This is a genomic window from Acuticoccus kandeliae (assembly GCF_003073115.1).
In genome coordinates this window covers 793734-880515 of record NZ_QBBV01000003.1, presented here as the reverse complement: position 1 = coordinate 880515, position 86782 = coordinate 793734, and the positions used below count along the sequence as shown (strand labels likewise).

At 69.2% G+C, this 86782-nt stretch carries 79 protein-coding genes, 2 tRNA genes and 1 pseudogene (1 of these 82 running past the window's edge); 45 read left to right on the top strand and 37 right to left on the bottom strand.

From position 1 onward, the window contains the following. The first annotated feature begins 816 nt into the window (after nt 1–816). Nucleotides 817–2196, top strand: coding sequence for a phenylacetate--CoA ligase family protein (locus tag DBV35_RS23370; protein ID WP_108662756.1), 1380 nt, complete (start codon nt 817–819; stop codon nt 2194–2196). Between the two features lie 54 nt (nt 2197–2250). Here DBV35_RS23370 and DBV35_RS23365 read toward each other — a convergent pair whose 3' ends face one another. After that, nucleotides 2251–9030, bottom strand: coding sequence for an autotransporter outer membrane beta-barrel domain-containing protein (locus tag DBV35_RS23365; RefSeq protein WP_108662755.1), 6780 nt, complete (start codon nt 9028–9030; stop codon nt 2251–2253). A 349-nt stretch (nt 9031–9379) separates the two neighbouring features. Between DBV35_RS23365 and DBV35_RS23360 the strand changes: the two genes are divergently transcribed. Together DBV35_RS23360 and DBV35_RS23355 are read left to right on the top strand one after the other, a co-directional pair. Further along, nucleotides 9380–9715: an ArsR/SmtB family transcription factor gene (locus DBV35_RS23360; protein ID WP_108662754.1), complete on the top strand. Its 336-nt coding sequence runs from the start codon at nt 9380–9382 to the stop codon at nt 9713–9715. Then, nucleotides 9712–10122, top strand: coding sequence for an SRPBCC family protein (locus DBV35_RS23355; protein WP_108662753.1), 411 nt, complete (start codon nt 9712–9714; stop codon nt 10120–10122). The genes DBV35_RS23360 and DBV35_RS23355 overlap by 4 nt, the downstream gene beginning before the upstream one ends. A gap of 13 nt (nt 10123–10135) precedes the next feature. On the opposite strand, the gene DBV35_RS23350 is transcribed toward DBV35_RS23355, so the two are convergent. The 3 genes from DBV35_RS23350 to DBV35_RS23340 form a co-directional block, all read right to left on the bottom strand. After that, the gene (locus tag DBV35_RS23350; protein WP_108662752.1) at nt 10136–11263 is read right to left on the bottom strand and encodes an FUSC family protein; all 1128 of its coding nucleotides are present in this window, start codon (nt 11261–11263) and stop codon (nt 10136–10138) included. After that, nucleotides 11260–11730 carry a MarR family winged helix-turn-helix transcriptional regulator gene (locus DBV35_RS23345; RefSeq protein WP_108662751.1) on the bottom strand — a complete coding sequence of 157 codons (471 nt, stop codon included), beginning with the start codon at nt 11728–11730 and terminating at the stop codon, nt 11260–11262. Before DBV35_RS23345 ends, DBV35_RS23350 begins: the two co-directional genes overlap by 4 nt. A 123-nt stretch (nt 11731–11853) precedes the next feature. Next, entirely contained in the window at nt 11854–12462 is a 609-nt protein-coding gene (locus DBV35_RS23340) for a DUF1236 domain-containing protein (RefSeq protein WP_108662750.1), read from the bottom strand. Between the two features lie 463 nt (nt 12463–12925). On the opposite strand from DBV35_RS23340, the gene DBV35_RS23335 reads away from it, so the two are divergent. Beyond that, nucleotides 12926–13951 (top strand): helix-turn-helix transcriptional regulator, encoded by a 1026-nt coding sequence (locus DBV35_RS23335; protein WP_108662749.1) that lies wholly within the window; start codon nt 12926–12928, stop codon nt 13949–13951. A gap of 27 nt (nt 13952–13978) precedes the next feature. Here the strand turns inward: DBV35_RS23335 and DBV35_RS23330 are convergent, their stop codons facing one another. The 25 genes and pseudogenes from DBV35_RS23330 to DBV35_RS23210 form a co-directional block, all read right to left on the bottom strand. Then, on the bottom strand, nt 13979–14476 hold the full coding sequence (locus tag DBV35_RS23330; protein WP_245944045.1) for a GNAT family N-acetyltransferase: 498 nt from the start codon (nt 14474–14476) through the stop codon (nt 13979–13981). 15 nt (nt 14477–14491) lie between these two features. Then, on the bottom strand, nt 14492–14749 hold the full coding sequence (locus DBV35_RS23325; RefSeq protein WP_108662746.1) for a YjhX family toxin: 258 nt from the start codon (nt 14747–14749) through the stop codon (nt 14492–14494). Nucleotides 14750–15252: 503 nt separating this feature from the next. Continuing rightward, complete coding sequence (locus DBV35_RS23320) at nt 15253–16176, bottom strand: glycosyltransferase (RefSeq protein WP_108662747.1); 924 nt, start codon at nt 16174–16176, stop codon at nt 15253–15255. Nucleotides 16177–16614: 438 nt separating this feature from the next. Continuing rightward, nucleotides 16615–16872: a YjhX family toxin gene (locus tag DBV35_RS23315; RefSeq protein ID WP_108662746.1), complete on the bottom strand. Its 258-nt coding sequence runs from the start codon at nt 16870–16872 to the stop codon at nt 16615–16617. A 250-nt stretch (nt 16873–17122) separates the two neighbouring features. Continuing rightward, nucleotides 17123–17212 (bottom strand) — tRNA-Ser (locus DBV35_RS23310). Between the two features lie 13 nt (nt 17213–17225). Continuing rightward, nucleotides 17226–18089, bottom strand: coding sequence for a CheR family methyltransferase (locus DBV35_RS23305; RefSeq protein ID WP_108662745.1), 864 nt, complete (start codon nt 18087–18089; stop codon nt 17226–17228). After that, entirely contained in the window at nt 18089–19204 is a 1116-nt protein-coding gene (locus DBV35_RS23300) for a chemotaxis protein CheB (protein WP_108662744.1), read from the bottom strand. The genes DBV35_RS23305 and DBV35_RS23300 overlap by 1 nt, the downstream gene beginning before the upstream one ends. Next, nucleotides 19201–19668, bottom strand: a complete 468-nt coding sequence (locus tag DBV35_RS23295) for a chemotaxis protein CheW (protein WP_108662743.1) — start codon at nt 19666–19668, stop codon at nt 19201–19203. The genes DBV35_RS23300 and DBV35_RS23295 overlap by 4 nt, the downstream gene beginning before the upstream one ends. Next, nucleotides 19665–22385 carry a hybrid sensor histidine kinase/response regulator gene (locus tag DBV35_RS23290; RefSeq protein ID WP_108662742.1) on the bottom strand — a complete coding sequence of 907 codons (2721 nt, stop codon included), beginning with the start codon at nt 22383–22385 and terminating at the stop codon, nt 19665–19667. Before DBV35_RS23290 ends, DBV35_RS23295 begins: the two co-directional genes overlap by 4 nt. Nucleotides 22386–22630: 245 nt before the next feature. Next, nucleotides 22631–23185, bottom strand: coding sequence for a hypothetical protein (locus DBV35_RS23285; protein ID WP_108662741.1), 555 nt, complete (start codon nt 23183–23185; stop codon nt 22631–22633). Beyond that, on the bottom strand, nt 23182–23538 hold the full coding sequence (locus DBV35_RS23280) for a hypothetical protein (protein ID WP_108662740.1): 357 nt from the start codon (nt 23536–23538) through the stop codon (nt 23182–23184). Before DBV35_RS23280 ends, DBV35_RS23285 begins: the two co-directional genes overlap by 4 nt. Continuing rightward, on the bottom strand, nt 23535–23912 hold the full coding sequence (locus DBV35_RS23275) for a hypothetical protein (protein WP_157961929.1): 378 nt from the start codon (nt 23910–23912) through the stop codon (nt 23535–23537). Before DBV35_RS23275 ends, DBV35_RS23280 begins: the two co-directional genes overlap by 4 nt. A gap of 61 nt (nt 23913–23973) precedes the next feature. After that, nucleotides 23974–24414, bottom strand: a complete 441-nt coding sequence (locus tag DBV35_RS23270) for a hypothetical protein (RefSeq protein ID WP_108662738.1) — start codon at nt 24412–24414, stop codon at nt 23974–23976. Further along, a complete protein-coding gene (locus tag DBV35_RS23265; protein ID WP_108662737.1) occupies nt 24411–25169 on the bottom strand; it encodes a flagellar biosynthetic protein FliR in 759 nt (252 codons plus the stop codon). Before DBV35_RS23265 ends, DBV35_RS23270 begins: the two co-directional genes overlap by 4 nt. Continuing rightward, on the bottom strand, nt 25166–27277 hold the full coding sequence (flhA, locus tag DBV35_RS23260; protein ID WP_108662736.1) for a flagellar biosynthesis protein FlhA: 2112 nt from the start codon (nt 27275–27277) through the stop codon (nt 25166–25168). The genes DBV35_RS23265 and flhA overlap by 4 nt, the downstream gene beginning before the upstream one ends. A gap of 130 nt (nt 27278–27407) precedes the next feature. Beyond that, the gene (gene fliQ, locus DBV35_RS23255) at nt 27408–27674 is read right to left on the bottom strand and encodes a flagellar biosynthesis protein FliQ (protein WP_108662735.1); all 267 of its coding nucleotides are present in this window, start codon (nt 27672–27674) and stop codon (nt 27408–27410) included. Between the two features lie 2 nt (nt 27675–27676). Then, complete coding sequence (flgD, locus tag DBV35_RS23250) at nt 27677–28081, bottom strand: flagellar hook assembly protein FlgD (RefSeq protein WP_108662734.1); 405 nt, start codon at nt 28079–28081, stop codon at nt 27677–27679. A 198-nt stretch (nt 28082–28279) separates the two neighbouring features. Continuing rightward, a pseudogene (gene flbT, locus DBV35_RS31485) lies at nt 28280–28651 on the bottom strand (flagellar biosynthesis repressor FlbT); the annotation flags it as partial. Nucleotides 28652–28713: 62 nt separating this feature from the next. Further along, nucleotides 28714–29064: a flagellar biosynthesis regulator FlaF gene (gene flaF, locus DBV35_RS23240; protein WP_108662733.1), complete on the bottom strand. Its 351-nt coding sequence runs from the start codon at nt 29062–29064 to the stop codon at nt 28714–28716. A gap of 11 nt (nt 29065–29075) precedes the next feature. After that, nucleotides 29076–30113 (bottom strand): flagellar hook-associated family protein, encoded by a 1038-nt coding sequence (locus DBV35_RS23235; RefSeq protein ID WP_108662732.1) that lies wholly within the window; start codon nt 30111–30113, stop codon nt 29076–29078. Beyond that, a complete protein-coding gene (flgK, locus tag DBV35_RS23230) occupies nt 30113–31498 on the bottom strand; it encodes a flagellar hook-associated protein FlgK (protein ID WP_108662731.1) in 1386 nt (461 codons plus the stop codon). Before flgK ends, DBV35_RS23235 begins: the two co-directional genes overlap by 1 nt. 16 nt (nt 31499–31514) lie before the next feature. After that, nucleotides 31515–32903: a flagellar hook protein FlgE gene (locus DBV35_RS23225; protein WP_108662730.1), complete on the bottom strand. Its 1389-nt coding sequence runs from the start codon at nt 32901–32903 to the stop codon at nt 31515–31517. Nucleotides 32904–33018: 115 nt separating this feature from the next. After that, nucleotides 33019–34365, bottom strand: a complete 1347-nt coding sequence (locus DBV35_RS23220; protein WP_108662729.1) for a FliI/YscN family ATPase — start codon at nt 34363–34365, stop codon at nt 33019–33021. A 76-nt stretch (nt 34366–34441) separates the two neighbouring features. After that, the gene (flgF, locus tag DBV35_RS23215; RefSeq protein ID WP_245944042.1) at nt 34442–35164 is read right to left on the bottom strand and encodes a flagellar basal-body rod protein FlgF; all 723 of its coding nucleotides are present in this window, start codon (nt 35162–35164) and stop codon (nt 34442–34444) included. After that, nucleotides 35165–35950, bottom strand: coding sequence for a DUF1217 domain-containing protein (locus tag DBV35_RS23210; RefSeq protein WP_108662727.1), 786 nt, complete (start codon nt 35948–35950; stop codon nt 35165–35167). Between the two features lie 203 nt (nt 35951–36153). On the opposite strand from DBV35_RS23210, the gene motA reads away from it, so the two are divergent. From motA to fliK, 26 genes are all read left to right on the top strand, one after another. After that, nucleotides 36154–37023, top strand: a complete 870-nt coding sequence (motA, locus tag DBV35_RS23205) for a flagellar motor stator protein MotA (protein WP_108662726.1) — start codon at nt 36154–36156, stop codon at nt 37021–37023. 7 nt (nt 37024–37030) lie between these two features. After that, nucleotides 37031–37954: a flagellar motor switch protein FliM gene (locus DBV35_RS23200; RefSeq protein ID WP_108662725.1), complete on the top strand. Its 924-nt coding sequence runs from the start codon at nt 37031–37033 to the stop codon at nt 37952–37954. Then, complete coding sequence (locus DBV35_RS23195) at nt 37935–38900, top strand: hypothetical protein (RefSeq protein WP_108662724.1); 966 nt, start codon at nt 37935–37937, stop codon at nt 38898–38900. The genes DBV35_RS23200 and DBV35_RS23195 overlap by 20 nt, the downstream gene beginning before the upstream one ends. Before the next feature lie 40 nt (nt 38901–38940). After that, nucleotides 38941–39258 carry a flagellar motor switch protein FliN gene (gene fliN, locus DBV35_RS23190; RefSeq protein WP_108662723.1) on the top strand — a complete coding sequence of 106 codons (318 nt, stop codon included), beginning with the start codon at nt 38941–38943 and terminating at the stop codon, nt 39256–39258. A 2-nt stretch (nt 39259–39260) separates the two neighbouring features. Beyond that, nucleotides 39261–40283, top strand: a complete 1023-nt coding sequence (locus tag DBV35_RS23185) for a flagellar motor switch protein FliG (RefSeq protein WP_205648813.1) — start codon at nt 39261–39263, stop codon at nt 40281–40283. 42 nt (nt 40284–40325) lie between these two features. Continuing rightward, entirely contained in the window at nt 40326–41426 is a 1101-nt protein-coding gene (gene flhB, locus DBV35_RS23180) for a flagellar biosynthesis protein FlhB (protein WP_108662721.1), read from the top strand. Between the two features lie 88 nt (nt 41427–41514). Then, a complete protein-coding gene (locus DBV35_RS23175; RefSeq protein WP_108662720.1) occupies nt 41515–41931 on the top strand; it encodes a flagellar basal body protein in 417 nt (138 codons plus the stop codon). Continuing rightward, entirely contained in the window at nt 41928–42356 is a 429-nt protein-coding gene (gene flgC / locus DBV35_RS23170; protein WP_108662719.1) for a flagellar basal body rod protein FlgC, read from the top strand. Before DBV35_RS23175 ends, flgC begins: the two co-directional genes overlap by 4 nt. Next, on the top strand, nt 42353–42649 hold the full coding sequence (gene fliE, locus DBV35_RS23165) for a flagellar hook-basal body complex protein FliE (protein WP_108662718.1): 297 nt from the start codon (nt 42353–42355) through the stop codon (nt 42647–42649). Before flgC ends, fliE begins: the two co-directional genes overlap by 4 nt. A gap of 110 nt (nt 42650–42759) precedes the next feature. Beyond that, entirely contained in the window at nt 42760–43548 is a 789-nt protein-coding gene (flgG, locus tag DBV35_RS23160) for a flagellar basal-body rod protein FlgG (RefSeq protein WP_108662717.1), read from the top strand. Further along, on the top strand, nt 43548–44012 hold the full coding sequence (gene flgA / locus DBV35_RS23155; protein ID WP_108662716.1) for a flagellar basal body P-ring formation chaperone FlgA: 465 nt from the start codon (nt 43548–43550) through the stop codon (nt 44010–44012). The genes flgG and flgA overlap by 1 nt, the downstream gene beginning before the upstream one ends. Continuing rightward, nucleotides 44009–45115, top strand: a complete 1107-nt coding sequence (gene flgI / locus DBV35_RS23150) for a flagellar basal body P-ring protein FlgI (protein ID WP_108662715.1) — start codon at nt 44009–44011, stop codon at nt 45113–45115. The genes flgA and flgI overlap by 4 nt, the downstream gene beginning before the upstream one ends. Next, nucleotides 45112–45654: a MotE family protein gene (locus DBV35_RS23145; protein ID WP_108662714.1), complete on the top strand. Its 543-nt coding sequence runs from the start codon at nt 45112–45114 to the stop codon at nt 45652–45654. The genes flgI and DBV35_RS23145 overlap by 4 nt, the downstream gene beginning before the upstream one ends. Beyond that, entirely contained in the window at nt 45651–46367 is a 717-nt protein-coding gene (locus DBV35_RS23140) for a flagellar basal body L-ring protein FlgH (protein WP_108662713.1), read from the top strand. Before DBV35_RS23145 ends, DBV35_RS23140 begins: the two co-directional genes overlap by 4 nt. After that, on the top strand, nt 46367–46879 hold the full coding sequence (locus tag DBV35_RS23135; RefSeq protein WP_108662712.1) for a flagellar basal body-associated FliL family protein: 513 nt from the start codon (nt 46367–46369) through the stop codon (nt 46877–46879). The genes DBV35_RS23140 and DBV35_RS23135 overlap by 1 nt, the downstream gene beginning before the upstream one ends. A 62-nt stretch (nt 46880–46941) precedes the next feature. Continuing rightward, on the top strand, nt 46942–47667 hold the full coding sequence (fliP, locus tag DBV35_RS23130; protein WP_108662820.1) for a flagellar type III secretion system pore protein FliP: 726 nt from the start codon (nt 46942–46944) through the stop codon (nt 47665–47667). Between the two features lie 181 nt (nt 47668–47848). Further along, on the top strand, nt 47849–48784 hold the full coding sequence (locus tag DBV35_RS23125; RefSeq protein WP_108662711.1) for a flagellin N-terminal helical domain-containing protein: 936 nt from the start codon (nt 47849–47851) through the stop codon (nt 48782–48784). Between the two features lie 249 nt (nt 48785–49033). Further along, nucleotides 49034–49600: a hypothetical protein gene (locus DBV35_RS23120; protein WP_108662710.1), complete on the top strand. Its 567-nt coding sequence runs from the start codon at nt 49034–49036 to the stop codon at nt 49598–49600. Nucleotides 49601–49726: 126 nt separating this feature from the next. Then, the gene (locus DBV35_RS23115; protein WP_108662709.1) at nt 49727–49972 is read left to right on the top strand and encodes a hypothetical protein; all 246 of its coding nucleotides are present in this window, start codon (nt 49727–49729) and stop codon (nt 49970–49972) included. A gap of 243 nt (nt 49973–50215) precedes the next feature. Next, on the top strand, nt 50216–51103 hold the full coding sequence (locus tag DBV35_RS30335; RefSeq protein WP_157961928.1) for a hypothetical protein: 888 nt from the start codon (nt 50216–50218) through the stop codon (nt 51101–51103). Between the two features lie 327 nt (nt 51104–51430). Beyond that, nucleotides 51431–52378 (top strand): flagellin N-terminal helical domain-containing protein, encoded by a 948-nt coding sequence (locus DBV35_RS23105; protein WP_108662707.1) that lies wholly within the window; start codon nt 51431–51433, stop codon nt 52376–52378. A 277-nt stretch (nt 52379–52655) separates the two neighbouring features. Continuing rightward, entirely contained in the window at nt 52656–54266 is a 1611-nt protein-coding gene (gene fliF, locus DBV35_RS23100) for a flagellar basal-body MS-ring/collar protein FliF (protein ID WP_108662706.1), read from the top strand. 1 nt (nt 54267) lies between these two features. Next, on the top strand, nt 54268–55062 hold the full coding sequence (locus DBV35_RS23095; protein WP_108662705.1) for a hypothetical protein: 795 nt from the start codon (nt 54268–54270) through the stop codon (nt 55060–55062). Next, nucleotides 55052–56476, top strand: coding sequence for a flagellar motor protein MotB (locus tag DBV35_RS23090; RefSeq protein WP_108662704.1), 1425 nt, complete (start codon nt 55052–55054; stop codon nt 56474–56476). The genes DBV35_RS23095 and DBV35_RS23090 overlap by 11 nt, the downstream gene beginning before the upstream one ends. Continuing rightward, a complete protein-coding gene (locus tag DBV35_RS23085; RefSeq protein ID WP_108662703.1) occupies nt 56473–59043 on the top strand; it encodes a hypothetical protein in 2571 nt (856 codons plus the stop codon). Before DBV35_RS23090 ends, DBV35_RS23085 begins: the two co-directional genes overlap by 4 nt. Beyond that, nucleotides 59040–60623: a flagellar hook-length control protein FliK gene (gene fliK, locus DBV35_RS23080; protein WP_108662702.1), complete on the top strand. Its 1584-nt coding sequence runs from the start codon at nt 59040–59042 to the stop codon at nt 60621–60623. The genes DBV35_RS23085 and fliK overlap by 4 nt, the downstream gene beginning before the upstream one ends. Nucleotides 60624–62569: 1946 nt before the next feature. Here fliK and DBV35_RS23075 read toward each other — a convergent pair. Beyond that, entirely contained in the window at nt 62570–63163 is a 594-nt protein-coding gene (locus DBV35_RS23075) for a protein phosphatase CheZ (protein WP_157961927.1), read from the bottom strand. Between the two features lie 251 nt (nt 63164–63414). Here DBV35_RS23075 and DBV35_RS23070 point away from each other — a divergent pair, with 251 nt between their 5' ends. Together DBV35_RS23070 and DBV35_RS23065 are read left to right on the top strand one after the other, a co-directional pair. Then, a complete protein-coding gene (locus tag DBV35_RS23070) occupies nt 63415–63801 on the top strand; it encodes a chemotaxis response regulator CheY (RefSeq protein WP_108662700.1) in 387 nt (128 codons plus the stop codon). A gap of 283 nt (nt 63802–64084) precedes the next feature. Next, entirely contained in the window at nt 64085–64870 is a 786-nt protein-coding gene (locus DBV35_RS23065; protein ID WP_108662819.1) for a winged helix-turn-helix domain-containing protein, read from the top strand. Between the two features lie 366 nt (nt 64871–65236). Here DBV35_RS23065 and DBV35_RS23060 read toward each other — a convergent pair whose 3' ends face one another. Continuing rightward, entirely contained in the window at nt 65237–67525 is a 2289-nt protein-coding gene (locus DBV35_RS23060) for a xanthine dehydrogenase family protein molybdopterin-binding subunit (RefSeq protein ID WP_170135014.1), read from the bottom strand. A gap of 221 nt (nt 67526–67746) precedes the next feature. Here DBV35_RS23060 and DBV35_RS23055 point away from each other — a divergent pair, with 221 nt between their 5' ends. Together DBV35_RS23055 and DBV35_RS23050 are read left to right on the top strand one after the other, a co-directional pair. After that, the gene (locus DBV35_RS23055) at nt 67747–68298 is read left to right on the top strand and encodes a TetR/AcrR family transcriptional regulator (protein ID WP_170135013.1); all 552 of its coding nucleotides are present in this window, start codon (nt 67747–67749) and stop codon (nt 68296–68298) included. Between the two features lie 94 nt (nt 68299–68392). Continuing rightward, nucleotides 68393–69496 carry an AbrB family transcriptional regulator gene (locus tag DBV35_RS23050; RefSeq protein ID WP_108662697.1) on the top strand — a complete coding sequence of 368 codons (1104 nt, stop codon included), beginning with the start codon at nt 68393–68395 and terminating at the stop codon, nt 69494–69496. Between the two features lie 53 nt (nt 69497–69549). Here DBV35_RS23050 and DBV35_RS23045 read toward each other — a convergent pair whose 3' ends face one another. Further along, nucleotides 69550–71421 (bottom strand): TRAP transporter permease, encoded by a 1872-nt coding sequence (locus DBV35_RS23045; RefSeq protein ID WP_245944038.1) that lies wholly within the window; start codon nt 71419–71421, stop codon nt 69550–69552. A gap of 59 nt (nt 71422–71480) precedes the next feature. Further along, nucleotides 71481–72419, bottom strand: coding sequence for a TAXI family TRAP transporter solute-binding subunit (locus DBV35_RS23040; protein WP_108662696.1), 939 nt, complete (start codon nt 72417–72419; stop codon nt 71481–71483). Between the two features lie 157 nt (nt 72420–72576). Here DBV35_RS23040 and DBV35_RS23035 point away from each other — a divergent pair, with 157 nt between their 5' ends. Next, nucleotides 72577–73206, top strand: coding sequence for a glutathione S-transferase N-terminal domain-containing protein (locus DBV35_RS23035; RefSeq protein WP_108662695.1), 630 nt, complete (start codon nt 72577–72579; stop codon nt 73204–73206). A 14-nt stretch (nt 73207–73220) separates the two neighbouring features. On the opposite strand, the gene DBV35_RS23030 is transcribed toward DBV35_RS23035, so the two are convergent. The 3 genes from DBV35_RS23030 to glk all read right to left on the bottom strand — a co-directional run bounded on the left by DBV35_RS23030 (nt 73221) and on the right by glk (nt 75239). Beyond that, nucleotides 73221–74042: a sulfite exporter TauE/SafE family protein gene (locus DBV35_RS23030; protein WP_108662694.1), complete on the bottom strand. Its 822-nt coding sequence runs from the start codon at nt 74040–74042 to the stop codon at nt 73221–73223. 34 nt (nt 74043–74076) lie between these two features. Further along, nucleotides 74077–74151 (bottom strand) — tRNA-Gly (locus DBV35_RS23025). 53 nt (nt 74152–74204) lie between these two features. Then, nucleotides 74205–75239 carry a glucokinase gene (gene glk / locus DBV35_RS23020; protein ID WP_108662693.1) on the bottom strand — a complete coding sequence of 345 codons (1035 nt, stop codon included), beginning with the start codon at nt 75237–75239 and terminating at the stop codon, nt 74205–74207. Between the two features lie 168 nt (nt 75240–75407). On the opposite strand from glk, the gene DBV35_RS23015 reads away from it, so the two are divergent. From DBV35_RS23015 to DBV35_RS22985, 8 genes are all read left to right on the top strand, one after another. Next, nucleotides 75408–76661: a GTP cyclohydrolase II gene (locus tag DBV35_RS23015; RefSeq protein ID WP_108662692.1), complete on the top strand. Its 1254-nt coding sequence runs from the start codon at nt 75408–75410 to the stop codon at nt 76659–76661. Beyond that, the gene (locus tag DBV35_RS23010) at nt 76654–77922 is read left to right on the top strand and encodes a URC4/urg3 family protein (RefSeq protein WP_108662691.1); all 1269 of its coding nucleotides are present in this window, start codon (nt 76654–76656) and stop codon (nt 77920–77922) included. The genes DBV35_RS23015 and DBV35_RS23010 overlap by 8 nt, the downstream gene beginning before the upstream one ends. 132 nt (nt 77923–78054) lie before the next feature. Further along, nucleotides 78055–78696 (top strand): uracil phosphoribosyltransferase, encoded by a 642-nt coding sequence (upp, locus tag DBV35_RS23005; protein ID WP_205648812.1) that lies wholly within the window; start codon nt 78055–78057, stop codon nt 78694–78696. A 229-nt stretch (nt 78697–78925) separates the two neighbouring features. Then, nucleotides 78926–80425, top strand: coding sequence for a phosphomannomutase/phosphoglucomutase (locus DBV35_RS23000; protein WP_108662690.1), 1500 nt, complete (start codon nt 78926–78928; stop codon nt 80423–80425). Between the two features lie 120 nt (nt 80426–80545). Further along, nucleotides 80546–80764 carry a hypothetical protein gene (locus DBV35_RS30330; RefSeq protein ID WP_170135012.1) on the top strand — a complete coding sequence of 73 codons (219 nt, stop codon included), beginning with the start codon at nt 80546–80548 and terminating at the stop codon, nt 80762–80764. Between the two features lie 16 nt (nt 80765–80780). After that, a complete protein-coding gene (locus tag DBV35_RS22995; protein ID WP_205648811.1) occupies nt 80781–82142 on the top strand; it encodes a leucyl aminopeptidase family protein in 1362 nt (453 codons plus the stop codon). Beyond that, a complete protein-coding gene (locus DBV35_RS22990; RefSeq protein WP_108662689.1) occupies nt 82139–82993 on the top strand; it encodes a C40 family peptidase in 855 nt (284 codons plus the stop codon). The genes DBV35_RS22995 and DBV35_RS22990 overlap by 4 nt, the downstream gene beginning before the upstream one ends. Nucleotides 82994–83055: 62 nt before the next feature. Continuing rightward, entirely contained in the window at nt 83056–83868 is an 813-nt protein-coding gene (locus tag DBV35_RS22985) for an enoyl-CoA hydratase/isomerase family protein (protein ID WP_205648810.1), read from the top strand. Nucleotides 83869–83923: 55 nt separating this feature from the next. Here DBV35_RS22985 and DBV35_RS22980 read toward each other — a convergent pair whose 3' ends face one another. Then, on the bottom strand, nt 83924–84160 hold the full coding sequence (locus tag DBV35_RS22980) for a YjiS-like domain-containing protein (RefSeq protein ID WP_157961924.1): 237 nt from the start codon (nt 84158–84160) through the stop codon (nt 83924–83926). Nucleotides 84161–84348: 188 nt separating this feature from the next. Here DBV35_RS22980 and DBV35_RS22975 point away from each other — a divergent pair, with 188 nt between their 5' ends. Then, on the top strand, nt 84349–85221 hold the full coding sequence (locus DBV35_RS22975; RefSeq protein ID WP_108662687.1) for a LysR substrate-binding domain-containing protein: 873 nt from the start codon (nt 84349–84351) through the stop codon (nt 85219–85221). A gap of 119 nt (nt 85222–85340) precedes the next feature. Continuing rightward, nucleotides 85341–86782, top strand: partial view of a single-stranded-DNA-specific exonuclease RecJ gene (recJ, locus tag DBV35_RS22970; protein WP_245944036.1) — the 5' portion only. Its footprint extends 352 nt past the window's final position; the window shows 1442 of its 1794 coding nt (coding positions 1–1442); it begins with the start codon at nt 85341–85343; its stop codon lies off the right edge, out of view.

The following is an 86782-nucleotide window of genomic DNA, read 5'->3' as shown; positions in this document are numbered from 1 at the left end:
TGCCCTCTGCCCTCTGCCCTCTGCCCTCTGCCCTCTGCCCTCTGCCCTCTGCCCTCTGCCCTCTGCCCTCTGCCCTCTGCCCTCTGCCCTCTGCCCTCTGCCCTCTGCCCTCTGCCCTCTGCCCTCTTGGCGACTGGTGTCTGCTCCCATCGCTTGCGGGCTCCCGCGTCTCATCGGCTGCCGATCCCCGACGCCGAATGGCCGACGCCCGCAATCTCTTCTTGGACTCCGTCCCCTCCCCGCTTCCTCCTCGCATCGTCTTCGGGGGCTGTGTCGCCGAGCGAGACGGCGCCGGGTGGCGCGCGCTGCCCCCTCGGTCGGACAGCGCCGCAACCGGATGCGTGGCCGCGGCGGCCGATGCAGACACGCGCGGATGGCGGCGGACCCCGCCGCAGTGCAGCAGCCCCGGCGTCGCCGAGGGACGCGCCGGGCGACGGGTGCACCGCCGCGCGCATTTGCAACCCTGAAGTGTTTCCGGTTTCACCTTCCAGACTATATGAATAGGCAATCCTGAGTGCCCGTCCGCGGGGGCCGTTTCGTGCGGTCGCTGCCGGAGCCTTATGAGCAACGCTAGGATGTGGCGGCGCTCGCGGTCCCCTCAGAAGGACCTTTTCGCATGTGCGAGAAACACGGCTCCACCGGGCGCTCGATCGCGATGGCATCGCGCCCGCCAGCCGGGCGCACCGCCTCCATGCGGATCGCCTGACACCCCCGTCGCGGTCCGTGCGGGGTGGGCCGTCTTCCCCAGCCGGCGGTTCGTCCGCGTGGCGTCTGCGAGAATGCGGGCCCGCGTCGACAGCCCACGACGAGGACCGAATGAACAAACCCTTCCACGCCCCGAGCCCGGCGCCGGACGCGCGCGCGGCCGACCCAAACCGCCCCTTCTGGGACCCGGCGCTCGAAACGCAGACCCGCGCAGAGTGGGACGCGCTGAAGCTCGACCTCCTGAAGCGCAGCCTCCGTCACGCGTACGAGAACGCCCCCTATTATCGCGAGGCCTTCGACGCGGCGGGAATTTCGCCGGACGACCTCCAGTCGTTCGAGGATCTGCGCCGCTTCCCGACGATCAACAAGGCGATCCTGCGCGAGCGGCAGGTGGCAAAGCCCATCCTCGGCGACCTCGCGGCGGTGCCGGAGGAGGATGTCGTCTATGTCTCCGCCTCGTCCGGGTCGACGGGCGTGCCGACGGTCTCCCCCTTCACCGCCGAGGATTTCGACGAGTGGATGGACTATGAGGCGCGGCAGTTCTGGTCCTCGGGCCTCAGAGCGAGCGACCGCTACGCCCACTCGCTGAACTTCTCCCTCTTCATCGGCGGGCCGTGCGTGCTCGGCGCGCAGAAGCTCGGCGCGCTCTCGATCCATGCCGGCACCGTCCCGTCCGAGCGGCTCCTGTCGATCCTCGACACCTTCCAGGCGACCGCCATGTGGACGACGCCCTCCTACGCCTGGTATCTCGGCGAGACGGCGCTGAAGAAGGGCATCGACCCGAAGACGGACCTTGCGATCAAGCGCATCTTCGTCGCCGGGGAGCCGGGCGGCTCCATCCCCGAGACGCGGGCGCGCATCGAGGCGCTCTGGGGCGCCGACGTCTACGACTATTACGGCCTCTCCGACATTTTCGGCGCGTGCGCGGGGATGTGCGAGGCGAAGGACGGCCTCCACTGGGCCGAGGACCACATCCATGTCGAGGTTGTGGACCCGGAGACGGGCGAGCCGGTCGCGCCGGGCGGACGCGGCGAGATGGTGCTGACGACGCTCAAGAAGCGCGCGCGCCCGCTGATCCGCTTCCGCACCGGCGACATCGTCTCCTTCTCCGAGGAGACATGCAGCTGCGGGCGGACGAGCATGCGCCTCATGGGCGTCCACGGCCGGCTCGACGACATGCTCGTGATCCGCGGCGTGAACATCTTCCCGTCCGACGTCGAAGCGATCGTCCGCAAGGACCACGACTTCACCGGCGAGTATCGCCTCGTCGTCGAACGAGAGAACCACCTCGACAGCCTGACGGTCGAGGCCGAGCGGATCCACGGCGTGAACGTGCCGGACGACGCGCTCGCGAAGCGGCTGAAGGATCACATCAAGGCGGCGACGGGCGTCGGCGCGGCGGTCTCGATCCTCGAACCCGATACGCTGCCGCGCGAGACGCACAAGGCGAAGCGCGTCGACGACCGGCGCGGCAACGTCTGGACAGCGTAGGAGCGGCCCGCCCCGCTCACCCTGCGAAGGGTGGGCGGGAGGGACCGGCCTCGGTCAGAACCGGTAGCCGAGGCGGAGCGAGCCGCCGTGCGACTGAACGTCGTCGGAGAAGGCCCCGTCATACTGGAGTTTCAGCTCGAAACCCTCTTTCGCCGCGATGTCGATGCCGACCCCGACCCGCGCGATCGCGTCGCCGAGCGAGGTGGCGGTCTCGAACGAATCCATCGTCGGCACACCCTCGAACCGGGCCGTCGAGGTGAACGTGTCGTCGGTGAGGAAGGTCACGCCCGCGTTCGCGAAGAGGCGCGCGGGCAGCGTCTCGGTGATGTTCACCTTGGCCCCGATCTCGAGCGAGGGGGTGAAGGCGAAGAGCGTCTGGTTCTGCCCGTCGACCATCAGGTTGAGCGCCCCGGCCCCGGTCTCCTTGTAGGATTTCTGGTCGATATTGATCACGTCGACATCGATCGCCGGGCGGATATAGCCCCAGTCGGAGAAGGCGTAGGTGTAGGCGCCACGCACCCGGCCGAAGACATAGCTGGAGTCCGGGCTGCCCTCCACGGTGGCGACATAGGTGCCGTTCACCAAGGTGCGCTTGGCGTCGCCCCAGGTGTAGCCACCGCCGACCGCCGCGCCGAGGACGAAGCCGCCGATCTCCTTCTTCACCGAGACGGCGGCGAAGCCGGTGTCGGTGTCGAGCGTCTGGCCGTAGGCGTCGCCGCGATAGTCGCCCCGCTCGTAGCCGAAGGTGCCGCCGAGGAACCAGGACTCCGCGATCTCAGCCTGCCCGCCGGCCTGGAAGCCATAGGTGTCGACGGTGAAGCCCGGATCGGAATCCTGGAAGCCGTCATGGTCCGCCGTCGCGCCGAGGCCCGCCATCCAGGCGCATTCCCCCTCGCCGACGAAGGCGCCCTCGGTGAAGCCCTCGCACGTCATGAGGCGTGAGGCGGTGGAGATCGCCATCGTCGGCGCCCGCGCGACCGCGCCGAGCGAGGCGTGCGAGGCGAAGGTCGCGAGCATGTCCTCGAAGGTCTCTTCGGTCGCGGTGTGGAAGGTGGCGAACACCTCGCCGATCCTGGGTCCGCCGTCGGTGGGCGCGGCGGTCGCCGGCCGGGCCGCCCTCACCCCGTTGCCGCGCGCGGCGAGTGTGTCCCACGCGCTCTGGAGGCCGTTCGCGATCTCGCGATTGTTGTGGCCGAGCGTTGCGCCGACGGCCGAGAAGTTCGCGCTCTCGATCGTGGTGCTGAACCAGCCGTCCGACCCCTGCGTGACCGGGGCCATCTTGAAGACGTCGGACGACTGGACCGTGATCGTCGATCCCTCAACCGTGGCGGTCGGTTTGATAATGTCGATCTTGTAGTTCGGCTGGAGGTACATGGCGTTGATGCCGACCGACCAGTCGCCCGAGAACGAGCCGGTGACGACGATGCTGTCCGTGCCGCCCAAGCCGGCCGCGACGTCGAAATTCACGATCGTGGCCGCGACGGCGTCGGAGCCGCTCGGCTGCGCGATGAGATTGCCGTCGATATAGGACTGGAAGATGTTGCCCTTCCCGCCGCTATCGAGAGCGCCCGAGCCGGACGAACTCGTCGCCACGTACAGCGTGTCGATATTGACAAACCCGCTGACGAAAGTGCCGCCGTCCTTGACGGTGATCGTGCCGCGATTGGCGGTGACGTTGCCGGAGAGGGTGCCGGAGACCTCGATCGAGGTGGAGCCGCTATTCTTGTCGGTCGCGCCGTAGATCGCGCCGCCATAGCCGCTGCCGATTGCGCCGCTGACGGTGCCGGTCGAGCCGATCACGATCGTCGACGTCGTGTTCTGCACCTGCGTCCAGACCGCCCAGCTCGACGGGCTCGCCACGCTCACCGAGCCGTCCACGGTGACATTGACGGCCGCTTCGTTGTTGGGCCCGTTGCGGTGGAGCGAGCCGGCGTAGGTCTTGCCGTTCTTCTCGAAGATGCCGCCGCTGCCGGCGACCGACTGCGCGATGATGCCGTGGGCGTATTTGCCGGTGGTCGAGATGGAGCTGTTCGAGTCGACCTTGACCGTGACGGTGCCCGAATGGCGCCCGTCGCCGCCGGAATATTTGTAGTTCGCCTTGTAGCCCGCATAGTAGGCGTTGAGCTTTTGGGTGAGATCGCCCGCGAAGCCGCCGCCCCCGCCTATCGACTGGGCGACGATGCCCGCCGCGCCGTCGCCGGAGGTGGTGATGGTGCCAGACGTGAGGCTCACCTCGGCATTGTAGCCAGCACCCCGCTGCTGGTCGGACTCGAACGAGACGCTCTTGATGTTCGCCGACGAGGCGGAGATGAAGCCGCCGCCGCCACCGATCGACTGGGCGACAATGCCGATCGACCGCTCCTCGCTGGTGACGATCGCGCCCTCGTGCGTGACCGTGACGTCGCCGCCATCGAGGTCGTTGAGGTTCTTCTGGTCGGAGTTCGAGCCGAGCGTGATGTCGATGATGTCGGAGAGCGATTCGTCGTTCGTGTCGCTCGCGCTGCCGAGCGCGACGATGCCGAGGCCGCCGCCCGCGCCGATCGACTGCGCGATCACGCCGTGCGCATTGGCACCATTGGTGGTCAGCGTCTGCCCGCTCTCGACCGTGACGTTGACGGTCCCGCCCGTCCCGCCGCCGGACGAGACGTCCTTGGAGCCGAGGGAGAGCTTCACGCTGGAGACGGAGAAGCCGGAGGAGAGGCCCGTGCCGCCGCCGCCGCCGATCGACTGGGCGACGATCGCGGACGAGGCGAAGCCGTAGGTGGTGGTTGTGCTGCCATAGACGGTCACGGTGCCGCCGGTGCCGCCATCGCCGCCATTCGCGCCGATCGTCAGGGAGGCGTCGGGCGTGTCGTCATCGTCATCATCGTCGCTGGAGCTCGCGGTCGCGCTGGAGCTGCTGCTCGACGAGCTGTCGTCGTTCGACTGCGCGGTCGCGCCGGTGCCGCCGCCGCCGCCGATCGACTGGGCGTGGACGCCGTGTGAGAAGGCGCCGTGCGTGGTGATCGTGCCGAGCTTCAGCGCCCCGCCATCCTTGCCGACGCCGGCGAAGACGTCGCCACCGTTGCCGCCCCCACCGCCTCCGCCATTGCCGATGGTGATGGTGTGGCTCGCATCGTCGTCGTCGTCATCGTCGCCGCTCTTGTCGGCGTCGCTGTCGCTGTCATCGTCGTTGTCGTCGTCGTCATCCTTCTCGTCCTGGAAGGTGACGGACGATTTGCCGAGGCCGGCCGCGCCACCGCCGCCGCCGATCGACTGCACGAGGATCGCGTCGGCGAAGTCGCCCGACGTCACGATTGTGCCGGCGTTCCAGCCATAGGCCGCGCCACCATGGCCGCCGCCACCGCCATCGCCGCCGATGCCGATGGTGATGTCCCAGTCGGTCGAGTCGGTGCCCGAACCGCCGCCACCCGCACCGCCGCCGCCACCAATCGACTGCACGAGCACGCCGCGCGAGCCGTGGCCGGCGGTGCTCACATAACCGTTGTCGCTGAGGCCGCCCTGCGCGCGCCCGCCATTGCCGGCGACCCCGCCCTTCGCGCCGACATCGATGCCGAGGCTCGCGGAGGTCGCGCCCTTCGCTGTGCTTGCCGAGCCGGTGCCCGCGCCGCCCGCGCCGCCGCCGCCGCCGATCGACTGGACGAGGAGGCCGTCCGCGAGGTCGCCCGTCGTCTTGATGGTGCCCTGGATGTGGCCGTAGGCGGCCGCGCCATCGCCGCCGGTCCCGGACTGGCCGCCGAAGGCGAAGGACAGGTTCAGGCTGTAATTCTTGGTGTCGGTGTCGTCGCCGTCGTCGCTGTCATCATCGTCGTCGTCGTTGTCGTCGCCGCCGAAGAGGTCGGACAGCGACTTGGTGACGGCCGTCGCGGTGGAATCGCCGCCCGCACCGCCGCCGCCGCCGATCGACTGGACGACGACGCCGGTCGCGCCGTCCCCGCTCGTCGTGAGGCTCGCGCCCTGATTGACGAAGCCCGTGGCTTCGGCCGCGTTGCCGCCTTTGCCGCCGTCGCCGCCGTGCGCGACCGTGAGGCTGAGGGCGAACGTGTTGCCGTCCTCGTCGAACGGGACGCCTTCCGTCACCGCCTTCGCCGTCGCCGCGCCACCCGCGCCGCCGCCGCCGCCGATCGACTGGGAGAGGATGCCGATCGCGTCCTTGCCCTCCGTCGTCAAATTGCCTTCGAGGGTCGCGCTCGCCGTGCCGCCGGTGCCACCGACGCCGCCGCGGCCGCCGGTCGCGATGGCGATGGAGAAGCCGATGCCGTCGGAGCTCGCCTTCGCGGCGCCGCCCGTGCCGCCACCGCCGCCGATCGACTGGACGTGGAGGCCGATGCCGTGGTCGCCCTTGGTGCTGATCGTCGCCGCGCTGCCCGCGGTGACGGTCGCCGAGCCGCCATCGCCACCCGGTCCGCCGCTGCCGCCGACGCTTGACGCGAAGAACAGGCCCCAGGAGCTGGCGGTGCCGCCGACACCGCCGCCGCCACCGATCGATTGCGCGATGACGGCCGAGGCGGAGTCGCCCGCGACGGCGATGTCGCCGTTCTGTTTGACGACGACGGTCCCGCCATTGCCGCCGGCACCGCCGCTGCCGCCGACCGAGTGGAAGAGGCCCTTCGCGTTGCGTCCCGCGCCGCCGCCCCCGCCGATCGACTGGGCGACGATGCCGTGCCCCTCGTCGCCATAGGTCGTGAGCGTCGCGTAGTTGTTGACGGTGACCGCGCCGCCGATGCTGCCATTCCCCGACGCATTGCCGGAACCGCCGAGCTGGCCGAACGAGCCCTGGCCCGTGCTCGTCCCGCCGCCGCCGCCGATCGACTGGGCGAGGATCGCGATGCCGCCGCCGATCGTGTCGTCGCTCGACCCGCTCGAGGTCGCCGTCGCGGCCTTGCCGGACGTCGTGATCGCGCCGCGGTTGTTGACGGTGACCGCGTTGCCGTTCGCCGACGCGTAGCCGCCGATGCTTTGGCTGGCGCTCGTGTCGACGAGGCCGACGCTGTTCGTGCTCAGCGCATCAGAGTTGGTGAGGATGCCGCCGCCGCCGCCGATAGACTGCGCGACGATGCCGTGCGCGTCGGTGCCGGAGACGTTGATTGTCCCGGTGTTCGTCACCGTGACGGAGCTGCTCCCGGTCGCCGTGTCGTTGGTGTCGCCCCACACGATCGAGCTGTCGCCGGCATTGTCGTAGATCGCCGTCGCGAAGGAGGCCGCCGCCGACTGGGCGACGATGCCGTGGCCATAGTCGCCGGTGTTGGTGATGTTGAAGTCGCTGGTGATGGCGACGTTGCCGCCCTTGCCCGCCTGACCGTAGGTCGAGACATAGATGTCGTCGTTGCGGCCCGCGCCGCCGAGCGACTGGCCGAGGATGCCGATCGAGCGGGACCCGGTCGTCTGGATGTTGCCGCCGCCCGACAGATTGACCGTCGCCGTGCCCGCGTCGCCGCCGGAGAGGCTGAGATCGTTGTAGCCCGCGGCCTGGGCGGCGCCGCCGACGCTCTGCGCGAGGATCGCCGGGGAGTTGCCGCCGCCGGTCTTGATCATCGTGTCGGACGAGCCGTAGGCATTCACCGTGGCGTCCCCGCCCGCGCCGCCGCCGGAGATGAAGACGCCCGCATAGACGCCGACGCCGCCGACGCTGACCGCCGCCACAGCCGCGCCGGTCTTGCGGATGATCTGCTGCGGCCCGGCATTGGTCCCGACGTCCGCGGTGGAGATCGTCCCCGTCATCGCGGCGGTGCTGGAGCCGAGATTGACGGTGGCGTCGCCACCCGCCCCGCCCCCGCCGCCATAGATGTACTGGCCGAACGTGTTGGTCTGATAGAGGGCATTGCCGCCATAGGAGGCGGCGAAAACGCCGGGGCCGGTCGTGGTCGCCGAGACGTTGGCAGCGCCCGTCACCGCAACCGTGACCGTCCCGCCGACGGCGCCCGTGCCCTCGCCGCCATAGGGCGCCTGGATCGTCGAGAAGCCGCCCTGGCTGACCGCGATGATGCCGCCCTTGGCACCGGACACGTCACCGCTCGTGGTGACCGAGACGTCGCCGCCCACGCCGTTCTCGCCGCCGTCGACCTGGAGCCCGCCGCTCGAGAAGGCGTAGATGCCGGCGCCGATGCTGCTCGACACCGAACCGGTGTTGGTGATGGAGATCGCTCCGCCCAAACCAGCCGGATTCTTGACGTAGTCTTGCTTGCTGCTGCTGTAGGCGTGGTCGCCGCCGAGCGCCATCGAGCCGCGCGAATAGACGGACAGCGCGTTATATTGGGTCTTTTTCTGGAAGAGGAGATCGTCGGAACTGGTGTTGTTCGCGATGATCGAAGTCGTGTCGGCACTGGAACCAACGCTGATGTCGGCGTTGTTGGTGATCGTGATGTTCAGGCCGTTCCAGCCGAAATACGACCCCTTTCGCGTGAGGACATAGTTGTCGTCGTTGAGGTAGAGCTGGTTCGTCGGCGCGTTCTGATAGTAGGCGTAGGCGCCGCCATAGGCATATTGCGGCGTCGTGATCGTGGTGCTCGAGTCGATCGTGCAGGTGAAGGTCTGCTGCGTCGCCTTGCGCATGGAGGCGATGTCGGCCGCATCGAAATCCTGCGAGCCGTCGATCGTGTAGCTCGTGACCGACGGGCTGCAGGAGGCCTGCGCGTAGGCGCGCGAGTAGATCGGCAGGCCCGCCATCGTCCCCGCGAGCGCGGTCGACTGGAAGAGCAGCGAGGAGGCGATCCGCCGGACCCTCGCCTGGCGCTGCAGTCGCAGGATCCCGCCCGGCGCCTGCCCGTCCCTGCCCTCGTCCGATCGCGTCGTCTCAGATGAAGCGGCAGGGTTCCGGCGCTGCTTTCGTGCCATCCGTGTTGTCTCCAAGACCGGCCGCGATCGCATCGGCCGGGGTTGAATCGAGGGAGCGGGAGACACGCGCGGACACATGACCGACCCGACGGAAGTTTGAGGTTTTCCAGACCCGGCGGGTCAATGCGCAATCGGCCGTCGCCGCCGCCCTTCTGCCGCATTCGCGAGCGGAAGCGTTTTTTAGGCAACATATTCGGGCAATTTGAGCGATTCCGGCTGCGACAGGGGCGCAATAAATTGCATGAACCCAACGCAAGACGCTCCACCGCGCGGCTTGACGCTTACATAGCCGAATGGCTATACGTTATCTCATAGCCAACAGGGTATGAAATAGGCGTTCTCCACTCCCGTGACCCAGCCGTCCCCCGCGCCGTCCGACGCGCTCTTCCGCTCGCTGTCCGACCCGACCCGCCGCGCGATCTTCGAGCATTTGTGCCGCGAGGGGGAGACGGGCGTCGGCGCGCTCACCGCGATCGCGGGCGTCTCGCAGCCGGTCGTCTCCAAGCATCTGCGCATCCTGCGCGAGGCGGGGCTCGTCGAGCCGCGCCCGGACGGCCGCCACACCCGCTACCGCGCCCAGCGGGAAGCGCTCTCCCCCCTCCTCCACTGGACCGGGGAGATGGCCGGCTACTGGGAACAGAAGCTCGACGCCCTCGACGACCTTCTCAAAAGGATGGACCAATGAGCGACACCAAATCCGATGTGCGCACCGTCACCATCGAGCGCGACTTCCCCTATCCGGCCGCAAAGATCTGGCGCGCGCTGACCGAGCCGCACCTCCTGTCGGAGTGGCTGATGAAGAGCGACTTCGCCCCCGTCGTCGGCCATCATTTCCAGTTCAGCGCGGACTGGGGCTCGGTCGACTGCACGGTCGAGATCGTGGAGCCCAACGTCACCCTCGCCTACACCTGGAACGCCTATGGCCTGGAGAGCGTCGTCACGTGGACGCTCACGGAGACCGCCGACGGCACGCGCCTCAGGATGGAGCAGACCGGCTTCCGCCCCGACCAGGAGCAGGCCTTCCAGGGCGCGAAGGCCGGCTGGCCGCGCTTCCTCGCGAACCTTGAGCGGGTCCTCGCCGAGACGGCGTGACGCCCCGCGCACCTCAGCCGCGGGAGCGGGCCGCCTGCAGGTTCGCAAGATGGGTCCGGTCGTCGAGCGTGGAGAGGAGGATCGCGATCGCGATCCCGACCGCCGCGCCGACGATCGTGTCGAGCACCCGCTCCGGCGCCATCGCGACGCTCGCCGCCTCCGGCGCGGCGAGATGGCTCATCAGGAGCGCCATCGGCGTCACGAGGATCTGCCCCACGGCATAGTTCGAGCCGATGATGAGCTCGGTCGAGAATTGCAGGATCGCGAGCACCGCGATCACCGCCCCGACAGTGGGGTCGAGCAGCAGGATGAGCCACACGACGACCGCACCGACGACGGTGCCCGCCATGCGCTGGAGGGCGCGGTTCATGTTGATGTGGAGGTGCGCGCCCTGCATCACCGCGACGGCGCCCATTGCGGCCCAGGTCGGATGCGCCGCGCCGACCGCATAGGCGGCGAAGACGGCAATCGCAGCCCCGAGCGCGATCCGCGCGGCGGCGAGGAGCCGGTGACTTGCGGGGCGGAAGGGCTCGGCCGGAAAGGCCCGTTCCGCGGTCGCGGGATGGCGCAGCCGCTCCGTCGCCGCGCAGACGAGCCACGCGAGCGCCGCGACGAGGCCGACGGCGATCGTCCGCTCCCCGACAACCGACAGCGAGGCGGCATCCCCCATCGCGGCACCCGCCGCGAACACGAAGATCAGCGCGCCCGGCGGGCCGAACTCCCCCGTCGTCGTCGCGAAATAGAAGGCCCCGCAGGCGAGCGCGAGGAGGACGAGCCGCACCTCCACCGGCGCGCCGAGCCAGGCGACGGTCGACATCAGAAGCACCGCCCCGGTCTGGCATAGCGCGCAATAAAGGACGATGCGGCTCCGCCGGCCGGCCGGCGCGAAGCGGCCGAAGAGCGCCACCAGCGCGCCAAGCGCGGCGAACCCGATGAGGTGCGGCCAGGGCGAGACATGCGCGAGCGGAAGCGCGATCACCATCGTGATCGCCGCCTGCATCCCGGCGAGCATCGCGTTGCGGAGCGACGGCTGCCGCCCGAGCGCCATGCTCTCGCGGACCTGCTGCGGGCGCAGGAGATGACGCGCCGCATCGATCCGCCGCGTTCCCGGCGCCGCGGCCGTGCTCCCGCCGAGGCTCATCGCGGCGTCCCCTTTCGCGCGGCCTCGATCTCGGCGAGGCGCGCCTCGATCTTGTCGAAATGGTCGAGCATCGCGGTGATCTCGGCGTCGGAGATGTCGGCGAGCATCTCGGCCTCGCCTGTTTCGAGGGTCGCGCGGATCTCGGCGACACGGCGCGTCCCCTCCTCGGTCAGGAAGATGAGGCGCACGCGCCCGTCCGCCTCGTCCGGACGGCGCTCGACCAGGCCCTCGCGCGACAGGATGTCGAGGAGGCGAACGAGGCTCGACCCGTCGATCCCGACGCGGGCGGCGAGTTCCTTCTGCGTGATCCCGCCGCCGGTCTCCTGGAGATGGACGAGCGGCACCCAGGTCGCGTCGGAGAGGCCGGCCTCGGCGAGGCGTACCTCCAGCGCGCGGCGCCAGCGCCGGGCGAGCAGGGAAAAGCGGATCCCGAAGCGGGAGCGGACGGTGGGGGATGGCGAGGGCATGCCCTTATAAAGGGCGAATTAGTTTGAATTGCAAATCAAATTAATTCAGCAGCGAGGCCGCAAACGAAGAAAGCCGGCGCGGGGGGCTCCCGCGCCGGCTTCATCCGCAATCGGCTGATGCGATTAGCGGTAGACGTAGACGATCTGGCGGTTGCCCGGATCGACGAGCACCGGCTCGCTGTTGATGTAGGCGTAGCGGTACTGCGAGGACGGCACGTCGGTCAGCACGACGGCTTCCGGAACGCTCGCGCCGACGACGACTTCGCCGTCGAGATAGACGGTGTCGACCGGGTGATCGCGGACATAGGTCACGACCTGCGGCTCGGGCGAGATCGCGTCGGCGACGCCGCCGACCACATCGCCGACCGCCATGCCGAGCGAGCCGACGACATCACCCGCCGCGCGGCCGACGCCCTCGACGGGAGCGGTGATCGTGCCGACGAGCGAGGGACGCTGTGCGATCACGACGGTCTCGCCCGTGGTCGCCGCGGCGACGAGATAGTTGGAATAGGCAAAGCCGGTCGAACCGCCATAGGTGACCTGGCACCAGGTGCTGTTGCTGATGCAGCCATCGATGGTGACCGCGGAACCCGACGGAATCGTCGTGATCACGCCATAGTTCGAGCCGGGACCCTGGCGAAGGTTGAGATCCGTCGTCACCGAGCCGGCGGCCGCGAACGCGGCGGCGGGGATGAGGGTGGCGCCAACGGCCATCGCGAGAAGCTTCTTCATGCTCAAATCTCCCTAAATTCGCTGGGCAGTAAACAGCCGACCCTGCGCAAGTGTTCCTATCGCCACGCGGAATGACGTCTCATATTTTTAGGGAACGTTTTGGGACGGGAGTGTCTGCCGGATCGAGGCAAACCACGGTGGCCGTGCGATTTCCACGCGATCGTCCCGCGGGCACCGGCGGCACATTCCGCGCAAGGCGCGACAACATGCACCAGAACGCTCCGTCTCGCGGCTGCGGAGTTATTCGACGCGCGAAAACAATCCGCGCCTCTCGTCAATGTCGTCCGGACGAATACTCAACCAGAACGACCCATCACCTGGCCTATACGCTTGATAAATACAATGATATGATGAATGCATATTTTTGGAAATTAACCGAATGCGTCAGGACTTAGACCGGGCACGGCTTCTCATCTCAGATCTTTATGGCGCGGTTTCCGGCTCGGTTTCGCAGGAGCAAGTCATGCAAAACATGACGCGCACACTGCACTGCGAGCGGATCACTCTCCTCTCGATCGACAATGACGGCGCGATCCGTCAGGATTCCTATCCCTTCGACCCCGGCGCCCTCATCGAGTTCGCCGAGAATTTCGCCGACAAGGACGTCCGCATCTATCGCGCCCTCGAGGCCGGCCGGCAGGGGCCGATGTCGACGCAGGATCTCATGAGCGCGGAAGAGATCGCGCGCTGCCCGGTCCACAACGAGTTCTACAGGAACCACCGGGAGTGCTGGAACACGTTGACCGTTCGCACCGATGCGGAAGGTGCCCATTTCCTCCCGCTCTTCCACCGCAGCGCCCAATACGGCACCTTCGATGCCGAGGAACGCAGGTTCACCGCATACATGGCGCGCCATCTCGTGAGGGCCGAGCAGCTCGGCCGGTTGCTGCCGTCGCCCTCGATCTCCGCCGACGGGATCGTCGCGGCGCTCGACGGTCTGCCCGACGGCATGCTGGTCTTCGACCACGCCGGCCAGGTGCAGCACATGAACGAGGCCGCGCGCCGGATCGTCGACCGGTGCGACGGGATCATGCTCGTCAACAAGGTGCCGATCGCGACGGACCCGGTCGCGCGCCCCCTCCTGTCGCGCATCATGATCGACATCCTGATGCTCGCGGGCGGCGAGGCGATCGGGACGCCGTCGAGCGTCCCGCTCCCCCGCCCCTCTGGCGGGCGCCCGCTGCGCGCGACGGCCTACCTCGCCCCGCCGCGCGAGGGCTTCCGCCGCCTCGGCATCCTGCTCCTGAAGGCCGAGGGCGGCTGGACGGTTCCCTCGATCGAGACCGTCCGCGCCGCCGGCGGCTTCACCCCGGCCGAGGCCCGCCTCGCCCACGCGCTGATCGCCGGCGCCAGCATCCGCGACCACGCCGAGGCCCACGGCATCACCGAGCACACGGTCCGCTTCCACATGAAGCGGATCCGCGAAAAGCTCGGCGTCTCCCGCCAGGCCGAGGCGGTGGCGGAGATCCTGCGGCGGTGCCAGGGTTAGGGGCGCGGCGACGGGCCGGCCAGCCCGTCACGCCATCTGGTCGAGCCCGAACGCCGGGTGATGGATCACCTCCCCGCGCGGCGCGACCCCGTCGAACGGGATCGCCTGCACCACGTCGGGCGGACAGCCCGTCACCGTGAGGCCGGGGAAAGAGCGGAAGCCGAAGCGGCCATAATAGGCGGGATCGCCTACCAGCGCCGCGCCGCGGCCCGTCGCCCGCAGGCGGCGAAGGGCCTCCGCCATCAATGCCGAGCCGATCCCCTCGCGATGCCGCGCGGGCCGCACGACGAGCGGGCCGATGAGGCTCCAACCGTCATCGCTCCCGACCCGCGCCGGTGAGGCGGCAAGATAGCCGACCACCGCGCCGGCATCCTCGGCGACGAGCGACAGGGTCAGCGCCCCATCGGCCCGCAGCCTCTCGACGATACCGGCCTCGGTCCCGGTTGACTGGGCCAGCAATTTCAGCGCGTCGGTGACGAGGCGCCCAATCGCGCCCACATCCCCGGCAGTTTCGTTGCGGATCATCATGTCCTGTCTTCTTCAGCGATTGTCGAGTTGGGCGCGAACGGAGCGGCGGCCTCTATCGGAGATGCGATAGGGGCTGGACGCTCTGGATTCGATCAGGCGCTTGCGTCGAAGTCTGGCGAACACGTCGATCGTGCAGTCGGCCAGGACGTGGCCGTCACGGGTGAAGCAGATGACGTGTGAGATGCGGCCGTTATCGGCCCGTTCGTGACGGATAAACCCGCCCTGCGCCAGCACGTGCAGAACGCGCTGCTCGCGGCGTGAGATGTTCATGGCGAAGCCTGTGCATGGAAATCATCCGCGCAGCATTCGGCCCCGGCAAGACATGCCGTTGCGAATGATGCAGCTCGATGTCTCGATCAGCCGAGACGATCAGTGGATGAGCGCAAGCTCCGACATCGACAATTCCTTCACGCGATGTGGAAAGGACCATGCCGCGTACGCCCCGGCGCGGCGAAGGTCAATCGGCGCGGGCACGCTTTCTTGGACGATGCGTTGCGAGGCCGGGGGTGCGTGGCGAAAATGGCGGATGGGCGTTCGCCATTCTCCATGGACATCGATCGCGTCACCTTGATCGCCACCATCGTCCGGCTCGGCGCGTGGGAATCGCGGTGAGCACTCCAGGCACGTCGGGGACCAGCCCAGCCCCCGTCAATCTGGGGCCTGCGCGCTCGAATATGCGGAATAACGGACGGGGCCGCTAGGCTCCGGCCGCAACCAGGACAGGGCCCGCGCCCCTTCTTCGGCGGACGAGCCGATAGAATGGCGGACTGCGGTTAGCGGTGACCGTCTCCATAGAGGGAGGAGCCGTTCAAGTGCCACCAGCTGATCTTGCCGAGCCCGCTCATCAAGAGCCCGGTGGCCTGCGGTGGCCATGAGCCGCGAATCCGTCCGAAGAGCGCGATCGGAGCGACCGCGGCAGCGGCGATCGCGCCCTTGATCATGTGCACCAGCATCTCCTTGCGCCGGGGCGGCTCCAACATCATCGGCACCATGCAGCGGTGCTGGCCCGAGAGATAACGTCGCCTCAGGATAAACCGCGAGTCGAGCCGCTCCGGCGGAATAATCTCCACCATCTTCGCGTTGGGCGCCCAGACGAAGCGTCGCCCCGCCTCCACCAGCTGGCGAAACAGAAGAACGTCTTCACCGCCAATATTGTCGAGCCTGCGATCAAAAGGCGTCCCGACAAGGCAGCGCGCCTTGACGAACACCGAGCCGGGTAGCGGCAGATAGGCACTCATAGCGGTCACGTCCCCGGCCATCGGTTGACCGAGATCGCGCGAATAGGTGTCGAGGAAGAACTCCACGCCCATCGGGCTCGCGCCGTCGATCCTGGCGACGCGGGGGCCGAAGCTGCCGTCCGCACCGCTGATGCGCAGCGCCTCCACCTGCGCGGCAAGCCATCCGGGATCCGCCTCGCAATCGTCATCCACGAACGCGACGAGCTCGCCCTTCGCGGCCATCACGCCAGCATTTCGCGCGCTGGATACACCGGGCTGATGGCAGCGAATGACTTGAACGGGAAACGGAAGCTTGGCAGCCGAGACGACATCTTCAGCGATACCGTCCGACGTGTTGTCGACGACGACGATGTCCAGATCCACATCCGCCGGCAGGTTCAGAAGAGTGAGGCTTGCAAGGGCACGGGCCAAGGGAACTGGCCGGTAGCGAGTTGGAATCACAATCGTGACAGACGTCATCCGCCGCTCCGCAAACAAAATTTTAATAGATTCGAACTCGAAACTTCACTTAATGCATAGTTTCGTATATATACGACTCAATAATATTCTGCAACTGAGGGAAGCCATCCATCAAACAGATGAAGTGATGGCTTTCCGGAATCGAATGCGGCAGATCGCGATCGATTTACAGGGCAACGCGTATCATGGCGGTACATTCGGCGTGGCGTTTTCCCACGACGAAAAGAAACCAAGTCGCCAGCCTTATTGTAGCCCTAATTTAATAAACTGGAAGACATAATTTCAACATTCACGTCGCCTCCGAATTGCCTCCATCCAAGCTAGCCTGTCCGTGCCGGAGGAATCGGCGCGCAGAGTTCCTCGTCAAAGGCCGCCAGCGCCGCCGGCGTCGCCCGCATCCCCGGCAGTTTCGTTGCGGATCATCATGTCCTGTCTTCTTCAGCGATTGTCGAGTTGGGCGCGAACGGAGCGGCGGCCTCTATCGGAGATCCGATAGGGGCTGGACGCTCTGGATTCGATCAGGCGCTTGCGTCGAAGTCTGGCGAACACGTCGATCGTGCAGTCGGCCAGGACGTGGCCGTCACGGGTGAAGCAGATGACGTGTGAGATGCGGCCGTTATCGGCCCGTTCGTGACGGATAAACCCGCCCTGCGCCAGCACGTGCAGAACGCGCTGCTCGCGGCGTGAGATGTTCATGGCGAAGCCTGTGCATGGAAATCATCCGCGCAGCATTCGGCCCCGGCAAGACATGCCGTTGCGAATGATGCAGCTCGATGTCTCGATCAGCCGAGACGATCAGTGGATGAGCGCAAGCTCCGACATCGACAATTCCTTCACGCGATGTGGAAAGGACCATGCCGCGCACGCCCCGACGCGCCGAAGGTCAATCGGCGCGGGCACGCATCCTTGCGCGATGCATTGCGAAGGGCGGGGCAAGTGGCGAAAATGGCGGATGGGGTGGGATTCGAACCCACGAGACGGTTGCCCGCCTGCCGGTTTTCAAGACCGGTGCCTTCAACCGCTCGGCCACCCATCCGACGGGCGGCACCTTATGCGCAAATGCGCACCGAGGCGAGGGATGATGCGCTGCCGACCACAGGCGCGCGCAGATAGACATTGCGCCATTCCGGGTGGCGCACGAAGGCGTCCGTGAGGCCGAGCGTCGTCTCCGGGCCGCCGAGGACGAGATAGCCGTCCTGCGGCATGATGGATGCGATGCGGTTGAGCACGTCGGCCTTCGTCGGCCGGTCGAAATAGATGAGCACGTTGCGGCAGAAGACGATGTCCACCGGGCCGAGCTGGCCGAACGGCTCCAGGAGGTTGCGGCACTGGAAGGTCACGCGCGAGCGGATCTTCGGGGCGATGATGTAGTGGTTGCGGCCCGTCTTTTGGAAGTAGCGGTCCAGATAGTGGGGCGGCATCCCGCGGCCGACCTCGAAGGCGGTGTACTCGCCCATGCGCGCGCGCGTCAGCGCCGCCTGGGAGAGGTCCGTCGCGAGGATCTCCACGCCGTTCTTCGACAGGCGCGCCGCGTTCTCCTCCAGCATGATCGCGATCGAATAGGGCTCCTGCCCGGTGGAGGCGGCCGCGCACCACACCTTGATCGGCCGGTTCGCCCCGCGCACCGCCGCAAGGCGCGGCAGCATCATCGAGATCAGCGCCTCGAAGGGCTTGCTGTCGCGGAAGAAGAGCGACTCGTTGGTGGTCATCGCCTCGACCACCTGCTCGATGATCTCCGACGCGCCGAAGCCGCGCATCCGCGACACGAGCTGGGCGACATCCTTCAGCCCGTGATCCTCGATGATCGGCCTCAGCCGCGTCGTCACGAGGTAGGCCTTGTCGGTGGTGAGGGCGAGGCCGGAGCGCTCCTTCAGGAGCCGGCGCAGATAGGCGAAATCCTCCTCCCGCAGCATCAGAACACCCCCTGCATGGCCGCCTGGACCGCGGCCGGGATGTCGGTGAGGGGGAAGACCTTGTCGACGACGCCCGCCGCGACCGCCGCGCCCGGCATCCCCCACACGACGCTCGTCTCGCGGTCCTGCGCGAACACCGCGCCGCCGGCCGCCGCGATCACCTTCGCGCCCTCGCACCCGTCATTGCCCATGCCGGTGAGGATCACCGCGAGGAGGCCGCGCCCGAACACCTCCGCCGCCGAGACGAAGAGCACGTCCGCCGAGGGGCGGCAGAAATTGACCGGTGGCGTGTCGATCAGCTTCAGCCGCCGGCAGGCCCCGCTCTGGGCGACGATCATGTGATGGCCGCCCGGCGCGATGCGGATCTCGCCCGAGGTCAGCGCCTCGTCATTCGTCGCCTCCACCGCCCGCCAGGAGGTGGCGCGGGAGAGGTGCTCGGCGAGGATCGGGGTGAAGGCGGCCGGCATGTGCTGGACGATCAGCACGGGGACGGTGACGCTCGCGGCCGGGATCTTGGAGAAGAGGGTGATCAGCGCCTGCGGCCCGCCGGTGGAGCTCGCGACCACGAGCACCTGCGGCGGCGCGCGGTGGAGGCGCGGCCGGGGCGTCTGGGAGGGGGGCGCGGCCTCGCGGCCGCCCATCCGGGCGGGGCGCTCCGGCGCGCGCGGCGCGTTCGCACGCGGCGGCGGCGCCTTCCCGCGCAGGACGCGGGTGATCTCCTCGGCGATCGGCCGGTAGGCGAGCGGCTCGTCGACGGCCGGCTTCAGGATGAAGCTCGCCGCCCCCTTCTCGAGCGCCTCGGTGCGCATCGCGCGGCCCTCGGCCGTGTCGGGCGCGACGACGACCACGATCGTGTTGGGGTCGCTCCCGGCAATCTGGCGCAGCAGGCCGAGCCCGCGCATGCCCGGCAGGTCGGTGTCGAGAACGTGTGCCGTCGGCCGCATCTCGCCCGCCGGTCCGCTCCCCGCCTGCGGGTCGGTGGATTCCAGCGACAGGACGAGGTCGGATCCGGCGGCCGCGAAGGCGCGGCGCAGCGCCGTTCGGAGCGCGGGGGAATGGGCGAGGAGCTGGACGCGCCGCCGGGTCCGCTCCGGCAGAAGGGTCGCCGCACTCACGCGCTGACCAGGTTCATCACGCTATCGAACAGCCGGTCGACCGCGACGAGGAGGACGAGGTGGCCGTCCGCGCGCTGGACACCGGTGACGATCTCGCGCCAGCGGCGGTCGAGATTCATCGGCGCCGGCTCACGCTCGGCCGGGACCGAGCGCAGCACGTCCCCCATCTGGTCGACGGCGAGGCCGAACAATTCGTTGTGCCGCTCGATGCCGATCGCCATCGTGAGGTCGGTCCGCGCGGGAGCGAAGCCGAGGATCTGGCGCGTGTCGAGCGCCGTCACGATCCGGCCGCGCAGGTTGAGGACGCCGATGATGCCGGGCGGCGATTGCGGCACCGTGGTGATGCGCGACAGCAGGAAGACCTCGTGCACCGCGCTGATCGGCAGGGCGAACCAGTGGCCCGCGAGGCGCGCCGTCACGTAGCCGTCCGCCTCGTCGACGAGGGTGTTCTTCTTCGCACTCACGCGGCGATCTCCTCGGTGCGCGGCCGCGTGAAGTCACGCAGCGACTGAAGCAGGCCGTTGCGGTCGAGCTTCGAGATGTAGTCGGAGAAGCCGGCCGCCCGCGCCCGCTGGATCGCGTCCTCGTCGATAAGGCCCGTGAGGGCGAGGATCGGCACGTGGTTGAGCCGTTCGATCCGCCGCACGGCCTTGGCGAAGGCGAAACCGTCCATCTCCGGCATGTCGACATCGGTGACGATGACGGAGGGGACGAGACCGCCCTCGAGGCGGTCGAGCGCCTCGGGACCGGATGAGCAGACGACCGGCTCGAACCCCGCCGAGCGCACCACCGGCGCGACGAGATTGCGGAAGAAGATGCTGTCGTCGACGAGCAGGATCTGGTCCGCCCCCGGCGCGAGCTTCTTCTTCATGTGCGGCTCGAACCAGTGGGCCGAGGCGAGGCCGAGGAAGTAGCTGACGTCGATGATCTCGGTCGAGCCGCCGCTGATGATCGCGCTGCCGAGGATGCCCGCCTGCTCGGACGGGATCTGCACCTCGACATTGTCCTCCACGATGTCGACGATCTCGTCGACGAGGAGGCCCATCGAGCGCCCCGCGTCGGACATGACAAGGAGGGGCTTGCGCTCCTTGCTGGTCGGATCAGGCGGATCGCCGAACCAGACGAGCGGGATGAGCTCGCTGTTGTACTGGATGTGCCACTGCCCGTCGCTCTGGTCGGCGTCGGAGAGGGAGACCTCCTCGAGGCGCGTGATGAGGCTGATCGGGAGCGCCTTCCGGTTGCGCGTGCTGGCGCGGAAGATGAGGAGGAGCTGCTTCTCTTCTTCCACCTCCACCTCGGCCGCCTGCTTGTTGACCGATTGGACGGCGGCCTCGCTGGGGTTGGCGGCGGCGGAGCGCACCCCGTTCGGATCGACGATCATGATGACGCGCCCGTCGCCGAGGATGGTGGAGCCGGAGAAGATCTCGAGGCCGCGCAGCGCCGCCGGCATCGGCTTCACGACGATCTCCTCGGTGCGTGCGACGGTGTCGACGAGCATTCCGAAACGCAGCCCGCGGGCGCGCATCACCATGACGAAGCCGCGCGTCGATTCGTCGGCGACCCTCGGCTGGCCGTTTTCGTCGACCGCGGAGGGGAGCTGGAGCACCGCGCGGAGGTCGACGACTGGCAGCAGCCTGTCGCGCGAGCGCAGGACCGGTGCCTCCTTGATGAGCTGGATCGAATGCGGCCCGCCCGGCTCGACCTTGAGGAGCTCGTCGACCGAGGTCTGCGGGATCGCGAAATCCTCGTCGTCGACCCCCACGATGAGCGCGCGCAGGATCGCGAGCGTCAGCGGGATCTTCAGCGTGAAGACCGAGCCCGTGCCCTTGGCCGAGCGCACGTCGATCGACCCGCCGATCCGCTCCACGTTGGACTGGACGACGTCCATCCCGACGCCGCGGCCGGAGACGCTGGTCACTTTGGCGGCGGTGGAGAAGCCGGGCTCGAAGATGAACGAGTAGACCTGCTCGTTCGACATCCGCTCGGCTTCCTCGACCGTGGTGATGCCGCGCTCGATCGCCTTCGCCTTGATCTTGTCGACGTCGAGCCCGCGCCCGTCATCGGCGATCTCGACGAGGATCTGGCCGCCTTCATGGTAGGCGTTCAGCGAGATCTTGCCCTTCTCGGACTTGCCCGCCGCGACGCGCTCGGACGGCAGCTCCAGGCCGTGATCGGCCGCGTTGCGCACCATGTGGACGAGCGGGTCCTTGATGCTTTCGAGGACCTGGCGGTCGAGCTCGGTGTTCGCGCCCGTCATCTCGAGGTCGATCGCCTTGCCGAGATTGGACGACACGTCGCGCACGATGCGCGGCAGCTTGCGCCAGGCATTGCCGATCGGCTGCATGCGGGTGGACATGACCGCCTGCTGCAATTCGCCGGTGACGGTGGAGAGGCGCTGGAGGGCGAGCTTGTGCGTCGTGCGCTCCTCGTTGCGCATGATCTCGGTCAGCTCGTTGCGCGTCAGCACCAGCTCGGAGACGACCGTCATCAGGTGCTCCAGCGTCTCGACCGAGACGCGGATCGAGCGGTCGCCGCTCTGGTCGCCACCCTCGCTCTTCTCCTCCGCCTTCGGGGCAGGCTTTGGCGCGGCGGGCTTGGCGCTGTCGTTCGCGGCGGCGGTCGCGGGCGGCTTCTTCGGCTCCATGGCCTTCGCCGCGGCCGCGCTCGCGCCGCCATCGCCGGCGGCGGCGGGCTCCGCCGGGGCGGCCCCAGTCTCGGCCCCAGTCTCGGCCTCAGTCTCGGCCTCGGCCTCCGCATCCGCCTCGGTCTCCGCCTCGTCCCCCTCCGCCTTCGGCGCGGCGGCGTTCTCGCTGCCCGCCTCGTTGAGGGCGGCGATGATCGCCTCGTCGGAGCCTTCCGGCTCCTGGCCGCCACCCGACTCGATGGCGCCGAGGATGGATTTCAGACGGTCCGCGACGCGCAGCATCGCGTCGACCGCCTCGTGTGTCACGGGCTCGCCGTTGCGCAGCCGGTCCATCAGGCTCTCGGCGGCGTGGGCGAGGCCGGCCATGCGCGGAAGGCCCAGGAAGCCGCAGGTGCCCTTGATCGTGTGCATCATGCGGAACAGCTCGTTCAGCATGGCCGTGCCGTCCGCTTCGTTCTCCAATTCGACGAGGCGGACGTCGACCTGCTCGAGCGTCTCGTATGTGTCGGTGATGAACTCCGCGAGAAGATCGTCCATTCCGTCCATGTTCGTCCTCGTCAGGCGGCGAAAGTGTGCAAGCCGCGCGTGGGTGTGAGGGTCGTCGTGAGCCCCGCACCGGCGGCGTCAGGGATTGTCGCGGGTCTATCTTGTGCGAGGACTGTGGCGCGCACCCCACTCACCCATGAAGCGGCATGGCCGCTATCGCGCGATGATGGGTTTGCCGGTCCACGCGGCGTCGCGGCGGGGCTGGTCGGCATCCGCGTCTCCTCCCCGCGCGCGGCTCAATGGCCGCCCGAGGCGCCGCGCGCGCCGGACTCGGACTTCGCCTTGGCCGGCGCCCCGATCCCGATCGTGCGCACATTCTTGGCGAGCGGGGCGGCGCCCCCCTCCCCCGCCGGCGCGGACGCGAGGTCGATATAATTGAGCCCGTCGACGAGGAGGTCCTGCACCACGTCCGCGCCCATCCGCTCGTTGACGCGCGCCTTCGCCTCGTCCGCGAGGGAGGCGAGGTCGAAGCGGACGAGCTTGCCGAAGCTTGCCTCGGCGCGGCCGTAGATCGAGCGGAAGACCTCGTCCGTGATGAAGGCGTCGGGCTCTGAGGCGAGCGCGCGCAGGACCGCGGCGTCGGCGGTGTAGACCATCCGCACGACCACATATCCGCTGACATTCCCGTTCTGGAGGACAGGGACGGACATCGTGGGGAGCGAAGTGTAGCGCAGCCCTTCGAGGCGCGGCGTCTCCTGCTCCTCGCCCTGGTTCAGCTTCCAGGCGGCCACCGCGTAGCCGGTGCCGAGCGTGACGCACACGGCCCACAATCCGACGAGGAAGAGCTTCACGAGCGGTGCTCCGCGGCGTGCGGGCGGACCGGCAGATGCGGGCCGTAGGTGCCGTCCCATTCGTCGGCCATGACGGCGTCGGCGACGAGGCCGGCGACGATCTGGGCGGCCTGGAGGCGGACCTGGAGGAGCGCCTCCTCCCGCTGGAGCTTGCCGCGCAGGCGGCCGATCTGGACGGCCGTCGCGTCGTCGACCGCGCCGATCGCGCCATGGCGGCTGAGATGGAGGAGCACCCTCCGCTTGGCCTCGGCGAGCGCCGCATCATCGACGGCGCCGCCCGATTCCAGCGCGGCGATGCAGTCGTCGACGATCGTCTCCAGGCGGGTGAGCGATGTGGCAAGGGCTTGGGTCATCCAATGTCTCCGGTGCGATCGGCCATCATGCGATCCACGAGCACGGCGATGCCGAGGTCGCCGCTTTCAGCGATCTCGGCCGCGAGATGTTCGGCGAAGAGGCCGCGCCAGAGCCGCCCCGCGCTCCCGCCCCAGACGGGATTGTCGTCGTCCGGCAGCATCTCGGCGACGAGCGGGGTGAGGACCACGGCTTCGAAGGACTGGCCGAGCGTCGGCGCCGTCTCGACGCGCGGTGCGGCGCTTTGTATCGTTTCAAAAATTCTGGCGAACGGTGCCCCGCCTTGCGAGACGCCACGCGACGCGGGCTTTTCGGGCGCGAGCGCCGGGGCGGTGGATCCCGAAGCCAGGACCCCGTCGAGAGGGACGATCGCCATATTCACCTCCCGTGAGCGGACGCCGGGCCAAGGGTGGCGCATCCGGCGGTATGGGCGGACCCTACGCGGGGTCGCTGTCCGGAGGCTTGCCGGAGGGGCTGGCGCGCCGCGTCGCGATCGTCCGCGCGAGGCTCTCGAGGGCGACCGCCTCGAGCCGCCGCCGTTCCGCCTTCGCGCCCTCGGCCCGCTCGGCGAGCCGCGCTTCCTCCTCGAGGCGCCGCGCGGCCGTGTCGTCGCGCATGTGGCGCGCCCGCGCGAGATCGGCGTTGCGGCGCAGCGCCTCAGCATGACGCGCATTGCGGCGGAGCGCCTTCGCCATCGTCGGCACGATGATGCCGTGGAGGTCGCTCTCGGCGCTGAGGGACGCGATGATCGCCTCCCCGGCGGCGATGCTGTCGCGGTGCGCGGCCTCGGCGTTGGCCCGCTCCAGCGCCGCCACCCGCGCGAGCGCGCGCTGCGCCCTTGCGACGCGCGCGAGCCGCTCGGCCGAGGCGCGCCTCACAGGCCTGCCGAGAGCTGGCGGAACGCGTCCATGAAGGCGAACATCATCTCCCGGATCGTGACCGTCATCATCAGGAGCCCGCCCGCCGTGATGAACGGGAGGGCGACGAAGAAGGCCGGGATCTGCGGCGTCATCTTGTTGGTGAGGCCGACCGCGAAATTCACGACCACCGAGTAGATGATGAAGGGCGCGGCGAGGCGGAGCGCGACGAGGAAGGCTTCGGACACCCGGTCCGTCACCGCCACCAGCGCGGCGCGCAGGTCGAGCCCTCCGCCCGGCGCGATGACGGCGTAGGAGCCGATGAGCCCCCGCAGGATCTCGTAGTGGAGGTCGGCGAGGAAGAGGATCGCGATCGCCGTCACCATGAAGACGTTCGCCGCCGCCTGGCTCGGCTCGCCGCCCTCGATGCTGGTGCCCGGAATGCCGCCGAGGCCGATGGCGTTGGCGATGCCGACCGAGAGCGTCTGGAGCGCCATCAGGAGGAGGCGCGACAGGAGGCCGATGAGGAGCCCCGTCGCGGTCTCGCTGACGATGATCGCGAGGAGGCCGGCGGGGTCGGTCCCCTCCACCCGCGCGACCGCGCCCGGCAGCACGATCGGCGTCACCGCGAGGGCGACGCCGAGCGCGAGGAAGACGCGCGCCTGCACCGGGACGCGAAGCGAGGAGAGGCCCGGCGCGATGAGAAACACGCCAGCGACGCGCGCGAAGACGACCGCGATGCCGAGAACCTGGTTCGACAGCGCGGTCTCGCTCACGAAATCGAGCCGATCGGCTGCACCGTCGCCCCGCGCGCGATCTCGAGATGGGAGAGGACGGGGATCGAGGGGAACATCCGCTCGATGATCATCCGCACATAGGGGCGCGCGTCCGGCGCGGTCACGATCGCGAAGCGCGAATGGATCGCCATCAGCTCCTTGATGACGCGCGAGGACGCCTCGCCGAACTCCTCCACGAGGCGCGGGTCGAGGGTGAGCTCCACCACCTCGCCCTTCGCGTCGCGCTTCAGTCCCTGGTGGAAGGCGAGGTCCCAGCGGTTGCCGAGGCGCAGGACGTAGAGCGTCCCGTTCTCGGCGAGATCGCCGCAGATCTGCGAGGCCATGCGGATGCGCACGTGCTCGGCGACGATCTCGGCGCGGCGGGCGTGCGGGCTCACCTCCGCGATCGCCTCCAGGACGAGGTGGAGGTTGCGCACGGAGACGCGCTCGGCGAGCAGCAGCTTCAGCACCGCCTGGAGGCCCGAGTTCGAGATCTGCGCCGGGACGATCTCGTCGAGAAGGCGCTTATACTCGGGGTCGAGCCGGTCGAGGAGCGCGCGCATGTCCTTGTAGGAGAGGAGCTGGGCGAGGTTGTTGCGCGTGATCTCGACGAGGTGGGTGAGGACGACCGACAGATTGTCGATCGGCACGAACCCCTCCCGCTTCACGTCGGTGATGAACGCCTCGTTGATCCAGACCGCGCGCATCCCGAAGGCGGGATCGCGCGTCTCGTCGCACGGGACCTGCGGGGCGGGCGCCTCGCCGGTGACGATGAGGAAGTCGCCGACGCGCAGCGCCTGCGAGGCGATCGTCGTCCCGTGGATCGCGATCTGGTAGCCCTTGGTCGGGACCGTCAGGCTCTCGCTCACCTTGATCTCGGGGATGACGAAGCCGTACTCGCGGGCGAACTTGCGGCGGATCTTCGCGACGCGGTGGGCAAGCTCGGTCGGCGAGCGCAGCACCGTGCGGGCGAGCTGCTTGCCGACGATGAGCTCGATCTCCGGCACGTCGAGCTCGGCCTTCACCGAATCCTGCGCGGAGCGGGCGGCGTCGTCGGCGGCGGCCTGCGCGGCCTTCTCCCGCGCGACCTCCTCCGCCCGGCGCTGGCGCGGGATCGTGTAGGCGACGAAGGCGAGGATCGCGGTGAGGATGAAGAACGGGATCGTCGGCAGGCCCGGCACGATCGCGAAGATCGCCATCAGCGCCGCCGCCATGATCAGCGCGCGCGGATAGGCGCCGAGCTGGCCGAGCACCGCCTTGTCGGCCGAGCCGCGCGTGCCGCCCTTCGACACGAGGAGGCCGGCCGCGAGCGAGATGATCAGCGCCGGGATCTGGCTGACGAGCCCGTCCCCGACCGAGAGGCGGGTAAAGACGTCGGCGGCGGGGGCAAGGTCCATCCCATGGCGCGTCGTCGCGATGACGATGCCGCCGAAGATGTTCACCGCGATGACGATCAGCGAGGCGATCGCCTCGCCGCGCACGAATTTCGAGGCGCCGTCCATCGCGCCGAAGAAGCTGCTCTCCTCCTCGAGTTCCTGGCGGCGGCGCTGGGCCTCCTCCTCGTTGATGATGCCGGAGGAGAGGTCCGCGTCGATCGCCATCTGCTTGCCGGGGATCGCGTCGAGGGTGAAGCGCGCCCCGACCTCCGCGATACGCGTCGCGCCCTTGGTGATGACGAGGAAGTTCACCACCACGAGGATGATGAAGACGACGATGCCGATGACGAAATCGCCGCTCATGAGGAAGTTCGCGAAGCCGGCGATGACGTAGCCGGCGGCCGTCACCCCGTCGTGCCCGTCGGCAAGGATGAGGCGCGTCGTCGCCACCGAGAGGGCGAGGCGCAGCATGGTCGCGATGAGCAGGATCGTCGGGAAGGAGGAGAATTCGAGCGGCTTCTCGATCCAGAGCGCCACCATCAGGATGAGGACGGCGAGCGCGATCGAGAGGGCGAGGCCGACATCGATGAGGAAGGTCGGGATCGGCAGGATGAGGACGCCGAGCATCGAGATGACGCCGAAGGCGAACGCGACATCGCGTATCCCCGTGGGGACGAGCTTCGTCAGGATGGGGGGCCGGGCCTCGCGCCCGGCGGTGTTGGCAGTCGTCATCTCGGGTTCGCCCTCATGGCAAGACCTTGCGGGCGTGCGGGGTGGCCGCCCGCCCTCTTCGGGATCCGTCACGGCCGAGTGTGCCGGTCGGGGCTTGGCTGTGGCTGGCCCCTCCCCGGTCCGGCCGGCCTCAGAACCCGTTGGCGATCCGGCCGAACACCTCCTCGGTGAAGGCGAAGATGTGCGCGCCCATGAAGGAGGCGGAGACGGCGGCGACGACGAGGATCGCGATGATCTTCGGGATAAAGGTCAGCGTCATTTCCTGCACCTGCGTCAGCGCCTGGAGGAGCGAGATGGAGACGCCCACCACCATCGCCACCGCGACCGCCGGCGCGGAGGCGACGAGGACGGTGAAGATCGCCGACTGGACGAGGTCGATCGCGTCAACTTCGCTCATCGTCAGGTGATCGTGATGCCGGCGCCGAGGCGCACGGTGTCGCCATTGTCGAGGACGGCGTAGGAGCCGTCGGACACGATCGTCACCGCCGTCACGGTGCCGGAGACGCCGCCGGCGGTCTCGATGGTGCGGCCCACCATGGCGCTCGCGTCGGCGAGCGCGTTCGCCGTCATCATCGCCGACAGGCGGTCGTTGGTGATGATGTTCTGCTCGACATTGGAGAAGTTGGCGAGCTGGGCGACGAACTCGGTGTCCGACATCGGCTCCAGCGGATCCTGGTTCTTCATCTGCGTGACGAGGAGCTTCAGGAACGCGTCATAGTCGAGCGTCTGGGTCTGCAGCGCGGCGGCGGTCGCTTCGCTGCCGGCGGTCGACGGGTCGTTGCCCACGGGGGTCACACCGGACATGGCCTTCTCCTTTCAGTTCAACAGGGTCGGACGGCCGGCGGGCCGCGCCTCGCCGCGCTGGTCGGGCGCGACGGGGATCGGCTCCGCCTCCTCGGCGAGCGCGGCGCCGGGATCCTTCGCGCACGGCAGGCGCGCGGCCTTCGCCTGGCGCGCGCCGGCGCCCTCGCGACGCGGCCGCTCGATCTCCTCAGGGATCTCGAGGAGCGCCGCCTCCTCCGCGAAGAGGCTGCGCAGGCGCTTCAGCGCGTGGAAGGGGCGCTCGTTCGCGACCTGGGAGATCGCGTCCTCCAGCCCCTCGCGCAGCCGCGCCGTGGTCAGCGCATCGCGCACGTCGACGGCCATCGTCTCGAAGAGGGTGCGGCTCGCGGCCGCGTTCTGCGGATCCATCAGCATCGCCTGGACGGCGAAATAAAGCTGGCGGAGCGGGGTCGTGGTGTCCTCCACCTGGAGGACGTGGTTCTCGAGGAGGAAGGTCGCGTCGTTCAGGAGCTCGATCGTGACCTTGCGGTCGACGCGGACGACCGCGCCGTTGATGAAGAGGCGCTCGCCCGCGCGCAGCGACAGGTGCATCGGCCGCATCGGGCCGCCGCGCCCCTCCCCCTCGCTCGCACGCCGCCGCCGCGTCGGGGCGCTCATTGGCCGAGCCCCTGGCGGATCGAGCGGTTCACGTCGATGAGCGCGGCCCAGTTCTGGTCGCGCCCGGCGATGATCGCGTCGGTCTCCTTGATGACCCAGAGCCCGATCGAGATGAGGTTGCCCTTCAATTCGTCGGACAGATCGTTCGCCGGGTCGGTGAGGTCGCGGATGAGGAAGCCCCACAGCGTCTGCATGTAGCGCGCCGCCTCGCGGCCATGGGCCGGCACGTCGGGCGCGGCGCGGGCCTTCTCCATCAGCGCGAGGCCCTCGTCGAAGGCCATGCACTCGCGCTCGCGCCCGACCTCGCTGGCGTCGTGCCGCACGTCCACATAGGTATCAGCCTGCAAGACCGTGCTCCTTACGCGTAATTGAGGATGCTGAGGCGCGAGAGCTGGCTCGTCATCGCGTAGCTCATCTCGATCTGCGTGGTCAGAAGGTCGATCCGGACCTTCGCCTCGGCGGGGTCCGCGCCTTCGGCGTCGGCGACCTTGAGGGCGAGGATGTCGGCCGCGAGGCTCATCCGGTTGTTCGCCTTGGCGATGGCGTTCTCGGCGAAGCCGAGCTTGCCCTTCAGCGCCACCACCTCCGTGATCGCCGTGCCGAGCACGATCCGCGCCTTCTCCACGATCGCGTCGCGCGTGCCCTGGTCGAGCGCGGTGAAGCCGAGCCCGGCCATCATGGTGAAGGCCATCGCGAGATTGCGCATCGCCGTCTCGTTGGCGTTGGTCGAGGTCTCGGTCCGCTCCGAGGGGGCGATGCGCGAGACGACGTTGCTCGACGAGGCGCTCGACCAGTCCGTCGTCCAGGCCGGGTCGGCGAAGAGGTCGGCGAACTCGTTCTCCAGGAAGTCCACCATGTCGGCGGGCGTGATCGCGGACGCGCCGGCACTCCCGACGGCGACGCCGAAGCGGGTGAGGAAAGCCGCCTCAACCGCCGCCTGCGGCCCGTCCGCGTAGCGCGAGAAGGGCTTGGTGTCGGAGTTGAGGCCGGCGAAAAGGTAGGAGCCGCCGTCGGAGGCGTTGAGCCGGTCGGCGAGACGGTCGAGCGAGGTCTGGCCCTGGATCTCCAGCGTCTTGGCGGACTGGAGGCCAGGCGGGAGGGCGACGAGGGCCGTCAGCATCTCGGAGGCCACCGTCTCGAGGTCGGCGAGCGCGGTCTGCGTCTGCGAGAGGCGCGCCGTCGCCGAGCCGTTCGAGGCGATCAGCATCTCGAGGAGGGAGAGGTCCATCCGCGTCGCGACCGTGCGCCCGGTGCCGCTGCCGAGCGTCAGGCCGACATCGGCGTGGCGCTGGGTCGCGATCTCCGTCGTGCGATCGACCAGCTCGTTCTGCAGCCGCTCGATCGTCGCGCGCGGCGCGTTCCGCAGCGCGGCGGTGGAGATGTAGCTCGTTTGCATTAGGCGATCCCCAGAAGCGTTTGGAACATCTCGTCGATGATGTTGAAGAGGCTGGAGCTGGCCGCGAAGTGGCGCTCGATGAGGAGCTGGTTGGCGTACTCGTCGTCGAGGTTCACCCCGGTCTCGCTCGCGAGCGCGTCGGAGGCGCGCAGGAGGATCGCGCGCTCGATGTCGACCTGGCGCGAGGTGTCGGCGCGCAGCCCCTCGATCCAGCCAATCGATCCGGTGGCGAAATTCTGCAGCGTGCCGGTCGCGATCAGCTCCGCCGTCGGATCGAAGGTCTGGATCGCGGTGAGGTCCTCGCCGAGCTGCATCAGGCGGTCGGCATAGGCGGCGAGGCCGGTCGGGTTGCCGGTCCCGTCGCGCAGATTCTCGACCGAGCCGCCCTGGGTCGGGTCGACATCGGGCGCGACGGCGATGGTGCCCGCATAGTCGGGCGGGCCGCCATTGACGAAGAGGCTCCCCGTCCCGTCCTCGAAGACCTCGGTGAGGACGCGCGCCATCTCGTTGATCTGGAGCTGATAGGTCGGCGCGATCTCGTCGCGGACCGTCGCGTGGCCGAGGATCGAGCCGCTGCGCGAGGGCATCGGCGCGGTGTCGCCGGTGATCGCGAGCCCGTCCACATAGACGACGCCGCCGATCGTGCTCGGCGTGTAGACCGAGGTCGGCTGGAAGGTCACCGCGCGGGCCGACCTGTCGAACAGCGTGACGCCGCCATCGGTGAAGAGGGCCATTTCACCCTTGTCGCGCTGGAGGACGGTGACGCCGAGATATTGCGACATCTCCGCGACGATCCCGTCCCGCTCGTCCTCCCAGATGGTCGGGTCGGCGCCGGAGGCGTAGGCGTGCATGATCTTGGTGTTGGCCCGGTCGAATTCACCCAGAAGCCGGTTCACCTCGTCGACCGCGTCGGACATCGCCCGGTCCGCGTTCTCGCGCAGAAGGTTCAGCTCGTTGTTGGTGCGGTTGAGCGCGTCCGCGAGGTCGCGCGCGCGCTCGACCGTCGTCTGCCCGAAGAGCGGGTCGTCGGGCGCGTTCGCATACTCGGCAAGCGCGGTCTGGAGGTCGCCGATGAGGGCGGCGGGCGAGACGCCGTCCTCCGGGTCGCCGACCGTGTCGGAGAGGACCGTCAGGTGGGCGATCATCGCGTTCTGCTGCGCCGTCTTCGAGGTCGCCTCGATCATGCGCGTGTAGAGGACGGTGTTCTCGGCGCGGCGGACGGCGGAGAGGTGGACCCCGCCGTCGAGCGTCGTCGTGTTGAGCCCGACCGCCCGCGAACGCGTGGGGTCGCTGGCGGCCGCGACGTTGCGGCCGGAGAGCGCGATCTGCTGCTGCGCGACGATCAGCGATTGCCGCGCGACATTGGCCGCAACATTCAGGCTCATGTTCGGGCCCTATCCCTTAGCGCTTGAGGTTGACGAGGACTTCCAGGAGCTCGTTGCCGGCCTGGAAGCTCTTCGAGTTCGCCGTGTAGGCCCGCTGGGCGATGATCATCCCCGTGAGCTCGGTCGCGAGGTCCACGTTCGACTGCTCCACCGCGCCGACGATCAGCGAGCCGTTGGCCGCGTCGTTCGGCAGCGCGACGCGCAGATCACCCGACTGGACGGTGATGCCGTAGACATTGCCGGGGCGCGGATCGAGCTGGTCCGGGCTCGGCACGTTCGCGAGCGGGAGGCGGTAGAACTCGACCTGCGCGCCGTCCTCGTAGATCGCGGAGATGCGCCCGTCCTCGCTGATCGAGACGCCCTGCACGCGGGCCGGCGCGTTGCCGTTGACGGCGATCTCCAGCGGCTCGAACTCGGCGGCGAGCTGGGTGGTCGAGGTGATGTTGAGGTTGAGCGGCGCGGTGGCGTCGGGAAGCTGCACCTCCAGCATCGCCTGCATGCTCGGGTCGATCGACAGGACCGCGCCCGAATAACCGGTCGCCGGCACCGTCGTCGCGATGTCGCTGATGAGGCCGGTCGACTGGTCGAAGGTGATCGTCGCCTGGGCGAGGATCGGGTTCGCCGGCGTCGCCCCGCCGATCGGCGGGTTCGGGTTGCCGTAGGGGAAGTCGGTCGTCACGCTCGGATCGCGCGTCGACTGGTCGAACACGACGACCTCCCACTGGGCGGGGGTCGGGCCGGAGGGATCGTACTCCTGCACCTTCGTCCAGTAGACGTCGAGCGTCACCTCGCCGCCGAGATCGTTGTAGGCGACGATGGAGCTCTTGATCGTGTACTCGGAGGTCGCAAGGTTCGCGGACGGCAGGTCGCCCGTCACGACCTCTGCATCCATCTCGAGGTTTGCGCGATAGACGCCCGAGGTCGACGGCGTCGCGCGCATGTTCATGTAGTCGATATTGACCGGCTCGAGGCCGCCCGTCCCGTTGAGGGTGATCACCGGCTCCTCGCCATCGATCGAGGGGAAGCCGAGGAGGGCGTAGCCGGCGGCGTTCACGAGATTGCCGGACTGACCGTCGACCACGAAGGAGCCGGCGCGGGTGAGGAAGTGCCCGCCATTGGCGTCCTCCACCACGAAGAAGCCGTTGCCCTGGATGGCGAGATCGGTGGTCGACAGCGTGTAGGAGAGCGAACCCTGGCGCGAGATCTCGTAGTTGACGTTCGCGGTGACGGCGCCGGACGAATAGCTCCCCGGCCCGGCCTCCAGGATCATCGACGAGAACTGCGTGTCGGCCCGCTTGTAGCCGATCGTGTTGGCGTTCGCGATGTTATCGGCGACCGTCGCCAACTTGTAGGACTGCGCTTCCATCCCGGAAACGCCGGTGCGCAAGACATTGTAGAGGCTCATGACTTCCCTTCCTTGGGCGCCTGTCGATGGCGGCGGGGACCCCTGCCACGCATGGCGCATCCGGGCCGTACGCCCGTCCGCTCGACGAATTGCAGTGTTGCCTAAAGGCCTTGTCTCAGGCTGAGACGCTCTCGCCCTCGCCGCCCCCGCTCCGCGGCGCGAGGACGGCCGCAAGTTCAGAGAAAGCGTCCCGCGAGGCGGGGTCGGTCGGGGACTGGACGAGCGCGTCGTAGATCTGCGGCACGAGCGCGACGGCGCGGTCGAGCTCGGCGTCGGAACCCGGCTTGTGGCCGCCGAGGAGGCGCAGATCGCGCGTGTCCTCGAAGCGGGAGACGAGGCCGCGCAGGCGTCGCGACAGCTCCATCTCGTCCGGCCGGAAGGCGCGGTTCGCGACGCGCGAGAGCGAGGCGAGCGGGTCGACCGCCGGATAGCGCCCCGCCTCCGCGATGGCGCGGGCGAGCACGATGTGCCCGTCGAGCGTGCCGCGCGCGGCGTCGGCGACGGGCTCCTCCATGTCGTCCCCGTCGACGAGGACGGCGAAGACGGCCGTGATCGAGCCCGCCCCCGCGCCGCGCCCCGCCCGTTCGGCGAGGCGGGAGATGTCGCCGAAGACACTCGGCGGATAGCCGCGCGAGACCGGCGGCTCGCCCGCCGCGAGCGCGACGTCGCGCGCGGCGTGGGCGAAGCGGGTGAGGCTGTCGAGGAGGAGGAGGACGCGGCGGCCCTCGTCGCGGAAGTGCTCCGCGATCGCCGTCGCGGTGAGCGGTGCGAGGCGGCGCATCATCGGGGTCTCGTCCGCCGTCGCGACCACCGTGACCGTGCGCTCGCGATGCGGCTTCAACGGCCCGTCGAGCATCTCGTTCACCTCTCGCCCGCGCTCGCCGACGAGCGAGGCGACGACGACGTCGAAGGAGGAGGCGGCCGCGATCATGCCGAGAAGGGTCGACTTGCCGACGCCGGAGCCGGCGAAGATGCCGACGCGCTGGCCCTCCACGAGCGGGGCGAAGATGTCGAGCACCTTGACGCCCGTGCGCATCGGCGTGGTGAGGGGGGCGCGCGAGAGCGGCGGCGGGGGCGCGGCGTCGACCGTGCGGGCGACCCCACGCTCCAGCGGCGCACCGCCATCGATCGGGCGGGCGAGCGCGTCGACCACGCGGCCCGGCCAGGTCGCGTGCGGGCGGACCCGGAATTCGCCCAGAAGCGTCGCGCGCGCGCCGAGGAAGGCCGCCCCGCGCCGCTCATAGGGCGCGGCGACCACGCGCTCGCGGTCGATCCGGATCACCTCCGCGAGCGCGGGCCCTCCCGCGTGGCTGATCAGAAGCTGGTCGCCGAGCGCGGCGTGGGCCGAGAGGCCGCGCACGCAGCGCTCGCTCGCCGTCGCCTCGTCGACGAGGCCGGAGACGCGCACCGCGGGGGCGGTGTAGCCCGCGAGCGCCGATGCGATCCGTTCCAGCGCGCCCATCCGCGCCTCCTTTCGGGGGGATGCCCCAGGCAAGATCGGTGACGCACCGGCTCATCCGGCGCGGCTGGTGTCGGCCCTACTCGGAGCCGAGGATCCGCACCGCCTGCTCCAGCGAGGCGTAGCGGTCCTTCGCGGCCGAATCGGCACGCTCGAAGGCGCGCTGGATCTCGATCAGCTCGGTGATCGACTGGACCGCGTTGACGTTCGAGCCCTCGCGATAGCCCTGGCGCACGCCGTTCGCGACGCGGTCGGCAATCGGCTCGGCGGGCCGGTCGGAGAGGACGGCGGAATCACCGTAACGGGTGAGGCCGGCCTCCGGCGCGATCGAGAAGAGGCCGAGCACACCGACGACGCGGCCGGACTGGGTGATCGTCCCGTCCCCGCCGATCGCGAGCGGCCCGTCGGCAGGCTGCACCTGGATCGGCGCGCCGCCCTCGTCGGCGACGCCGTAGCCGGTGAGGGTCTGGAGGTCGCCCTCGGGGCTGATCGTGAAGCGCCCGTCGCGCGTGTAGGCAAGGCCCGACGGCGTCGCAACGCCGAACCAACCGTCCCCCACGATCGCGACGTCGAGCGGGTTGCCCGTCACCTCGATCGGCCCCGGCGTGCGGTCGATCGTGACCGTGTCGACCGCGGCGAAGGCGACCTGGTCGCGCCGATAGTCCGACAGCACCGTGTCGAACGTCACGAGCTCGGCGCGGAAGCCGCCCGTGCGCATGTTGGCGACGTTGTTCGCGACGGTCGCGAGGCGCGTGTCCATCGCGATCTGCCCGGACAGCGAAACGTAGATATCAGACGACACTCAGTTGCCCCCGAGCCGGAAGGATTGGAGCGACATGGCAAGGTCGAGCGAGAGGGTCGGCGAGGCGTTGCCGCCGGCCCCGAAGAGGCTGAGGATCGGGTCGGTCGACGTCACCTCCGTCGCGTCCCACACCGCGGTGAAGCGGGTGAGGAAGCGGTCGAGCTCCACCGGGTCGGAGAAGGACTCGAAATCGATCTCCTCCTCCAGCACCGCCGCCTGGCGGTCGATGTCGATCGCGGAGAAGGCGGTCGGCAGGCCGAGCACCGTGCGCACCACCTTGAAGAGGGCGGCGTCGGCGAGGATGTCGAAGGCGCTGTCGATCTTCGGCGCCATCCGCTCGAAATAGAGGGCGAGACGGACGCCTTCGCCGTCGACCTCGCCGGCGTCGACCTCCATCGTCTGGCGCACATAGCGGTCGACGGTGGGTTGGCCGTTGATCTCGCGGCGCATGGTGAGGTCGCCGAAGGATTCGAAATCGAACGCGGCGGCGAACTCGCGCAGGCGATTGTCCGAGGTGCGGTTCGCGAGCGAATCCGGCTCGGTGACGCCCTCTTCCAGGATCTTGCGCATGTAGCCCTTGGCGAAGGCGAGATCGGCGAGGCCGTAGGCCGTCATCGCGAAGCGGAACAGGCGCGTGTCGGCGAGGAACTCGTCGATCGAGCTGATATTGCGATAGTTCTCGAGATAGTACTCGCTCTCGAGCTTCACCGGACCCTGGCTCGCGGTGATGGCGAGCGAGCGGTCGAGGTTCTGCGCGATCAAGCGATAGCTGACTGAGACATTCATACTATGCCCCCCAAATTCCGGTGCGCGGGTCGCCGGGTTTGTCGGGCCGGCCACGCGCTGGTGGCATCACATTGGGGCGCACGGCTTGTGCGGGACTGGTGTCCTCGGCCGGTTCCAAAGTCGACGGCCAAACCAGCTATGCGTCCAGCCTCGCGCAAGTTGGGCGCGGTCTACTCCCGTCGGGTCTTACGGGAGATGAACTCTTGGCAGTCATATTGGGTCTGGTCGTCGGCATCGGTTCGATGCTGGGTGGCTTCATGGCGATGGGTGGCCACATCGAGGTCATCTGGCAGCCGTTCGAATTCCTCATCATCTTCGGCCTCGGCGCCGGCATCTTCATCGTCGCGAACCCGCTCGCGATGGCCAAGCAGACGCTTGGCGCGATCAAGGATGCCTCCGTCGGCAAGGCGCCGAAGCGCAAGGACTTCCTCGAGCTCCTCGGCCTCCTCTTCGCGCTGATGCGCGACCTCAAGGCCAAGCCCCGCAACGAGGTTGAAGAGCACGTCGACAATCCGGAGGAGTCGGAGCTGTTCAAGCAGTTCCCGAACATCCTGAAGGACAAGCTGCTCCTCAACTTCATCTGCGACTATGTGCGGCTGATCCTGATCGGCAACGCGCGCGGCTTCGAGATCGAGGCGCTGATGGATCAGGAGATCTCGACGATCCGCAAGGAGAAGCTGAAGCCGGCGCTGGCGCTCGGCGAGATCGCCGACGCGCTCCCCGCGATCGGCATCGTCGCGGCCGTCCTCGGCATCGTGAAGGCGATGGGCGCGATCGACCAGTCGCCGGAGATCCTCGGCGGGCTGATCGCCGCCGCGCTCGTCGGCACGTTCATCGGCATCCTGTCGTCCTACGCGTTCTTCTCGCCGATGTCCTCGAAGATCAAGACGATCCGCGAGAAGCAGATGAAACCCTTCCTCATCACGAAGCAGGCGCTGCTCGCCTACATCAACGGGGCGATGCCGCAGATCGCGCTGGAGCACGGCCGCAAGACCATCGCCTCGGGCTACCGCCCCACCATCGACGAGGTGGAGCGCGAAGCCCTCGGCGGCGGCGAAAAGCAGGCGGCGTGAGGCATCGATGAGCGCCGACAACACCTCCGTTTCCGACCGCCTCCTCGACGCCGCCGGGATCCAGATCGACCGGCTGCCGATGCTGCCGGTCATCTTCGACCGCGTCGCCAACCAGTGCGCCGAGCAGCTGCGCGCGATCGCCGCCTCACCCTGCTATTTCTCGGTGATGGACATCGAGCAGGGCCGCATCGGCGACCTCCTCGAACCCTACGAATCGAACGCGGTGGCCGCGATCCTCGAGGTCCCCGAATGGGACTCGGAGGTCGTGCTCGGCTTCGACCGCGACTTCATCTTCACCATCGTGGAGGTGATGTTCGGCGGCGACGGGCAGGAGCAGCCGGAAGAGGACGGCCGCACCTTCTCCAATATCGAGATGAAGATCTGCGCCAAGCTCGCCGACATGATCTGCGGCACGCTGAGCCAGGCCTTTTCGGCCGCCACGAAGGCGACCTTCAGCCTGGAGCGGCTCGAGACGCGGATGCACTTCGCGGTGATCGGCCGGCGCAACTCGCAGGCCGCGGCCGCCAAATTCCTGGTCCAGGCGATCAATCGCGGCGGCGAGATGTTCGTCATCCTGCCCCATGCCGGCCTCCAGATGGTGCGCCGCTCGCTGTCGACGACGGCGAACAGCGAGCCGGGGACGCGCGATCCGGCATGGGTCAAGCAGATGCAGGCCGGCGTCACGCGCGCCGAAGTCTCGCTGCGGGCGATCCTCGAAGAGAAGCAGATGTCGCTCGGCGACATCACGCGCCTCAAGCCCGGCCAGATCATCCCGCTTTCGGCGACGCCGAAGACACCGGTGAAACTCGAAGCCAACGAGCAGGCGCTGTTCTGGTGCCAGCTCGGCCAGTCGGACGGCGTCTACAAGCTCCGCATCGACGAAGTCTTCGATCCAGAACAGGAGTTCTTAGGTGATATCCTCAATCATTGATTTCGTTCTCCTGTCGGCGCTCGCGGCGACGTCGGCGTCCGTGCTCCTGATGTATCGCCGGCTCCAGCGCTTCGACGCGCTGCAGGGAGAGGCGGCGCGGGCCTTCGCCCGCTCGTCCGAGGCGCTCGACAATGCGCGCGAGGCGATGCGCGCGCTCCAGGCCGATGGCGGCAACATGGCCGTCACCCTCGCCGCCCGCCTCAACGAGGCGCGCGTGATGATGAACGAGGTCGACGAGGCGACGACACGCACGGCCGAGGCCTTCGTCAACGGCCAGCGCGCCGCCGCCGCTGCGCCGCCGCCCCCGCCCCGCGCGGTCGCGGCCCCGGCCCCGGCTCCCGCTCCGGCACCGGCCGCCCCGAAGGCCGCCGCGCCCAGGCCGGCGGCCCCGCCGAAGCGGCCGCTCGAGGACGTCGCACCGCCCGTCCCCGCCGCCGAGCGCATTCGCAACGCGGCGCGCGCGCGGGCCGAGGCGGCGCGGGCCAAGCTCGCCGCCCGTGCCGCGGCGACACCCGCTCCCGCGACCCCCACCCCGCCCGAGATGCCGGGCCACGGCGACGCGCCCTCGCACACGACACCCCCGGTTCCGCCGACCCTCCACCGTGCGCCGGAGCGTCCGGCGCGGATGGCGGAGACGGCCCAGTCCCGCCCGGTGCCGACCGGCCCCGTCATGGTGATGATGCGCCCGCCGGCCACCGAGCCGGAGTCGGCCGAAACCGCCGAGGACGCGCCGGTCGCGCCTCCTGCCACCGCCCCCTTCGCCGCAACCGCCGCCACGGCGAAGCCGACGCTCGCCGCGCAGGCGACGCGCTGGACGCCGCCGCCCGCCCCCCCGATGGCGAGCGTCGGCGCCACCGTCGCGCGCATCGCGACCGCCGCGCCGAAGACCGGCACCGGCGCCATCACCTGGAACGACCTCGCCAAGGCCGCGCAGCGCGCGGGATGACCCCGCCGCGCCCCCTCCCCGTTCGAGCAAGAGGATCATCATGTCCGAAGAAGAGAGCCCCACGCCCAAGCCGCGCCAGGCGGGTGTCGCGAACGAACCGTCCATCGACACGATCCTGCGCATCCCCGTCGTCATGCAGGTCGTGCTCGGCTCGGCGACGATGCCGGTCGCGAACCTCATGAAGCTCGGGCGCGGCCAGGTGGTCGCGCTCGATCACCGGGTGGGCGAGCCGGTCGACATCGTCGTCAACGGGCGCACCATCGCGCGCGGCGAGGTGGTCGTCGTCGACGACGATTCTTCCCGCTTCGGCGTCTCCCTGACCGAGATCGTCGGCCCGGCCTCCGTCGACGAGAAATGACCATGAACTCCGCCCCGATGGTCCGCACGCGGTCGATGACGCCCGTCGAGAAGGTGGCGACCATCATCATGACGATGGGTCCGGGCGCCGCCGGCACGGTGATGCGTCACTGGGACCAGAACGAGTTGAAGACCGTCACCCACGCGATGGCCGAGCTGCGGCCGGTGTCGGTGACCCAGGTCGAGGATCTCGTGAACGAGTTCCTCGAGCAGTTCGGCATCGGCGCGAACCTCGTCGGCGACGCCACCCAGGTCCAGAAGCTCCTCGAAGGGATCCTGCCCCCCGACCAGATCCGCGAGATCATCGCCGAGATGGAAGGGCGGGTGAACCAGTCGATCTGGGACCGCATCTCGGCGGTCTCGGAGGGGAGCCTCGTGCCCTATCTCCTCAACGAGCACCCGCAGACGACGGCGCTCGTCCTCTCCAAGCTGCACCCCGCGACCTCCGCCAAGGTGATGAGCGAGCTGCCGCAGGATCTGCGCGACGGCGTCGCCCGGCGGATGCTGAACTGCAAGGCCGTCGTCGACGATGCGCTGAAGCTCGTCGAGAAGGCGCTTCACGAGGATTTCACCGTCAACCTCTCGCTCAACATGGGCGGCGACAGCCACGCCCGGATGGCCGACATCATCAACAAGATGGAGCGGTCGCAGATGGAGGGCGTTCTCGACGGTCTCTCCAACACCCATCCGAAGTCGGCGGAAATCCTGCGCTCGCTGCTCTTCACCTTCGACGACATCGTCAAGCTCAACCCGAAGTCCCTCACGGCCCTCTTCGACGCCATCGACAACACCGATCTCGTCATGGCGATGAAGGGCACGGAGGCCGGCTTCCGCACCACGGTGCTCTCCTGCCTCGCCTCACGCACGCGGCGCATGGTCGAGCAGGAACTCGCCTCCGGCGAGCCCGCCACGCAGCGCGAGGTCAACGATGCCCGACGCAAGATCACCGACCTCGCGCTCGCCATGGGCCAGCGTGGCGAGATCGACCTGTCGACCGGCGACGAGGATGGCGAGCTCGTCCAATAAAGGGAGCGCGCCCGATCCGGCCAGGCGCCGGCGGGCCGCCCCTTGAGCGACCGCCCCGACAGTTCGGAACGGACAGAAGAGCCGACCGCCAAGAAGATCGAGGACGCGCTGAAGAAGGGCCAGACGCCCTTCTCCCGCGAGGCGCCGACCTTCGCCTCGCTCCTCGGCCTCCTCGTGGTGCTCGGCCTTCTCATCAGCGAGCAGACGCGCGTCTTCGTCTCCGATCTCGCGCGCATTCACGACAACGCGGGCGGCTACGCGCTGGAAGACGGGACCGACGTCACCGCCCTCTTCCTCAACGTCTACCGCGCCTCGGCGATCTTCGTCCTGCCGATCGTGATCCTGCTCGCGATCTTCGGCGTGATCGCCGCGCTCGCCCAGTCGCCGCCGAGCATCGTCGCCGAGCGCGTGCGCCCGAAGCTCGAGCGGATCTCGCTGGTGGCGGGGGCGAAGCGCATCTTCGGCAGCCCCGGCATCGCCGAGTTCCTGCGCTCGCTCTTCAAGTTCGCGGTGGTCGGCACCATCGCGGTCACGCTCCTCGCCGGCGAGATCCCGCACGTGGTGCGCGCGGTCTTCGTCGACCCGACGCTGCTGCCCGCGCAGATCCTGTCGATCGCGACGCGCCTTCTCGCCGTCGTCTGCGCCACCACGATCATCCTCGTCGCCGCCGACCTCGTGTGGACCCGCTTCAAGTGGAAGCGCGACCTCAAGATGACGCGCCGCGAGGTGAAGGACGAGCTGAAGCAGAGCGAGGGCGACCCGATCCTGCGCGCCCGCATCCGCTCGGCGCAGAAGGACCGCTCGCGCCGGCGCATGCTGACGGCGGTGCCGAAGGCGACGGTGGTGATCGCGAACCCCACCCACTTCGCCGTCGCGCTCCTCTATGCGCGCGGCGCCGGCGGTGCGCCACGGCTCGTCGCCAAGGGGGCGGACCTCGTCGCGCTGCGCATCCGCGAGATCGCGGACGAGAACGGCGTGCCTATCGTGGAGAACCCGCCCCTCGCGCGCGCCCTCTACCACGCGGTCGAGGTCGAGCGGCACATCCCGGAGGAGTTCTACCGGGCCGTCGCAGAGGTCCTCTACTACGTCTACGCGCGCTCCGATCCGGCCGGCGGCCGGCGTCCACCCCACACGCCGGCATAGCTCTTTTTCGCTCCAGCCCCGGACAAGCCGCGTCCCGTACCGTCGCGGTGTTCGAGGAAACGGACGCTGGAGCCCCCAGGAAACCGACATGATCGTTGGAACGAGCGCCACCGAAGCGGCCCCCTCGCCGCTCTATGTGATGAACCACGCGACCCGCCGCGCGACCTGGGCCTCGACCCGCGAGGCCGCCATCGCCGGCAACATCGCGAACGCGAACACGCCAGGCTACAAGGCCCGCGATATCGAGCCCTTCGTCGCCGACATCCACGCCCGCCGCGTGCAAATGGCGACGACCTCGCCCGCCCATCTCGCCCCCACCCCGCTCGAGATGAGCGCGGCGGACGTCGACGAGAGCGACAGCTGGGACGTCAGCCATTCGGCCAACACGGTCTCCCTCGACGAGCAGCTCATGAAGGCCGACGAGACGCAGCGCACGCACCAGCTGTCGCTGTCCGTCATCGGCACCTTCCACCGGATGCTCCTCAGCGCGGTGTCGTTCCGGTGACGGGCGGCGATCCCCTCGCGGCGATCTCCCGCCTCGCCGGCGCCGGGCTGGAGGCGCAGTCCTATCGGCTGCGCGTCGTCGCGGAGAATATCGCCAACGCGCGCTCAACCGGCGGCTCGGCCGGCGCCGACCCCTACCAGCGCAAGACCATCGTCTTCGGGGCCGAGCTCGACCGCGCGATCGGCGCGCTCTCGGTCAAGGTCAAGCGCACCGGGCTCGACGAAAGCCCCTTCGTCGTGGAGCACGACCCCGCGCATCCGGCCGCCGACGTGGAGGGCGACGTCAAGTATCCGAACGTCAATCCGCTCGTCGAGATGACCGACATGCGTGAAGCCAATCTCTCCTACGAAGCCAATCTCCAAATGATGAAACGAGCTCGCTCGATGATCTCGATGACCATCGATCTTTTGAGGAACGGTTCATGATGAACATCTCAGCCATCACAGGCGCCGAGCCGAAGCGCCCCGCGAATGTCGGCACGAACGGCACCGGCGCACCGGACGAAACCTTCCAGCGCATGTTCGCCGAAGTCGCCGCCTCCGCACGCGACGCCCTTCGCACCGGCGAGGCGGCCTCGATCGCCGGGGTCAATGGCGACGCGTCGGTCCAGAACGTGGTGCGCGCCCTCATGACGGCCGAGCAGCAGCTGCGCGCCGCCATCGCCGTGCGCGACCGCGTCGTCGCCGCCTACCAGGAAGTGAGCCGGATGCAGATCTGAGCCTCAGCCAGATCCGTCCACCTCGCCACCATCATCGACGGCACCAGAGCGTGCCCACCACGGCCAGACCCGTCCGGCCGCGCGACCCCCCTTGTCCATAGGAGCGCGACATGAAGGCCCTCGCCATCGCCGCCACCGGCATGAGTGCCCAGCAGACGAACCTCGAGGTGATCGCCAACAACGTGGCGAACATCAACACGACCGGGTTCAAGCGGTCGCGCGCAGAGTTCGCCGACCTCCTCTACCAGACCAACCGCGCGCAGGGCGTGCCCAATCGCGGCGGCGAACTGCCCGTTCCGGAAGGGACCCGCATCGGTCTCGGCGTGCGCACCATCGCGGTGCGCAATCTCCACATGCAGGGCTCCCTCGCCCAGACCTCCAACCCCTTCGACCTTGCGATCAACGGCAAGGGCTGGTTCCAGATCACCGGCCCCGACGGGGAGACCCTCTACACCCGCGCCGGCGCCTTCAATCTCGGGCCGAACGGCGAGATCATCACGCTCGACGGCTATATCGTCGACCCCGGCCTCACCGTCCCGGCCAATGCGACCGAGGTCGTGATCAACAAGTCCGGTGAGGTGTTCGCCGAAATCGCCGGCCAGGTCGACCCGCAGCTCCTCGGCCAGTTCAGCCTCGCCACATTCGCGAACGACGCCGGCCTCGAGGCGATCGGCGACAATCTCTTCCGCGAGACGCCCGCCTCCGGCCAGCCCGTGGTCGGCTTTCCCGGAATCAACGGGATCGGCGTCGTCCATCAAGGCTATCTGGAATCGTCGAACGTGGACGCGGTGAAGGAGATCACCGAGCTGATCGCCGCCCAGCGCGCGTACGAGATGAACTCCAAAGTGATCCAGTCCGCCGACGACATGGCCGGCGTCATCTCGCAGGGCATCCGCTGATGCGCCGGGCCGTCCTCGCCCTCCTCGCCGGCGGCGCCGTCGCGGCCGCCGCGCCGGCGGCGGCCGACAACTCGGGCGGCCTCCTCCCGGTGCCCGCGCAGACGATCGAGCGCGGCGAGCGGATCATGCCGGGCAGCCTCACCGAGAAGCACTTCTACTACGACCCGGAGCGCCCCCTCGCCGTCCTGACCGACCCCTCGCTCGCGATCGGGCGCGAGGCGCGGCGCACGCTTCCCGCCGGCAAGCCGATCCCCGCCAACGCTTTCCGCGAGGTGAAGCTCGTCCTGCGCGGCCGGCCGACCGAGGCGCGCTTCCGCATGGGCAACCTCACCATCACTGCGACGGTGATGCCGCAGCAGGATGGCGGGCCGGGCGACATCATCCAGGCGCGCAACATCGATTCGGGCCGCACGATCAGCGGCATCGTCGGCATGGACGGCGCGATCGAGGTGTCGGCGCCATGAGGCGGTGGATCCTCGCCCTCCTGCCGGTGCTGGAGCTCCTCGCGGCGATCGCGCCGGCGGGCGCGACGCGCGTCAAGGACATCACGACCGTCCAGGGCGTGCGCGACAACCAGCTGATCGGGTACGGCCTCGTCATCGGCCTGCAGGGGACCGGCGACACGCTGCGCAACGCGCCCTTCACCGAGCAGGCGCTGAAATCGATGCTCGACCGGATGGGCGTCGCCGTGCGCGGCGTGCCGCTGCGGGCGCAGAACGTCGCCGCCGTCACCGTCACCGCGACGCTGCCCCCCTTCGTCGGCATCGGCTCGCGCATCGACGTCTCGCTCGGCTCGATCGGCGACGCGACGAGCCTGCGCGGCGGCACGCTCGTCGTCACCCCCCTCACCGGCGGCGACGGCCAGGTCTATGCGGTGGCGCAGGGGCCGGTGCAGGCCTCCGGCGTCAACGTCCAGGGCGCGGCCGCCGACCTCACACAGGGCGTCGCCACCGCCGGACGCATCCCGAACGGAGCGCTGGTGGAGCGGCGCGTGCCGGGCTCGCTCGAAGGCCTCGATCGCCTCGTCCTGGAGCTCAACAATCCCGACTATCGCACCGCCGCCAAGATCGCCGACGCGATCAACGCCTACACGCAGACCCGCTGGGGCCGGCGCATCGCGGCGGAGCAGAACCTGCGCACCGTCCTCCTCCACAAGCCCGCGAGCGTCGGCGCGACGCGCTTCCTCGCCGAGATCGGCAACCTCGAGGTGGAGCCCGACATTCCTGCCCGCGTCGTCATCGATCAGCGCACCGGGACCGTCGTCATCGGCCAGAATGTCCAGGTGTCGACCGTCGCGCTCGCGCACGGGAACCTCACCTTGCGCGTCACCGAGACGCCCACCGTCGTCCAACCGAACCCCTTCTCCGACGGCGTCACCGCGATCGAGCCGAACACGATGGTGAGCGCGGACGAGGCCGGCGGAAAGCTCGCGGTCGTCAACGGGACGGACCTCCAGACCCTCGTCCACGGCCTCAACCGCATCGGGCTGAAGCCGACCGACATCATCTCGATCCTTGAAACCATCAAGACAGCCGGCGCCCTTCAAGCGGAGCTCATCGTCCAATGACGCATCCACTTCACGCCCACGCCCCGTCGACGCCGCGCACGGCCCGCCGTGTCGCGGGCGGGGTCCTCACCCTTCTCATCGGGGGGATGGCGGTGCTGCCGCCGCTCATCGCCGCCGCCCAGCCCCAGCCCGTCGACGAGACGGCGATCGCCTATTGCACCAACCTCGCCGACGAGGCGGCCGACGCGCGCTTCGCCCGCAAGCTCGCGACGCTCCAGGAGGCCGAGCAGAAGGTGGAGGCCCGCCTCCAGGCGCTGGAGAAGAAGCGCGCGGAGTACGAGGAGTGGCTGTCGCGCCGCGAGAAATTCCTCCGCCTCGCCGAAGAAGGCCTCGTCTCGATCTATTCCGGGATGCGCCCCGACGCGGCCTCGGCCCAGCTCGCCGTCATGGACGAGCTGACGGCCGCCGCCGTCATCGCGAAGGTCTCGCCGCGCACCGCCTCGGCGATCCTCAACGAGATGGAGCCGAAGAAGGCCGCCCGGATCGCCTCGATCATGGCCGGCCTCTCGCGCGCGGAACCGCAACGGTCCGCCGGATGAGGCGGCGCGCGCTCCTGGCCGCCGGCCTCGCCGGCCTCTCGCTCGGCGGATGCGCCGAGGGGCAGCTCCTCGGCACCCCGGCGCTGAGCCCGATCGGGGACGGCCTCACCGTCACCCGCACGGCCCTGCCGGTGACGATCCCCGAGCCCGGCTATGGCGACCCAACCTCCCTCTACGGGCGGCGCAACCGCGACCTCCTCACCGACGTGCGGGCCAAGAATGTCGGCGACACGCTGACCGTCGTCATCGAGATCGACGACAAGGCCCAGTTCGACAATGAGAGCGAGCGCAGGCGCGAGGCGGACTCGAATTTCGACTTCTCGATCTTCGGTACCGCGCGCGGCTTCGACGGACCTGAGAATTCGGGCGAGGCGGCCGGCAATCTCGGCATCGGCTCCAACTCGCGCTATCGCGGGACGGGGGCGATCGACCGCTCCGAGAAGCTCGATCTCAGCGTCGCCGTCGTCGTCACCGAGGTGCTCGCGAACGGCAATCTCCTGATCTCCGGCTCGCAGGAGATCCGCGTCAACGACGAGATCCGCGTCCTCACCCTCGCCGGTCTCGTCAACCCGCTCGACGTCTCGCGCGCGAACACCGTCAGCTACGAGAAGATCGCCGAGGCGCGCATCTCCTATGGCGGCCGGGGCCGCCAGAGCGAGATCCAGTCCCCCAATTGGGGCCAGCAGATCTATGACAGAGTGGTGCCCTTCTGATGGATGAAGACGACATCGAACAACCCGCCGAGGCCGAGGCGGAGGCGCCGAAGGGAAGCCCGATGGGGCTGATCCTCGCGGTCCTCGGCATCACGATCCTCGGCGCGGGCGCGGGCGGCTTCTTCGCGATCCAGCAGGTCGACAAGATCGCGACGGTCGCGACGAAGCGCGCCAACGAGGCCCCGACCAAGGACGAGGCGGCCCTCGCCTGGGACGAGAACAGCGCCATCGCCCAGATCGAACCCGTCCTCACCAACCTCGCGAGCCCGCAGGACGTGTGGATCCGGCTCGACACCGCGATGGTGTTCGACCGCGAGGCCGTCGACGACGTGGAGCGGATGAAGGCGGTCATGGGCGAGAGCATCCTCGCCTTCCTGCGCACCGTCTCGCTCGGCGAATTGCAGGGGGCGAGCGCCTTCAACCACCTGCGCGACGACCTCAACGAGCGGGCCCGCATCAACTCCGGCGGGTCGGTTCAGGAGCTCATCATCGAGACGATGGTCCTCCAATGACCCGGATGATCGGAAGGAGGATGAGCCTCCGCCGGGCCGCCGCACCGGCCGCCCTCTTCGCGATGATCGCGGTTCCGGTCGTCACCCTCGCCGCGCCCGCGTTCGCGCAGGACGCGGCGCCGGCCTTCGATCTCGGCCAGCTCCTGCCCGAGGGGGCGGGCTCGGCCTCGGCGCGCATCATCCAGTTCGTCGCCCTCATCACGGTGCTGTCGCTCGCGCCGGGGCTCCTCATCATGGTGACGAGCTTCACCCGGCTGATCGTCGCCCTCTCCTTCCTGCGCGCCGGGCTCGGCCTGCAGACGACGCCGGCGAACATCGTGATGATCTCGCTCGCCCTCTTCATGACCTTCTACGTCATGGGGCCGACCTTCGACCGCGCCTGGCAGGACGGGGTCCGTCCCCTCACCCAGAACGAAATCACCGAGGAGGAGGCCTACGGCCGCATCACCACCCCCTTCCGCGAGTTCATGCTGGAGCAGGTCCGCCCGCGCGACCTGGAGCTCTTCGCCGACCTCGCCGGCATCGACCCGGCCTCGGACAAGGCTGTGGAACTGCGCACCCTCATCCCCGCCTTCATGATCTCGGAGCTGCGGCGCGGCTTCGAGATCGGCTTCCTGATCCTCCTGCCCTTCCTCGTCATCGACCTCATCGTCGCGACGCTCATCATGTCGATGGGCATGATGATGATGCCGCCCACCGTCATCGCGCTGCCGTTCAAGATCCTGTTTTTCGTGCTGATCGACGGCTGGAACCTCCTGATCGGATCCCTCGTGCGCTCGTTCACTTAAGACTCGACGAACGGGGCGGGCGCGTCGCACGCCTGCCCCGCGCAAGCAAGCGGCTCCAGATAGGTCGCAGCGCAGGTTGAGCGCACGCCGCACCACGCGGCGCGCCAACGGCATGATGCCCGACTGCGTAGCCTTTCATCGGCATGTTTCCCCCCGAAAGCCTTCGAGTAGAGGAACTACGATGACGAGCCTTCTCACCAACACCGCCGCCATGGTCGCTCTGCGCACGCTGAGCGACATCAATCGCGGCCTCAACGAGACGAACAACCGCGTCTCGACCGGCCTCAGGATCGCCCAGGCGTCCGACAGCGCCGCCTATTGGGCGATCGCCGCCACCACGAGCTCGGACAATGGCGCACTCTCCACCGTGCGCGACGCCCTCGCGCTCGGCAAATCGACCATGGACGTCGTCTATAACGGCCTCGATTCCACCCGCGAGAGCCTTCAGCAGATGAAGGAGCTCCTGGTCGCCGCACGCCAGCCCGGCGTCGATCGTGCGAACATCCAGACGCAGATCACCGGCCTCATCACCGACATGCAGAACAAGGCCTCGGCCTCGGTGATCAACGAGCAGAACTTCCTGTCCGTCGATTCCGCCGCCGCCGGCTACAACGCGGACAAGCAGATCGTCGCCTCGTTCGAGCGTTCCTCGGCCGGGATCGCGGTCTCGACCATCACGCTCGACATCGACACGATCAAGCTCATCGATCCGGCGGGCGGTACCCCGGCGGGCATCCTCGACATCGACCGCACCGGCACCAACGCGACGACGGAATCGATCACCGGCCTCAACGGCACGGCGATCTCCTCCCTCACCGACTCGGCGGCGGACCTGCAGACCCTCGACGACTATATCGAGATCGTGGACGCGGCCTTGGTCGACGTCATCTCGGCCTCGAACAGCGTCGGCGTGATCCTCGCGCGTGTGGAATCGCAGGAATCGTTCATCTCCGCCCTGATCGATGCGAACGACCGGGCGGTCGGCGCGCTGATCGACGCCAACATGGAAGAGGAATCGACCCGCCTCAGGGCCCTGCAGACACAGCAGCAGCTCTCGGTGGAATCCCTCTCCATCGCCAACGCCTCCGCGCAGAACGTCCTCGCCCTCTTCCGCTAAGCGGCGCGAGGTCTCAACCGGACGAACCGGGCCGCCCCTTTCGAGGGGCGGCCTTTTCTATTTCGGGGAAGCTGTAATTCAAAAAACTCGCCGTATTTTCGGGCGCTTAGACGAAAAGATTTCCGCCCTTTGCGCGTTCATCTGGCGAGGTTCGAGAGGCACGGTCACAGCGCCCCGGAGGGGCAGACACCCCCGCCGCGCCACCTTCGACCCTCACCCTGCGATGTATTTGCGTGGAGGATCGATAACATGATGAACGACCTCGATGGCGGCCTCACCGGCGCGCCCGGAAGCATCCACGACACCCCCGTCGCCGCGCGCCTTGCGGACGACTTCGCGACGCAGCTGAGCTTCGTCTTCACCGACCCGCCCCGTCCGACCCCCATGGCCGCCGCGTCCCGCACGCCGGGCCGGATCATCGACTACCGGACGGCCGTCGGCCGCATCCGCGCCTGCGCGGCGAACGACCCGCTCCCGGCGCTCGCACAGGCCGCGATCCCGCCCCTCCTCGGCATGAGCGCGGACCGGCGCCTCGCCCCGGCCGAAGCCGTCATCTCGGCCTATGGCAACGTGATCTACCTCGCCGGACGCCCGCTCGTGCCGCACCATTGTCCCGTCGCGCCGGACCGGCGCTTCGTGAACGACGCGCTCGAGGCCGCACGCCGGGCGCGCCGGATGCAGAGCCCGCTCGCGGAGGAGCGCTCCCCGTCGGGGGACGCCACCTTCTCCAGGAAGCACGCGATCGCGCCCGGCCTCACACCGGTCGCCTGGCTCAACCGCATCATCGCGCGCGCCACCCTGGAGCCGGCCGGCTGACACCGCGCAGCCTCCCCCGGCCCGGCCGAACACCGGCGCCGCCTCCTCCGAGGCGCCCGCGCGGCCCAAGTGCGCCCCGCCCGCCCCGTCGCGGGCGCCCGCTTCTCTCTTTGTGTGGATCTGCCCATGTCGACCAAATTCTCGTCCGACCCGATCACCGCGCCCCGTCCATCGGCCCGCCGCACGCCTGGCGGCTCGACCTCGGGCGCGCCCGCGGCCCCCGTCCGCGCCCACCCGCGACGCCGCGCCATGGACCGGCAGCCCGCCGCGCGCGATCCGATCGACGACCTTCTCGTCCGTCACACCGAGTCGCTGCTCGTGATGATCGAAAAGCGGCCGAAACTGGAGCTCACCCTTGATTTCCTGCGCTGATCGGCGGCGGCGGCGACACACGGCCGCCGCCCCACCATCGCGTCAAAGCTGAAAGACGATTGGCAGCTATCCCCGACCCCGCGCCGCAAAACGCGCCCATCCCGGCCCCAGGCAAGCGCGACGCGCATGATCGAAGCGAGGTGCACGTTGCGGTCCGCGAGATAGGGCGGCCGCGAACGGCATGACGCCCGCGCGCATCGCCCCACGGCATGTATCGCCCAGGATCGAGTAGGGAAAACGGTGATGAGCTATTTGACGAATATCTCCATGAGTCCGGCCGTTCAGCCCCTGAACGCCGTCAACACGGAGCTTGCGACCCAGAAGATCAACGCAACACAGCGGCCGACCGAGCCACGCGCGAACACGGCCTACTGGACCATCAGCGGCAGCACGCAGGCCGAGCTGACGGCGCTCTACGCCATGCGCGACGCGATCGTGCGCGGCGGGGTGGCGCTGGAGCGCGCGGCCGGGATCATCAACAGCGCCCGCGAGCGCGTGGGCACGATCCGCGACACGCTGGCCACCGCGCAGTCGAGCGGGGCCGACCGTGCCGCGGCGCAGCAGGTGATCGCGACACAGCAGAGCCAGCTCCGCGCCATCCTCACCGGCGCCCGGAGCCAAAACTCCGCCGCGAACCAGCAGGCCCGGCCCGACGCCCAGGGCGGCGGCCTCCCCGCGGCGCGCGAGATTCTCGCCAAGGCCCGCACGGTCGGCGCCACGACGAGCGCGGTGGAGCGGATCGACATCTCGGCGCTGACCAATTCTGTCGCCGACCTCACGACGCTCTCCGAATATCTCGGCATCGTCGACGCGGCGCTCATCGACATCATCTCCCAGTCGCAGCTCGTGACGACGATGGTGGCGCGCGCGAAGTCGCAAGGCTCCTTCATCGCCGCCCTCATCGACATCAGCGCCTTCCCCGACCCGGCGCTGGTGGAGAAGAATCTCGAGGAGACGGCGGCGATGCTGCTCGCGATCCGCGCGAAGACGGCGCTTTCCAAGACCGATCTGCCGATCGCCAACACGCCACCGACAGGGGCGACCGGCGGCACAAGCGGCACCGGCAGCACGAGTGGCACCGGTGGCACGGGCGGCACGGTCGAGGCGCCGGTCACGAGCGCGGCCGCCTAGTGCGCCCGCCCTCGGCAGGACGGCGCGGCGGCGCGGGCGGACGGGCGCGTTCGGGCGCGATCCCGGCCGCGCACGCCGCCATGCGCCGCCTTGTCCGGGGCGGTGCCAAATCCGGCCGCAAGGGCAATTCGGCTTGCACGCCGCGACCGTCGGTTTCGCCAATCCCCGCGCAAGCTCGCGTCCCTATATCGCTTTGCATCGCAGGTTGGTCGGGCGAGTGCCCACCTCGCTCTGTCGCCGAGCAGCGCGCGCGAGAACCAAAGGCATGACGCCGTCCTGCTCTGCCGCCCGTCGGCATGTCTTTCAGTAATCATCAGGGGAAAGACGATGACGAGCCTTTTGACCAACACCGCGGCGATGGTTGCGCTGCAGACGCTCAACCAGATCAACCAGAGCCTCAACACGACGAACAACCGCGTCTCGACGGGCCTGCGTATCGCCCAGGCGTCCGACAGCGCCGCGTATTGGGCCATCGCGACGACGACCGACTCCGACAACGGCGCCCTCGGGGCGGTCCGCGACGCGATCGCCCTCGGCCACTCGACCCTCGACGTGGTCTATAACGGTCTCGATACGACCCGCGAGAACCTTCAGCAGATGAAGGAACTCATGGTCGCGGCTCGTCAGCCGGGCGTCGACCGCACCAACGTGCAGACGCAGATCAGCGGCCTGCAGACCGACATGCAGAACAAGGCCTCCGCGTCGGTCATCAACGAGCAGAACTTCCTCGCGGTCGACACCTCCGCGGCCGACTGGAACGCCACCAAGTCGGTGGTCGCCTCCTTCGAGCGTTCCGCCGCCGGCATCGCCATCTCGACGATCGACCTCGACATCTCCACGATCGTCCTGACCGACGCCCACACGACGGCGGCCTCCAAGACCGGCATCCTCGACCAGGAGCGTGCGGTCGCCGCGGCCGGCGCCCTCGCCGCCACCACCGCGACGATCGTCAGCATCGACATCAGTGCGCTGACCGACTCGGCGGACGACCTGATGCGTCTCGACCAGCTCATCGAGCTCGTGGACACCGCCCTCGTGGAGGTGATCTCGGCGCAGAACACGGTCGGTGTGAACCTGGCGCGCGCAGAGTCGCAGCAGATGTTCGTCTCCGCCCTGATGGACGCGAACGACCGGGCCGTCGGCGCCCTGATCGACGCGAACATGGAGGAGGAATCCACCCGTCTGCGTGCGCTCCAGACGCAGCAGCAGCTCTCGGTGGAATCGCTCTCCATCGCGAACGCCTCCGCCCAGAACGTCCTCGCCCTATTCCGCTAAGCGGAACGGCCTCCCTCTCCCACAGGTGGCGCTCGGGGCGAGCGCCACCCGCCTTGACGGCGGCCCGTTCCACGGGACCGCCGTTTCTTTTTTTCGCCAAGCCACACGCCGAAACGCCAGCGCACGCGCGCTTTTTGCGTCGCACACAGCGCCCCGGCGCCTTGCAAGTCACGGCACAGGAAGTTCGGCGACGATCGCGAAGTCGGGGCGCCTATGTGGGCGCAATGAGCGCCTGCCCCGCAATGGATGGACACATGCATCGCCATGAGGAGGGCCGATGACCGGCCGCGAACACGTCGAGCGGGTGCTCAACAACATGCGGGAGTTGGGGCCCCGGCGCCTGGCTGCGCTTGCCGCCATCGCCATCGCGACGCTCGTCGTGGTGGGCGTGGGGGCGAGCTACCTGGCGCAGCCACAGCGCGTGGTGCTCTATACCGGCCTCGACCGCGAGGACGTCACACGGATCGGCAACGTCCTCGCCGACGCCAACATCGCGTTCGACGTGTCGGCCGAGGGTGACGCCGTCCTCGTCCATCACGCGGACACGGCGCCCGCGCGGATGCTGCTGGCCGAAAACGGCCTGCCGAGCAGCCCCAATGCCGGCTACGAGCTGTTCGACGAGATGAGCTCCTTCGGCCTCACCTCCTTCATGCAGGAGGTGACGCGGGTGCGCGCCCTCGAAGGCGAGCTCGCCCGCACCATCCAGGAGATGCAGGGCATCAGCGCCGCGCGCGTCCACCTCGTCCTCAGCGATCGCGGCTCCTTCCGACGCCAGAACCAGCCCGCCTCCGCCTCCGTCGTGATCCGCACCGACGGGCCGAAGGGCGACGGCGCGGCCGACGCGATCCGCCACCTCGTCGCCGGCGCTATCCCCGCGATGGAGATCGGCGCGGTGACCGTCCTCGACACGCGCGGCACCGTCCTCGCCTCGGGCGACGATCCGGCGAACCAGTCCTCCGGCAAGCTCTCGCGCCTCCAGAAGGACACCAACAGCTCGCTGGAAGAGCAGATCCGCAAGACGCTCGTCCCCTTCCTCGGCGTGCAGAATTTCACCGTCAGCGTCACCTCGCGCCTCAACATCGACAAGACGCGCGAGAACGAGACCATCTTCGACCCCCAGTCGCGGGTCGAGCGGTCGGTCCGCACGGTCAAGGAAGAGGAATCGGCGCGCAACCGGAACCTCGACCAGCCGGTGACGGTGCAGCAGAACATCCCGCAGGAGCAGCTTCCCGCCGCCAACGGGGCCGACGCCACCGAGGATTCCTCACGCCGCGAGGAGCTGACCAACTACGAGATCTCCACCCGCGTCGTGGAGCGGGTGCGCGACGGGTTCGCGATCGAGCACCTGTCGATCGCCGTCCTCGTGAACCACGGACGCCTCCAGGCGAACGCGGACGCGGAGAACGGTCCGACCGTCGACACCCAGCTCGCCGACATCGAGGCGCTGGTGCGCACCGCCGCCGGCTTCTCGCAGGATCGCGGTGACGAACTGAAGGTCGCCACCATCCCCTTCGCTCCGGAACGCGACCACCTGGAGCCGGTCCCCTCCGAGGGCTTCCTCGCCACGCTCAACCGCCAGCTCGGCACGATCATCAACGCCACCATCGTGCTGATCGTCGCCGTCCTCCTCATCTGGTTCGGCCTTCGCCCGGCCATCCGCGCCCTCACCGCGCGACCCGCGCAGGGCTCGATCACCGAGCTGATCGCCGCACAGGACCAGGCCGCCGGCGAGCGCGAGGGCGAAGAGCCGGAACTGAACCTCATCGAGCAGCTCAAGGCCAACATGCACAAGACGCCACAGAAGCGGCTGGAGCAGGTCGTCGACTACGACTCCGTCCGCGTCGCCACGCTGTTGAAGCAGTGGCTCCTCCAGGCGGAGCGCGCCTGAGATGCGCCGCTTCGCCGACACACTCCCGACGCTGCGTGAGAGCGCCCCGTCGCGCAGCCCCCTCGTGGTCGACGGCCAGCGCTTCGACCCGGCGATCCTCACCCGCCTCATCGCAGAGCGGAAGGATGCCGCCCCCGCCGGTGCGATGGACGCCGATGCCGCGCCCCGCGTGATCCCCTTCACGCCGGGCATGGCACCGCCCGAGAGCCCCGCGCCCGAGCCGCGCAAGGCCGCCCGCTCACCGATCCCCCCGCTCGACGGCCCGACCAACTCGCGCGAGGACGAGATCGCCACCGCCCTCGCCGAAGCGAAGACGGCCCATCAGGCCGAGCGCGACGCCGCCGTCGCCGCCGCACGGGCCGACGAGAAGGCGCGCGCCGCAGCCGACCTCGCCGCCGCGCGCACCGCCTGGTGCGAGGCCGAGGCGGCCGCCCTCTCCGCCCGCTTCGAGGCCGCCTTCGACGACCTCCACCGCCGCCTCTCCGACGCGATCGGCCGCGCCCTCGTCCCCATCGCGCTGCCGGTGATCCGCGAGGCGGCGCTCCGCCGCTTCGCGAGCATCCTCGACGATCTCGTCGGCCCGTCGGCGGACGGCCCGGCCGTCACCGTCACGGGCCCGGCTGACCTCATCGCGGCCCTGCGCAAGATCATGGGGCCATCCTGCGGCGTCGCCTTCGCCGAGGGCGAGGACACGGAGCTCGCCGCGACGGTGGACGCGACGCGGCTCGAGACCACGATCGGCGCCTGGGCGGAGACCCTCGCCGAAGCCATGGGGCCCGCGCGCGATGACGCCTAACAAGCAAGAACTCATCATCCTGAAGCGGGTGGAAGAGACCGCCGAGGCCAAGAAAGGCGGCGTGTGGAAGATCGCCCACGCCGACTTCATGACCGCCATGATGGCCTTCTTCCTCATCATGTGGCTCGTCAACGCGACCGACGAGGAGATCAAGAAGTCGATCGCGAACTACTTCAACCCGATGAATCTGATGTCCGCGCCGACCGACTCGCGCGGGATCATGGACGTCGAGAAGGACGCAGAGCCGCCCGTCTCCGGCGAGGAGGAGGGCGACACCTCCGGCACCCGCCCCCTCGGCCGCGACGTCCCCGGTGATGGCGGCGTCGCCTCCGGCGGCAACGCGGAGCAGGGCGACAACAACCACATGGATTCAGCCGGCATCCTCGATGCGACCGACGGCGCGGCCTTCAACGACCCTTACGCCGTGATGGCCTCGGCCGCGTCCGACACCACGCCGGAGGTGCCGGTGCAGGTCGACGTGCCGGACTCCACGCAAGGCACCACCGGCCACACCGCCGTCACCGAATCGACGCGCGACCCGTTCGACCCGGCCTACTGGCAGACGACGACCCCGCGCGTCGCCCGCACGCTCCGCCCCGGCCCCGCCGACAGCGCCGACGCCCTCCCGCCGAACGCCACGCTCGACGTGCGGGACCGCCGGCCGACCGAGACGCCGCCCCCCGGCCCCTACGCCGCGAGCACGCCCGACGGCACGCAGGACCGCCCCGCCGACTCCTCCGTCGCGGCCTCCGGCCCCGCCCAGTCGGCCCTCCCGCTGCCGCCGCCACCCGACACGGCGACGACCGCGCAGCCGGTGATCGTCGGCCCGCGCTCGGCGATGGCCGAGGCGATCATCGCCGCCTTCGGCGACAGCGCGACGGGCACGCCGGACAGCATGTCGGGCACCGTGCCGGAGGCCCCGGACAGCCAGACCGCAGAGAGCACGCCGCCCGCCTCCCCGGTCGAGCAGGCCGCCGACGAGATCCGCGACGCGCTCGACGGTGCGGCGGCGGCCGAGGTCGACGTGACGCCCGGCGACGGCAACGTCCTCATCTCGCTGACGGACGACCGCGCCTTCTCGATGTTCCCGATCGGCTCGGCCGCGCCGACGAAGGAGGCGGTCGCCCTCTTCGCCCGCGTCGCCGGGGCGCTCGCCTCGCGCGAAGGCCGGATCGTGGTGCGCGGCCACACCGACGCCCGCCCCTTCCGCAGCGGCACGTCGGACAATTGGGTGCTCTCCTTCTCGCGCGCCCACGCGACCAAGGACGCCCTCGTCACGAACGGCATCCCGGAGAGCCGGATCGCCCGCGTCGAGGGCCTCGCCGACCGCGAGCCGACGCGGCCGGAAGACCCGTTCGCGGACCAGAACCGCCGCATCGAGATCCTCTACGAGCCCGCGGGAGAGACGCCATGATCGCTCGACGGTCCCGATATGGCCGGCTTCTCGGATCGACCGCGCTCGTCGCGGCCATGCTCGCGCTCGCCACGACCGAGGGCGGGATCCGCGGCGGCCAGCGCGCCCACGCCGAGCCGATGAGCCTCCTCACCGACGCCGCCCTCGCCGGGCAGGTCCGCCCCGCTGATCCGGTGATGACCGAGCCGCTGCGCCCGCACGCGATGCGCGCCGCACGGCCCCCGGCGCCGCCCGCCCCGGACCACGCGCTGACCGAGGCCGACCGCGCCCTCGCCGGCTCCCCCCTCACGATCGCGAGCGTCGAGGGGACGGAGTATCAGCGCAGCATGCCCGAGCCGCCGCGCAAGAAGCGCAAGTCCGGCCCGGCCTTCCAGGCCGACTTCTCGATCAAGCCCTCCTTCAACACGCCGCGCGGCGCCGCCGGCGGCGGCGGCCGCTCCGCGCCCGGATCGCGCTCCGGCGACACCGACCGCGCCCCGCTCGCCGACACCGGCGCCGCCCCCGCGGCGCGCGCACCCACGGGCGAGGCGCCGGCCGCCAACGCGACGCCGGCCGGCTCCACCTCGCCCATCGCCGCGACCGCGGCGCCCGAAACGGGCACCGCCCCGACGCCATCGCGCGGCGAGGCGCGCCGCCGGACACGGGCGACCCCGCCGGTTCCCACCGCCGCCCCGCGCCGCGCCCGCACCGCCTCTCCGGCCCACGCGGACGCGCCCGCGGCGACCACCACCCATCCGGAGAATGCCACCCAAGGCGCGCACGCGGCGACGCCGCCCGCGGCCGCAAGCGAACGCACCGCCGCCACGCCGGAGGCCGCGTCCCCCGGCGCCATCGAGGCCGCGCCGCTCCCCGACAACGTGCCCCGCCGCCACCCGACGCGGACCGCGATCCTCCTGCCCCGACCGGAGCCGGCCGCCGACACCCCTCCATCGGAGCCCGCCCCGCCGGACGCGCCACACGCCGCCCCGCCCGCCGCGGAGGCGGCCCCCGCGCCGACGGTGGTCGCGGTCGAGCCGGCGGCCGAGCCGGACGCTCCGACAGCGCCGCACGCCGCCCCTGGCTCGCCGGAGACGAACGGCGCGAGCGAGAGCCCGGCCGCGGACCACCCGGCCCCCGCCCCGGCGCGCGCCGATGAGGCCGCCGCCCGGCCCGGCCACGATGCCGAGGCCCGAACCGCTCCCGATGCGCATGACGCAGCGCCATCCCACGGGGGCGCGGCCGCCGACGGCCACGCCGCCCCGGCCGCCTCCGGGCACGCGCAAGCCAAGCCCGACAGCCATGGCAACCCGCACGCGAGGGACGGTGAGGCGGAGACGCCCGCGCCGCCCCCCGTCCCCCCGCTCCCGGCCGACTATGACGGCCCGCGCCCCGACCACCTCATCCGCCTGCTCACCACCTTGCAGGACGATATCGCGCGCGGGTCGGTCGAGGCGCTGAAGGCGCAGCGTATCCTCGCCCGCCGCCTCGGCGAGACCTTCCAGGAGGTGCCGCCGGGGATCTGGGCGATCCGCTCCCACGCCAACGCGCTCGCGATCTACGCCCTCTCGGGCGGCAACCCGACCGTCGTGCGCACCGTCTCCGCGCACGGCAACCTCGCCCCGCCCTATGATGCGGTGGTCGCGGGGGCGCTCGCCTTCATGGAAGGGCGCGCCAAGGACGCCAAGCGCCACTTCGAGCCGGTGCGGGTCGCGAGCCTCGACCACAGCGTCCGCGGTTCCGTCCTCCTCGCGCTCGCCGCCCTCTCCGTCGCCGACGATCCGAACGGCGCGCGCATCCTCCTCGACCGCGCCCGCGTCGAGAGCCCGGCGACGCTCGTCGAGGAGGCGGCGCTGCGGCGCACCGTGCTGATCGCGGCCGAGCGGGACGACCTTTCCGTCTTCGACAGAATGGTCGGGCGCTATCTGCGCAAGTTCGCCGCGTCGGTCTATGCCGGCAATTTCCGCCAGCGCCTCGCCTCCGCGCTCACCCGGATGAGCTTCATCGACGAGCCGGCCGCCTTCGTGCGGCTGGAATCGATGCTCTCCTCCATGACGGTCGCGAGCCGGCAGGAACTCTACCTTCTCCTCGCCCGCGCCGCGATCGAGAACGGCAACCGCCTCGCGGCCGAAATGGCGGCCCGCCGCGCCGGCGAGACCGCCACCCCCGGCAGCCTCGACCATCGCCGCGCCCGCCTCTACGAGGCCGCCGCCGAGATCGTCGACCCGAACGACTATGTCGGCGCGGTGGCGACACTGAACGCGCTTCGCGAGGAGGCGCTGCCGGACGACGACCGCGTCCTCCTCGAGGCGGCGCTGCGTCTCTCCTCGACCGTCAGCGATCTTCCGGTCGCCGCCCCCGCCCGCACCCCCGTCCTCGAAACCGACCCGGCGCCGGAGCCTGGCGACCCGGCCGGCCCGCCGACGCCGCTCGACGCGGCGCCCGCCCCGGCCGCCGCAGACACCCCAATCGCCGCCGCCGACACGCCGAACGAGGCGGAGGCGGGCCCGTTCGCCCGCGTCAGCGCGATGGAGCAGCGCGTCGCCAACGCCATCGCCGCCATCGACACACTCCTGGAGGACACACAATGACCCGCGTCCCCGCCGAACACGGCGCCGTCGCCCCGACTTCGCGCCAGCCGAGGCTCGACGCCAAGAGCTCCGGCTTCGCGCAAGCGCTGGCGAACCTCGAGCGGATGGCGGAGCGCGGCACCGCCCGCGCGCCGGACCTTGAGACCGCCCGCGCCCGGACACCCGCACCCACCGCCGCCGACCCCGCCTCCGGTCCGGCGAAGGACGCCCCGCAAGGACGCGCGCCGGCCATCATCCGAACGCCCCGCGACGTGCAGGCCCGCACGGCGCTGACGCCACCGCCCGCCGCCCGCCCCGAGGCGGCCGACGCCCCGGCCCGCCCAGCGACCCCCATCACCACCAAAGACGCGCCCCCGGCGGCGAGCGCGGCCGCGCCCCCCCAAAAGCCGGCCGCGAAGGCACCGGCCGCGCCCCGCCTCACCCCGGCGGCCACCACGCGCCCCGCACCGGACGCCACCCCCGCAAGGCCGGCCGAGACGAACGCCGACGCGCGCAAGCCCGACGCCGCGCCCGAGACGCGCCGCCGCACCGCGCCGGCGGCCTCCGCGGCCGAACCCCTCCCGACGCTCCGGACCGAGGCCGCGCCACCGCCATCCCCGGCGGCAACAGCCGTGCCCTTCGCAACCGCACCGACGCCGCGCGAGGAGATCGGCCCGCGCGAGCCCCGCCCCGCCCCGCGCCGGCCCGCCGTGGCAAGGCCCGCCCCCATCCCCGAGCCCGCCGCCGAAACGCGCACCGCCGCCGCCAAGACAGCGGCGCCAGAGGCCCGCGACGTCGCGCCTGCGCCCGCACGTGCCGCACCGCGAACCCCGCCCGCACCGCAGATCGCCGACGCGCCCGCCCCGGCGAAGAGCCCGGCCGCGAAGGCCGACGCGACCTTCACGATGCTCCCCGAGCCCGTGCGCCTCTCTCAGGACCTGCGGCACGCGACGCGCCATGAGGATCGCCGGCCGCAAGGCGGCGCCACCCCGCAGCGCGGCACCGACCCGGCTGACGCCCCGCGCGTCGTGCGGCGCGAAACCCATTTCGCCCCCGTGAACCGGCCGGCGATCACCCCCGCCCCGGCCGCCACCGCCGCGCCCCTTGTCGAGGACCAGGCGGAGCCCGCCCCGCGCGCCTCCTCGCTTCTCGACCAGTTCCAGCGTGCGCTCGAGGTCGCGCCGAAGGCGGGCGCGATGCCTGACGCGAAGCCCCTGCCGCAGATCCAGGCCCCGCCCCAGCCGCTCCAGGCGAGCGCGCAGGGCCCGGTCCGCGTCGTCGAGATCCAGCTTCAGCCCGCCTCTATGGGCACGCTGTCGGTCACATTCCGCCTCACCCCGTTCGGGATGAAGGTGACGGTGGCGGCGAACGTGCGCGAAACCGCCCAGCGCCTCCAGGACGACCGCGCCGAGCTGACCGACATGATCCGCCGCGCGGGCTACGAGAATGTCGAGGTGAGCATCGAGGAGAGCACGGCTGCGAACGACCCCGGCACCGGCCAGGGCTCCGGCACCTTCGGCCAGAACGCGGACCGCCGCTCCCGCGAAGACACCCCCGCCTTCCCGCTGGAGGACCCGCACGGACGCTCGCTGCACGTTTAGCGCACGAAGGGTGGCGTCGGCGCGGTGAGTGGCCGATCACCTGTCGCGCCGGCGCCGGCCCCGGTGTGCCGCCGGCACCGCATTTCAGCAGTGAGGGGGTGCGCGAAACACGTTTGTGCGCCAGGTCGCGTCTTGCAAAAAGTCGGGCGCGAACGGCGGCTCGGCCCCACAGCCCCGCAAAACGGCGGCTTCACCCGACATACACACTCAGCACGCCGCAAGGTGGCTCCGCCTCCGAAAAGACCGCACGGCAAAGGCGCGCGCCATTGCGTGCCGGGCTGTCAGAGGATCGGACGGACCGTCCCGCGCCTGCCCAGCGGCGAACACGTCACGCGGAAAGCCGCGCCCCCGCCCCACTTGGCCGGACACGCGGCGCACGTTTCCGCGAAGTCCGCTAGGGGCCGGAGATGATTTGCGATCCATCCCGCCAGCGCGCGATCCGCGCGGGCGCAAACTGCACCACGCCACAGGAATGCACGCGCTGGCTGGGCATAGAGCGAATATCCACACGAACGGCTCGGGTCGATGCAAAGGCGAAGGCCCCGATGGGCTGCGTGACCAGTCTCCCGGTCGCGACCCAACCTGCGCATCCCGCACGCGTCTCTCCGGTTCGCCCGGCGACGCAGGCCACTGATCGATATCCGCCAGGCCCGAACGACACGTCCACAACGCCGAGCAGGACCGGATCACGCCGATCGAAGCAATGGTCGGCCTCCGCCTGCCGGATTGCAGGGCGCGTCCATGCTAGCGCGGCCCCTCGAGGGCGAACTGTCCCTCTGCAATAAGGCCCGCCTTCCGGGCGTCTTGGGCATCGGCTCACGGTTCCGGTCCTTCTCAGGGCCCGCCCAAATTCGGAACACGTGACCAGCGCCGAACAAGGGCCAACGCAGCAACGTCCACGAGAGGGCAACTGTGTTGTCGGGTCATGCCGTGAGCGGTGCGCCGTCGCGCACCATAGCGTTGAGGATCACGGGGAACTTGTCGTCGACGGCGGTGGGGGTCGCGATGTCGAGCACCTCGCGAACCTTGCGGTGACCTCTCCAGATGCGTCGAGCGCTGCTCTTGCGAGCATGCGTTGTGAGTCCGGCAAACGAAGGCGGCGGGCTCGGGGGAGTTCGAGAAGACTGGCGAGAACCCTCGCGCCGATGCCAGACACGGCACGCAGAATGCGGGTCGCAATCTCATTGCGAATGGCGTTTCAGCGCCGCGTCCTGTCAGTCTCGCGGATGTCCACCAACTCCACGGCTCCTGAGGAATGTGGACAATCGGCTCCTCGCCGGACGCCTTGAGCAGGTGATGAGATGGTCGAGAACCGGAGCCGCCGGCAAAGTCGCCCCGATGCCGGTCGAGCGTACGATGGACGCCGACGCCCCACCCGCGCGCCTCGGCTTGCGGGTCGGCCAAACCTGCGCGAACCGTCAGCGCGCATCCGGCCGCCAGCACACCCTGTCCGTCGCCACGGGCAAGATTCCCCCGCACCGGCCAGACATGCCGCGCGCGGCCCCGACCAACACACCCGCGACACGGATTGCATCGTCCCCCGCCGGTCAGGCCGCCGGAGCCAACACGATCGCTCGTCAGCGTGCGTTGCCTTGCCGTGATGGGCGATCACTTCCGCAGACCGGTCGAGGGTACGGCGGGGATCCGCACCGATCCTCGCCTTCGGTGCCCGGATCGCGATCCAGCCCGCACCGCATCCATTCAGAATCGCCGGCGAGCTCCACCCCGACCACGAGCGGCTGATCACCCAGCACCGTCCGGCGTGGTGCGGCCCAGGCAAAATCGTACTGCTTCGACCAACAGTCCACACCGCCTCGCGCCGCGCGGAAACCCAGCCGGCGCCGCGCCACGGCGGCATCGCCCCGCGCCGGCCGGAGCGCGGGCGCAGTTGGGCAACTCATCCGAACGCCACCACCTGCGTCACGAGGCGCGTGCGGCGGCCGACGTCAGCCGAAGAGGGCGTCGACGTCGTCCTGGCTGACGACGCCGCGGTCGGTCTCGAGCGCGGGGCCGTTCAGGAGGTCGCGGTCGGTCTTCTCTTTCTTCTCCTCGCCCGGCGCGCTTTCCAGCGTCGTGCGCCAGACGTCCACCATCGTCGCGATCCGCTCCTCGATGAATTGGAGCGAGTCGAGGACCTTGGTGATGCGCTGGCCCGTGATGTCCTGGAAATTGCAGGCCTGGAAGATCTCGAGCACGCAGTCGGCGACGGTCTGCGCGTTCTGGCGCGTCGCCTCGTCCTTGCAGTCGAGCAAAGGCTGGACGACACCGTCGATCGTCTCGGCCGCGGCGAGGATCGCGTCGGTCGCCGTCTCGGTGCCGCTGACCACCGCACGAAGCTCGTCGACGGCTCTGTTGTTGCCGATATCGGCGGAGTTGCGCGCCTGGAGCGCCCCGATCTCGGACTTCGTGACGTCGATGCGCTTCTGAATGTCCTCGACACCGCTCCACATGGCGATGGCGGTATCGACCGTCTCGTTGCCGGCGGTCTTCGAACGCAGATGATGCAGCTCCTGGAGGATGAAATCCACCTGCTGTGTCATCGGCGAACTCTCAGCCAGCCGTTTCGCTTCGGAAATCTCGACCCGGAATCGTCGCGCCTTCATTCGCCGGCTCCAATTAACCTACGCCTGACGTGAACATACACGCATAGAGTGCAATTGCAATGACCCTCGCCGGTCCGGACTGAGCCCCGGGCAAGGCCGTCTGTCAGGCTCGAGCAAGCGCTAGGAACTAAACCTTGGGTTATCACGGCACAGATACCGTCGAGCAGGATCAACCACGGAGCGAAGCCATGTCCCTAGACTTGAACATGCCGGTTCTCGTCGTCGACGACTACAAGACGATGATCCGGATTATCAAGAATCTCCTCCGGCAGATCGGCTTCAACGATGTTGATGATGCGGCCGATGGCGGCGAAGCTCTCGAAAAGCTTCGCGCCAAGAAATACGGCCTCATCATCTCCGACTGGAACATGGAGCCGATGACCGGCTTCGAGCTCTTGAAGCAGGTTCGGGCCGATCCTGAGCTTTCGGATCTGCCGTTCATCATGGTCACCGCCGAAGCAAAGTCCGAAAACGTGGTCGCCGCGAAGAAAGCCGGCGTCAACAACTACATCGTCAAACCGTTCAATGCGCAGACGCTGAAGGGCAAGATCGAGTCGGTCTTCCAGCCGGCATAGACGCACAGAGGATGATCCTGGGTTGCGCCTGCGCCGGCGTCCGCACCAACCGGACACCGCGCCGGCAGCACCCCGGATCATCGGGGTAGGGCAAACCCGAAAAATCGCATAAGTTGTATTTTCGGTTGCAAACCCTTACCCATCGTTTATGTTTGGCGGTGCCGATCGGGGCGCTGCGCAAATCGGGAGGGTGAGCCTCCCGGCGCAGGAGTTCCTCATCGTCGACGCAGCGGCCCTGCGAGGGCCGGGCGCCCAGGCGCGAAGCATCGAAAGGATACCGATCGTGTACATCGTCATCGACTCGCGAGACGTCGTCTCCAACGGCTACAAGTCGGGCTTCGAGCGTGAAGGCCTCGCCTGCACCGCCTTCTTTGGACGCGACTTCTCGGACTGGCTGCAATCCCTGTCCGACACGGACATCCACGCCATCCAGGCCGTCATCGTGGGCGAAACACCGGACCGGCTCGGCATCCCGAGCCTCGTCCGCGCCCGCGCCAAGACCCCCATCATCGCCCTGAAAGAGGAGCGCGGGCTCGACGAGACGCTCGCCCTCTTCAATGTCGGGGTGGACGATGTGGTCAAGAAGCCCGCCCCGGTGCGCGAGCTCGTCGCCCGCGCCCACGCCATCTGGCGCCGGTCGAGCGACGCGCGCGAGGAGGCCCAGTTCGGCCGTCTCACCGTCTATTTCGACTCCCGCGACCCGACGGTCGACAGCACCCCCCTCGAGCTGCCGCGCCGCGAACGCCAGATCCTCGAATATCTGGTGAAGAACCGCCGCCGCCGCATCACGAAGACCCAGCTCTTCAACGCGATCTACGGCCTCTTCAACGACAATGTCGACGAGACGGTGATCGAGGGGCACATCAGCAAGCTGCGCAAGAAGCTGCGCCAGCGCCTCGGCTACGACGTGATCGACGCCAAGCGCTTCGCCGGCTACGCCTTCATCGGCGAGCGCCAGCCGTGCGAGGTCGTGCAGCCGGCCGCCATCCACCACCCGACGGGCCTCTCGGTGGTGACCGTCGGCAAGCCCTTCGCCATCGACCGTCCGGCGAACCGCACCACGAACTGACCGCGCCGCCGCTCCACGGCGGCAGGGCCGACACCCCGACGCGCCGCGCAAGCGCGACCGTCAGAGCGCTGAGTGGCTGGGACCGGCGGAACATCGCGGGACCCGCATGCCCCAAAGCCGCGCAACCGCGTCAGTGCGAGAGCCGCTCTCAACCGCGACACACGCGGATTGGCGCGACCCTGCGGACGAACGCGAAAGCGCAACGCCCTCGGGCGGCTCGTCGCAACGCTCCACTGGAGCGGCGCGAGGCCACCACGCACTCTGGCGAGCCGCAAGCCGCAACTCTCTTCACGCGACGCGAGGCCGTGACCCCGCTTGGGAGTACAGCACCACGGCCGATTGGCTATGGTTCATCTGCAGGGTTGCCTACCCGGCGCGCGCCGCGTTCAGCGCCTCCCACACGCGGCTCGGGCTCGCGGGCATGTCGAATGCCGTGACGCCCGCCGACGCCAGCGCGTCGCACACCGCGTTCATCCCCGCCGCGAGGCCGCCGACCGAGCCCGCCTCGCCGACGCCCTTCACCTTCAAGGGGTTCAGCTCGGTGTCGATCTCGACGAAGCCGCACGTCACCGGCGGCATGTCGTCGGCGCGCGGGATCGCATAGTCCATGTAGCTCGCGCTCAAGACCTGGCCGTCCGCGCCGAAACGCATTTCCTCCATCAGCACCTGGCCGAGGCCCTGGGCGACGCCGCCGTGGATCTGCCCCTCGGCGAGCTGCGTATTGAGCACCCGGCCGATGTCCTCGATCGCGCGATAGGACACCACCTGGGTGAGCCCGGTCTCCGGATCGACCTCCACCTCGCAGACATGGCAGCCGTTCGGGAAGGTCGCCTCCTTCGGCTGGAAGTCGCCCGAGCCGCGCAGGGGCGTCCCCTTCTCGCTCGCGACGCGCGCGAGGCGGGCGAGGTCGACCGCCCGGTCGGTGCCGACCACACGGAACGCGCCGCTCTCATACTCGAGATCGTCCTGCGCCGCCTCCAGCTCGTCGGAGGCGAGCGCCTTCGCCTGGAGGAGGAGCTTGTCCACCGCGTCGAGCGCGGCCGAGCCGCCGACGATCATCGCCGACGAGCCGCCCATCCCCTTGCCGCGCGGCACGTTCGCCGTGTCGCCCTGGACGTAGCGGAAGCCGTCGGCGGAGATGCCGAGCGCGCCGGCCACGAGATCGACCATCGCGGTTTCGAGCCCCTGCCCGGCGTCGAACGCCCCGGTGAGGACCGTGACGGTCCCGTCCTCCGACAGCGCCACGTCGGCGAAGTCGCGGCCGGGGGTGCCGTAGGGACCGCCCGCCGCCTCGATGCAGAGCGCGAGGCCGAGCCCGCGCAGCTTGCCGCGCGCCTCGGACTCGGCGCGCCGCGCGGCGAACCCGGCGAGATCGGCCTGCGCGATGCCGGCGTCGAGCACGCGCTCGAACTCGCCGACGTCATAGTCGAACAGGAAGGGCGAGCGCCACGGCATCGCCTCGGGCGGGATGAGATTCTTGCGCCGCAAGGTCACCGGATCCATGCCGATCAGGCGCGCCGCCTCGTCGACCGCGCGCTCGATCGCGAGCGTCGCCTCCGGCCGCCCGGCCCCGCGATAGGGCGCGACCGGCGCGGTGTTGGTCATCACCGCGACGACGCGGCCCGCGATCACCGGGGTCCGGTAGACGCCCGCAACGCCGCCGAAATTGAGGACCGGCGGCAGCGAGCGCGCCGAGACATAGGCACCCACATTCTGCAGCATCCGCACGCGCTCGGCGGTGAAAATCCCCTCGGCGTCGAGCCCGAGCTCGACCTCCATGAGGACGTCGCGCCCACCCTCATCGGCGAGGAAATCGTCGGTCCGGTCGGCGCGCCAGCGCACGGCCCGGTCGAGGCGGCGGGCGGCCCAGAAGATCAGCATCTCCTCGCGCAGCGGCCCCGCCTTCATGCCGAAGGAGCCGCCGACATCGCCCGCGACGACGCGCAGCGCCTCGGCGGGAACGCCGAACGCCTTCACGAGCGCGTCCTTCATGGATTGCGGCGCCTGGTGGCTCACATGGAAGACCCAGGTCTCCCCCTCGCGGCGCGCGTTCGCGGTGCGCGGCTCCATCGCCGCGGCGTTGACGCGCGAGACCGGCACGGTGATCGACACGCGATGGGCCGAAGCCGCGAGCGCCGCTCCCGCCTTCTCCCAGTCGCCCCGTTCCCAGACATAGCCGACATTGCCGGGCCGCTCGTCGAAGACGGCGGGCGCCCCCTCCTCCATCGCGGCGCGCACGTCGACGACGGCGTCGACCTCGTCGAACTCGGCCTCGATCGCCTCGGCGGCGTCCATGGCGGCTTCACGGGTCTCGGCAAGCACCATCGCGACCGGCTCGCCGACGAAGCGCACCCGGTCCGAGGCGAGCAGCGTGCGCGGCACGGCGTGCCACTTGTGCCCGTCCGGCCCTTCGACATTCAGCGGCGCCTGCACCGGGCCGACACCGTCGGCCGCAAGGTCGGCGGCCGTCAGCACGGCGTGGACGCCCGGCATCGCCTTGGCGGCCGTCGTGTCGAGCCCGACGACGCGCGCGGCGGCGTGCGGCGAGCGCAGGAACGCCACCGACAGCGCGCCCGGCTCCGCAATGTCGTCAGTATAACGGCCTTGTCCGGTCACGAGGCGCTGGTCCTCGATCCGGCCCTTTCGCTCAGACATCAGCAAAGATCCTTTAGACGTGCACCATCTCGCCATCCGCGCGCGCAAGGCGACGGGCGACGCCCACGCGCGGCTTCTTGTGCAGGAGACAGTCTAGCACGACTTTCCAATCGTTCAGTTTACCAGCAATCATGGCTGGGTTGCGCACCGGAGACGACGACGCGATGGCAGGGGTCAAGCATCGACGATCGCCGAAGGGGGAACGGCGGAAAGAGGAAATCGTGGCAATCGCCGCGAAACTTTTTGCCGCCCAGGGGGTCGATCGTACATCGATCCAAGACATTGCCACCGCCGCCGGCATCACCAAGCCCGCCGTCCACTATCACTTTTGCGAGAAGGAGGCGCTCTACGAAGCGGTCGTCCTCTCGCGCGCGGCCGACACTTACGCGCACGTCCTCGCCGCCGTCGACGCCGCGCGCACGCCCCTCGACAAGCTCGAAGCCTTCATGATGGCGGCGGCGAAACGCATCGAGGACGACCGCAGCGCCTGGATCGTCGCGGCCGACCTCTTCCGCTTCCTGAAGTCCACCCCGCGCGCCCGCGCGGTGATCGCGACGCGCGACCGGATGGAGGCGCTCCTGCGTTCGATCATCGCCGAGGGGGTCGCGGACGGGACGTTCCGCGCCGTCGACCCCGCGACGGTCGGCCGCCTTCTCTTCGGCGCGCTCAACGCGCTGCCGCGCTGGCACGACCCGGCCGGACGGCAGTCGATCCGGGCCGTCGTCGCCGACTATCTCGACATCGTACTTGAGGGGGTGCGCGCCCCGCGCTAAAACAGACCAATCGGTCAGATCAAGCCATGCGCGCCACGCGCCTTCCTTCGTCGACCGGTTTGTCATCGACCGTACCGACCCGAAATTTTTCGCAATGGCTCCTCTCCGCATCGCTGGAGAAAATGTCGATCCCCTCGCCTGGGCGCTGACCTTTGCCGTCGGCGCGCTCGGCGGCTTCGTGGCCAAGGAAATTGGCGCGCCGCTGCCGATGCTGACGGGTTCGGTGTTCCTCCTCGGCGCAATCTCCGTCTTCGGCTTCCACACGCGCGGCCGCCCGCCGATCTTCCCGATGTGGATCCGCATGTTCCTGATGCCGATCATCGGCCTCTCGATCGGGGCGGCCTTCACGCCGGAGATCCTGGAGCAGGCGCTCGGCTGGTGGCCGACGCTCCTCGCGCTCTGCATCTTCATCCCGGCCGTCCACCTGCTCGGCTTCTACGGCTATCACTATCTCGGCGGGATCGAGCGGCGCACCGCCTATTATGCGTCCGTGCCCGGCGGCCTCATCGAGGCGATCGCCATGGGCGAGGAGGCCGGGGCGGACGTGCGGATGATGGGCGCGCTCCAGTTCATGCGCCTCATTTTGTGCCTGATGCTCGTCCCCCTCGCCTTCACGATCCTCAATGGCGGGTCGGTGGGGAGCGCGGCGGGCGCGGTCCTCGTGCGGGGCGACGACGCGCTCACCTTCATCAACGTGATCGAGATCATCGGCCTCGGCGCGCTCGGCTTCTTCGGCGGGCGCAAGCTCGGCTTTCCGGCCTTCATCGTGACGGGACCGCTGACGGTGAGCGCGATCGCGCACCTGTCCGGCCTTACGGACGTCGTGCCGCCCGGCTGGTCGGTGCAGCTCACCCAGCTCGTCATCGGGGTGAGCCTCGGGACGCGCTTCGTCGGCATGTTGCCGAGCGCCTTCCTGAAGGCGCTGAAGCTCGCCTTCGTGAACATCCTCGGCACGATGATCCTCGCCGTCCTCGTCTCGCTCGCCCTCCATCGCGCGGTCGGGCAGAAGACGGAGGCGGTGACGCTCGCCTTCGCGCCCGGTGGCGTCGCGGAGATGTCGCTGGTGGCGGTCTCGCTGGAGATCAGCGTCGTGTACGTGACGGCGCATCACGTCCTGCGCATCGTCCTGTCGATCACGCAGGCGAAATTCTTCTCGCGCTATCTCCTGCGCGACTACGCGAAACCCGAGAAGAGCTGAGCGCCCCGGCGCCGGCCGCGCGAGGTCTGAACCGCCCCGAAGAGCCGCGCCGCCTATTCGGCGGCGCTGCGGCTCACGGTCGGCTCGTTGCGCCGCACGACATATTGCCAGGCGAGCACGGCGATCAGGATGGCGATGCCGGTGAGGTCCGTCAGGAGGCCCGGCTTGATCAGCACGAGCGCGGCGATGATGAGGAGAATTCGCTCCACCGCGTTTGCGCGGGTGATGAGATAGCCCGTCATCCCCGCCGCAAGGCAGATCACCCCGATGGTCGCCGTGATGAGCGTCGTCGCGATCGTCGGCCATTCGCCGATGAGGAGGATCGACGGGCCGAACACGAACATGAAGGGGATGATGTAGCCCGTCGCGCCGAGCTTCAGCGCGGCGACGCCGGTCTCCCACAGCCCGCCCCGCGATATGCCGTTCGCGGCGTAGACGGCCATCGCCACCGGCGGCGTGATCGCCGACAGGATGGCGTAGTAGAAGACGAACATGTGCGCCGCTTCGAGCATGACGCCGAGCTTGACGAGCGCGGGGACGAGCAGTGCGACCTGCACGATATAGGCCGGCGTCGTCGGCATCCCCATGCCGAGAATGATGCCCGCGATCATCGTCAGCACCAGCGCCAGGACGAGCGAGTTCTGCGAGACCATGATGACGAGCTGGGTGAACTCGGTCCCGAGATTGGTGAGGGTGATCGTGCCGACCACGATGCCGGCGCAGGCGCAGGCGAGCGCCACGGGCACGGTGTTCTTCGCGCCCGAGATCAGCGCGTCGCTCAGCGTGTCGAGGCGGATCTCCTTGCGCGTGGAGGAGCGCAGGAGCGCCGTCGGCACCACCGAGACGATGCCCGCGAGCGCCGAGAGCGGCGCGCTGTAGCCCGCGAGGAGGACGCCGACGATGATGGCGAGCGGCAGGAAGAGGTGCCCGCGCTCGCGCAGCACCGTCCACAGGTGCGGCAGCTCGCTGCGCGGCAGGCCCACCATGCCGGTGCGCTTCGCCTCGAAATGGACCGCCATGAAGAGGGCGAGATAGTAGAGGATCGCCGGGAAGAGCGCGAAGGCGGCGACTTCCAGATAGGAAATGCCGAGAAACTCGGCCATCACGAACGCGGCCGCGCCCATGATCGGCGGCATGATCTGGCCGCCCGTCGAGGCGACGGCCTCGACCGCGCCGGAGAAGCCGCGCCGGTAGCCGATGCGCTGCATCAGCGGAATGGTGAAGACGCCCGTGGTCATCACGTTGGCGACCGCGCTGCCCGAGACCGAGCCGAAGAGGCCGCTCGTCACGCACGCGACCTTCGCCGGCCCGCCCGCGGCGTGGCCGGTGAGGCTCATGGCGAAGTCCATGAAGAGGCGGCCGGCGCCGGAGCGCTCCACCAGCGCGCCGAAGATGATGAAGAGGACGATGTAGGTCGCCGAGACGCTGAGGGGGATGCCGAAGATGCCCTCGGTCGTGAGGTACAGCTGGTCGATCACCATCTCGAGCGAGAAGCCGCGCCACAGGAAGGTGTAGAGCAGGAAGGCGGCGGCGGTGGCGGGCAGCGCCCAGCCGACCGCGCGGCGCGTCGCCTCCAGGATCATGAGGATGGCGAGGACGCCGAAGATGAAGTCGGGCGTCGTCAGCTCGTCCACATAGTACATGCGGTTGACGAGATAGTCGTAGTAGACGATCGGGTAGACGGCGGACGCGAACGCCAGCGCCAGAAGAACCATGTCGAGGATGTTGGGCCGGCGCGGTCCGGGCTTTGCCCAGTAGCCGGGCAGCATCAGGAACGACAGCACCAGGACGAACGCCAGATGGACGGCGCGGAAGATCTGCGCGTCCGGCGGTCCGAAGAACGCGACATAGAGGTGGTAGAGCGACATCGCCAGCGCGACGGTGGCGATCGCGACGGCGCTCCAATGGTTCTTGAACAGGCTCACATCATCACCGTTCGGTTGCCGGCGCGCGCGGGGCGCGCGCCGGACCTATCGCAGGACGATCAGCTCGCGCCGTGCTCGCTGTAGAAGCGGGCGGCACCCTCGTGCATCGGCACGCCGATGTCGCGGCCCATGTCGGCCGGGGTCGAGCCCTCGATCGCCTTCGCCACTGCCGCGAGGTCGCCGATGTGGTCGTTGATGGCGGTCAGCACATTGTAGACGAGGTCGGCGTCGAGCGAGCAGCTCGCGATGATGTGCGTCGCGTAGCCGATGGTCGGCACGTCTTCGTCCTGGCCGGGATAGCTGCCCGCCGGGACCATGATGCGCTTATAGCCGGCGTTCAGCTCCTGCATCTTGGCGAGCAGGTCGTCCGGGATCGGCACGACCTTGATGTCGCGCGCGCTCGCAAGGTCCATCACCGAGCCGGAGGGGACGGTGGTGCCGAGCGTGAAGAAGTCGGCATTGCCGTCCTTCATCAGGGCGACGGCGTCCGAGTAGGAGCCGTGATTGACGCGCGGAAGCTGGTCGTAGGTCATCCCCTGCGCCTGGAGGAGGTGCTGGGTGATCGCCTCTCCCGTGTTGCCCTTCGGCTGGACGGCGGCGGCCTTGTCACCGATATCGGCCGGGGTCTCGATCCCCGAATCGGCGAGCGCGATGATCTGGAAATATTGCGGATAGAGCGTCGCGACGTTGCACACGTCGGTCGCCTTCTCGTCGAACGGGGGGCTGCCGTTGATGGCGTCCACCGTGGACACCGAGTTCGCGAAGCCGAGCTGGGCCTTGCCCGCCTCGACGGCCTTCACGTTGGCGATGCCGGCGCCTGGAAGCACCTGGACGCTCACCCCGTCGACCGTCGTCTCGATGATGTTCTGGATGGCGCCGCCCAGCGGGTACCACGAGCCGCCCTGCGGGCCGGTCATGAGGCGGATGGTCTCGGCGGAAGCGGCGTTGGCGCCGAGCACGATCCCGACGGCTGCGAGCGCGCAGACGGTTCCCTTCATTATGAATTCCTCCCTTTATACGTCTTCTGTCTGTGTGCGGCACTGTTATGCGAAAAAGCCTCCGAGACAACCCGTCACGTGGCCGGCCGCGCTTGGCGCATCCGCGCCAATGGTCCTAGTGTCGCATCCAAACGAAACCGCATACGGGCGAGGACGGATGAGCATCGAGCTCTATACTTGGGGAACCCCCAACGGCCGCAAGGTCTCTATCATGCTGGAGGAAGTCGGCCTCCCGTATAACGTGCATCCGATCAACATCACGAAAGACGAGCAGTTCTCCTCCGAATTTCTCGCCATTGCGCCGAACAACAAGATCCCCGCGATCGTCGACAACGACAACGGGATAGAGCTGATGGAATCGGGCGCGATCCTTCTCTATCTTGCGGAGAAGACTGGGAAACTTCTTCCCACCGACGAGGCGGCCCGCTGGAAGGCCGTCGAGTGGCTGATGTGGCAGATGGGCGGATTTGGACCGATGCTCGGCCAGACGCACCACTTCCACCACTTCAATCCCGGCAAGGCCGACTATGCCGAGGAGCGCTTCATGAAGGAGACGAAGCGCCTTTACACCGTCCTCGACAAGCGCCTCGAAGGGCGGGACTTCATCGCCGGCGAATATTCCGTCGCCGACATTGCGACCTGGCCGTGGGCGGCGCGCTTCGCCTGGCAGGGGATCGATCTCAAGGCCTATCCGAATGTGCGGCGCTGGTATCGCGCGATCGCGGAGCGGGACGCGGTGAAGCGCGGCTACAATGTGCCGACCGCGCAGGAGATCCCGGGCGCCTGACGCGCCCCGCGCGATCAGCCGCGCGCGATCGCGATCATGAAGCGAATGGCGACGGTGGCGAGGAAGAGGCCGAACAGCACCTCCAGCCACCGTCGCGGCAGGCGATGGGCGAGCGCGACGCCCATCGGCGTCGTCACCAGCGTCGCGGGCACCGTCAGCGCGAAGGCGATCAGCGAGACGAAGCCGAGCGCGTCGGCCGGCAGGCCCGGCTTGCCCCACCCGGCGGCGACATAGCCGAGCGCGCCCGGCACCGCGATGAGCGCGCCGACGCCCGCCGACGTCGCGACGGCCTGATGGATCGGGCGGTTGTGCAGCGTCATGACGAGGGTCGAGATCGCGCCGCCGCCGATCCCCATCAGCGACGACACCGCGCCGATGAAGAAGCCGTAGAAGCGCAGGATCCAGCCGCGCGGCATTTCCGTCGCCACGCGCCAATGTTCCTTGCCGAACAAGAGCTTGGCGGAGATCACCGTGCCGAACACGACGAAGGCCGCCTGGAACACTTCGGGCGCCGCGAAACGCGCGACCGTCGCCCCGCAGAGCGCCCCCACCATGATCGGCAGCGCCCAAGCCCGCAGGACCGACACGTCGACCGCGCCGCGCAGATAGTGCGCGCGCACCGAGCGCAGCGATGTGGGGATGATGACGGCGAGCGAGGTGCCGACGGCGAGCGGCATCCGCACCGGGTCGGCGACGTGCATGATGCCGAAGATCTCGAAGAGGATCGGGACCGTGATCGCGCCGCCACCGACGCCGAACAGTCCGGCCAGAAAGCCTGTCGCAGCACCACCGACGAGCAGCGTTGCAAGGGCCGCGATATCGAACGGCGCTAGCATGTCGTGAAGATGGAGGGGACCAATTTCTGAAACGTGGAGCGGGCGATGGGATTCGAACCCACGACCCCAACCTTGGCAAGGTTGTGCTCTACCCCTGAGCTACACCCGCGCTCCCCGTGGCCAGCGATATGGACGATAACCGCTGGCCACGCAACCCCCTTTTTAGCGGTCGAAACGTCTGCCGCGAAGATCCAGTGCAAAACGTTCCGGCAGGATCGCGAAGCTCGCCATTCCGGCAATCGCCGGCTTGGGCTCGGTGATCAGGAAAGTCGGCATTTCCTCGACGATCGCGCGGTGCGGCGCCTTGTCCTCGAACGCCACGCGGAAGGGGCTGGCGGCGAGACGGTCGGCGAGGCGCGGCACAATGCCCCCGGCGATATAGACCCCGCCCTTCGGCAGGAAGATGAGGGAGAGGTCGCCGGCGAGGCGGCCGAGATAGGTGAAGAAGAGGTCAAGCGCCTCCTCCGCCACCGGGTCGCCTTCGTGCGCCGCGCTGGTGACGTCGGCCCCCTCCGCGCAGCCGCGGTCGCGGGCCGCATCCGCCGCCACGATCGCCCGGTAGATCCGCACGAGCCCGTTGCCGGACAGGAGCGTCTCCCCGGTGATGCGGCCGTGGAAGCGGGCGATGTGCGGCCAGATCGCGAAGTCGCGGTCCGACACCGGCCCCATGTCGACATGGCCGCCCTCGCCCGCGAGCGGGCGGTAGCACTGGTCGCCATAGACGAGGGCGGCGACGCCGAGACCCGTGCCCGGACCGATCACGACACGCGGCTCGCGCGGGATCGATTCACCGCCGCCGATCTGCATGACCTGGTCGTCGGTCAGCGTCGGCAGGGCGAGCGCGACGCCCTCGAAGTCGTTGAAGGTGATGACGGTGTCGAGATTGAGCTCGGCCCGCAGCTTCTCCGGATCGATCAGCCACTCGGCGTTGGTGAGCTTGGTGTGCCCGCCGACGATCGGCCCGGCCGCCGCGATCAGCAGCGCGTGCGGCATGATGGCCGTCTTGTCGAGCACCGTCTGCACCGCGCTCGCGAAGTCGGGGAAGTCGTGCGTGTGGACCGTCTCGTAGTCCCGCCGCGGGCTGTGAACTTCGGCCTGGACGCTGAAGCGCACGTTGGTGCCACCGATGTCGGCGATCAGCACCGGGAAGGGAATGGGGCGGGTGTCCGTGGCGCGGCGGCGAGGAGGCGAGGTCATGATCCTGTCACCTTATCCAAGCCAAGCTAACGATTGAAGAGAGCACTTTGTTGCAATTGCCTCGCATCTGTCGGTTCGACTGGTATTGCACCGCGAGATGTGCCAAAGGGCCCTCTTCCTTCGCGCCCGGACCATCTCGCGACGGGCCCGTCTTGGGAGTGTTTCGCCATGGGCGACCCGGTCAATCGTAAGACTCATATCCGTCTCACCTCGCACCCGGGGAGTGGCAAAAAGCTTCGCTTCCCCATCCAGTGGGGGGCGTCCGACCCGGTCACGCGCGGCCCGATCGTCGGCACCGTCACGGAAGCGGGCGACCGGAACGCAATCGGCACCCATGGTGGATCCTACTCGCTTTATCGCGCCCTCGCCGTCACGTCGGGCGCGCTGAACCCGATCAAGCGCCCGGACCTCACGAACACGGCGCCGACGCACGAGATCGGCCCCTTCCCGTCCTGGACCGACCCGAAGAAGATCGTCTCGCTCGACCCGTGGGGTCATGTCGCGAGCGAGGCCTTCGCGGGCCTGATCGCCGAGGGCGTCGACATCCGTCCGACGATCGCGATCACGCGCGCTCACCTGACGCTCCATGAATTGAAGGACGCCGTGCGCGTCGGCCGCATCCCGGTCGACGGGACGATCGTGCTGCCGAACGGCGACGTCACCGTCACCAAGGCCGCGATCGAGCCCGTGTGGTATCTGCCGGGTCTCGCCGAGCGGTTCGGCGTCGAGGAGACGCGGCTGCGCCGTGTGCTCTTCGAGCAGACGGGGGGCATGTTTCCCGAACTCGTCACCCGGCCCGACCTCCTCGTGTTCCTGCCGCCGATCGGCTCGATCACCGTCTATATGTTCGGCGACCCGAACGCGATCGCCGATCCGGCCCGCCGCCTCACCTGCCGCGTCCACGACGAGTGCAACGGGTCGGACGTCTTTGGTTCCGACATCTGCACGTGCCGCCCCTATCTTGTCCACGGCATCGAGGAATGCATCCGCGAGGCCCAGGAGGGCGGCGCCGGCCTCATCGTCTACAACCGCAAGGAAGGCCGCGCCCTCGGCGAGGTGACGAAGTTTCTCGTCTATAATGCGCGCAAGCGGCAGGTCGGCGGCGACACCGCGTCGGAATATTTCGAGCGCACCGAGTGCGTGGCCGGCGTCCAGGACGCGCGCTTCCAGGAGCTGATGCCCGACACGCTGCAATGGCTCGGCATCACGCGCATCGACCGCTTCATCTCGATGAGCAACATGAAGTACGACGCGATCGTGAACTCGGGCATCGAGATCGGCGAGCGCGTGTCGATCCCGGACGAGCTGATCCCGGCCGACGCGATGGTCGAGATCGAGGCCAAGAAGGCCGCCGGCTATTATTCGGAGAGCGGCGCCTCGTCCGACCTCAAGTCCGTGCAGGGCCGCAAGCTCGATGAATGAGATCGACGACCCGGTGGCCGAACCCGACGAGGCCACCCTCGAAGCCGCCCGCTGGCTCCTGACGGCCGAGGCGGTCCGCACCCGCGCGAAGGCCGTCACCGACCGGATCGAGGCCGGCCAGTCCGAGCACTTCACCCTCGACCGGGCCGCTTTCGGCCCGATCGCGGACATGGTGGCGGATCTGACGCGCGAGCGCTTCCCGGACCTTGCCGTGCCCTTCCACTCCCGCTGGCGCCATTTCGAGGTCGGCGGGATCGACCGCTTCGCGAGCCTTGCCGCCGCGCGCGCCTGGCCGACCGCCGACGAGGCGGCCCGCGCGATGGGCGACCTCGCGATCGTCTCCGTCCTCCTCGACGCGGGGGCGGGCGCGAAATGGCGCTATGAGGAGGCCGCCACCGGCGAGGTGATCGGCCGCTCCGAGGGGCTCGCCCTCGCCTCCTTCGCGATGTTCGCCGCCGGTGCCTTCTCCGCCGTTCCGACCGATCCGCTGCGCGCGGACGCCGCCGGCCTCGACGGGCTCACCGAGGACGAGTTCGCGCAAGGCTTCCAGATCAGCGAGGACAACCCGCTCTCCGGCGCCGACGGCCGGCGCGAGCTCCTCGCCGAGCTCGCCACCGCGACGCGCATGAGCCCCGACATCTTCGCGGTCGAGGACGATCCGCGGCCGGGCGGCATCATCGATTATCTCGCCGGCGAGGCGGTCGATGGCGAGCTCCCCGCGCCAAAGATCCTCGAGGCCGTGCTCGAAGGGCTCGGGCCGATCTGGCCAAGCCGGGAAGAGCTCGCGGGCATCCCGCTCGGCGACACCTGGCGTTATCCCCCGCTCGAGGACGGGACGATCGGCAGCGACCTCGTGCCCTTCCACAAGCTGTCGTCCTGGCTCTCTTATTCGCTGATCGAGCCGCTGACGGTGCGCGGGATCAGCGTCACCGACCTCGACGGCCTCACCGGCCTTGCCGAATACCGCAATGGCGGCCTCTTCGTGGATGGCGGCGTGCTGAAGCTGCGCGACCCGGCGGACGCGACGCGGGCCTTCCCGGTGAGCCATCCGCTGGTGATCGAGTGGCGCGCGGCGACGGTCACGCTCCTCGACGCCCTCGCCCCGATGGTGCGCGAGCGCCTCGGCGTGACGGAGGAGACCCTCCCCCTCGCCTCGATCCTGGAGGGCGGCACCTGGCTCGCCGGCCGGAAACTGGCGCAGGGCTTGCGAGCCGATGCGAGCCCGCCGATCGCGATCGAAAGCGACGGGACTGTTTTCTAGCGCGCTTGCCGCTCCGGTTGGTCCAACCTGAGCGGAGTGCAATCGCGCCAGATCAAGAAGCGTGCGTCAGGGCGGCGCGAAAGGGCCGCCCTATCCCAATTGGTCTTCCTTCCTCGCCCCTCCGGAGAACCCATGGCCGCCGACCCGAAGATGCTCACCATCATCGACCACCCGCTGGTGCAGCACAAACTCACCATCATGCGCGACAAGGAGACGTCGACGGCCGGGTTCCGCCAGCTCCTGCGCGAAATCGCGATGCTGCTCTGCTACGAGGCGACGCGCGATCTCGAACTCGAGATGGTCGAGATCGAGACGCCGCTGATGCCGATGCGGGCGCCGCGCCTCTCCGGCAAGAAGCTCGTCTTCGCCCCGATCCTGCGCGCCGGCGAGGGCCTCCTCGACGGTATGCTCGATCTCGTCCCCTCGGCCCGCGTCGCGCACATCGGCCTCTATCGCGACCCGACGACGCTCTCCGCGGTCGAATATTATTTCAAGGCGCCCGAGGACATGGGCGAGCGCCGCGTCATCGTGCTCGACCCGATGCTCGCGACCGCGAACTCCGCGATCGCCGCGGTGGACCGCCTCAAGGAAGCGGGCGCAACCGACATGCGCTTCGTCTGCCTCCTCGCCGCGCCCGAGGGCGTCGACAACTTCCACGGCCATCACCCGGAAGTGCCGATCGTGACCGCCGCGGTGGACGAGCGCCTCAACGATCACGGCTATATCTGTCCCGGCCTCGGCGATGCCGGCGACCGGATGTTCGGCACGAAATAGGCGCCATCGGCGCGCATGTGGGGCGTGCCGATTGAAGGCCGCCCCGCATGAGCTAGTTTCAGCCGAGCCTACCGAAAAAAGCCACGGTGCCGTCCTAGGTGGGCGCCAACCTGCCGCCGGCCCCGCAACGCATGTTCAGAGCTGGCAGCAGACCCGCGCCGAACGCGCTTTGCGCGTCCGGTCAAACGCGCTAGCAATTTCTGATCGACGTACTGCCGGAGCCAGCCTGATGTTTCCCAAACCTCGTCCCCAGCTGACCCCCAACACGTACGCGTACGAATCCCAGCCAATGGTGAAGCCCACGGGCTTCCGCGAGTACGACGCGCGCTGGCTCTTCGGAAAAGAGCTCAACCTCATGGGCGTCCAGGCGCTCGGCATGGGGATCGGCACCCTCCTCGGCGAGATGGGCAAGCCCCGCGAGGTGGTCACCGGGCACGACTTCCGCTCCTATTCGTCCGCGATCAAGACCGCCCTCATCCAGGGGATGATGGCCGCCGGCTGCAAGGTCCACGATATCGGCCTCGCCGTGACCCCGATGGCCTATTTCGCCCAGTTCGCGCTCGACGTGCCCGCCGTCGCCATGGTGACCGCGAGCCACAACGAGAACGGCTGGACGGGCGTGAAGATGGGCGCCGACCGGCCCCGCACCTTCGGCCCGGACGAGATGGGCCGCCTCAAGGAGATCGTCCTGTCGGCCGCGTTCGACATGTCGGGCGGCGGCTCCTACGTCTTCGTGGACGACTTCCCGCGCCGCTACATGAACGACCTCGTGGAAGGCCGGCACATCCACCGCAAGCTGAAGGTCGTCTGCGCCTGCGGCAACGGCACGGCGGGCGCGTTCGCCCCCCACGTGCTGGAGCGCCTCGGCGTCGATGTGATCCCGCTCGACACCGAGCTCGACCACACCTTCCCCCGCTACAACCCGAACCCGGAAGACATGGAGATGCTCCATGCGATCCGCGACGCGGTGCTGGAGCACGGCGCCGATGTCGGCTTCGGCTTCGACGGTGACGGCGACCGCTGCGGCGTGATCGATGAGAAGGGCGGCGAGATCTTCGCCGACATCGTCGGCGTGATGCTGGCGCGCGACCTCTCCAAGCTGAACAAGGGCGCCCAGTTCGTGGTCGACGTGAAGTCGACCGGCCTCTTCATGACCGACCCGGTCCTGAAGGCGAACGGCGCGAAGACCGACTACTACAAGACCGGCCACTCCTACATCAAACGCCGGGTCAACGAGCTGAACGCCGTCGCCGGCTTCGAGAAGTCGGGCCACTTCTTCTTCAACGAGCCGATCGGCCGCGGCTACGACGACGGTCTCGTCTCCGCCATCGCCATCCTCGAGATGCTCGACCGCAACCCGGAGCGCACGATGAGCCAGCTCCGCGGCGAGCTTCAGAAGACCTGGCAGACGCCGACCATGAGCCCGCACTGCGACGACGAGGTGAAGTACGACGTGATCGGCCGCGTCGTGAAGCGCTTCGAGGACATGGAAGCGAAGGGCGAGAAGGTCGCCGGCCAGTCCATCAAGGAGCTGATCACGGTGAACGGCGTGCGCGTCGTCGCCGAGGACGGCACCTGGGGCCTCGTGCGCGCCTCCTCCAACAAGCCGGAGCTGGTCGTCGTCGTCGAAAGCCCGACCTCGGAAGAGGCGATGCGCGCCATGTTCCACGCCGTCGACGGTGTTCTTCGCGAGAACACCGAAGTCGGAGCTTACAATCAGTCCATCTGACCCCCGGCCCGCCCCTTTGGTCACTGAACATTAAGCTTATCAGGACAAACGACTTGGTGAGTTCGCGACGGAGCACGACGTTAACCCGGCACAAAGGTGAGCCAGTGAGTTTCGCTCGTGATGAAACCGCCGGACGAGGGTCGCGAGAACGCCATGGGCAAAGGGGCCGACATCCCAACGCGGCATCGCGGTGCGAAACCGCCGCGTGCCGCAACACTGAGCGAGCTGCCGATGGTGGCGGCGCTGCTCGTCATGGCCGTCGTCGTCGCCGTGATGGCGGCGGGCGGCCCGGTCCTGGAGATGCTCTCCGGGCTGGACGCCACCAACTTCCTGCGCTGATCGAAGGAGCATCGGCATGATCGTCGGTCGTCACGAGGTCGACAGGTCGACGCCGGTCCACGCGGTCACCAAGGCGAACGCGGCGAACTTCCTCGCGCGCCTCTCTTCCGAACATTCCAACTTCGCGCGCCTCATGGGCTTCGAGGGCAATGCCGGCGAGGTGCTGGCGCTTCCCGATCCCGCGGGCCGCCTCGCGATGGTCCTCCTCGGCGTCGGCGACGGCAGCGACCCCTACGCGATCGCCGCCCTCAACCGCTTCCCCGACGGCGCCTTCGCGATCGGCGAGGGCTGGGCGGACCACACCGCGAGCGCGCTCGGCTTCCTCCTCGGCCTCTACCGCTTCGAGAATTATTCGGCCGGCAAGAAGCGCACCGTGCGCCTCGTCGCCCCGGACGGGGTGGACGTGGTCGACGTGCGCCGCATCGCCGACGCGATCTATCTGACGCGCGACCTCGTCAACACGCCGGCGAACGATCTCGGCCCGGCCGAGCTCGCGGACGCCGCGCAAGCGCTCGGCCGCAAATACGGCGCGCACATCGACATCACCGACGGCGAGGCGCTCGAGAAGGGCTTCCCGATGATCGCCGCGGTCGGCGCGGCCTCGCCCCGTCCACCCCTCCTCATCGACCTCACCTGGGGCAACGAGGACGCGCCGAAGCTGACCCTCGTCGGCAAGGGCGTGGTGTTCGACACCGGCGGCCTCAACATCAAGCCAGAGCGCGCGATGTCCCTCATGAAGAAGGACATGGGCGGCGCGGCGCAGGCGCTCGGCCTCGCCACCATGATCATGGATGCCGGCCTCCCGGTGCGCCTGCGCGTCCTCATCGGCGCGGCGGAGAATTCGATCGGCGGCGCGGCCTTCCGGCCCGGCGACGTGCTGCGCTCGCGCAAGGGGCTCACGGTCGAGATCGGCAACACCGACGCGGAGGGCCGCCTCGTCCTCGCCGACGCGCTCGCCCTCGCCGACCAGGAGCGGCCGGACCTCCTCATCGATTTCGCGACGCTCACGGGCGCGGCGCGCGTCGCGCTCGGGCCGGACCTGCCCGCCCTCTTCACCCGCGACGATGTCGTCGCCGAGGAGGTGCGCGTCGCGGGCGAGGACGTCCACGATCCCGTCTGGCGCCTGCCGCTCTGGCCGCGCTACGAGAAGTGGCTGAAATCGCCCATCGCCGACATCAACCACATCTCCTCCCAGCCCTTCGCGGGCTCCATCACCGCCGCCCTCTTCCTCCACCGCTTCGTCGACCAGGCGCGCTCCTACGCCCATTTCGACGTCTATTCGTGGAACGCGGAGGATCGGCCGGGCCGGCCGAAGGGCGGTGAGGCGCAGGCGATCCGGGCGCTCTATCACTGGCTCGGCGTGCGCTACACCGAATGAAGCTCGACCGGCGGCGCAACGCGGTACGCGACGATCTCGCCGACATCCGCCTCGAGGACACGGTCTCGGCCCCGCGCTACGCGACGCCGCGCATCGGACGCATCGCCGCGCCGATCGCGTCCTGCCGCCGCCGTCCCGCCGAGGACGCGCCGCTCGACACCGAGTTTCTCTATGGCGAGCCGCTCGACATCTTCGACAGCGCGGACGGCTGGTCCTGGGTGCAGAGCGGCGTCGACGGCTATGTCGGCTACGTGCGTGACGAAGACATCGGCGCGCTGACCTCGCCGACCCATCGCGTCACCGTCCCGCTCGCCCTCCTCTTCCCCTCCCCCTCCATCAAGGTGCCGCCGCTCTGCCGGCTGCCGATGGGCGCATGGGTCGAGGCGGTGGAGGCGTGTCATGTGGGCGGCGAGCATTTTCACCTCCTGCGCAATGGTGGCTACATCCTCGACCAGCACGTCGCCCCGTCGGCAGAAGCGCCCGACTGGGTCGCCGTCGCCGAGATGTTCGTCGGCGCCCCCTATTATTTCGGCGGCAAGTCGTGGGACGGGATCGACTGCTCGGGCCTCGTCCAGCTCGCCCTCCAGATGGCAGGCGGCACCGCCCCACGCGACAGCGACATGCAGGAGGTCGAGCTCGGCCAGCCGCTTCCGCTCGACCCAACAGGGCTCCGGCGCGGCGACCTCGTCTTCTGGAAGGGCCATGTCGGCATCATGCTCGACGCGACGCACCTCCTCCACGCCAACGGCTTCCACATGATGACCTCCATCGAGCCGCTTGCGACCACGATCACACGCCTTGAAGGCAAAGGGCTCCCGGCGACCGCGATGCGGCGGGTCGACTGCGCTTAACCCTTGCGTGTGGGTCGGGACGCCCTGTAGTCCCACCGGCGACGGACAGGAAAGGGACGCTTGTGGCCGCGGACGATTTCGACGAGGGCGCAGTCCCCGGACACGTCGCCATCGAGCAGGAGGACGAGGTGGTCGTCGCCACGCTCGTCAATCCGGCCCGGCGCAACGCGATCAGCGTGGACATGTGGCGCGAGCTGGAGGCCTTCGCCCTCTCCGTCACCGCCGACACCGACGTGCGCGTCGTCATCTTCCAGGGGATGGGCGGCGTTTTCTCGGCCGGGGCGGACATCTCGGGCTTCGAGGAATCGCGGGCCGATCGCGACAGCGCCCGCCTCTATGACGACCAGCTCGAACTCGCCTGCGCCGCCATCGAGGCGATCCGCCAGCCGACGATTGCGCGGCTCGAGGGCCCTGTCGTGGGTGCGGGCGCGGCGCTGGCGCTGAGCTGCGATCTGAGGATCGCCGCGGAGGACGCTTTCTTCATGGTGCCGGCGGCCCGCCTGGGGCTCGGCTACGACCCGCGCGGCGTCGCGCGGCTCGCGCGCTCGGTCGGCGCGGCGACGGCGCGGTGGATCCTTTTGACGGCCGGGCGTCTCCCGGTGCAGCGGGCCTTCGTGACCGGTGCGGTCCACGAGATCCTGTCCGCCGATCAGCTCGACATCGCGATTGAGCGGCTGGCGGCACGGCTGTCGGAGAATGCGCCGCTGACGCTCGCGGCGGCGAAGGTGTCGTTGCGGGCCGCGGCGGATGGGGCCGATCCCGCCCTCCTCGAGGAGGCATGGCGTCTCGTCAATCTCGCGGACGAGAGCGACGACTATGTCGAAGGCCGCTCCGCCTTCAACGAGAAGAGGCCACCGCACTTCGAGGGGCGCTGATCACAGAGCGCGATCGCCCCTTGAGACGCGGTGGCCATGCCGGTGAACATGCATGTCACCGCGCGCGGCGACCGACCGTCTCTTCCGCGATCCGGCGCTTGCGCGCACGCTCCTTGACCTCAACCGCCGCGTTGCGGTCGACCGGCAGGTAGGAGCCCCACACGACCTCGTCGCGGGTGACGCCGATATCGTCGAGCATCTGCGGGTCGAGCGACAGCAGATGATTGAACGCGGCCCGGCGCGCCCGGATGCGGCGACGCTCGCGCAGCTTCTCAGAAATCCAAGTCAGCACCGAAGTGCCCGTCCGTCCGCTCCACCCGGAGCGAGCCATCTCATTCACGGCCATTTCTTCTCTCCATCACCGCATTGACGATGTCGCTTAGATGGGACACATCTATTGGTCAGTCGAACGAATTGTTCTGATGCGAACGATCACGATAACTGAACGATGCCATCACTCGCCGCGAAGGAGCCGGGCTCGTGCAATCGACGTTGGACAGTGAACTGATCCGCACCTTCGTCACCATTTGTGACGCAGGCAGCTTTCGCGCCGCCGCCGACCGGGTCCACCGCACGCCCTCTGCCATTTCCATGCAGATGAGCAAGCTGGAAGAGCAGGTCGGCTGCCCTCTGTTCCTCAAGAATGGCCGCACCGTCTCGCTCAGCCCGGCGGGGGAAGAGCTGCTCGGCTATGGCCGTCGCATCCTGCAACTCAACGAAGAAGCCCTCGCTCGCTTCCGCGGCCCGAAGATTGACGGAAAAGTCCGCTTCGGGGCCCCGGATGACTATGGCACGCGCCTGTTGCCGCGGATTTTGGCCCGCTTCGCCAAGCTGTGCCCACAGGTTGAGGTGGAGGTGATCCTCGCGCCCAGTCTCGCGCTGCTTGAGCAGCTCGATCGGGCCGAGGTCGATATCGTTCTTGTGACGTCAGATGGCAAGGGCGATGGCGGCCGCAGCGGCGAAATTGTCCACACGGAACAGCTTGTCTGGGTCGGCTGCGCCGGCGGCACCGCGAAGACGTGCGATCCTGTGCCACTCGCCCTCTCCGGGCCGGGCTGCGCCTGGCGCCACGCCGCGCTCGACGCGCTGGAGCGTGCGGGGCGCCGCCACCGCGTCGCCTTCACCTCCGAGCACTCGCAGGGCCAGATCGCGGCCTTGCGCGCCGACCTCGCGGTGGCGCCGCTCCCGGTCAGCCTCCTCGCCCCCGGTCTCGAGGCGGTCGGCCACCACGATCGCCTCCCCGAGCTCGCCGCCTATGATGTGCGCCTGTTCATCGGTCAGCGCGCGGAGAAGGCGGCGCGGACGCTCGCCCAGGAGGTGCGCGACAGCGTGCCCATCGCCTTCGCCGCGTGAGGCGGCTTCTCCACAGACTGTTCAATCACAGGCCGCTAACAGCGGGGACGTTAACCCTTCGCCAACCACTCGACGATCCGATGGGGCATAGTCACCCCTGTTTCGATCGTGAGTTCGCCGTGGCCGCCCCAAATGCTGCACCGCCGGTTCTTGGCGTCACCCGCTCGGTGACCGGACGCCGCTGGTCGCGTCGTCTCGACGAGGCGGGCGAGCGGACCGCCATCGCGCTCGCCCAGCGCCACGGCCTCAGCGACATCGTCGCCCGTGTCCTCGCCGGGCGCGGCATCACGCTGGAGAATGCCGCGCGCGAGCTGACGCCGACGATCCGCGAGCTGATGCCCGACCCGTCGACCCTCACGGACTGCGACGCCCTCGTCGCGCGCCTCGCGGACGCGGTGGACAGGGGCGAGCCGATCGTCCTCTTCGCCGACTATGACGTCGACGGCGCCACATCCGCGGCGGTCGTCGCGCGCACGCTGACCGCGCTCGGCGCCGGGCCCCGCATCGTCATCCCCGACCGCCTCACCGAGGGCTACGGCCCGTCGGTCGACGCGATGGAGCGCCTCGCCGACGATGGCACGCGCCTCGTCGTGGCGCTCGATTGCGGCTCGGGCGCGATCGAGCCGATCGAGGCGGCGAACCGGCGCGGGATGGACGTCCTCGTGATCGACCATCACCCGGTCGACACCCTCGCCCCGGCCGCATCGATCGTGAACCCGAACCGGCCCGACGACCTCTCCGGGCTCGGCGATTGCGCAGCCGTCGGCGTCGCGTTCGTGGTCATGGTGGCGCTGGTGCGCGAGATGCGCCGGCGCGGCCGCTTCGCGACGGCGGCCGAGCCGAACCTCATGAGCCTCCTCGATTGCGTGGCGCTCGGCACCGTCGCCGACGTGGTGCCGCTGACCGCGCTGAACCGCGCGTTCGTGATCCGCGGCCTCATCGCGATGCGCCACCGCACCAATATCGGCCTCGCCGCGCTCGCCACCGTCGCGCGGATCGGCGGGCCGATCGACCCGACCCATCTCGGCTTCGTCCTCGGCCCGCGCATCAATGCGGGCGGGCGGATCGGCGATTCGGGGCTCGGCGCGCGCCTCCTCACCACCGAGGATCCGGTGGAGGCCGAGCGCATCGCCGGGATCCTCGACCAGCTGAACCGCGAGCGGCGCGCGCTGGAACAGGGCGCCCTCCTCGAGGCGGACGCGCTCGCCGATTCGGGCGATCCCGTCATCGTCGTCGCGGGTCCCTGGCATGCGGGCGTCGTCGGCCTCGTCGCCGCGCGCCTCAAGGAGCGCTACGGAAAGCCCGCGATCGCGATCGCGCTCGACGGGGAGCGCGGCACGGGCTCGGCCCGCTCGATCACCGGCGTCGATGTCGGCGCGGCGATCCGGGCGGCCGCGGCTGACGGCCTCCTCGTCAAGGGCGGCGGCCACGCGATGGCGGCGGGCCTCACCATCGAGGCGGAGAAGATCCCCCTCCTCACCGCCTATCTGACGGACGCGCTCGGCGAGAGCGTCGCCGCCGCGCGGGCCGCGAGCGCCCTCTCCATCGACGCGATCGCCGC

Bases quoted from the DNA above. Each gene is read 5' to 3' on its own strand.
- DBV35_RS23370 (WP_108662756.1), top strand. From the start codon at position 817: ATGAACAAACCCTTCCACGCCCCGAGCCCGGCGCCGGACGCGCGCGCG.
- DBV35_RS23365 (WP_108662755.1), bottom strand. From the start codon at position 9,030: ATGGCACGAAAGCAGCGCCGGAACCCTGCCGCTTCATCTGAGACGACG.
- DBV35_RS23355 (WP_108662753.1), top strand. From the start codon at position 9,712: ATGAGCGACACCAAATCCGATGTGCGCACCGTCACCATCGAGCGCGAC.
- DBV35_RS23350 (WP_108662752.1), bottom strand. From the start codon at position 11,263: ATGAGCCTCGGCGGGAGCACGGCCGCGGCGCCGGGAACGCGGCGGATC.
- DBV35_RS23345 (WP_108662751.1), bottom strand. From the start codon at position 11,730: ATGCCCTCGCCATCCCCCACCGTCCGCTCCCGCTTCGGGATCCGCTTT.
- DBV35_RS23340 (WP_108662750.1), bottom strand. From the start codon at position 12,462: ATGAAGAAGCTTCTCGCGATGGCCGTTGGCGCCACCCTCATCCCCGCC.
- DBV35_RS23335 (WP_108662749.1), top strand. From the start codon at position 12,926: ATGCAAAACATGACGCGCACACTGCACTGCGAGCGGATCACTCTCCTC.
- DBV35_RS23330 (WP_245944045.1), bottom strand. From the start codon at position 14,476: ATGATCCGCAACGAAACTGCCGGGGATGTGGGCGCGATTGGGCGCCTC.
- DBV35_RS23325 (WP_108662746.1), bottom strand. From the start codon at position 14,749: ATGAACATCTCACGCCGCGAGCAGCGCGTTCTGCACGTGCTGGCGCAG.
- DBV35_RS23320 (WP_108662747.1), bottom strand. From the start codon at position 16,176: ATGACGTCTGTCACGATTGTGATTCCAACTCGCTACCGGCCAGTTCCC.
- DBV35_RS23315 (WP_108662746.1), bottom strand. From the start codon at position 16,872: ATGAACATCTCACGCCGCGAGCAGCGCGTTCTGCACGTGCTGGCGCAG.
- DBV35_RS23305 (WP_108662745.1), bottom strand. From the start codon at position 18,089: ATGCTGCGGGAGGAGGATTTCGCCTATCTGCGCCGGCTCCTGAAGGAG.
- DBV35_RS23290 (WP_108662742.1), bottom strand. From the start codon at position 22,385: ATGGACGATCTTCTCGCGGAGTTCATCACCGACACATACGAGACGCTC.
- DBV35_RS23280 (WP_108662740.1), bottom strand. From the start codon at position 23,538: ATGACCCAAGCCCTTGCCACATCGCTCACCCGCCTGGAGACGATCGTC.
- DBV35_RS23275 (WP_157961929.1), bottom strand. From the start codon at position 23,912: ATGGCGATCGTCCCTCTCGACGGGGTCCTGGCTTCGGGATCCACCGCC.
- flhA (WP_108662736.1), bottom strand. From the start codon at position 27,277: ATGACGACTGCCAACACCGCCGGGCGCGAGGCCCGGCCCCCCATCCTG.
- fliQ (WP_108662735.1), bottom strand. From the start codon at position 27,674: ATGAGCGAAGTTGACGCGATCGACCTCGTCCAGTCGGCGATCTTCACC.
- flgD (WP_108662734.1), bottom strand. From the start codon at position 28,081: ATGTCCGGTGTGACCCCCGTGGGCAACGACCCGTCGACCGCCGGCAGC.
- DBV35_RS23235 (WP_108662732.1), bottom strand. From the start codon at position 30,113: ATGCAAACGAGCTACATCTCCACCGCCGCGCTGCGGAACGCGCCGCGC.
- flgK (WP_108662731.1), bottom strand. From the start codon at position 31,498: ATGAGCCTGAATGTTGCGGCCAATGTCGCGCGGCAATCGCTGATCGTC.
- DBV35_RS23225 (WP_108662730.1), bottom strand. From the start codon at position 32,903: ATGAGCCTCTACAATGTCTTGCGCACCGGCGTTTCCGGGATGGAAGCG.
- DBV35_RS23220 (WP_108662729.1), bottom strand. From the start codon at position 34,365: ATGGGCGCGCTGGAACGGATCGCATCGGCGCTCGCGGGCTACACCGCC.
- DBV35_RS23210 (WP_108662727.1), bottom strand. From the start codon at position 35,950: ATGAATGTCTCAGTCAGCTATCGCTTGATCGCGCAGAACCTCGACCGC.
- DBV35_RS23200 (WP_108662725.1), top strand. From the start codon at position 37,031: ATGAGCGCCGACAACACCTCCGTTTCCGACCGCCTCCTCGACGCCGCC.
- fliN (WP_108662723.1), top strand. From the start codon at position 38,941: ATGTCCGAAGAAGAGAGCCCCACGCCCAAGCCGCGCCAGGCGGGTGTC.
- DBV35_RS23185 (WP_205648813.1), top strand. From the start codon at position 39,261: ATGAACTCCGCCCCGATGGTCCGCACGCGGTCGATGACGCCCGTCGAG.
- DBV35_RS23175 (WP_108662720.1), top strand. From the start codon at position 41,515: ATGATCGTTGGAACGAGCGCCACCGAAGCGGCCCCCTCGCCGCTCTAT.
- fliE (WP_108662718.1), top strand. From the start codon at position 42,353: ATGATGAACATCTCAGCCATCACAGGCGCCGAGCCGAAGCGCCCCGCG.
- flgG (WP_108662717.1), top strand. From the start codon at position 42,760: ATGAAGGCCCTCGCCATCGCCGCCACCGGCATGAGTGCCCAGCAGACG.
- flgA (WP_108662716.1), top strand. From the start codon at position 43,548: ATGCGCCGGGCCGTCCTCGCCCTCCTCGCCGGCGGCGCCGTCGCGGCC.
- flgI (WP_108662715.1), top strand. From the start codon at position 44,009: ATGAGGCGGTGGATCCTCGCCCTCCTGCCGGTGCTGGAGCTCCTCGCG.
- DBV35_RS23145 (WP_108662714.1), top strand. From the start codon at position 45,112: ATGACGCATCCACTTCACGCCCACGCCCCGTCGACGCCGCGCACGGCC.
- DBV35_RS23140 (WP_108662713.1), top strand. From the start codon at position 45,651: ATGAGGCGGCGCGCGCTCCTGGCCGCCGGCCTCGCCGGCCTCTCGCTC.
- DBV35_RS23135 (WP_108662712.1), top strand. From the start codon at position 46,367: ATGGATGAAGACGACATCGAACAACCCGCCGAGGCCGAGGCGGAGGCG.
- fliP (WP_108662820.1), top strand. From the start codon at position 46,942: ATGATCGCGGTTCCGGTCGTCACCCTCGCCGCGCCCGCGTTCGCGCAG.
- DBV35_RS23125 (WP_108662711.1), top strand. From the start codon at position 47,849: ATGACGAGCCTTCTCACCAACACCGCCGCCATGGTCGCTCTGCGCACG.
- DBV35_RS23120 (WP_108662710.1), top strand. From the start codon at position 49,034: ATGATGAACGACCTCGATGGCGGCCTCACCGGCGCGCCCGGAAGCATC.
- DBV35_RS23115 (WP_108662709.1), top strand. From the start codon at position 49,727: ATGTCGACCAAATTCTCGTCCGACCCGATCACCGCGCCCCGTCCATCG.
- DBV35_RS30335 (WP_157961928.1), top strand. From the start codon at position 50,216: ATGAGCTATTTGACGAATATCTCCATGAGTCCGGCCGTTCAGCCCCTG.
- DBV35_RS23105 (WP_108662707.1), top strand. From the start codon at position 51,431: ATGACGAGCCTTTTGACCAACACCGCGGCGATGGTTGCGCTGCAGACG.
- fliF (WP_108662706.1), top strand. From the start codon at position 52,656: ATGACCGGCCGCGAACACGTCGAGCGGGTGCTCAACAACATGCGGGAG.
- DBV35_RS23095 (WP_108662705.1), top strand. From the start codon at position 54,268: ATGCGCCGCTTCGCCGACACACTCCCGACGCTGCGTGAGAGCGCCCCG.
- DBV35_RS23090 (WP_108662704.1), top strand. From the start codon at position 55,052: ATGACGCCTAACAAGCAAGAACTCATCATCCTGAAGCGGGTGGAAGAG.
- DBV35_RS23085 (WP_108662703.1), top strand. From the start codon at position 56,473: ATGATCGCTCGACGGTCCCGATATGGCCGGCTTCTCGGATCGACCGCG.
- fliK (WP_108662702.1), top strand. From the start codon at position 59,040: ATGACCCGCGTCCCCGCCGAACACGGCGCCGTCGCCCCGACTTCGCGC.
- DBV35_RS23075 (WP_157961927.1), bottom strand. From the start codon at position 63,163: ATGACACAGCAGGTGGATTTCATCCTCCAGGAGCTGCATCATCTGCGT.
- DBV35_RS23070 (WP_108662700.1), top strand. From the start codon at position 63,415: ATGTCCCTAGACTTGAACATGCCGGTTCTCGTCGTCGACGACTACAAG.
- DBV35_RS23060 (WP_170135014.1), bottom strand. From the start codon at position 67,525: ATGTCTGAGCGAAAGGGCCGGATCGAGGACCAGCGCCTCGTGACCGGA.
- DBV35_RS23050 (WP_108662697.1), top strand. From the start codon at position 68,393: ATGGCTCCTCTCCGCATCGCTGGAGAAAATGTCGATCCCCTCGCCTGG.
- DBV35_RS23040 (WP_108662696.1), bottom strand. From the start codon at position 72,419: ATGAAGGGAACCGTCTGCGCGCTCGCAGCCGTCGGGATCGTGCTCGGC.
- DBV35_RS23035 (WP_108662695.1), top strand. From the start codon at position 72,577: ATGAGCATCGAGCTCTATACTTGGGGAACCCCCAACGGCCGCAAGGTC.
- DBV35_RS23030 (WP_108662694.1), bottom strand. From the start codon at position 74,042: ATGCTAGCGCCGTTCGATATCGCGGCCCTTGCAACGCTGCTCGTCGGT.
- glk (WP_108662693.1), bottom strand. From the start codon at position 75,239: ATGACCTCGCCTCCTCGCCGCCGCGCCACGGACACCCGCCCCATTCCC.
- DBV35_RS23015 (WP_108662692.1), top strand. From the start codon at position 75,408: ATGGGCGACCCGGTCAATCGTAAGACTCATATCCGTCTCACCTCGCAC.
- DBV35_RS23010 (WP_108662691.1), top strand. From the start codon at position 76,654: ATGAATGAGATCGACGACCCGGTGGCCGAACCCGACGAGGCCACCCTC.
- upp (WP_205648812.1), top strand. From the start codon at position 78,055: ATGGCCGCCGACCCGAAGATGCTCACCATCATCGACCACCCGCTGGTG.
- DBV35_RS23000 (WP_108662690.1), top strand. From the start codon at position 78,926: ATGTTTCCCAAACCTCGTCCCCAGCTGACCCCCAACACGTACGCGTAC.
- DBV35_RS30330 (WP_170135012.1), top strand. From the start codon at position 80,546: ATGAAACCGCCGGACGAGGGTCGCGAGAACGCCATGGGCAAAGGGGCC.
- DBV35_RS22995 (WP_205648811.1), top strand. From the start codon at position 80,781: ATGATCGTCGGTCGTCACGAGGTCGACAGGTCGACGCCGGTCCACGCG.
- DBV35_RS22990 (WP_108662689.1), top strand. From the start codon at position 82,139: ATGAAGCTCGACCGGCGGCGCAACGCGGTACGCGACGATCTCGCCGAC.